The sequence below is a fragment of the Myxococcus sp. AB056 genome (assembly GCF_006547365.1).
Taxonomy (GTDB): domain Bacteria; phylum Myxococcota; class Myxococcia; order Myxococcales; family Myxococcaceae; genus Myxococcus; species Myxococcus virescens.
In genome coordinates, this window is sequence record NZ_VHLB01000005.1 from 57672 (window position 1) to 173014 (window position 115343).

At 67.4% G+C, this 115343-nt stretch carries 91 protein-coding genes; 46 read left to right on the forward strand and 45 right to left on the reverse strand.

The window, feature by feature from the left end; all coding sequences use genetic code 11:
- Positions 1–628 precede the first annotated feature (628 nt).
- The 4 genes from FMP39_RS03845 (at position 629) to FMP39_RS03865 (ending at position 5793) form a co-directional block, all read left to right on the forward strand.
- Positions 629–1987 (forward strand): M23 family metallopeptidase, encoded by a 1359-nt coding sequence (locus FMP39_RS03845; protein ID WP_141588656.1) that lies wholly within the window; start codon positions 629–631, stop codon positions 1985–1987.
- A 246-nt stretch (positions 1988–2233) separates the two neighbouring features.
- Positions 2234–2938 carry a hypothetical protein gene (locus tag FMP39_RS03850; protein WP_228557629.1) on the forward strand — a complete coding sequence of 235 codons (705 nt, stop codon included), beginning with the start codon at positions 2234–2236 and terminating at the stop codon, positions 2936–2938.
- A gap of 249 nt (positions 2939–3187) precedes the next feature.
- Positions 3188–3925, forward strand: coding sequence for a hypothetical protein (locus FMP39_RS03860; protein ID WP_141588657.1), 738 nt, complete (start codon positions 3188–3190; stop codon positions 3923–3925).
- A 434-nt stretch (positions 3926–4359) separates the two neighbouring features.
- Positions 4360–5793: a hypothetical protein gene (locus tag FMP39_RS03865; protein ID WP_141588658.1), complete on the forward strand. Its 1434-nt coding sequence runs from the start codon at positions 4360–4362 to the stop codon at positions 5791–5793.
- Positions 5794–5874: 81 nt separating this feature from the next.
- Here FMP39_RS03865 and FMP39_RS03870 read toward each other — a convergent pair whose 3' ends face one another.
- Positions 5875–6945 (reverse strand): acyltransferase, encoded by a 1071-nt coding sequence (locus FMP39_RS03870; protein WP_228557630.1) that lies wholly within the window; start codon positions 6943–6945, stop codon positions 5875–5877.
- A gap of 1343 nt (positions 6946–8288) precedes the next feature.
- Between FMP39_RS03870 and FMP39_RS03880 the strand changes: the two genes are divergently transcribed.
- A complete protein-coding gene (locus tag FMP39_RS03880; protein WP_141588659.1) occupies positions 8289–10709 on the forward strand; it encodes an Ig-like domain-containing protein in 2421 nt (806 codons plus the stop codon).
- Between the two features lie 104 nt (positions 10710–10813).
- Here FMP39_RS03880 and FMP39_RS03885 read toward each other — a convergent pair whose 3' ends face one another.
- From FMP39_RS03885 to FMP39_RS03930, 9 genes are all read right to left on the reverse strand, one after another.
- Positions 10814–13159, reverse strand: a complete 2346-nt coding sequence (locus tag FMP39_RS03885) for a hypothetical protein (protein WP_141588660.1) — start codon at positions 13157–13159, stop codon at positions 10814–10816.
- 278 nt (positions 13160–13437) lie between these two features.
- Positions 13438–15270 (reverse strand): kelch repeat-containing protein, encoded by a 1833-nt coding sequence (locus FMP39_RS03890; RefSeq protein ID WP_194858228.1) that lies wholly within the window; start codon positions 15268–15270, stop codon positions 13438–13440.
- Positions 15271–15449: 179 nt separating this feature from the next.
- A complete protein-coding gene (locus tag FMP39_RS03895) occupies positions 15450–16064 on the reverse strand; it encodes a response regulator transcription factor (RefSeq protein WP_141588663.1) in 615 nt (204 codons plus the stop codon).
- Positions 16061–17971: an ATP-binding protein gene (locus FMP39_RS03900; protein ID WP_141588664.1), complete on the reverse strand. Its 1911-nt coding sequence runs from the start codon at positions 17969–17971 to the stop codon at positions 16061–16063. Before FMP39_RS03900 ends, FMP39_RS03895 begins: the two co-directional genes overlap by 4 nt.
- Before the next feature lie 709 nt (positions 17972–18680).
- Positions 18681–18938: a YjhX family toxin gene (locus FMP39_RS03905; protein ID WP_141588665.1), complete on the reverse strand. Its 258-nt coding sequence runs from the start codon at positions 18936–18938 to the stop codon at positions 18681–18683.
- A gap of 489 nt (positions 18939–19427) precedes the next feature.
- Positions 19428–20597 (reverse strand): DUF418 domain-containing protein, encoded by a 1170-nt coding sequence (locus FMP39_RS03910; protein WP_141588666.1) that lies wholly within the window; start codon positions 20595–20597, stop codon positions 19428–19430.
- Complete coding sequence (locus tag FMP39_RS03915; protein ID WP_194858229.1) at positions 20594–21145, reverse strand: TetR/AcrR family transcriptional regulator; 552 nt, start codon at positions 21143–21145, stop codon at positions 20594–20596. Before FMP39_RS03915 ends, FMP39_RS03910 begins: the two co-directional genes overlap by 4 nt.
- A 405-nt stretch (positions 21146–21550) precedes the next feature.
- The gene (locus FMP39_RS03925; protein WP_141588669.1) at positions 21551–22012 is read right to left on the reverse strand and encodes a nucleoside deaminase; all 462 of its coding nucleotides are present in this window, start codon (positions 22010–22012) and stop codon (positions 21551–21553) included.
- Positions 22012–22428: an ankyrin repeat domain-containing protein gene (locus FMP39_RS03930; RefSeq protein ID WP_228557632.1), complete on the reverse strand. Its 417-nt coding sequence runs from the start codon at positions 22426–22428 to the stop codon at positions 22012–22014. The genes FMP39_RS03925 and FMP39_RS03930 overlap by 1 nt, the downstream gene beginning before the upstream one ends.
- Before the next feature lie 121 nt (positions 22429–22549).
- On the opposite strand from FMP39_RS03930, the gene FMP39_RS03935 reads away from it, so the two are divergent.
- Positions 22550–23446 (forward strand): LysR substrate-binding domain-containing protein, encoded by an 897-nt coding sequence (locus tag FMP39_RS03935; protein WP_141588670.1) that lies wholly within the window; start codon positions 22550–22552, stop codon positions 23444–23446.
- An 86-nt stretch (positions 23447–23532) separates the two neighbouring features.
- Here FMP39_RS03935 and FMP39_RS03940 read toward each other — a convergent pair whose 3' ends face one another.
- On the reverse strand, positions 23533–23889 hold the full coding sequence (locus FMP39_RS03940; RefSeq protein WP_228557633.1) for a hypothetical protein: 357 nt from the start codon (positions 23887–23889) through the stop codon (positions 23533–23535).
- Between the two features lie 538 nt (positions 23890–24427).
- On the opposite strand from FMP39_RS03940, the gene FMP39_RS03945 reads away from it, so the two are divergent.
- Positions 24428–25924, forward strand: coding sequence for a S28 family serine protease (locus FMP39_RS03945; RefSeq protein ID WP_228557634.1), 1497 nt, complete (start codon positions 24428–24430; stop codon positions 25922–25924).
- A 145-nt stretch (positions 25925–26069) separates the two neighbouring features.
- Here the strand turns inward: FMP39_RS03945 and FMP39_RS03950 are convergent, their stop codons facing one another.
- Positions 26070–26669 carry a hypothetical protein gene (locus tag FMP39_RS03950; protein ID WP_141588671.1) on the reverse strand — a complete coding sequence of 200 codons (600 nt, stop codon included), beginning with the start codon at positions 26667–26669 and terminating at the stop codon, positions 26070–26072.
- A 308-nt stretch (positions 26670–26977) separates the two neighbouring features.
- Here FMP39_RS03950 and FMP39_RS03955 point away from each other — a divergent pair, with 308 nt between their 5' ends.
- From FMP39_RS03955 to FMP39_RS04005, 10 genes are all read left to right on the forward strand, one after another.
- On the forward strand, positions 26978–27802 hold the full coding sequence (locus FMP39_RS03955; protein ID WP_228557635.1) for an AraC family transcriptional regulator: 825 nt from the start codon (positions 26978–26980) through the stop codon (positions 27800–27802).
- 169 nt (positions 27803–27971) lie between these two features.
- Entirely contained in the window at positions 27972–28325 is a 354-nt protein-coding gene (locus tag FMP39_RS03960; protein ID WP_141588673.1) for a VOC family protein, read from the forward strand.
- Positions 28326–28984: 659 nt separating this feature from the next.
- Positions 28985–29833: a cell wall anchor protein gene (locus FMP39_RS03970; protein ID WP_228557636.1), complete on the forward strand. Its 849-nt coding sequence runs from the start codon at positions 28985–28987 to the stop codon at positions 29831–29833.
- A 9-nt stretch (positions 29834–29842) separates the two neighbouring features.
- A complete protein-coding gene (locus FMP39_RS03975; protein ID WP_141588674.1) occupies positions 29843–30937 on the forward strand; it encodes a peptidylprolyl isomerase in 1095 nt (364 codons plus the stop codon).
- 524 nt (positions 30938–31461) lie between these two features.
- Entirely contained in the window at positions 31462–34608 is a 3147-nt protein-coding gene (locus FMP39_RS03980) for a tetratricopeptide repeat protein (RefSeq protein WP_141588675.1), read from the forward strand.
- The gene (locus tag FMP39_RS03985; RefSeq protein ID WP_141588676.1) at positions 34605–35498 is read left to right on the forward strand and encodes an RNA polymerase subunit sigma-70; all 894 of its coding nucleotides are present in this window, start codon (positions 34605–34607) and stop codon (positions 35496–35498) included. Before FMP39_RS03980 ends, FMP39_RS03985 begins: the two co-directional genes overlap by 4 nt.
- Before the next feature lie 262 nt (positions 35499–35760).
- A complete protein-coding gene (locus FMP39_RS03990; RefSeq protein WP_228557637.1) occupies positions 35761–36246 on the forward strand; it encodes a hypothetical protein in 486 nt (161 codons plus the stop codon).
- Between the two features lie 254 nt (positions 36247–36500).
- Positions 36501–37178, forward strand: a complete 678-nt coding sequence (locus FMP39_RS03995; protein ID WP_228557638.1) for a hypothetical protein — start codon at positions 36501–36503, stop codon at positions 37176–37178.
- Positions 37179–37480: 302 nt separating this feature from the next.
- Positions 37481–38491, forward strand: coding sequence for a kelch repeat-containing protein (locus tag FMP39_RS04000; protein WP_228557660.1), 1011 nt, complete (start codon positions 37481–37483; stop codon positions 38489–38491).
- 404 nt (positions 38492–38895) lie between these two features.
- Positions 38896–40233, forward strand: coding sequence for a transposase (locus FMP39_RS04005; RefSeq protein WP_228557639.1), 1338 nt, complete (start codon positions 38896–38898; stop codon positions 40231–40233).
- Between the two features lie 128 nt (positions 40234–40361).
- Here the strand turns inward: FMP39_RS04005 and FMP39_RS04010 are convergent, their stop codons facing one another.
- The 3 genes from FMP39_RS04010 to FMP39_RS04020 all read right to left on the reverse strand — a co-directional run bounded on the left by FMP39_RS04010 (position 40362) and on the right by FMP39_RS04020 (position 45347).
- Positions 40362–41018, reverse strand: coding sequence for a metallophosphatase domain-containing protein (locus tag FMP39_RS04010; protein ID WP_141588680.1), 657 nt, complete (start codon positions 41016–41018; stop codon positions 40362–40364).
- A gap of 60 nt (positions 41019–41078) precedes the next feature.
- Positions 41079–43454, reverse strand: coding sequence for an Ig-like domain-containing protein (locus tag FMP39_RS04015; protein ID WP_194858230.1), 2376 nt, complete (start codon positions 43452–43454; stop codon positions 41079–41081).
- A gap of 468 nt (positions 43455–43922) precedes the next feature.
- Complete coding sequence (locus FMP39_RS04020; protein WP_228557640.1) at positions 43923–45347, reverse strand: hypothetical protein; 1425 nt, start codon at positions 45345–45347, stop codon at positions 43923–43925.
- A gap of 198 nt (positions 45348–45545) precedes the next feature.
- On the opposite strand from FMP39_RS04020, the gene FMP39_RS04025 reads away from it, so the two are divergent.
- The 7 genes from FMP39_RS04025 (at position 45546) to FMP39_RS04060 (ending at position 56128) form a co-directional block, all read left to right on the forward strand.
- Entirely contained in the window at positions 45546–46079 is a 534-nt protein-coding gene (locus FMP39_RS04025) for an alpha/beta hydrolase (RefSeq protein ID WP_228557641.1), read from the forward strand.
- Positions 46080–46273: 194 nt separating this feature from the next.
- Positions 46274–47092 (forward strand): AadA family aminoglycoside 3''-O-nucleotidyltransferase, encoded by an 819-nt coding sequence (locus FMP39_RS04030; protein WP_141588683.1) that lies wholly within the window; start codon positions 46274–46276, stop codon positions 47090–47092.
- 232 nt (positions 47093–47324) lie between these two features.
- A complete protein-coding gene (locus FMP39_RS04035) occupies positions 47325–48332 on the forward strand; it encodes a ferritin-like domain-containing protein (RefSeq protein WP_141588684.1) in 1008 nt (335 codons plus the stop codon).
- Positions 48333–48545: 213 nt separating this feature from the next.
- A complete protein-coding gene (locus tag FMP39_RS04040) occupies positions 48546–50993 on the forward strand; it encodes an Ig-like domain-containing protein (RefSeq protein ID WP_228557642.1) in 2448 nt (815 codons plus the stop codon).
- 293 nt (positions 50994–51286) lie between these two features.
- The gene (locus tag FMP39_RS04045; RefSeq protein WP_141588685.1) at positions 51287–53746 is read left to right on the forward strand and encodes an ABC transporter permease; all 2460 of its coding nucleotides are present in this window, start codon (positions 51287–51289) and stop codon (positions 53744–53746) included.
- Positions 53747–54540: 794 nt separating this feature from the next.
- Positions 54541–55593 (forward strand): hypothetical protein, encoded by a 1053-nt coding sequence (locus FMP39_RS04055; RefSeq protein ID WP_141588686.1) that lies wholly within the window; start codon positions 54541–54543, stop codon positions 55591–55593.
- Positions 55594–55693: 100 nt separating this feature from the next.
- Positions 55694–56128, forward strand: a complete 435-nt coding sequence (locus FMP39_RS04060; RefSeq protein ID WP_090494602.1) for a RidA family protein — start codon at positions 55694–55696, stop codon at positions 56126–56128.
- Positions 56129–56250: 122 nt separating this feature from the next.
- Here the strand turns inward: FMP39_RS04060 and FMP39_RS04065 are convergent, their stop codons facing one another.
- The 6 genes from FMP39_RS04065 to FMP39_RS04090 form a co-directional block, all read right to left on the reverse strand.
- Positions 56251–57276 (reverse strand): alpha/beta hydrolase, encoded by a 1026-nt coding sequence (locus FMP39_RS04065; RefSeq protein WP_228557643.1) that lies wholly within the window; start codon positions 57274–57276, stop codon positions 56251–56253.
- Positions 57277–57354: 78 nt separating this feature from the next.
- The gene (locus FMP39_RS04070) at positions 57355–58623 is read right to left on the reverse strand and encodes a hypothetical protein (RefSeq protein WP_141588688.1); all 1269 of its coding nucleotides are present in this window, start codon (positions 58621–58623) and stop codon (positions 57355–57357) included.
- Between the two features lie 58 nt (positions 58624–58681).
- Complete coding sequence (gene mxcH / locus FMP39_RS04075) at positions 58682–61291, reverse strand: TonB-dependent siderophore myxochelin receptor MxcH (protein WP_141588689.1); 2610 nt, start codon at positions 61289–61291, stop codon at positions 58682–58684.
- 170 nt (positions 61292–61461) lie between these two features.
- Complete coding sequence (locus tag FMP39_RS37765) at positions 61462–61791, reverse strand: hypothetical protein (protein WP_228557644.1); 330 nt, start codon at positions 61789–61791, stop codon at positions 61462–61464.
- A gap of 45 nt (positions 61792–61836) precedes the next feature.
- Positions 61837–62085, reverse strand: coding sequence for a hypothetical protein (locus tag FMP39_RS04085; protein ID WP_141588690.1), 249 nt, complete (start codon positions 62083–62085; stop codon positions 61837–61839).
- 360 nt (positions 62086–62445) lie between these two features.
- Entirely contained in the window at positions 62446–63069 is a 624-nt protein-coding gene (locus tag FMP39_RS04090; RefSeq protein ID WP_141588691.1) for a PQQ-binding-like beta-propeller repeat protein, read from the reverse strand.
- An 810-nt stretch (positions 63070–63879) separates the two neighbouring features.
- On the opposite strand from FMP39_RS04090, the gene FMP39_RS04095 reads away from it, so the two are divergent.
- The 3 genes from FMP39_RS04095 (at position 63880) to FMP39_RS04105 (ending at position 66389) form a co-directional block, all read left to right on the forward strand.
- Positions 63880–64731 (forward strand): GNAT family N-acetyltransferase, encoded by an 852-nt coding sequence (locus tag FMP39_RS04095; protein ID WP_228557645.1) that lies wholly within the window; start codon positions 63880–63882, stop codon positions 64729–64731.
- 551 nt (positions 64732–65282) lie between these two features.
- On the forward strand, positions 65283–65699 hold the full coding sequence (locus FMP39_RS04100; protein WP_141588693.1) for a DUF1801 domain-containing protein: 417 nt from the start codon (positions 65283–65285) through the stop codon (positions 65697–65699).
- A 102-nt stretch (positions 65700–65801) separates the two neighbouring features.
- On the forward strand, positions 65802–66389 hold the full coding sequence (locus FMP39_RS04105; protein WP_141588694.1) for a DUF1801 domain-containing protein: 588 nt from the start codon (positions 65802–65804) through the stop codon (positions 66387–66389).
- A gap of 59 nt (positions 66390–66448) precedes the next feature.
- Here the strand turns inward: FMP39_RS04105 and FMP39_RS04110 are convergent, their stop codons facing one another.
- Positions 66449–67354 carry a LysR family transcriptional regulator gene (locus FMP39_RS04110; RefSeq protein ID WP_141588695.1) on the reverse strand — a complete coding sequence of 302 codons (906 nt, stop codon included), beginning with the start codon at positions 67352–67354 and terminating at the stop codon, positions 66449–66451.
- A 76-nt stretch (positions 67355–67430) separates the two neighbouring features.
- Here FMP39_RS04110 and FMP39_RS04115 point away from each other — a divergent pair, with 76 nt between their 5' ends.
- The gene (locus tag FMP39_RS04115; RefSeq protein ID WP_141588739.1) at positions 67431–69674 is read left to right on the forward strand and encodes a DPP IV N-terminal domain-containing protein; all 2244 of its coding nucleotides are present in this window, start codon (positions 67431–67433) and stop codon (positions 69672–69674) included.
- A 7-nt stretch (positions 69675–69681) separates the two neighbouring features.
- Here the strand turns inward: FMP39_RS04115 and FMP39_RS04120 are convergent, their stop codons facing one another.
- Positions 69682–70479 carry an alpha/beta hydrolase gene (locus FMP39_RS04120; RefSeq protein WP_141588696.1) on the reverse strand — a complete coding sequence of 266 codons (798 nt, stop codon included), beginning with the start codon at positions 70477–70479 and terminating at the stop codon, positions 69682–69684.
- 112 nt (positions 70480–70591) lie between these two features.
- On the opposite strand from FMP39_RS04120, the gene FMP39_RS04125 reads away from it, so the two are divergent.
- Together FMP39_RS04125 and FMP39_RS04130 are read left to right on the forward strand one after the other, a co-directional pair.
- A complete protein-coding gene (locus FMP39_RS04125) occupies positions 70592–71266 on the forward strand; it encodes a response regulator transcription factor (RefSeq protein ID WP_141588697.1) in 675 nt (224 codons plus the stop codon).
- Between the two features lie 28 nt (positions 71267–71294).
- Complete coding sequence (locus FMP39_RS04130; RefSeq protein ID WP_141588740.1) at positions 71295–72461, forward strand: HAMP domain-containing sensor histidine kinase; 1167 nt, start codon at positions 71295–71297, stop codon at positions 72459–72461.
- Between the two features lie 97 nt (positions 72462–72558).
- Here FMP39_RS04130 and FMP39_RS04135 read toward each other — a convergent pair whose 3' ends face one another.
- Both FMP39_RS04135 and FMP39_RS04140 read right to left on the reverse strand, forming a co-directional pair.
- Positions 72559–73581 carry a deoxyhypusine synthase family protein gene (locus FMP39_RS04135; protein ID WP_141588698.1) on the reverse strand — a complete coding sequence of 341 codons (1023 nt, stop codon included), beginning with the start codon at positions 73579–73581 and terminating at the stop codon, positions 72559–72561.
- A 200-nt stretch (positions 73582–73781) separates the two neighbouring features.
- A complete protein-coding gene (locus FMP39_RS04140) occupies positions 73782–74276 on the reverse strand; it encodes a TetR/AcrR family transcriptional regulator (RefSeq protein WP_228557646.1) in 495 nt (164 codons plus the stop codon).
- A gap of 172 nt (positions 74277–74448) precedes the next feature.
- Between FMP39_RS04140 and FMP39_RS04145 the strand changes: the two genes are divergently transcribed.
- From FMP39_RS04145 to FMP39_RS04165, 5 genes are all read left to right on the forward strand, one after another.
- A complete protein-coding gene (locus FMP39_RS04145; RefSeq protein WP_141588699.1) occupies positions 74449–76344 on the forward strand; it encodes an FAD-binding oxidoreductase in 1896 nt (631 codons plus the stop codon).
- A complete protein-coding gene (locus tag FMP39_RS04150) occupies positions 76344–78950 on the forward strand; it encodes an SDR family oxidoreductase (RefSeq protein WP_141588700.1) in 2607 nt (868 codons plus the stop codon). Before FMP39_RS04145 ends, FMP39_RS04150 begins: the two co-directional genes overlap by 1 nt.
- The gene (locus FMP39_RS04155; RefSeq protein WP_228557647.1) at positions 78947–79912 is read left to right on the forward strand and encodes an NAD-dependent epimerase/dehydratase family protein; all 966 of its coding nucleotides are present in this window, start codon (positions 78947–78949) and stop codon (positions 79910–79912) included. Before FMP39_RS04150 ends, FMP39_RS04155 begins: the two co-directional genes overlap by 4 nt.
- Positions 79913–80026: 114 nt before the next feature.
- Entirely contained in the window at positions 80027–81568 is a 1542-nt protein-coding gene (locus FMP39_RS04160) for a gliding motility protein (RefSeq protein ID WP_141588702.1), read from the forward strand.
- Between the two features lie 285 nt (positions 81569–81853).
- Positions 81854–82615: a hypothetical protein gene (locus tag FMP39_RS04165; protein WP_228557648.1), complete on the forward strand. Its 762-nt coding sequence runs from the start codon at positions 81854–81856 to the stop codon at positions 82613–82615.
- Positions 82616–82819: 204 nt separating this feature from the next.
- Here the strand turns inward: FMP39_RS04165 and FMP39_RS04170 are convergent, their stop codons facing one another.
- Positions 82820–84193 (reverse strand): carotenoid oxygenase family protein, encoded by a 1374-nt coding sequence (locus FMP39_RS04170; RefSeq protein ID WP_141588704.1) that lies wholly within the window; start codon positions 84191–84193, stop codon positions 82820–82822.
- A 99-nt stretch (positions 84194–84292) separates the two neighbouring features.
- On the opposite strand from FMP39_RS04170, the gene FMP39_RS04175 reads away from it, so the two are divergent.
- A complete protein-coding gene (locus tag FMP39_RS04175) occupies positions 84293–84964 on the forward strand; it encodes a TetR/AcrR family transcriptional regulator (protein WP_141588705.1) in 672 nt (223 codons plus the stop codon).
- Positions 84965–85087: 123 nt separating this feature from the next.
- Here FMP39_RS04175 and FMP39_RS04180 read toward each other — a convergent pair whose 3' ends face one another.
- On the reverse strand, positions 85088–85573 hold the full coding sequence (locus tag FMP39_RS04180) for a PQQ-binding-like beta-propeller repeat protein (protein WP_141588706.1): 486 nt from the start codon (positions 85571–85573) through the stop codon (positions 85088–85090).
- A 415-nt stretch (positions 85574–85988) separates the two neighbouring features.
- Here FMP39_RS04180 and FMP39_RS04185 point away from each other — a divergent pair, with 415 nt between their 5' ends.
- Both FMP39_RS04185 and FMP39_RS04190 read left to right on the forward strand, forming a co-directional pair.
- Positions 85989–88067 carry a sodium-translocating pyrophosphatase gene (locus FMP39_RS04185; protein WP_141588707.1) on the forward strand — a complete coding sequence of 693 codons (2079 nt, stop codon included), beginning with the start codon at positions 85989–85991 and terminating at the stop codon, positions 88065–88067.
- Between the two features lie 373 nt (positions 88068–88440).
- Positions 88441–88644, forward strand: coding sequence for a hypothetical protein (locus FMP39_RS04190; protein WP_141588708.1), 204 nt, complete (start codon positions 88441–88443; stop codon positions 88642–88644).
- A gap of 152 nt (positions 88645–88796) precedes the next feature.
- Here the strand turns inward: FMP39_RS04190 and FMP39_RS04195 are convergent, their stop codons facing one another.
- Both FMP39_RS04195 and FMP39_RS04200 read right to left on the reverse strand, forming a co-directional pair.
- Positions 88797–92189 (reverse strand): Ig-like domain-containing protein, encoded by a 3393-nt coding sequence (locus tag FMP39_RS04195; protein ID WP_228557649.1) that lies wholly within the window; start codon positions 92187–92189, stop codon positions 88797–88799.
- Positions 92190–92425: 236 nt separating this feature from the next.
- Positions 92426–93457: a GlxA family transcriptional regulator gene (locus tag FMP39_RS04200; protein ID WP_228557650.1), complete on the reverse strand. Its 1032-nt coding sequence runs from the start codon at positions 93455–93457 to the stop codon at positions 92426–92428.
- Between the two features lie 74 nt (positions 93458–93531).
- Between FMP39_RS04200 and FMP39_RS04205 the strand changes: the two genes are divergently transcribed.
- On the forward strand, positions 93532–94377 hold the full coding sequence (locus tag FMP39_RS04205; RefSeq protein WP_141588710.1) for a dienelactone hydrolase family protein: 846 nt from the start codon (positions 93532–93534) through the stop codon (positions 94375–94377).
- A gap of 233 nt (positions 94378–94610) precedes the next feature.
- On the opposite strand, the gene FMP39_RS04210 is transcribed toward FMP39_RS04205, so the two are convergent.
- The 7 genes from FMP39_RS04210 to FMP39_RS04240 all read right to left on the reverse strand — a co-directional run bounded on the left by FMP39_RS04210 (position 94611) and on the right by FMP39_RS04240 (position 100178).
- Positions 94611–95315, reverse strand: a complete 705-nt coding sequence (locus tag FMP39_RS04210) for a dual specificity protein phosphatase family protein (RefSeq protein WP_141588711.1) — start codon at positions 95313–95315, stop codon at positions 94611–94613.
- Between the two features lie 114 nt (positions 95316–95429).
- Positions 95430–96926 carry a DHA2 family efflux MFS transporter permease subunit gene (locus tag FMP39_RS04215; protein ID WP_141588712.1) on the reverse strand — a complete coding sequence of 499 codons (1497 nt, stop codon included), beginning with the start codon at positions 96924–96926 and terminating at the stop codon, positions 95430–95432.
- A 124-nt stretch (positions 96927–97050) separates the two neighbouring features.
- On the reverse strand, positions 97051–97425 hold the full coding sequence (locus FMP39_RS04220; protein WP_228557651.1) for a hypothetical protein: 375 nt from the start codon (positions 97423–97425) through the stop codon (positions 97051–97053).
- A gap of 47 nt (positions 97426–97472) precedes the next feature.
- Positions 97473–98384, reverse strand: coding sequence for a CPBP family intramembrane glutamic endopeptidase (locus FMP39_RS04225; protein ID WP_141588714.1), 912 nt, complete (start codon positions 98382–98384; stop codon positions 97473–97475).
- A gap of 66 nt (positions 98385–98450) precedes the next feature.
- Positions 98451–99014 (reverse strand): RNA polymerase sigma factor, encoded by a 564-nt coding sequence (locus FMP39_RS04230; protein WP_141588715.1) that lies wholly within the window; start codon positions 99012–99014, stop codon positions 98451–98453.
- Positions 99011–99685 carry a hypothetical protein gene (locus FMP39_RS04235; RefSeq protein ID WP_141588716.1) on the reverse strand — a complete coding sequence of 225 codons (675 nt, stop codon included), beginning with the start codon at positions 99683–99685 and terminating at the stop codon, positions 99011–99013. Before FMP39_RS04235 ends, FMP39_RS04230 begins: the two co-directional genes overlap by 4 nt.
- Before the next feature lie 124 nt (positions 99686–99809).
- A complete protein-coding gene (locus tag FMP39_RS04240; protein WP_141588717.1) occupies positions 99810–100178 on the reverse strand; it encodes a type II toxin-antitoxin system PemK/MazF family toxin in 369 nt (122 codons plus the stop codon).
- A gap of 234 nt (positions 100179–100412) precedes the next feature.
- Between FMP39_RS04240 and FMP39_RS04245 the strand changes: the two genes are divergently transcribed.
- Positions 100413–102878 carry a WD40 repeat domain-containing protein gene (locus tag FMP39_RS04245; protein ID WP_141588718.1) on the forward strand — a complete coding sequence of 822 codons (2466 nt, stop codon included), beginning with the start codon at positions 100413–100415 and terminating at the stop codon, positions 102876–102878.
- A gap of 69 nt (positions 102879–102947) precedes the next feature.
- Here FMP39_RS04245 and FMP39_RS04250 read toward each other — a convergent pair whose 3' ends face one another.
- Positions 102948–103256 (reverse strand): hypothetical protein, encoded by a 309-nt coding sequence (locus FMP39_RS04250; RefSeq protein WP_228557652.1) that lies wholly within the window; start codon positions 103254–103256, stop codon positions 102948–102950.
- Positions 103257–103306: 50 nt separating this feature from the next.
- Positions 103307–103621 (reverse strand): hypothetical protein, encoded by a 315-nt coding sequence (locus FMP39_RS04255; protein WP_141588720.1) that lies wholly within the window; start codon positions 103619–103621, stop codon positions 103307–103309.
- 335 nt (positions 103622–103956) lie between these two features.
- Here FMP39_RS04255 and FMP39_RS04260 point away from each other — a divergent pair, with 335 nt between their 5' ends.
- From FMP39_RS04260 to FMP39_RS04270, 3 genes are all read left to right on the forward strand, one after another.
- Complete coding sequence (locus FMP39_RS04260) at positions 103957–104175, forward strand: SDR family NAD(P)-dependent oxidoreductase (RefSeq protein WP_141588721.1); 219 nt, start codon at positions 103957–103959, stop codon at positions 104173–104175.
- A gap of 117 nt (positions 104176–104292) precedes the next feature.
- The gene (locus FMP39_RS04265) at positions 104293–105042 is read left to right on the forward strand and encodes a TetR/AcrR family transcriptional regulator (protein ID WP_141588722.1); all 750 of its coding nucleotides are present in this window, start codon (positions 104293–104295) and stop codon (positions 105040–105042) included.
- Positions 105039–105950 (forward strand): acyl-CoA desaturase, encoded by a 912-nt coding sequence (locus FMP39_RS04270; RefSeq protein ID WP_141588723.1) that lies wholly within the window; start codon positions 105039–105041, stop codon positions 105948–105950. Before FMP39_RS04265 ends, FMP39_RS04270 begins: the two co-directional genes overlap by 4 nt.
- A 22-nt stretch (positions 105951–105972) precedes the next feature.
- On the opposite strand, the gene FMP39_RS04275 is transcribed toward FMP39_RS04270, so the two are convergent.
- The gene (locus FMP39_RS04275) at positions 105973–106329 is read right to left on the reverse strand and encodes a DUF1801 domain-containing protein (protein WP_228557653.1); all 357 of its coding nucleotides are present in this window, start codon (positions 106327–106329) and stop codon (positions 105973–105975) included.
- A 130-nt stretch (positions 106330–106459) separates the two neighbouring features.
- On the opposite strand from FMP39_RS04275, the gene FMP39_RS04280 reads away from it, so the two are divergent.
- Positions 106460–107557: a helix-hairpin-helix domain-containing protein gene (locus FMP39_RS04280; RefSeq protein ID WP_141588725.1), complete on the forward strand. Its 1098-nt coding sequence runs from the start codon at positions 106460–106462 to the stop codon at positions 107555–107557.
- 77 nt (positions 107558–107634) lie between these two features.
- Here the strand turns inward: FMP39_RS04280 and FMP39_RS04285 are convergent, their stop codons facing one another.
- A complete protein-coding gene (locus tag FMP39_RS04285) occupies positions 107635–108723 on the reverse strand; it encodes a trypsin-like serine protease (protein WP_305036059.1) in 1089 nt (362 codons plus the stop codon).
- Positions 108724–109068: 345 nt separating this feature from the next.
- The gene (locus FMP39_RS04290) at positions 109069–110640 is read right to left on the reverse strand and encodes a carboxylesterase/lipase family protein (RefSeq protein WP_141588727.1); all 1572 of its coding nucleotides are present in this window, start codon (positions 110638–110640) and stop codon (positions 109069–109071) included.
- A gap of 351 nt (positions 110641–110991) precedes the next feature.
- Here FMP39_RS04290 and FMP39_RS04295 point away from each other — a divergent pair, with 351 nt between their 5' ends.
- Positions 110992–111717, forward strand: coding sequence for a DUF2652 domain-containing protein (locus FMP39_RS04295; RefSeq protein WP_141588728.1), 726 nt, complete (start codon positions 110992–110994; stop codon positions 111715–111717).
- 49 nt (positions 111718–111766) lie between these two features.
- Here FMP39_RS04295 and FMP39_RS04300 read toward each other — a convergent pair whose 3' ends face one another.
- The gene (locus FMP39_RS04300; protein WP_141588729.1) at positions 111767–112300 is read right to left on the reverse strand and encodes a DinB family protein; all 534 of its coding nucleotides are present in this window, start codon (positions 112298–112300) and stop codon (positions 111767–111769) included.
- Between the two features lie 78 nt (positions 112301–112378).
- Between FMP39_RS04300 and FMP39_RS04305 the strand changes: the two genes are divergently transcribed.
- The gene (locus tag FMP39_RS04305; protein WP_141588730.1) at positions 112379–112912 is read left to right on the forward strand and encodes an O-acetyl-ADP-ribose deacetylase; all 534 of its coding nucleotides are present in this window, start codon (positions 112379–112381) and stop codon (positions 112910–112912) included.
- On the opposite strand, the gene FMP39_RS04310 is transcribed toward FMP39_RS04305, so the two are convergent.
- From FMP39_RS04310 to FMP39_RS04315, 3 genes are all read right to left on the reverse strand, one after another.
- Positions 112882–113586: a lysoplasmalogenase gene (locus FMP39_RS04310; protein WP_228557654.1), complete on the reverse strand. Its 705-nt coding sequence runs from the start codon at positions 113584–113586 to the stop codon at positions 112882–112884. The genes FMP39_RS04305 and FMP39_RS04310 overlap by 31 nt on opposite strands.
- Before the next feature lie 36 nt (positions 113587–113622).
- Positions 113623–114087 carry a GFA family protein gene (locus FMP39_RS37770; protein ID WP_228557655.1) on the reverse strand — a complete coding sequence of 155 codons (465 nt, stop codon included), beginning with the start codon at positions 114085–114087 and terminating at the stop codon, positions 113623–113625.
- Positions 114088–114182: 95 nt separating this feature from the next.
- Positions 114183–115139, reverse strand: coding sequence for an alpha/beta fold hydrolase (locus tag FMP39_RS04315; protein WP_141588731.1), 957 nt, complete (start codon positions 115137–115139; stop codon positions 114183–114185).
- Positions 115140–115343 lie beyond the last annotated feature (204 nt).

Below are 115343 nucleotides of genomic sequence, written 5' to 3' on the forward strand. Positions count from 1 at the left end.
GTCCGTCTCTCAGCACGCATCGTCAGGTTGAGGGGGCACAGACCTGGTCCACCCCCACAACTCCAGGCCAACCGCTGTGCCTATTCCACGTTCGGTCGCTGCGTCAGCTCAGGGTTGAGATTTCGCAGTGCGGAACTCGCGAAGTGACGTCATCGTGAGCCCTCGGTGCGGATGGAGGCGCCTTGGCGGTGCCCGGACCGAAGCGAGCCTCGAGCGTCTCGGCCATTGGAGCCGGGTGATACCCAACTCCCGGTAATGGGGGCTGATTCGGACACACGTCCCAGTCCGCCTGAATTATTCAACCAGCCCGGTCAGTCGCCCCCTCGACGCGTGCTTGCACGTCAGCAGTAAAACGCCAACAAGCATGCTGGGCGGAAACAAAACGATATCGGCTCAGATAATTCCTTCCGGATGCGCGCGGGCCCCTTGCCGGTCACCGGGTGCTTGAGCGACGCCAGCACAGACACTCGCTTTTTCTCGTATCTCTGAACCACCTCGATTCGACAAAGCGATTGTCGCGCCCTGAGGCCAATCGCTCGCGGCGGTTCCACTGCCTGGGCGGGCCACAGACCGTGACAAAGCGAGCCGCAGTCTTAACGACCTCTCCCCATCCCCACTGGAGGTTTTGATGTCTCCCGAGTCCCGCAACCCTCGCCAACTCTCCCGGCGCTCCCTTCTGCGTGCCGGCAGTGCCGCGGCCGGCTTCGCCGCATTTGGCGGGTCTGGCCTGCTGATTGGCACCGCCCACGCCGCAGAGACAATCATCAACCCATTCGCTGGCTACTCCATCTCGGATGGGTGGTGGGACCACGTCAACCGCGGCTCCCTGGGCGGCATCGACTACGTGATGGGCGTTGGTACGCCGCTCCCGGCCTGCGCGTCGGGTCAGCTCCTGATCGACTGGAACAACGGCACGGGCGGATACACCGCGACCGTCGTGATGGCCAACGGCATGAGGAGCCAGTACCTCCACCTGTCCGGCTTCAACGGCGGCGAGCGCTACGTCCAACAGGGAGAAATCGTCGGGTACTCCGGTGGCGCTGCGGGTGCACCCGGCTCCGGGTCCTCGACGGGTCCGCATCTGCACTGGCATCTGGTGACCGCCGGCGGCACCCGGGTGAACCCGCTCGACTACGTCGGCGCCGGCAGCGGCGGCACCGGGGGCGGTCTGCCGCTGGAGGACCGGCGCCTCGGGCATCTCGGCACCGCGGGGGGCTGGGCCCACATGCTCAGCAACCTCGTGCTGCCGGGCAACACGACCTACGGGGCGTTCTCGCCGGGCCCTGGACAGTCGCCGCGTGCCATGGCGAACATCGACGGCGTGATGAGGCTGGTCTACGCCGGCAGCAACGGCTGGACCACGATGAGCAGTGGCCTGGCGATGGACCCGGGGGCGCCGCTCAACGTGCTGCGGACCCCGGCCAATGCCTCGGCCCAGATCTTTACCCTCGAGGACGGACGGCTCTGGCACACCTTCGACGGCAATGGCTGGAAGAAGTTCCCGTCGTCCGTGACGGTGTCTGGCAACTGCACCTTCTCGATGACGGCCAATGGAACGGACCTTCATGGCCTGTTCAACGACAACGGCCGGCTGTTCCATGTCTGGGCTGACGGTTCCGGCTGGCACAAGGGTGACACCCAGGTGGACCTGCAGCCCGGCGCCGACCTGGTCGCCGTGATTCAGCCGGATGGAAGCCTGCAAGGCCTGTCACTGGAGTTCAGCCGGGTGCACCACCTCTTCGGAGCAAACGGGAGGTGGCACCGGATACCGACCACGGCGTCCCTGCCAACTGGGACGCCCATCGCCGGCCGCGCCGCCTATGGCTGGCCGCAATTGGTCGCCAACCACAACGGGGCCATCACCCACGTCTGGGGCACCTCGTCGGGCTGGATGTGCGTGCCGACTGGACAGACGACGAACCCGGGACGGCGGCTCAGCCTCGTCCCGGATGTCGCCTCGGCCCCGTTGGTCGGCCTGACGCTCTGAGACGCAACGCGCGTCACAGGTGGTGTCTCTTCGGCCGGTGCGTCCACCGCGAGCAGCGCGGCGGCGGAGGCAGCCCGTCGCGCCGCCGAGGAGGCTCGCCACCGGGCCCAGGAGGCGGCGCAGCGGACGCTCGCGCAGGCCCAGCTCTCCAAGGGCCTCCAGGACGCCAAGGAGAGCCTCGAGGCGGCAACGTCGCTCGGGGAGTCCTCGCAGGCCAAGGGCGCACTCGAGTGGGCTGCCAAGGCGTTGGACCCGAATGGCCCGGCGGGAACCGCCTTCGAGAGCCTCAAGGAGCAGATTGACGAGGACGTCGTGGCGACGGCGCTCACCACCACTTCCGGCCAGCTCCTGGCCGAGAACAACGGCGATGTCGAGGCGGCGCTGCAGCAGCTCACGGCAATCACCGAGCCGCTCGCCCAGCTCTCCCAGGGAGGCTCGTCCGCCAAGTCTGGCATTGAGACAATCAAGGCGGCGCTCGCGTCGGGCACTCCGGAACCACTGCTGGAGCTCTCGAAGTCAGGCGGAAAGCTGGGCGCGGCGCTGGCGGGCGTGGGCGCGGCCTACGGCCTGGCGAGCGCGACGAACGACGCGATACGGGGCGAGTGGGGCGACTTCATCAAGGCCCTGGCCAGTTCGGGCCGCAGCGGCGCGGAGGCCGCGGCCTTCGCGATGCGCACCCTCGGTGAGTCGGGCCGCATCGCAGTGCAGACGGGCGAGGCGGCGGCGGCGTTCCTCTCGCGCCTGGCGCCCGCGTTCGGTGTGGTGGCCAACTCGGTGATGGTCGCGGACCACTTCATCGAGGCGCTCCGTGCACGACTTCCTTGCGGAGAAGGCCTTCACCAGCAGGGCTTCGACGAAGGTGCAGCAGTTGTTCAGCCGGGAGGCGTCAACGGGACACGGCCCCCCGGTAGCGCGCATGGGAAGGATGCCCGGCTCACGTCGCACCTGTAGTCGAGGAACGCTCCAAGAGAAGTGGTGAGCCCCTCCTCCAAGACGGCCAGCAGCTCGCTGTCGAATGACATACGGACCAAGGCAGGCGCGCGCGCCCCTGGGAGACGAACGTCGCGTAGCCGGATGGCTCCGTGGGGCGCCCCCACGCACGGAGCCGTCGAGCAGGCCATGGGAGGGGCGAGTGGCTTGTGCGACGGAACGATGGATTCGCCACGGGTGTCTCGTGTAAGCACCCGCTGGAGGTCCGCTGTGCTGACTGTCGTGTTGCTGAGCCTGTTGGCCGTACCTCCGGTGGAGGTCGAGGTCTTCGTCCCGCTGTGTGACAACGCGTTGATCGAGTGCGGCCGTCCTCCCGCGGGGGCTCCGCGCGCGCTGGAGACAAACCTCTACTGGGGGGCGATGTACGGTGCGGAGCGGTTCCTCTCACGGGCTCCTGGATTCAAGTTGGTGAGCCGGGAGCCGGGCCCCGAAGGGGCCGCGGTACTACGCGAGCTCGTCCTGGAGCGGACCGCGGCGAAGGGAGAGCGGCCCGTGCGGCTGCGGCTTCGCGCCTACGCGGGCGACGCGATAGACACGGCGCTGGAGGACTTCCTGCGAGCGGCGGCGGGCGCGAGTCGCGCCGACCTGTTGGTGTGGGCCGGACATGACCGGCTCATGGACCGCGAGCCTCCCCGAGTGGATGCACCGCCGGGAGCCACGCCCAGGCCCGTGGTCGTCCTGGCATGCATGAGCGAGCAGTATTTCGGTCCGGTGCTGAAGACGCTGGGCTCGAGCCCCATCGCGCTCACGCGAACGCTGATGGCGCCCGAGGCCTATCTGCTGGAAGCGCTGGCCAGCACCGTGGCGCGCCATGGGCCCACGGAGCCCAAGGCCATGCGCACGGCACTCGTGGAGGCCTATGCGCGCTATCAGCGCATCTCCCTCCGCTCCGCGGGCTCCGTCTTCTCGAAGCTGCCCCCGTCGGAGGTCGCGCTGCCTGCGCAGTAGCTCCCGCGTCGAGGTCGAAACCGTGAGGCGAGCGACAGCGCAGAGGGCAGGCAGGCCTCTGCCGTGACCGCGCCCGAAGGGTGCATCAGACCAATGCATCGAACCCTGGTCCAGGAGGCGCAACGACAGACGCTTCGTGCGCCAGCAGAGGACCCCACCTGGGCGGGATGACCTGTCGCAGGCCTGATTCCCAACTGCAGCAACTCCTCGTGGCCTACGCAGATTTCCGCGCCAATTCCTAACGCTACCGGATTCATCTGACCGGAGAGTGGTAGGGCTCCGTCAACAACGAAGCGTCCACGGCGACCTGCATGCGGGCGGTCGAGTCCCACTCTGAAGAGGCTCGCGCTCCGCCAATGAATAAACGTGGGCAACTCCACTGGGTCGCGGACTTCACGCGAAGGCCGCGCCAGGAGTACATTCACAGACCGCTCATGCTCCCACTCCTCCTGCCACTCCTGGTCGCCGTCGCGCCCGCGCCCGCGCCCTCCTTGGAGATTTCGTCGGCGAACCTCAAGAAGACCCCCGCCTTCCAGGACTGGCGCGGCGGACGATTCCTCTTCGAGGAGCGCTGGGTCGACCTTCCGGAGGTCGGACTTCACGTGGGCTACTTCCTCGTCCCCAGCCGATGGACCCGCCAGTACGCGGACAAGCTCCCTTTCCATGATGCCTTCTTCGTGGTGGACCCACGCACGGGGCAGCTCGTTGCCCCGGCCCTGGCGCGAACGAGACTGCCGCTCAATGGCTGTCCGCCGATGGGCGAGGTGGCGCGGCTCATCCCCGAGCCAAAGAGCGAGACCTCCGCCGCGATCCGCTTCGGCAATGCTCCTCAGCGGTGTCTGGTCCAGCTCCAGCGCATGAAGGATGCATGGGCCGTTTCCCTCTTTCCAGATGAGGCACACTCCCCTGCGGAGGCCTTTCCAGAGGCAGCTGCCGCCCTGGAGAAGGCACTCGGTCCCAGGGACGGAGGGGCTCGCGAGCTCAATTGGTCCTACCAGCCCAACTCCCGCTGGCTCCTCGCTGCGTCCCAGGATGAGTGCGCCCTGTGGGTCATCGACAGCATCACTCCTGAGGTGAACGCCACGGCCAGCAAGGCCATGACACGGGAGATCTGCGAGTGTCTCGAGGGGACCGTCTCCGCCGACGACCCGTATATCCGGCTGCCCCAGACGGCGTACACCATGAGCAGGATGGGTGGGGGCACCGCGCTTCCTTCCTGTGATTGCACGTTCGCGCAGACGGGTGAGGCAGGCGTCACGTGCGAGGCATACATGGGTCGCCCATACTCCCTTCCGGAGTTCGAGGAGATGCAAAAGGACGGACGGCTGACGGAGAAGAACAGGGTCGAAAACCTGAAGGAGTTGGAGGAGCTCCGTCGCACCCATCAAGGCCTGCTCGCCGCGAACGAGGATGCGCTCACTCAGTGGAGAACGGAGAACCAGAAGGCGGCGCTCAGCGCGTGGACCACGCTGTACCGGACATGGCTTGAGAGCGGCCGACCCATGGCTGGGGGAACCCTGGACGAGTTCGCTGTGGAGGACGCAACCCTGCGGGAACAACTGAACCAGCAATTGGAGGCAACCATCGACCTCCGGGCGGAGATCCTCAACAACCTCGGCTTCGCGCTGTGGTCCCACAAGGAGTGGTCCCAGGCCGAGGCCGTGTTCGACGAATGCCTGGCGATGCTCACCGCGACGGGCCACGAGCGCAACGTGCTCAACCTGAATCGGGGAGACCTGTTTCGGGACATGGGGAAGGGGCCTGAGGCCATCAAGGCCTATCGGTCCTTCCTGCAGCACAAGGTCACCGCGGCTCAACGCAAGTACGCGGAGCGAGAATTACGGAAGCTCGAGCAGCGCTCGAAATGACTGTCTGAATGACCTGCCGGGACGCACGCGCTCGGCCTTCGAATGACGCGAGGAGGAGGCGCCGTCTGTACTCCCGAGCCGTTAGCGTCCGGGTGCCACCACCCCGCCACGCGCCTCCGCCCGCGAGTCCTGCCACGCAAGCAGCCTATCCCGCAGCCGCAGGGCAGGTCTCTCCACCGCGACGTAGGTCATCCATGCGACCCCATGCGTCACCGTGATGAAGGCGAGCAGATCCAATCCCCACACGCCCAAGGTCAGGCTTCGCCGCTCGAACACGCGCGCCACGACCCAGAACCAGAGATAGGTGCCATAGGAGAGGACCGCGGCCTGGTACACGAGACCTCTCAGCGGTGCGGGCAGCGCAACCGCTTCCGTGGCCACGAGCAGCCCGCCAAATCCCACCGCGAGCCCTGCGAAGATCCACACGCCTCCCCAGTCCGGCAGTTGAGGCACGCACACCGCCAAGGTCACCCCGAGCAGCAGGACGCCCATCGCGCCGCAGGCCCCTCGCCAAGCCTGGGGCCACCGTTGCCAGCGCGGCGCGGTCTTCGCGAGAAAGACACCCACCGCGAGTCCATCCAGGTGGAGGTGGGTGGGCCACTGCAATCGCACCCACTGCTCCGCGGGCAACAGGCCCGGCGTGGCGGTGTGCACCTCCCAGGCTCGGGCCCCCAAGCTCAGGAGCAAGGGCATCAGCCATGCCCAGGCGGGGGCGGAGCGGGCGCGCAGGCCGAAGGCGAGCAGCGGCAGGACCACGTAGAAGTGTTCTTCGACACAGAGCGACCAACTCTGCACGAAGTCGCGCACGCCGACGTAGTTCTGGAAGAAGACAAGGTAGTGCCAACCTCCTCCCACGAAGGGTGTCCCGAACAACCACGGCTTCAGTGAATAGAAGGCGAGGACGACAAAGTAGAGCGGAAGTGTTCGCATCCACCGCTTGAGCCAGAACGTGCGGAGCTGAAGTCCCAGAGGCGCTGAGTCCTCCATCGCGAACACCTGCCGACCAATGAGGTAGCCAGAGAGGACGAAGAACAGGTCCACGCCCACCCAGCCCACTTCGAAGCTGGCACGGAGCACCTCCGGCAGGGCCCGCCGCACGGACTCCGGGGCGTGGAAACAGAGCACCGAAACGATGGCCAAAGCCCGGAGCACGTCCAGGCCGTCCTTGCGTGAGGGCCCTGAGTCCAGGACTCCCCCGTCCGAGGTCTGCGAGTGAGAGGGGGATGAATGGCGCCTCGCATTGTCTTTCACGCGGGGTCGACTATGAGTGATTCGCGAATAAAGGCGTGGCTACGCATTCCCAGACAGTGCCGTCCCGCTTCACTGCCATCGAGTAGGACACCATGTCATCTTGGCGAAGCAAGCCCGGGCGACCCTCAGCGCCACAGCCGCACAGGGAAGCGACGAGCGCCTGCGCCATGCCGATTGAGTGCATCATTCCGTGTCGATTCATCACGGTTCCCCCCGGAACCAGGCAGCACATGGTGGACGGAGTCCATCACGGCACGAGCATGAGCGACGCGCCGCGAGGCCTCCAGGTGCGGAGAGAAACCACCATCGTGTATGTGACAGAACGAGCGCGGTGCCGGTCCGAGCCAACCACGTCAGAACGTTGGCCTCGTGCGTCACTGCTCACCGGGCACACCTCTAACGACTGCGCTGGGCGCGCCTTCGCTACCGCAGAGGAATTCCGGCGACCCCTGATGGAGTGGCCCCCGGTACAACGAGCACTGGCTGCTAGAGAATCACGAGTTCCGCTCACCGAGGTAAGCCCGGCGAGCGTTGATGCAGAGGCAGGCGGCCGAACGACCACCTACCCAGTGTCTCAACAATCCGGTGCGGTACACCAGCGGTGTGCTCGCCGGACTGTGGTCGCGCGCAGGGCTGAAGTCCGGGCGCTACGACTGCATCCACGCCCAGGCGCGAAGCCTCTCCCTGCCGCCGTCTTCCTGCCGGATTCACCCGGCAGGAGAAGACAGAGGCGCTGGCACGTTGGCGACAATCGCACCTCAAGGAGAGCGAGTCCGCTCCGGGAGAGCAGCGCTCCGCCTGACGCGCAGCGCTTCGTTGCCTCGCGCCAGGCTTTGCGCCTCGGGCAACGCACGAGGCCGATGTCGAGCCTCATCATCTGTCGAGCCCCCAGCGGCGCCACGCCGCCGAACTCGGAGGCCAGCAGCCGGATGCCCCGGCGCGGCACCTGGCCCTGTCTCATCGAGGCGCAGAATCATGAACTGGGCGCGCTCCACTCGCCTGGAGAGGTGAGTAATAGCGCTGCCCCTCCCCCATCACGGCCCCGTCGATTCGCGGAGGCGGGCGGATGCATGCCAGGAACTTTGTCCATGGCACTCAAGTGCCTGACGGCGGATATCGGGACGACTTTGGCCATCCGCGTCTTGCGCGCCGAGCAGTGGAGAGCGTGGAGTGGCGTCGTGCATTCCATGAGGAGGGCGGCCCATTCCGGGCTTCATCGTGCTCCTCGGGGGGGGAGACACTCGATGCGAAGCCGTTCTGGTGTGCTGCGGTCTTGGGAGCTGGGCGTGACGCTGGCCTTGTCGCTGGGAGCATGTGGTGTGGAGTCCCAGGAGGAGACGGTACGTCCTCTGGAGAATGAGGTGTCGCAAGAGGACAGCGGGGCGTTGACGCGTGAGCGTCCGGAAGCCTCGTTGACGTGGGACCCGTATGCGGACGCGGTGGCATCAGGCACCACGGCGACGGTGCTCAACGCGAGCGCAGCGCTGGGCGCCCCGGATGGGCAGGCCGCGACACTGCTGGGCTTGCTCAACACGGCGCTGGTGCTGGACCTGGGCCAGGGGGAGGAAGGCACCGGCGACCTGCGCGTGTACTACCAGGGTCTGTCGTTGGCGCTGGTGGCGCAGGTGGACTTCCTGAAGGCGGACGGGACCTTCATCGGCTCCAGCTCGTTGCACCTGGTGGAGTTGGGCCTGGGGACGCATGTGGCGGTGGCGACGTACCCGGGGAACGTGCCCTATCGCTACGTGCGACTGAGGGGCGCAGTGCTCGCGCTCTACCTGGTGGACGCGGTGGAGACGTCGCTACGGGCCTTCTGTGGTGATGGGGTGCTGGGCGGGTTCGAAAAGTGTGACGACGGCAATCAGCTCTCGGGAGATGGCTGTAACAGTGTCTGTGAGGTGGAGCCGGGCTACACCTGCACGGGGCAGCCAAGCGTTTGCGACAACAACTCAGCGCCCACGGTCGAGGACGTCCACGCGACCACCTCCGAGGACATGCCGGTGGACATCACCATCCCCGCGGTGGACCCGGATGGCGACGTGCTCGACTTCTCCTTCACCCTGCCCGGCCATGGAATGCTCACGGGCGCGGGGGCGTCGGTGACGTACACCCCGAACGCGAACTTCGCCGGAGAGGACACCTTCCAGGTCACGGTCTCCGACGGCAAGAAGCAGGCAACGGCCACCGTCTCGGTCACGGTGACGCCTGTCAACGACGCTCCCGTGGCTGCGTCTGCCGCTGTGACGGTGGGCCACAACACGCCGACGCCCATCACGTTGGCGGCCACGGACGTGGATGGAGATGCGCTCGCGTTCACCGTGACGGCTCCCGCTCACGGAACCCTGTCCGGGACGGGCGCCCAATTGCTCTACACGCCGGCCGCGGACTTCCAGGGGGAGGACTTGTTCACCTTCACGGCCAACGATGGCGCGCTGACCTCCCATACCGCGACAGTCACCATCACCGTCAGGGGGCCGCCTGTCTGCGGCGACGGCTACATCGATTTGGATGAGGTGTGTGACGACGGCAACCGCGTCGCGGGAGATGGCTGCCGAGCGGACTGCCATGGCATGGAGGTATGCGGCGACGGACTGGTCGACAGCGTGACGGGTGAGCAGTGCGATGATGGCGGTACGACTCCCGGGGATGGCTGCGACGCCGCGTGCCAACTGGATGCCTTTTCGAATGTGCCCCCCACGCTCATCAGCGGGGCAATGAACTGCACCACGGCCAACTCGAACCCGGGCCGTAAGGCGGCGGTGGATGCACTGGGGCGCTTCTACGTCGTCATGAGCTGCGGTGGCGCGGTCCATGTCAGCGTGAGCGTGGACCGTGGCCACACCTGGGTGGGCCCCACGCCCCTGGGCATCACCAACGCAGCGGAAGTCGCGATTGAAGGCGGCCCCACCGGAATTGCCTACGTCGCGGCCACCAGCGCGGGCACGCTGATGTTCACCCGGACCGTCGACGCGGGAGCAAGCTGGGAGGCGCCGCGAGTCCTCAGCCCGGCGGCCAACCCTACCGTCAGTCTGGATTCCAGGGGCGACGCCCTCTACATCTCCGTCTCGCGAGGCTCCACCGGGGTGAGCGTCCTCCAGAACTTCGCGCGAGGCGCGAATGACTTCAGCGTGACGGAGGTAGACCAGAACAATGCCTACTTCGACGTCGTCGTGGACAAGATCAGCGGAGATGTCTTCTCGGTGAGCGACGACCCCTCGTTCCGCATCCGCCGCAGCAGCGACCAGGGGACCACCTTCGGTCCGCAGAGCTCCCCACCGGGGCAGGCGTTCTTCTCGGACTGGACGGGCTCCAACGGTTTCATCTACGTCACCGGCTCCTTCGGGGATGACAACGTGGACGTCATCCCGATGTCCGCGCCGGGGACAAGCACCCAGGTGCTGGGCCTCCCCACGGACATCGGTCCCGCTCCCCTCCGGGCGATTGACGCGGACGCGCTCGGCAACGGCTACATCGTGTCCCAGCGGGGGACGGGCGACGTCCAGTTGGACCGGATGCTAGTGGGGGCCACCATGATTCTGGCCACGGATGCCAGGACAGTAGGGCCGGGCGCCGCGCCAGCAGTCGCGGCGCTCCCCTCGAACGGCGGCGCCCTGGTGGCCTACACGAACGGCACCAGTGTCTACGCCTCAGTGGTGGTGTACTGAATCCACGGGGTCCCTGATGCGCGCCTTCCAGGCCGTAGGGAAGGCGCGCATCCAGGTGGCCCATGCGGCCTTCAACGCGGAACGAAGGCCCCTGGAGCGGTGGCTCAAGGGGAAGGCTGCAGCGCCTTGCGCTCCTTCGCGCAGACCTGGACCAGCTCCAGCATGCTCATGCTGGCGCCGCCGATGTCGAACTTCTGCGCCTTGAAGTCGGGGTATCGGTTCTCGAGGATGCGCCCCTCCGCGATGCAATCGTTGAGCTGCGAGAGCGCCTCCTTCTTGCGCCCCTTGGAGAGGTGGGCCTTCGCCGCGTCGTAGGCCTTCCGCTGGCCCTCCTGGAACCGGAGCTCCACGTCGACGCGCTTCAGGGGCGCCTGCAGCGCCTCTGCCTTCTGGGCGCACTGGGCCATCACGTCGTGGGGCTGGGTGGGGACCCCGTCCACGAGCACGTCGACTGCCGCGAGGCCGGCGTTCTCCTTCACCATCCGGGCGCCCTCGTCCTGGCAGGCCTTGAGCTTCTCCGCCGCGCTCGTGTACAGGGCCCTGCGCTTGCGCAGGTCCGCGGAGGACGCGGCGGATGCCGCCGCCTTGCCGGCGACGTCCAACGCCTCACCGGTCAGCCGGCGCAGCGCCCTCGCCTGCTTCGCGAACTCGAGCGCCTCGACCATCTTCAGCCAGTCGGCGCGCGACCGCTCGGCGGACGCCGCGTAGCTCGCGTCCTGCCGCTCCAGCGCCGCGTGCGTCTCGAACATCTGCATGATCTCGTCCACGCTCTTCGAGGCCGCCTCGACCTCGGCGTCGGTCGCCGAGATGGCCTTGGCGACCTCGAGCTTCTCCTTCGTGGCGGCCAGCCGGGACGCGAGCTGGACCCGGGCATCCGCCGCGGCCAGGACAATCTTCCGCCGGGTGATGCGGTCGTTCAGCTCCGCCATCCGCTCCTTCGACTCCTTGGCGTACAGGGCGTAGTCACGGTCCTTCTTGACGAGGGCGGCCCCCGCCTCCAGCACCACGCCAATCTGCTTGACCGCGTTCTCCGCCGCCTGGAGCTGCGCCTCCGAGGGCGTCTCCTTCTGGACCTGGGTGACCAGCGCCACCGCGTTCTTCCGGGCCTCGTCCACCTTCGCGCGCTGCTGCTGCAGGTCGACCTCGTACCGGCGCCGCTCCATCGTCGCCCGCCCGTCCCTGAGGAGCTGACGCGCGTCGGCGGCGACCGGGCTGATGGCGGGGTTCTTCACGTGGACCGTCTCGAGCGTCTTCTCCAGGACGACCATCGCCGTCTTCGCCTCCTCGAACTGCTCCGCGGTCACGGACCGCTTCTCGACGTTCCGCAGCGCCTGGACGACCTCGGCGCGTGCCGCGTCGAGGGTGCGGACCTGGAGCGCCACCTCCACCTCGACGAGCGTGTTCTTCACCTCGGCGAGGTACTGGCCAATGGCCTGGCTCCTCGCCGCCTGCGGCTCGTACTTGTCCACCAGCTTCCGGACGACGAACGCCGCGGTCTTGGCCTCGGAGAGCTGCTCGGGCGCGGGCCGCTTCACCCGGAGCGCCTTGGCGGACGCACGGAGCTCCTCATGGGCAGGCTCCAGTTCCACCTTGACCCGCGAGACACCCGCCTGCGCCACGAGCTCATCCATCCGACGCCTGGCCTGGGTGACCTCGGCGCGGGCCTTCTCCGCCTCCGCGCGATAGGCCTTGTCCTGCGCCTCGAGCGGCCTGCCCTCCTCGAGCTGCTTCTGCAGCGCGGCCACCGCCTTGTCGGTGGCGGCGAACTTCTCATCCGACCAGGCCTTGCCCACCTCGGTGAGCGAGCTCGCCAGGGTCTTGCGGCTCTCATCCAGCAGGCCCCGCTGCTTCTGCGCCGACAGCTGCAGCCACCGCTCGTCGAGCGTCTTCCGGTGACGGGCGAGGGTCGCCTCGACCTCGGTGAGGTACGTGGAGAACTTCGGGTCCTGGCTCTTGAGAGGCCGGCCCTCCTCCGCCAGCTTCACGAGCGCGTCCACCGCGGCGCGGGCGTCATCCATCGCCTTGGAGCCCGGGTCACCCTGGCCGAGCTTCGCCATGCGCTCGTTCAGGGGCGCGAGCGCGCCGTCGATGCGTCGGCGGTACTCGTGGATGTGGACCTTGGCCCGGCGCTCGTCGACGTACTCCCGCTGCGTCCGGAGCTGCTTGCGCGCAGCCAGGACCAGCTTCGCGTACTCGAGGTCCTCCGTCTCGAAGCTCGCTCCGGCGTCGAGCGCGACCTTCAGCGCCTCCACCGCCGCGAGGGCGGCGTCGAGGTCGGCGTTGCGCGGCGGCTCCACTTCGATCCGCTGCACTGCCGTCGCGAGGTCGGCGCGCGCACGCTCCACTCGCTTCGATGCCTCCCCGATGGACCTCGCGGCGCCAGCCTGGGCGGACGCGGCGGAGGCGAGGATGAAGAATCCGAGCAACACCAGCCTTGAAGTGCGTACCATTCACGCAAACCTACTACAGCGAGGCGGAAGAACCCGGCATTGTGTCAGCTCCGCGCCACACATCGGACAGGAGGGACCCCGAGGTGGGAGCGCGCGACGGAGCCTTGGTGTGGTGGCGCCGCACAGCCGCGACATCACCGGCCACGTCGGCGGTATTCACCTCCAGCGGATGATGACCGATACACAGGACGCCCCCCCGTGCGCCTCGTCCCAGGCGCCACGGCTTGCCGTAAGCGCCCAGCCGTGGGCTCAACGCTACCTTCAGAGCGGCTGTGCGCTCAGGGCAGGTACATCTCCGCCGTGGCACGTTGGTGGAGACCATCTTCGCCACCGACGACGAGCACCCTGCCCGAGGTCAGCAGCGTCGCGGTGTGAGCGCCGCGGGGCTCGGCCATGGAGGCGGTTGCGGACCAGGAAGAGGTGGCTGGGTCGTACAACTCCGCGGTGCTGAAATAGCTGCTTCCGTCGCCCCCCGTGACGAGCACCTGGCCCGAATCGAGCAGCGTGGCGGTGTGGCGGGAGCGGCCTTCGACCATGGAGCCAGTCGCGGACCAGGTGTTGGTGCCTGGGTCATACAGCTCGGAGGAAGTGGGCTCGGTGAGCGAATGCCCCCCGGAGATGAGCACCTCGCCAGAGGGGAGCAGCGTTGCCGTGTGAAGGCGATGGCTCGTCACCATGGTGGCGGCTGGGGCCCACGAATCGGTGTCCGGGTCGTATAGCTCGGCGCTGCTCAAGCTCCCGGAGCCACTGGCCCCCCCTGAGACGAGGACCTTGCCCGAGGGGAGCAAAGTGGCCGTGTGGTCGAAGCGGGCGGTGCTCATGGGGCTGGACGCGAACCAGCGGTTGGTGAGCGGATCATACAACTCCGCGGTGGCGAGAGCGTTGGTGCCATCGGTGCCGCCAGTCACGAGCACCTGGCCCGAGGGAAGCAGCGTCATGGTGTGACCGTAGCGGCCACCGCTCAGGCGGCCGGCAAAAAACCAGGAGTTGCTCGCCGGATCATACACCTCCGCAAGGTCAAGGGCGCCGACACCTCCCGTGACGAGCACGTAACCATAGTCGAGCAACAGGGCGGTGTGAGCGAAGCGGCCATTGGCCATGGCTCTGACTGGAGACCAGGTGTTGGTCGCTGGGTCGTACAACTCCGCACTGCTCCGGGAATTCGTCCCATCGCGCCCCCCCGCGATGAGCACCTGGCCTGAGTCGAGCACCGTGGCGGTGTGATGGTCGCGGCTCGTGGACATGGCCCCCGCGGACGTCCACCCAGTGACGCGGAGTTGAGCCGTGCCGCTCACGCCATCCAGGGTGGCGGTGATGGTGATGGGCCCGCCCCCAGCCACGCCGCTGACCAGGCCCGTGCCGCTCACGGTGGCAATGGCGGTGTCACTCGTCGTCCACGTCGCGCTGCTCGTCACGTCGCCCGTGGTGCCGTCGCTGTAGCTGCCCTGGGCGGTGAACTGCTGTGACGCTCCCGCAATCACCGAAGCCGTCGCGGGAGTGAGATGGATGGACGTGAGTACGGTCGGAGGAGGAAGGATGGTGAATTGAGCCGTGCCGCTCACGCCCCCCAGGGTGGCGGTGATGGCGACGGGCCCACCTGCGGCCACACCGGTGCCCAGGCCCGTGCTGCTCACGGTGGCAATGGCGGCGTCGCTCGTCGTCCACGTCGCGTTGTTCGTCACATCGACCGTGGTGCCGTCGCTGTAGCTGCCCTCGGCGGTGAACTGCTGCGTGATGCCAACGGGCACGGAGGCATTGGCGGGTGAGACTTGCAGCGAGAGAAGGCGGGCGTCGGTGACATTGACAGTTGCCTCGCCCGAGGCTTCGTCCGCGTTGACCGTGATGATGGCGCTACCGGGCTTGAGCGCCGTCACTTTGACAGTGCCATCCTGCCGCGGTTCGACGGAGGCCACTTGAGGAGCGGACGATGTCCATTGCGGTGAAGTGGAGGCGTCGAGGTCGACGACGCGGCCATCGTCATAGACCCGCTGGGCCTTCGCGATGGTCGTCATTCCCGCGGAGAGGGTGGCCTCCGCGAGGACGACACGGATGGAGAAGTCGTCTGAGGGGGATGGAGACGGACGCTCATCGCACCCCATGACTGCCAACATCCAACAGAAGGCAAGAAGCAAGAACGGTCGGTTTTTCATGCGAAGTGGCTCTGGGTTCATGGTGGGGAAAAGCCCAGACGGCCAGCAGCCAGAGGAGGTGCCGGAGCACGTCAGCTCGGCCACCTCTACTCACAGTGCTATCGCATGGATATTGGACCAAGTGCTTACACTGCGCCGGCTCAGCCCTGGCCCAACCGGTCCACGAACCGCACCAACTCCGCCACCGAGTCCACGTCCAGCTTCTGGATGACGCGGGAGCGGTGCACCTTGATGGTCTTTTCGGTGGTGCCCAGCCGCTGGGCGACCTCCTTGTTGGTCATCCCCTGGGCCACCAGCGCGCAGACCTCGCGCTCGCGGGGAGTGAGGACGGCATGACGCGCATGCAGCGCGGCCGTCTCGGCCCGGCCGGCGCGGGCCGCCGCGTCCTTCGCCAAGGCCAGGGAGATGGCGCCCAGCAGTTGTTGCTCGTCAAAGGGCTTGAGGAGGAAGTCCACGGCGCCGGCCTTCATGGCCCTGACGCTGGCCGGCACATCCCCGTGGCCGGAGATGAAGATGACAGGGAGGTGGCAGCCCTTGGACTCCATGGCCTGCTGCAACTCCAGCCCGTTCAGTCCCGGCATCCGCAGGTCCAGTACGGCGCAGCCCGGCGTGTCCCCGGACAGCTGTGCGAGAAACTCGGAGGGCGAGGCGAAGGGCTTCATGGCATGGCCGGCAGCCCGCAGCAGCCGCCCCACCCCCCGCAGCACGGACGCATCGTCGTCCACGAGGAAGATGGTGGCGGGGGCTAGTGTCATGAGGAGGACTCCGTGTGAGCCGCTGGAAGCACACACCGTAACAGAGCCCCCTGCCCGGGAGGGCTCTCGGCTTGCAGGCATCCGCCGTGCGCCTCGACGATGGAGCGGCTGATGGACAGCCCCATACCCAGCCCGTGTTCCTTGGTGGAGTAGAAGGGTTCGAAGATGAGGGCCAGCCGCGACGGCTCGATGCCTCCTCCCGAGTCCTGCACGCTCAGCTCCACCTGCCCCGGGACTGGCGAGGCGGTGCGAACCTGCACCTGGCGCTGGCCCGCGGGGACATCGGCCATGGCATCCATGGCGTTGATGAGCAGGTTGAGCACCACCTGTTGGAGCTGGATTCCGTCCCCCTGAACGGCGGGCAGCGACGGGGCCAGCGCCAGGTGCAGGTCCGCGCCGCGCAGGTGCATGTCGTTGACCAGCAGGCGTGCCACCTCGCACACCAGGTCATTGAGTGAGTGGAGCTCCTGCCTTGGCTCCCCCCGCTTGAGCAGCACGCGCATGCGGTGAATGACTTCGCCCGCGCGCTTGCCGTCGAAGATGATGTCCCCGAGGGCCTCGCGCATCTCATCCAGCTCCGCGGGGCTGGCGTTCAGCAGGCGGCGCGCGGCCTGGGCGTTGCTGAGAATCGCGGCCAGGGGCTGGTTGAGCTCATGCGCCAGTGAGGCGGCCAGTTCGCCCAGGGCGGCCACCCGGCTCACGTGGGCCAACTGGTCCAAGGTTCTACGTGCCTCCATCTCCGCGAGCTTCTCCAGGCGTTGACGCTCGAGGAGCTCGGCCTGGGCCCGCATGCGGCGGCGGCGCTCCACCACGAGCCCCCCGGCCACCAGCGCCTGCAGGCCGCTGAACATCAGTGCCCCCAGGACCCACCAGCGGTAGCGCTCCCAAAGCGTGGGCTCGTCGAAGGCGAGCCGCACCCCGTGAGGCACCCGAGCACGGGGGATGTCCCAGCGCCGCAGCGCGCGGGCATCGACCGTCAGCGTGTCCACGGATGCCGGCTTCAGGGGCGCGAGGAATTCCTCCTGCGCTCCCCGCAACACGCGGGAGGTGAGCATGCCCAGCTGTTGGCCCACGGCCTCGTAGCTGACGAGCGCTCCGCCGACAAACCCCAGCCCCAGGACGCTCTCGTGGAGGGCGAAGCAGGGCCGGTTGCTGGCGGAGAGAAACATGCGTGCGATCTCGCGCCCCACGAAGGGTCTCCCGCTGGTATCGGTCATGAAGCTGAAGGTGAGGACCGTGGTGTCGTCCGGCAGGGTCCTCGCGCGCTGGAGCAACTCGGACAGCGGCAGGTTGCTCAGGTCGATGAACTCCAGCCCCCGCTGCGCCAGCAACGGTTGCAGCTCCCGCACCATCTGCTCCTGCTGCGCGCGTTCCCAGGGACTGGAGCCGTTGACGAGCGCCAGCCTCCGTGTGCCGGGCAGCAGTTGCAGGGCCAGCTCCGCGGTGGCCCGCATGTCATAACGCAGCCAGAGGCCCGCCACCCGCTCCGGGCGAGGCTGCTGCTCCCAGAGCCGCTCGTCCTCGGAGAGGACAATCATCGGGATATCCGGCCACAGCTCCCGGCGCAGCTGCAGGGCCAACTGGATAGTGTCCGAGCGGAAGGCAATGAGGGCATCCGGCCGGCGCTCCTGGTACTTGGCCAGATACCAGGTGTGCAGGGCGTGTGTGTAGGCAGCCCCCCGAGCCCAACCCATATCCAGGCTCTCGACGTCCAGCGTGATTGGGCCGCCCTGGGCCTGCCACAAGGAGGAGCGGAGACTGGCGACGAGCGTCGCCATGGCCGGCAGCGCCGTATCCTCGGGAATGAACAGGAGCACGGACTTTTCAGCCGGACGCGCCTCCTGGGCCACCGCCAGGGGGGACAGCAACGACAGGAGGCAGAAGACAAAGACGATGCGCCAGGACATGGTGGACACTTTGACCGTAAGGACCCGCCGTTGTGCCTACCCAAAATTCGGTCTCTGCATCATGAGTGCGCCACGACGCGCGTCATGACGGGCGGGCGATGCGCACGATGAGCCACTGGGTCCTCACGCCGTAACAATCTCCTTGCCTGCGTGTGGGCACACCCATCTCATCCTGCGAACGCAGGCAGGATGGCGCAGCACGCGCGGGTCTATGAGGGCGTTGTTGAAAGGAATGTCAGGGGCCGGGTCAACGGACCACATCCGGGTCGGCAAAACGGCTCGCGACTCCTGAGCGCTCAGGACTGGCCGCTTGCGGCCGATTGCTCTTTGCCGGCGTGCGAAGGGAGGGTCCAGGGCGCAGAACCGTTCAGGTTTCGGCGCAGCCGACCCTTGACGCTCCCGAGCACGCAGGCTGGTCGGACTGCTCGGAACTGGGATCCGAGGAGATTGCCGCCGGACTCCCCTCCTTCGCCGCTGCCTCGCCATGTCTGGCGAGGCAGTCAGCGCTGAGAATGCGCGCTCCACCGCCGCCTTCACCAAGAACTGCTGCGCCAGCAGATGTTCGCGAACCCGTCTTTCAATCTTCGCATCCAGCGTCGCGGGGTTTTCGTGCGCATCCGTCACGGGTTGCACACCGCGACGAGGGCCTTCCCCTTGAACGGTTACTCGGGTGCATCCTCATCCTCTTGAGGCAATTCTGAGTTCATCGCTAGCGTGTCTTTGAACTTCCGCAGAGCGCTTGAAGCCCCAGTCTGGTGATGAGGTACGGGCCGCCCTTCACCGAGGAGACGAGCTTTCGCCGCTTCAACTGCTGGAAGACCTCCAGCGTGCAGAGCGACAACTGCCAGCCCTCTGGCGTGACACACGCCACATGGGTCAACTTCCCGTTCTCATCCTTGTGCTTCAGAATACGCCCGCCCTGAGCCAGCACGTTCAGGACGCGCAGCTCCTTGCGTGAGACGTTCACGGAGGAATCCTACCAATTTGATGCGGGAGAGGGGCACACGACGCCCCCTTCGGCTGTTTCAGCAGCCGATGTCCGCCCAGTGTGTGGGCGGGGCCTCAGGGTGATCTAGGCCTCCTGCGCATCAACCTCGAACGTCAGCGGTTTGCCTCGTGGTAACGAGGGGACCGTGGGTTGTCAAGTGACAGGGCCCGCATCCCTGGCGAATACTTCGGAGGTAAGCGTTCAGGGGGGCGGTTACAGAAGGAACATGCCAGTAGCCGGCGGGAGGCTTGTCGCTCGCTGATGCGGCGTGGCGCCCCCCTCCTTCGTATGCGTTGCAGGCTCTATGGGCCCACCCACCGCAACATCACTGCGATGTCGCGGCATCCATCCAAGACCGAAGGAGTACAACGTGAGCAGGCCGATTACTCCAGACATGAGAGTGACTGGCCAATTCTGTGGCCAGGTCCGCTCCCCAGCCCATTGGCCACACCACGAACAGCGCGTCAGCTAATCATGGTTTGCAATCTCGCCGTCTCTCCGCCGATCAGCAGCAGGAGTGACGCCTTCGGGCAGCACGACTGCCGCCTTGTCAGGACCGGGGCCTGGGCTCGGTGTGGAGAAGCGCCGGAGCATTCGCTCCAGCAACATGGGTGCTCCGCCTCGCAAGTACGACACCGCGATGACACCCGCGAACCCAGCGAACGCCACCCCCATGGCGGCTAGCGCGGAGAGGCGGTTGCCGTAGCCCGCGACGGAGAGCCCCACCAACAACAGCACATGGCCCAGATACCAGGTCAACGCCAGACGTCCCGTGGACACCAGCGCCTCCCGAATGCATCGCGGGACGTGGTTCCCCAGGACGAAACTGCCACCCAGGACCAAGCTGGCGATACCCAGCGCGGAGAGCATGAACAGCGGCATGGAAGGAAGGGAGTGCGTGCCGAGGAGCGCCGCTACGACGGTTGCTCCCAGGCGCTCGCCCATCGCGCTTTGAATCGCGACCTTCACCAGCCCCGCAGAGACGAACTCCGACAGAACGAACAGACAGATGCCCGCCCACAGCATTCGCCACTGCGTGGCCCTGTCGCGCCAGTCGAGACGGGCCAGCCGCAGGCCCAGCACGAAGAACGCCAACCAGGGGAGCAAGGGACGAAAGCCATCAACCACCAGGTTGAGGGCAAAGCCGGATGGAGTCCAAAGGCCCCGGTACGTGAGCGTTGCCCAATCCCAACGGGCATCCCAGTCCACGAAGACGGCCGCGAGCGGAGAGATGAGGATGAGCGCGGCCACAAGCCCCGAGAGAGCCTTGGATGACCAGCGGTGCAACCACGGCGAGGCCAGGAGCGCGACGCCGTAGAGCCGCAAGATGTCGCCGGGCCACACGATGAGGTTGAGAACTCCCAGCACCCACAGGAAGAGGGCTCGACGCCACAGCACGCGGCGTGAGTCGGTGGTTTCCCTCCGCGAGAGAAGCTGCCCCACTCCCAGGCCCGCCAGGAGGACGAAGGTGGCGGCGGCGCGCCCTTCGGTCAGGTTGAACACGATGCGCTCCCAGCCCGATAGACCCGAACTGGGAGGCCCCAGGACGAGGAACGCGTGCACCACGAACATCCCGCAGATGGCGCAGGTTCGAGCGATATCAATGCCCTGAAGCCGCTCCGAGGGATTCGGGGTCATCGTGGGCGCGCCTTCCTGGCGCCAGCGAGGTGCCCCGTGCCATGGCCGTGAAGCAGCGTCTCGTGAAGCGTTCGAGCGGCATCGTTCGCGGCGAGGTCACCTTGGGCGACCGCCGTCCAGGCCGCGTACAGAAGCGCCTCGAAGGTGGCGAACAGCCACGCGCTCGGGAGGTCCTGGCGCAGCACGCCTGCGTCCCTGGCGCGCAGCAAGATGCGCATGATTTGTTCGTCCACCCGGGCTTCGGCGGCCTTGAGCGAGGGCTCCTGGCTCAGCTCGGAGACGACCAGGAGGAACCGGAGCCTGTCGCCCCATGGGGCCAGTGCGCCCACCAAGGACTCCAGAGCCACATCGGGAGTCTGCCGCTCGAACCGGTGCGCCTTCAACGCCTGTTCGAGCTGCACCAGCGAGTCCAACCCCGCCTCGCGGAGGAGTTCCTCGCGAGAGCCGAAGTACCGGTGAAGTGTCGCCCGTCCGACCCCCGCGGACCGGGCCACATCGACGAGTGGCGCGGAGGGGTCCACCGCGAACGCACGAGCCGCCGCGCTCAAGATGCTCGCTCGAGTATCCGAGCCAGACACGACAGGCGGAGTTGCACTGATTCTTTTTCGTTCCACATGAGACACTTTAGTCTCACCCAAGACGTAAAGCAAACCTCGGGCCCGCGCACGCTCCTGTGCCTACCCAAAATTCGGTCGCTGCTTCATGGGGGCATCGAGTCTGCATCCCGCGTTGCGACCAGGCGGGCGAAGACACCGGCGCGTAGCTTTGAGCGCCGCCACCACCACGCTGGGACCAGGGGTCTCCGCCTCCCGCAGAGTGCGGACCATCTGCTCCTCGATAAGCCTGTGCTTCCTCTCGACCGACCTACCTCCTGGCCGCGAGGACGCTCTCACTCTTCGACGGGTCCGAAAATTGGGGAGCAGCTCAGTGCGCCTGGTGGGGTTCCCTATCAGTCATTCCTGATGGCGCTTCCACTCGTCGTATAGTCCATGCTCGTCCGCCGGGCGCAGAGGCCGCAAGGCGAGGGACTGGGCTTGGGGCCCGCGGGCCAACTGCGCGTAGAGCGACGCAGTGGAGAGGCCGAAGGCTTCGCCCTCCTCGTTGGAGTAAGCGAAATAGGCGCCCTGGATTCCGCACAGGTGCATGGCGGCCAGACACATCGGGCAGGGATGACCACTGGCATAGACGACGCAGCCGCTCAGGCTGGCGCTACCGAGGCTCTGGCTCGCTCTGCGAATGGCCAGAAGCTCGGCGTGGGCGGTGGGATCCTTCGTCTGATTGACCTCGTTGACCGCGCGCGCGATCACCCGACCGTCGCGCACGAGCAAGGCCCCGAACGGACGGCCACCGGACTTGACGTTGGTGCGAGCCAAGGCGATGGCCTCGCGCATGAATTCTTCGGCGGACGGCTCCATCAGCGACCTCCAGCGGCTACGAGCATCTTGGCAATCGCGTCTTGTTTGCGCTCGCGGGCGTGTTGGAGCGGCGTGACGCCGTTTCCGTCCGCCAGGTTGACGTCGGCACCGCCGTCAATCAGGAGGCGTACGATCGCCTGGTGACGTGGCCCGCCGTCGCTGAGCAGGATCGCCTCGAGCAGTCCAGTCCAGCCCAGGCGATTGGTCGCCAGCAAGAGCGACGTGTTGCCCGCGGAGTCCCGGGCGTCTACGACCGCCCCCTGGCGCAGCAGCTCGGAGACCGCCGCCGCATCGCCCTTTTCCGCGGCCTGAAAGAGCGCCTCGGGAGAGCCGCCGTTCCCCGCTCCCGCAGAAGCTGCGCAGGCCATCGTGAACAGCGTCATGAGCATCACCCTCCAGATGTTCGCCAGGGGCACGACTTCACCTCCTGGCGAGGTGCGCTAATCCCCGGCCATTTCATATGAAAACAAAATACTAGAATGCCCCATAGTGGAGTTCTGAATAGTTCGACCGAGAGCTCTTCGTGGAGACCCCCGCATGCTCGATCTCTTCTTGCTGCGAAGCTTCGTCGCGGTCGCCGAAACGGGAAATTTCACCCGGGCCGGCGAACGCCTGCACCTGACCCAATCGACCGTCAGCCAGCAGCTCATCCGCCTTGAGCAGAGCCTGGGTTGCCGGCTGCTGAACCGCAGCCAGCGTCACGTAGTGCCCACGGAAGAGGGGGAGCGCCTGCTTGGCTATGCGCAGCGGATCCTTCGCCTGGCCGAGGAAGCGACCGTCGAGTTGAACCCCAGCGGCAGCGGCGGTGTGTTGCGATTAGGCCTGCCCGAGGATCTCGGGGGCGAAGCGCTGATGCCGCTGCTGACGCGCTTCGCAGCCGAGCGACCGCGCCTGCGTCTAGAGGTCGAGTGTGGGTTGAGCCACCACCTCTTGCGCCTCTACCGCAACGGCGAGCTCGACCTGCTGCTGGTCAAGCAATGGGGCGCCGACAGCGACGCCCAGGGGCGCTGGGCGGAGTCCCTGTGCTGGATCGACAGCGCGACGCAGCCGGTGACGGCAAGGCACCAGGGTGGAACGGATGCTCTGCCGCTGGTGGCGTTCCCCGTGGGGGCACTCTATCGGCAGGACATGATCCACGCGTTGGAGAGTCGCGGGCGTGCGTGGCGGATTGGCTACTCGAGTGCCAGCCTCGCGAGCCTCTGCGCGGCGGTGAGCGCTGGACTCGGCGTCAGTCTGTTACCTGCGAGTAGCGTGCAGTCCGGCCACCGCGTACTGGGCGAGAAGGATGGCTTTCCTGCCGTAGACGGGCTCGAGCTTGCCCTCTACGCCCGTTCGAATCTCGGCGCCGTCGGCCGTACCCTGCGCGACGAACTGTCCGACCTTTGCACCCAGCGTGCAGAAGCTGCGGCTCGTGTTTGCCTAGGGACAGGGTGAAGGCCGCCGTCATGCGCGTGGATTCTGATAGGGACCGAGGCCCGCGCAAGGCGAAGCGCCACACGCGGGCCCCGGGACGACCGGTCTCAGCAGAACCAGCCGTTCTGCACCTGGCCGTCCACGCCACAGTCGCCCCAGGCGTGGCCGGAAACCCACTCGCTGCCGCCGCTATACACGGTGAAGGTCTTCCCGCGAGTCAGCGTACAGGTCGAGCCGTTGGGGCGGTGCACCGTCAGGTCGACAGCACAGACCGTGAGCCGCTTCCCGTTGTCCCACGTCTGCGCGTAGTAGTACGGGCCCGCCATCGCAGTCACCGTGCCCTCGCCATCCTTCTGCGGCGCGGTCGCCACTGGCACCTCCTGCAGGGTCTCCGGAGCTTGCTCCTCGCCTCCACAGCCAACGAGAAGGGCAGTCGCAGCGAGGATGGATGCAATCAAACGCATGGGTGTACTCCAATGAGGGGGCGCACATACCAAGCCGGCAAATCCGGCTATACCAGTTTACGACAGGATTTGATTCCTGCCAATGCATCCGAAGTCTGGGTGGCTCCTGGAGCGACCTTTTTCTGACAATTCAATAGGCACCTATTCCTAACGCCTTGCGTTGGAGATTTTCGGGCACTGCGTCATATCCCAGCTTTCTCGGCGAAGGCGTCTCCACGCATGCGCTTCCACTGAGGTGTGGGCTCATCTCCAATCGGGAGTGTTGCCAATAACGTGCTGTCTTCCGACGAAGTTCACCGTTGAGGCGTCTCGATACGAGCGCGTTCGTCAGGAACATGCGCACGCTGGCGGAGTTCGTCACGCGCACGACGACCGACTGCACCGCGTGGAACTACTGATGCTTCATTGACGCCACCTTCCCGGGTTGGGGGCGCGGCGGGCTTCGTGCTCGGGACTCCTCCGCTGGTGTCCCGCATGTCCGATATGGCGGTGCCTGGCATGCGTTTGACCGGCACCTCGAAGGCTCCAGGTGTATCCCATGACAAAGACACACAGGCCCACCTTGCTGCTGGCCATGGTGCTGCTGGCGTGTGGGGACCCATCCCTCACAGAGCCTGCCTCCTCGGAGCAGTCTGTGGTCGCCCTCGAGACCGCGGCGGAGCCAGAGGACATCCTCGCCCGGCTCCAGTCCATTCCCGGGCTCAGCGTTGTCCTCGAGCAGCCCTCGCCCTTTCCGGGCACGCGCTTCTTCCTGCTACAGCTCGAGCAGCCCGCAGACCACGAGCGTCCTCACGGAGAGCGCTTCCAGCTCCGGATGACGCTCCTTCACCGCTCGGTGGACGCGCCCATGGTGCTCTCCACCGAGGGCTACATGCTGGCGCCCAGGCCCTGGCAGGCCGAGCCCACCGCCTTGCTCGGTGCCAACCAGCTCTCCGTGGAGCACCGCTTCATGGGGACATCCGTGCCGGCATCCCGGGATACGCGGCTGCTCACCATCTACCAGGCCGCGAGCGACAGCCACCGCGCCGTCCTGGCCTTCAAACCCCTGTACCCCGCGCGCTGGCTCTCCACCGGAGGCAGCAAGGGCGGCGTGACGGCCGTGTATCACCGCTATTTCTACCCGGATGACGTGGACGCCACCCTGCCGTATGTCGCGCCCAGCAACCATGGGCTGCGCGACGTGCGCTACGTCCACTTCCTCGCGAAGCTGGGGGATGCGGACTGCCGCGCGAAGCTGGAGGCCTTCCAGCAGGACGTGCTGCTACGCCGCGGGGAGCTGCTGCCCTTCGTGGACGCGCTAGGTATGAAGTGGAACACCGGCTTCACCGTCGTGGGCGGTCCGGACCGCGCGCTGGAGTTCTCCGCCGTCGAGGCATCCTTCTACTTCTGGCAGTACGGCACCGCGTCCGCTTGCGCGAGCATTCCCGCCCCCGGCGCGCCGGCGGCGGAGACATTCGCCTTCCTGGACGATGTCGTCGGCGTTGCCTTCACTTACTCGGACCGATTCATCGCCCCCTTCGAGTACGCCTACTACCAAGCCGCGACGCAGTTGGGCTGGTCGCGCTACCCCGCGAATCATCTGCGAGGGCTTCTGCGCTACCCAGGGGAGAACACGCCCGACGTGTACGTGAGCTTCCCTGTGACGGAGCCGTTCGACATGAGGGCCATGCTGCGGGTGGAGCACTGGGTCCGCAACCACGGCAAGCGGATGCTCTTCATCTACGGGGAGAATGACCCGTATTCCGCCACGGCATTTTCCGTGCGCGAGGGCAACGACTCGTTCCGCTTCTTCGCTCCGGAGGGCAACCACGGTGCGAGCATCGGCGGCCTTGCCGAGCCCGAGCGGGCCCTCGTCCTGGAGCGCCTCTTCACGTGGATGGGGATGAGCGTTCCCTCCGCGGAGGTTCGCGCGCAGGCACTCGAGCACGCGACCGAGGCGGCGACTTCGAAGCGCGCTGCGTCATGGGTACCACGAGGCCACCTTCAGCGACGCGTCCAACCGCAGGACGATGGCGGAGTCACTCCAAGCCCCTAGGGCCCGCCGGTGATGCCCACCCCTCACGGTGGGCGCCAGGGAACTGAACCTCACGACAGCGGACCCCGTGCTTCAGGAGGCCCCATGGCGGAGCCCCTCCGTGATGGGGGGCTCTACCCTCACTCCAGGCCCGTGACGCCCGCGCTCAGAAGCAACTCTTCTGGCCCAGGAGGGACGTGTTCGTCTTGAACTCACAGGCGCAGTTGCTCACCATGCACTTGAACGAGGCGGACTCCTCACACAGCGACTCGACCTTGCGCCAGGCGACGACGGGCCTCTCCCAGGTCAAATCCTTCGTATAGAGAACGCCGTTCTTGACCGCGAAGGCGTGCTCCCAGGTCCAGGATTCGTTCGCGGTTTCATTCTCGGTGTTTGAGCAGCGGCTCGTGATGGTCATGACCAGACGGTCGTTCTCCACCTTCCAAGTCCCCAGATCGTTCCTCAAGTCCGCCTCAATCAGGAGGACGGACTTCCCCTTGATGAGCATGGCAAACGGATAGCTGGAACCGCTCTCCCTGCGATAGAGGCCGTCGCTCAGCTTCCCCCCGTTCAGCGGGGGAGCATCCGTCACCTCCGCGCCGTCCGCATCCCACGTGCTGCACCAACTCACGGTGTCACACTTGAGCGCGGAGTCCGAGCCGCCTCCGCCTCCGCCTCCGCCTCCGTCCCCCTCCCCTTCGCTTGAGTCGCCACACCCCACCACCAGCATGGACAGAAGCACCAGGTACCGTGTCGCCGCCTTCATGTCGTCCTCCCAGGAGTCCTCAGGGAGCCCCCATGCCCCCCTACTGACTGGAAGAGACAGGCCGTGCGACACCGTTGCGTGAAATCGACCAACATTGTTGCAGCCCCCCGGGACGGCGGCGCCGTTGATGGGCCGCGGAGAAGCTGCGGAAGCTCTCCGACACAGAGGTGCCCGGCGGCAGCGTGTCGGGGCTGGCTCAGCACCAGGTGGACTCCGCATCCGTCGCAGTAGGTGCATCCCGGCTCTGTTACCGTCGCGCTGCCATGATTCTCGCGCGTCAGCCTCGGAGCCCCACTCTGGCTCCTCTCGTGGAATCCCTCTGGACATACGACGGGCAGCTCGCCCACGGCTTCGAGCGCATGCTGCCGTCTGGCCGTATGCAGCTCCTCGTCAATCTTCATGAGGACGCGTTCCGGGACTACAGACTCGATGGCCGCCTTGCACACAAGACTCGTGGTGTAGCGATTCAGGGCGCCCACGCCGCACCGAGAGTCGTCGACACTGCCTCCCAGCGCTCCATCTGCGGGGTGAGCTTCGCCCCCGCGAGTGCGTCGCCATTTCTAGGCGTGCCGGCCTCCGAGCTTACCGGGAAGCTCATCGACCTCTACGAAATCTGGGGGCGTGACGGCCCCCTCCTTCGTGAGCGCCTGCTGCAAGCCCCCACTCCCGCGGCCCGGCTCGACGTGCTCGAGGCGGCGCTGCTCGCACGGGCACGCTCGTCGACGCCTCGCGACGAAGCAGTGGCGGTCGCGTGCTCGCTGTTGATGGGCGGCGCGAGCGTCCGGGCTGTAGGAGTTCGACTCGGCCTTTCGCCGCGCCGGCTCATTGAGCGGTTTCAAGTACATGTCGGCATCAAGCCCAAGCTCTTCGCGCGCATCGCCAGGTTCCAGCGCGTGCTCGAATCGACCGGAGGGGAGCTGACCTGGGCCACCCTGGCCGGTGAGCACGGGTTTTCGGACCAGGCCCATCTGGTCCGCGAGTTCAGGGCATTCTCGGGAGCCACTCCCGTCGCGTATCGCCCTCGGTCGGATGAGGCCCGGAACCACGTACCTCTCGACGAGCGGCAATTTCCTTCAATACGAGGCGGGCCGCCCCGGGGCACATTGCGCCAATGTCCCCAAACGAAACCCTGACCGAAGTCCAACCGCGTCCCCTTGAGGACCGACCGTACGGCAAGCGCGAGGGTCGCGTGCGCGACCTGTTCAGCCACATGTGGCATCTCGGCAACCAGACGGAAGCGCTCACGGGAGAAGCGCCTCGCAAGCAGAGGGTCCCATCGAAGCACGACAAGGAGGGGCAGTCGTGAAGGTCCTACGTATCGTCACCAATGTGGGCGCGACGACGCCAGCCGCCGCCAAGCGATTCTACCGGGACGTCCTCGGGCTCGACGTCCTGATGGACATGGGGTGGATTGAAACCTACGGCTCAAGCGAAACGATGACTGTGCAGATTAGCTTCATGTCGCAAGGGGGCTCAGGCGCACCAGTGCCAGACATTTCCATCGAGGTCGACGACCTCGATGCGGCCCTCACTCGGGTGAAGAAGGCGGGAATCCCGATAGAGTATGGACCGGCTGACGAGCCCTGGGGCGTGCGCAGATTCTTCGTGCGCGACCCCTTCGGACGGCTGGTGAACCTGCTCATTCATCAACGTTGAGCCATGCGGGGCTTCGAGCCGCACGCGGTGCTGGCTACGAGCACGGCGGAACCTGCCGCCACGGCTCACGCACAACCGACTCGTGCTGGAGAGCCTCCTGAGCCGAGATTTTTGGGACGCCGGTAGGCACCTCCCCTCTTTCTCCTCGAACACATGGGCAGCCATCCGCCGGCTGGCGGATGGCTCGATGCCGTCCACGCCCATCGCGAAGCGAAGAGAGGAATCTCCACATGCCGCCGCCCCCTGTCCGCCGAGACCCGCCGAAGCCGCCGCCCGTCAAGCCTCCGCCCGCGCCCCTACAGCCGCCCAAGTCGAAGCGCGCGCCGGCCACACAGAAGCCCGTCCCGGCGGCGACACAGCCGCCCAAGGACTCCTTCAAGCCCACGAGCCCCGGGACGACGCCCCCTCGGGTGCAAATGGGGCCCTACGTCCCCGGGCATGAGCCCAAGAACGACAAGCCCCAGACACAGCCAGCTCCCGCGGCCCCAAAGAAAGAGGAGCAGGAGTCGAAGGGTCTCGAGAACTGGGAGACGTATCCCAAAGCGCTGGACACGAAGGTAACAGCCCGCCAGCAGCTCCAGGATGGCAAGGACCGAGTCCAGACCTGGAAGGACAACCGAAGCGCGGGGCACGGTCTCGCGAAGACCATGAAGGAGGGCGTGAAGGACAACTTCGTCAAGTCCATCGAGGGCGGCAAGAACCCAAAGGACCTGGACAATGGCCTAGGGAGGCTGGGCAAGGCCAACACGGCCATCAAAGGCGGCGTCGGCGCCTACACCCTCGTCGATGAAAAGGTGAGTGATGCCTACAAGGCCCTCGCCACCGGGGGGCTGTCGAGCAGCAATCCCCAGGAGCGCAGCGAAGCCCTGGATGCGCTCGCCAGTGCGGGCAAGACCTCCACCGAAACTCTGAAGGCGGGGCTCGAGACAGCACGAGACCTCGAGAAGTACGGGAGCGCGACCCGGGCTGCCAACTTGGCCCTCAAGGCCGCCGCCCCGGACCTGGGCCTCAAGGGGCGGCTCAAGATTGCTCACAACCTCTCCATCAAGGCGTTCAACCATGCGGACGCCGGGGATGTGGGCACCGCTGAGAAGTTCGAAGCGCTCAAGAAGGCCAGTCGGTCCTCCACGACGGACATCGCCGCCGAGGCGCACGGCGAAAGCAACAACAAGGCACAGAAGCGGCTCAACCAGGGGATCAAGACAGGCGCCGAGAAGACCGCGGACAGCGCGTTCGACGCGGCCATCGAGAAAGGCGCCAAGGCCGCAGGCGGAAAGCTGGCCAAGGTAGCGGGACGATTCGTGCCAGGCGCGAACGTCGCCGTCGCCGCCTTCGACATCGCCACAGCCATCGCGACGTCCAACTCCAAGGACGCCAGCCCAGGCAAGAAGATAACAGCGTGGACAACCGCCGCAGGCTCCGTGCTCGCGGCCACGAACATCCCGGTGGTGAGTCAGGTCGGCGCGGCCTTCTCTACTGTCTCCGACCTCGTCGGAAGCTTCTTCTAGGAGCCCTCCATGCACTCGCCTCCTGACAAGTCCAACCCAGGCCAGCCGCTCTCGATTGGGGAGTTGCAGGGCATGGGGCTGTTGAACCAAGCGCCGGGAGCGGTCGCCTTCCGCAATGCGACGAGCCCTCGACTTCCGCTCCCCCGCGAGGCCCCTTCGCTGGAGGAACTCCGGGTGAAGATGCCGGAGCTCGGGAGAATTTCGCCCGAGGCCATCCTCGATCGCTTCGCCACGCTGTGCCGCGCGGTGGCGCCACGCAGGGAGCGCGAGCCGGGCGAAGCCGTTGACTCCGGAGACGACGTGCTCCTGGACGTCGTCGGCTTCGCCAACGGAAGGCTCATCCCGTTCTCCGCCCGCGCGGGATGGCGGACGGAAGCCACACCCGACCCGCTGCTCCCCGGCTTCTTCGAAGCCCTGGTGCAGGCCCGGGTTGGCGATTCCGTCGCGGTGGACCTCGTCCTGCCTGATGACTACGCGGTGGAGTCCCTCCGTGGCGTCCCTGCTCGCTTCGACGTGAAGGTGAAGGCGGCCTACCAGGTGACGCTCCTGGGGGAGTCCTCTCCAGAACTCTTCGCCGCGCTGGGACGCGGAGGCACGCTCGACGAGGTCATGGAGTCCATCGCCGGGGAACTCATCGCCCAGCGGGACGCGCGGTACTTGTGGGACTTCCAGGACCACGTGATGAGGGAGGTGGCTCGGCGCACGCATGTCGAGGTGCCACGGAGCCTCATCGACGAAGAAATCCGCCAGCGGTGGGCCGAGGCCGAGTATCCAATCCTGGTGGGCCTGGGCCTACCGAACGAGCGGGTCCGGGAAGGACTTGATGGGTGGCTGCTCGACGACTCCACCCGGAGCGAAGTGGAGTACCGGCTGCGGCTGGCGCTTGGGCTTCGGGCCATCGCCGAAAGAGACCACATCCAGTCCGATCGGGAGTCCGCGGAGGAGCTGTTCAGCAGCCTCGCGGAGAGAACCCAACTGAGCCGTGGTGAGCTGGGGCGCCTGCTCCAGTCCGACAAGAACCTCGGCCGGAGGTTCGACACGCTGACGATGCACACGGCGGTCGTCAGCCACATCCTGTCCAAGGCCGACGTTTCGCGGGAGTAACGGCAAGGCCATCGGCCTGGGGGCGGAGGGAGAAGGCGCTCGGCTCGAAGAATGGGGGGGAAGAGCACGTCCGGGGAAGACGGCCTCGACGGCGGCGCAAGGCCCCCCACACCTTCGCTCCCGGTGTCACCGCTTGCATTGGAGCATTGAGCCATCCATGCCGAGAGACGAACCGTAAAGGCAGACTTGGGCTTGCCCTGATTCCGTGGCGCTCCCGCACGTGATGTGATTCGCGAGCGAGGGTTCAGGCGGTGTCGGGCTCCTCCTTCACCACGGCCTTGATTGTCCTTTGCCGAACACAGTGAACCGCACAGCGACAAGGCAGGAATTCGCCCACGCTGGACTCACGGAACGTCGGAAGCCTCTCTCGGGAATCAAGAATTGAGTGAGGTCCATCTCCGCTCCGTCGCGAGTCAACGCAGTCCTGCCCGTGCCATCGAGGGCAAAGAGGGAATGGGGCAACCTGCGTCCCAAAATTCCCTGGTGACCTGCCTGCACGCACATTCAAGCTCCCGAGCTCTGCTATGTTCGGAAAGCCGGAATGCGTTGCGGAGTCCTCACCCATGCAGTCGTGCCCCCAGGAAACGACGCTGACGGACTTGATTGCCGGGCTGCTTTCCGAAGCGCACCGGGCCCAAGTCCTGGCACACGTCGAGACCTGTGCCGACTGTCGGTGGACACTGGCAGCGGGAGTGGGCACTCAAGCACCCTCCAGCGCTCCGTCTGCCCCTGGGGAGGCGAATTCCCAGCCACTGCTGCTTGGCGCCAGGCTCTCCCGGTATGTGGTGCGAGAGTGCCTCGGCGCTGGCGCCATGGGCATCGTGTACGCGGCGGATGACCTAGAGCTCGGTCGCCGGGTGGCCCTCAAGGTGTTGCGCCCCAAGGGAAGCCAGCGAGAGGAGCTGCAGCAGCGGCTGCTGCGCGAAGCCCAGGCACTGGCCCGGCTCTCACACCCCAATGTCGTCACCCTCTATGACGTGGGCGCCTACGGAGACGGTGTCTTCCTGACCATGGAGCTGGTGGAGGGCACCACCCTGGCGGAGTGGATGAAGGAGCCGCGTCCCTGGAAGGAGGTGCTCCGGGTCTTCCTTGAAGCCGGCAAAGGACTGGCCGCCGCGCACGCCGCGGGACTGGTGCACCGCGACTTCAAGCCCGCCAACGCCCTCATTGGGAAGGACGGGCGGGTCTTCGTGACGGACTTCGGCATCGCCCGGCTCCTCCACCAGGAAGAGGGCGCATCGCACCAGGAGCACATTGAGGCCCCTGTCACTCCCACGGGTCGGCTCACCCGGACGGGCCAGGTGCTGGGCACGCCCGCCTACATCGCCCCGGAGTTGGTGCGAGGTCAGCGCGCGGATGCCCGCTCCGACGAGTTCAGCTTCTGCGTGGCGCTCCACGAGGCCCTCTTTGGGGCGCGCCCTTTCCAAGGGGAGACGATGCAGGAGCTGGTCCTGGCCGCGCAGCAAGGGAGGATGAGCCCTCCGAAGCGCGAGGTGAAGGTCCCGACCCGGGTTCGACGCGCCATCTTCCGGGGGCTCAGCCCGAAGCCCGAGGATCGCTTCCCCAACATGCAGGCGCTGCTGGCGGCCCTCGCGCCACCGCCGCACCGGAGACTGGTGCCGCTTCTCGTCACGACGACCGTGGCCGGAACGATGGGCATCCTCGCGGCCTACGGGACGACGGCGCAGCGGCGCGATGACAGCTGTGCGCGGGAAGCGGAGAAGCTCGCGGTGGCATGGAGCCCCGCGCGGCGCGAACGGATCCGCACAGCCTTCCTCGCCACCGGCATGACCTACGCAGCCCAGGCCTGGAAGCAGTTCTCGACGGTGATGGACGCCCACACCGCTCAATGGCAGGCGCTTCGCACGGAGGCCTGCCTGGCCGCAACCGGCGACACCGCGGACCAGGCCAGGCAGACCGCCGCGTGCCTCGATGCGCGGCTCTGGCAGATCGCCGCCGTCACGGAGGTGCTGGAAAAGGCGGACGCGCAGACGGTGCAGAACGCGCGCCAACTGACGGCCTCCCTCGAGGGTCTCGTCGGATGCCGCGATACGCCCGAACTCACCAGCCGTCCCCAGCCGCCCGACGACCTCCGCTCCCGCGTGAATGCGGCGCGGCACAAGCTGGCGCAGGTCCGGGCCCACATCGTGTCACACCGGTTCACCGAGGGCCTCGCGGTGACGTCAGCCCTGCTCGAAGAGCAGAAGGGGCTCGGCTACAAGCCGCTGGAGGCGGAGGTATTCCTGGCCCACGGCACCATCCTCGGGGGCCTCAACAAGCCGAAGGAAGCGGAGGCATTCTTCTACCAGGCCCTGTGGGCAGCCGAGGCCGCGCGTGACGACGAGACGGTGGCATGGGCCTGGCTGGAGCTCATCTGGGCGGTGGGCGAGGAGCAGTCCCGCCCCGACGAAGCGGAGAAACTCATCCAGCACGCTCGGGCCGCCGTCGAGCGGCTGGGACGGGAGCGCTTCCCGGACATCACGACGGAACTGCACACGCGCCTGTCGTCGCTGCGAGAGGCGTACGGCCAGCTCGCCGAGGCGGAGCAGGAGGCGCTCCAGGGACTGGAGTTCTCTCGGAGGAGGAATCACCCGGACAGCCTCCGCACGCCCAACCTCCTCCATCAGTTGGGACGCATCCGCTTCGGCCAAGGCCGCCATGAAGACGCGCTGAAGCTCCACCGCGAGGCCCTGGAGCTGCGCGAGCGCATCCTGGGCGCTGACAATCCGGCCCTCGTGACGTCCTACAACCGGGTCGCCACTGCCTCGCTGGAGGTGGGCCGGTACACCGATGCCGTCAGCGCCTGGCGCAAGGCCCTGGCCCTTCAGGAGGCATCCTCCAACCCGGAGACCACCCCCATGGCGACGGTTCTGCTGAACCTCGCCGTGGTCTCGCGCGTCGCGGGTCGACTGGAGGAGGCACGCTCCATGGCTGAGCGGGCGCGCGCCATCTTCGAGCGGGCCCGGGGCCCCAACCACGTCACCGTCATCTTCGCGCTCTCAGCGCTGGCAGACATCTCCAGTGATGCGGGCCAGGGCGACGAGGCGCTGGGCCTTGCCACCGAGGCCCTGGAGCGCATCCAGCGTTCACTGGGCCCGGACACGCCACGCGCCGCCCTGCCCCTGACAGTCCGAGGACAGGTGTACCTGAAGGCGGGCCGCCATGCCGAGGCACGACGCGACCTGCTGGACGCGCTCCAGCGGCTCGAGAAGGAACATGGCCCGGAGGGCGGGAAGACGGTGAGCGTGCTGCTTCCCCTCGCCGAGCTTGCCCTGGCGACCCGGGCTTCGAAGGAGGCGCTCGCGTACTGCGAGCGGGCGAGGAAGGTCACCGAGAAGGCGGGTGGCGCGGAGTCCCCGGACGGCGCCAGCGCCCTTGCCTGCGCTGGGGAGGCGCATCTGGCGCTGGGCACCTCGGCGGAGGCGGTCCCCCTGCTCGAGCGCGCCCGGCGCATCCAAACCCAATGGGGTGAAGTCAAAGACCCGCGGGTCGCCGGCAAGACCGCCTTCCTCTTGGCCCGGGCGCTCATGGAAACGCGCGCTTCCCCGGAGCGGGCGCGGGCGCTGGCGCTGGCCGAGGAGGCCCGGATGCGGCTGGAGTCCGTGGGGGTCCGGGGCCAGTCGGAGCTCCAGACGGTGCTGGCCTGGCAACGGCGTGAGGCGAAACGATGAGCGACGAACAGCGAACAGGCTCCCTGGCGGCGCTGCTGCGGGCGTCCGTGTCTCGGGAGCAGCGGGCCGAGCTGGAGGCCGAGGAGGGATTCGAGGCGCTGCTGGACACGCACGTCGAGGCAGCGCGGACCCAGTGGCCCACGTTCTCACTCCCGGCAGAGACCTTCGTGCGGCACCTGGCCCGGCACCTGCCTGTGGGAAAGGCCGCGGAGGTGATGCGCATCCTCCAAAGTGCCGACCTGTATCTCGCGTGCGCCTGCGCCTCCGGGGACGAGGCGGCCCTCAAGGCCTTCGAACAACACGTCCTCCGGCACGTCCCTGCCCGGCTCGGGAAGGTGTCGCCGCCCCTGGTGGAGGAAGTGCTGCAGATGCTGCGCGAACGGCTGCTGGTGGGCAGCAGCAACACGCCACCGAGGATTGCGAGCTACGGGGGGCGAGGGCCCCTGCGGACCTGGGTGAGCATCATCGCCGCGCGCATCGCCTCGGAGTTGATGGGCCACGACGAGCGCCATCAGCTCGTCGCGGAGCCTCCCGAGGAACTCGCGCGGATGCTGGCCCCGAGCGACCCCGAGTACGCGCTGCTGCGCGAAGATGCGCGCCAGCTCCTCGTCGAGTCGCTCCGAAAAGCGGTGGCGGTGCTCTCCGAGCAGGAGCGGACCCTGCTGCGCTTGCATCATTTCCATGGGTTCACGATGGACCGGCTGACGCTCATGTACGGCGGTTCGCGCTCCGGCGTCGCGCGCAAGGTCGCCGATGCCCGCGAGCAACTGCTCGAGCGCGTTCGCATGGAGCTCGCGCCAAGGATGAAGCAGGACCAACTCGCCCTGGAGAGCCTCCTGGGACTGGTCAGCAGCCGACTGGACATCAGCCTGCTGGGCTTGCTGGCCTGAAACCCCTGGCGCCCATCTGCCGTCGGGCGCCCGACTGCCGGCGCTCCTGACGCACCGGCGTCCTGCCGGCTTGCCAGGGCAACGCCGCCGCCAGCGTCGTCTCCGGAGATTTTTGGGACGTCGGTGGGCCACCTCCCTCTTTCTCTTCGATTGCAGGGGCAGACACGCATCGACTCGCGCAGGACGTACGCACGTCGGGCATGCCTCATGCCCGGCCCTCCAATCACGTGCGCGGCGAAGCCCCATCAAGAGGAGATGTCCCATGGGTTCAGTGACAGCGGTCGGTGGTTCTGGTGCTCCGAAAGTCGACCCCGCCGAGGCACAGCGCCGCGCGGAGGAGGCCCGGCAGAAGGCGGAGGCGGCGGCCGTCGAGGAATCCAAGACGCCCCCCTGCAGTCAGAAGGACATCGACAAGGTCAAGCCGACGAAGAACGAACTCGACTCGGCCTTTGAGGGCACGAGTCGAAAGGCGGAGTTGGAGAAGTTGCTGGGATTGACGCCCCCGCCCCCGCAGGAAGTCATCCAGACTGTCGGGAGCGGCGCAGCGCCCGGGGTTCCGTTCGACGCAATGAAAACGCTGGACGCGCAGGCCGTCGCCCATGGCCCCTTTGGGCAGACATCCACGGGCTCGTCCACCGATGCCTGGTTCCACCAGCGACAGGGCTCCAACACTGGGGTGGTGCCTTCCGACGCGGCCCCCGGAAACACCGTTCCCATCATGCCGTCCCCGGTGACGTCGAAGCAGTAAACGACGTCGGACGCCATGAGCGAGAGGACATCATGCCCCCTTCCATCTACGACAATGCAAGAGTCGTTGTGTCGAGCGGCCTGTCGCGACATGACACCTGCGTCTGGCTCATGTGCATCGGGCTCTCCCTTCTCCCCCTGAGCGCCCGAGGCGATGTCTCTCCAGACGTACACCGCTGTGCGGTATCCATCCACCAATTGATAGGGAACCTCGAGTACGAGCAAGCACTTGAGCAGGTTCTCCACGGCAAGGCGATGTCGAAGAAGCCTGAGGATCAGGTTGTAATGTCGCTCTACGAGGGCGTCATCATCGTGGAGATGAGTGGGCGGTTGAGCGACGCCGAAGCCACCTTCAAGGCGGCCCTCTTCTTGAACCCCGCTGCGAAGTTGCCGCTGCTGGTCTCACCCAAGCTGAAGCGGCACTTCGAATCGGTGCGCCAGGATGTCCTGAGCGAGCTGGCCGCGCGAGGAGTCAATCGTGAGCCCCTGAAGATGGAGGCCCCCACAGAGGCTCAGCGGGTTCAGGCGCCACGAGAGCCGCTTCCCACGGTGGCCTCGGGACTCCCGGAGTCTTCATCGTCTCCAGTGCCGGAGGTATCCGGCTCGCACTCCTCATTGCGAGACCGAGCGCTCATCCCCGCGGTGGCGGGAGGAGCCCTCGTCGTCACAGCGGGCGTCTTCTGGGGATTGGCGGAGGGAAAGAAGTCGAAGCTGGCGCACAAGGCGCAGCACATCGGCTCACAGGCCGAGGCCAGGAGCGTGGCCAGCAGCGCGCGCGGGCTGCAGACAGTCTCCGTGGGGCTGCTGGTGGGAGGCCTGGTGGGGCTGGGCGCCGCCACGGGAATGTACCTGCTGGGGTCGCCAGAGAAGCAAGGCTCCCTACAATTCGGGCTGGATGGGACGTCCGCGTTCGTGTCTGGAAGGTGGCCATGAAGCCCCTGCGTCGCTCGACAGTCCTTGGATTGCTGGTGCTCAGCGTCCATCTCGCTGCGTGCCTCGACGTCGACGAGGCGGTGGTCCAATTCTGCAAAAGTAAACCTGGCGCATGCCTGGATGACGCATCGGATGCGGGCCCTGATGGCAATGGCAGTCTGGATGGAGGTAACGATGGAGGTGGCCCGGGCGGCGAGGACGGTGGGCCGCACGGCGGAGGGGATGGCGGTTCGGACGCAGGCGCTGACGGGGGACCTCCGGATGGCGGGCGCGAACCGCCGGGGTGGAAGTCGGTGGCACCGATGCAGGCGCGGCGCATAGGGCATACGGCCACGAAACTGGGAGATGGTCGGGTGCTCGTCGTTGGTGGGAGTAGCTCAGGCAACACCCCCACGAACACCACGGAGCTCTACACCGTCTCATCAAACAGTTGGCGTCCTGGGCCAGACCTCGAGACGGCGCGCATGGACCACACCGCCACCCTTTTACCGAATGGAAACGTATTGGTGGTCGGTGGCCGGGGCCCCGGTGGTGACGCGCTGGACAGTGCCGAAATCTACGATGCGGATGCGAATGAGTGGACTCCTGCCAGTCCCATCCCACTCGGAGCACGCGCCAGCCATGCCGCCGTCCTGCTTCCCTCAAGGAAGGTGCTGGTGGCGGGTGGCGGGAACTCGCATCTCGACGGGCTGAACACCGCCGCGCTCTATCACCCGGACACCGACTCCTGGACAGATGCAGGGAGCATGAATGTCAAACGCAACGTACTGACACTCACCCTCCTGGAAGCGGGCGTGGTGGTGGCCATTGGTGGCTTCAATGCTGCTGGAGCGGAGACGACGGCCGAGGTCTACGACTCGTATCAACCAGAGGCGGGATGGCGACTCCTCCCGGCACAGATGGAACATGGGCGCCACGGGCACGCCTCCACACCGCTGCCTTCTGGAAGAATCCTGGTGACCGGCTCCCTCGAGGGGTCACCTGGGAGGGTCCTCAAGGCAGCGGAACTCTTTCAATTGAGCAGCACTTCGTGGAAGCCCGAGGCAGAAATGATGGAAGCCCGCTTCTTTCACACGGCGACCGCATTGCCCTCAGGCGAGGTGCTGATTGCGGGCGGGTACTCCAGCCCCTACGCAATGCCACGTGCCTCCGCGGAGATATTCCGGCGGGATGGCTCCTGGGAGTTCATCGCCCCCATGTCATCGGCGCGCGTCAATCACACGGCCACATGGTTGGAATCAGGGAGTGTGCTCATCATCGGGGGTACCGACGGCGGTGCCGTACTGAACACCGCCGAGCGGTATGTCCCCTGACGCCTGTGCCTGTCTCGTATTCGGTCGCTGCGTAGTGAGCTGCAAAGAACCCGCTTCTCCGGAGTCATCCCATGGCCAAAATCACAGCCCCCAAGCCGCAAACCACCACCAGGCCCACGGAGAGCAAGCCGCGGAGCCCCCAGACTCAGGCGCAGCGGCCGACTCCCTCCGGGCACACAGACACGTCTAGCTTTGGCAAGGCTCCCAAGGACTTCTCGCAACTGGGGGCGCCCACGCCGAGCCCTCGACCACAGGACCCGCCTTCGACTCCGCCCGCCAAGCCTCCGGAGAAAAAGCCGACGACACCCCCGAAGGAGGAGACAGACGCCACGGAGCCGAAGAAGGCTCCCACGGGGAAGGAAGCGGCACAGCGTCTTCAGGACAAGGACCGATACATCGGTAGCGTGGGGCGGAACGAGCGGACCCGCGAGTTCGCCGAGATCATCCAGCAGCACCAGAACGATCCGGAGTATCTCAAACAACTCTACGCAACGTTAGGAGACAAGGACAGCAAGGAGTTGATTTCCAGCGCATCCGCGCAGATCGCCCATGACCAGAAGGGGCTCTACAAAACAGATGCGGAGCAGACGGCGGCGTTGAAGGCGCTCGCCAAGAGCACGGGCTCCGCGCCGCCCAACGTGGTGAACGAGCTGGCACGCGAAGCGGCCAAGAGCCAGGTGCCAGACGCCATGGTCTCAGTGCTCAAGCAGCCGGAGACCCCGGAGTCCGTTCGTCGCACGTTCTTGAATGAATCCGGCAAGACTGCGGACAAGAACACCATCCAGGCGCAGAACTTCGCGGACGTACTCAATTCAGACCCCAAGCTCATCCAGAATTACGGAGCAGAGCTGGGGAGAGACAAGTTCGTCGCAATCCTCGAGAAGGGACTGCAGCAGCCACCGCACAACAACAGCTTCTCGGGCCGAGAGCCCACCAGGTCGGACGGCGCGGTCAAGATACTTGGGCAGGTGCCAGACCTGTTCAAGGGGCCGGCGTATTCGGACCTCCGTGCGAACATCTTCCGCGTGGGAGCCAACGCGTTGGGGGACAAGACCGACCCCGCCCGTGCGACCCAACTGGAAGGGCTCAAGAAGATCTTCCGCGCGGACCCCTCGGGCATCATCAATGAATTGACGAACAATTCGGGTGGGCCCAACAGCGCCTACGACGACACGCTCCAGGCGCTTCCGAAGTTCTTGCGCGATTCGATCGTCAACGGCTCGGGCAAGGACCCGGGGTTCGCGAAGTTCGTCAAAGAGGACTTGCCCAAGCAACTCCGCGCAGGGGCGCTCAACCCCGCAACCGCGGGTGGAAAGCCCCCCGTCAATGACCATTACGCGCGCACGCTGGGGAGTCTCACGGGAGCCTTGGTGGGAGCGTATGGACTGGAGATCAAACGCACCGAGAACGCGGGGCAGTTCAAGAAAGACCTGGCGGAGACCATCGCGGGTGTGGCGTTGGCGCCATTGGGTCCTGCGGGCGAGGCCGGGAAAGTCGCGCTGAAGAACTTCATCGCGGACGTGCTCTCCAGCAAGGACACGTCCTGGACGGAGCAGCTCCGCGAGATCTCCGCCGCCGTGAAGGACAAAGCCGCGGCGGGGCTCCAGAACTTCGACAATCGCAAGGATGCCAATGGGAGGGACATCTCGGGCGGCAAGGATTGGAACACCCAGACAGAGCAGCAGTTCGAACTGGGCTATGACGCCATCCTCGAGCGGCTCCGCCTGTTGAGTGCCAATTAGCGCGACAGTGCAGTTTGAGCCGCGCGCCACGTGCTCGGTCGTGTGTCGGCCCTCAAGCGCCTCGTTCCCCTCCAACGGGAAGTTCCTCGAAACCACTGCTCCCAGGGGTGGTTGACAAGGAACGCGAGTCAGCGCCGGGCGGGAGGGATGCTCACCTCCGTCACGCCTCGGGCGTCGAGCTGGAGGACGGTAGGCGCGCGCTCGCACTCCCACGTGGTGACGTTGGCGAAGCACGTGTCCCCTTCGCGCCACAGCCCGCCGTCGTCGTGGATGTGGCCGAACAGGTGTAGCCGGGGACGCACGGCGAGCACGCGCTCGCGCAAGTCCGTACAGCCGCCACGTCCCCCCACGGAGGAGCGGTCCCCGAAGCCCGCCGGAGGCCCGTGGGTGATGAGCACATCCAGTCCCTCGGGGATGGCCGCCCACTTGTTGGCGAGGGCGGCGCCCCGGGGCAGGTTGAAGGCCCAGTCGTTGTAGGCCGGCTGCCAGGGGCTCCCCCAGAAGCGCAGGCCCGCCACCGTGGCCTCGCTGTCCTGCAGGTAGACAACGTCCTCGCCCAGAAGCGCCCGGGCCTCGCCTGGCGAGTCGGCGAAGGCCCAGTCGTGGTTACCCGCGACGATGACCTTGTGACGATAGGGCAGGCCGCGAATCCACGACGCCGCCCGAGCGAGTTCGTCCAGGTCCCCCGCGCGGCACATGTCGCCAGCGTGGACGAAGATGTCGCCCGGGGGCATCACGAGTTCGTCGTGGAAGAGGTGCGTGTCTGAGACGGCGACGATGCGCATCCTCGCATCATGCCTCGCCGCCGCCGCCTACCCCAAACTCGGTCGCTGCGTCCTGAAGGCCTACTCGAAGAAGGCCGAGACCAGGGAATCGATGCCCGTGTCCGCGTCCCGGCGAGACCAGGTGGCGGCGGCGTTCCCGAATGGGCTGGTCACCAGCTCAAGAGTATAGAGCCCCCCATTCACAGTGGCGAAGTCGAGCCGGGTGGCAGCGGACCAGCCCGTACCGGGCACGAAGCGTCGAGCCCAAACGAGAGCGGGCGCTCCCACTCTCTCCGTGCGGCTGTAGACGACCATGGCCGTGCCCGAGGGTGAAACGTGGAGGGCCTTACTCCCGGCGTAGTCCGTCGCGAGTTGCTGAGCCGGCTGCCAGCCCGAGCCCCTCACGTAACGAGCAGACCACAGTCCCCCCTCGGGGCCGCCGCCAATCTGGTCCCAAATCACAAACACGTTTCCGTTTGCGTCTACGCCTATCCGCGCCTCGCCACCAACACTTCCCTGCGTGTGGAGAGGCACCTCCTGGCCGCCAAAGCCAGAATCGAGATTGAAGGGCTTCGCGTACACCCGATCGCTGTCCAGATACCGTCGGATCCAAACGGCAATGCCGGTCCCATCCGCGTTCAGGGCGACCTGCGGATAGCGGCCTTCGGTGCTTTCGCCATGCGCCGGCTCGCTCCAGCCTTCGGCTCCCTGGCGCGAGTATAGGAGAGGGCTGTTGCGCTCGGCCCATACCAACACGCCGTTACCGCGCGAATCCAATCCGATATCATAGCCGTGCCACGAGGAGTCCCAGTTCGAGTAGTCGATGGTGCGCACGCGAACCGGCGTTTCCCACCCCGAACTCCCGGCGTACGGCTGAACCTGTAGGAAGGTCTGCGTGGAACTCTTCTCGACCCAGGCAGCGAGGGCCCCATTGTTGGGAGCTGCCACCACGCGGAGGGCCGTCACATTCAGCCCCGTATTCTCGCCGAGAAGCTGTGGCACACCCCAGCTCTGGACGCCGCTGTCGGAGCCCGTGGCGAGGATGCCATAGGCCTTTTTGGCGCTGTAATCCCCCGCCGGCCACGACTCCACCACGGCAAGGGGCGTGCCGTCAGACAGCGTCGTGAGCGCAGCCGGTCTGGGAATAGGGCCGAGGGTCCCCTCCCCCACGTGCTGCTCAGCCTCCCAGGCGGCGCCTGGCTTGTGGCGCCGCGCCCGGAGCCCCTCGTCGACATACAGGACCGTCGCAACGCCAGAGGCGTCCATGGCGAGCCCGTGGGCAGGTGTACTGAGGCGTGAGCCGTTCGAGATGAGCAGTGGGGCCCCCCACTGGGCCGCACGGATCGAGTAGTCCCAGGCGTGGGAGGAGGTCATCTCGTTGCCAGCGAGGTCCTTCACCCCGCCGATGGCGACGCGCACCTGCGCACCGAATGTCGGCATCTGCCTCAGCTCGAGCGTACACCTGCCCGCCGCACAGGTTACCGCGTCTCCGGACAACGGCATGCCGTCCGCCGTGGCGTGGAACGAGGCCCGCGTGACGCTGGCGGTGTCGAGGGTCGTCTCGCTGAACGACACCTCGATGGCAGTCCAGGGCGAGGCCGTGACCGAGGACGCGTCAGGCGTGACAGACACCCAGCGCGGCGGCGTGACATCCACAATGAAGCCATTCGACATCTTCCAGCCCGAGGTGTTTCCAGCGGAATCCACGGCACGCACGCAACTGTAGTAGCGCTGCTCGGCCAAGGTGAGCACCGTGAGCTCCACGGACGAAGTGGCGCCGACATCCTGGATGCTGCTCGCATCGCCGGGGCACGCCGCAATGGACGTCAAGGCGAGTTCATAGCGCCGGATGCCCACGGAGTCGTTGAAGCCGGACCAGCGAGCCGCTACGCGCGTATTGCTGTTCTGATATTCGAGCTCCGGACCGGCAAGGCCGTCCATCACCGTGGCGGCCAGCTCGGAGGGCGCCGTGCTGTCCTCGACGAACGTCAGCGCCTCGGAGCAGGCCGAGACATTCCCGGCCGCGTCCGTTGCCTGGGCCACGTAGGTAGAGGTGCTGTTGTCGGCGACGGAGAGCGACAGAGTGACCTGCCCCTGACTGTCGGCGGTACGCGAGGCGAGCGCTCCTCCAAGACACATCGTGCCAGCGAAGAAGCGCACCGAGGCCCCCGGCTCGGTAGCGACATGGAGGACCGGCATGTTGTCATTGGCAGGAGAGATGGGCGCGGTCCCGATGAGCATCGGAGCGTCGGGAGGCGTGGTGTCCTCCGAAGGTCCTGCGTCCGCGAGACCCGCATCCACCAAGCCAGCATCCTCCTGCCCTGGTGTGCCGGAGTCCCGCTCGGTGTGCGTCCCAGAGTCCGTCTGCGTCGAGCCGTCGGGCAGTTCGTTGCCATTCCCCCCACAAGCAACCAGCAGCCATCCACTCACGACAGCGCCCACGAGCCCCTTCGACATCGCTCCCCCTCCCATACGCTCTTTCAACATGAGAATCCTCTTCTAGACGGACCCATCTAGCATGAGGAGTGAGGAGGCAAGAAACTGGGTGAGTCTCCGGCTCAGGCAGTGCGTCAAGGCCTCGGCGGCGACTGCACGGCAGCTTCGTGTTCGTCGTCGAAGACGGCAACGCAGTGTTCGACGACGGGGCCGGCGGCCACGCCTCAGCGACTATCGAGGCAATGATTGCAGCGCTGGAGGTGGCCAGAGATGCGGTGCTCTGCACGCGCCATTCGTTGCCGCATCCTTGCCCGAATGAGGGCACGAGGCCCCCTCCCCTCCTGCGGAGGTAGGCGCGGTGGCGCGACAGGCGCAGGTCCGTGAGCCCGTCGCAGGTGGTGCCGGGCGTCGCAGGCGTCGAGCGTGGGCTGCCTTCAGGACGCCCCGGGCAAGCCTCGGGGATGGGCGCTTCTCACGGAAGACCGCGAGTCACTTCGTTGCGGGCGCGGAGTCGACGGTGGTGTCCTGGCGCGGCGCCTGGAGCACGGGAGGCGATGCGCTCAACGCGCCCAGGTAGAGCCGACCGTGGAAGCCGTGGGGCTGCGGGGTGGTGAAGAGCTGGAGGCCAACGGCCTGCTTGGAGGACTGCCGCGCCTCGAGCGTCGGGCTGATGCCGAAGACGTTGCACTCCACCTCCTCGTCCCAGACGCTGTAGCGGCAGACGAACTGGGTGCCTCGCTGGAAGCCCACATCCAGGGCACGCACCGAGGGCAGAGCGCGCACCACCCGAGAGCCCATGGGCTCGAAGTCGCCATCCCAGCTCACCTCCGTGGTGCGCGCGTGGACGCTGCCCGTGAGCACCAGCGTCCAGGCCTGGGGGCGCTTCGACTGGGCGTTCAGCAGGTGCTGGGCCATCTGCGCCTCGCGCTCATTGCCGTGGGCCTTGTCGGAGTCGATGGCGGCCACGTCCACGTCCTTTCCAGCGACGCGCATGCGGCGGACCTGCTCGACGAGCCACAGCATGGCGCGGCTGCTGCGCCCGTCCTGGTATGTCCGGCGCCAGAACGCACTCCCCGAGAGGAGTTCCTGAACGGCCGCTGAATCGCCGTCGCTGACGAGGTAGCGATCGAGGAGCGGCTGCTCGGAGGTGGGAATGGACAGCGCCAGCGTCACCGGCAGTTCCTGGGCCGAGGCCTCGCACAACATCCGCAGCGCCGCGGACGGCACCTCCTGCGTACCCAGGGGGTCCGCCACGAGCAGGACGCCTCCCGCGGAGAACAGGGCCGAGGCCCCCGCCAAGGGAGCACCACACGCGGGAGCGGCGGAGGTGGCGGTGGTCTCACCCTTCTCGCCCCAGTTCTCCATCACCACCGAGCGCATGGGGACAGGGGAATTGCCGCCCACCAACTCCAGCGCGGGAGCCATCTCCAGCCGCTCCAGCAGCTTCTGCTCGATACCCAGGTCGCGGTAGCCGTGCGCCGGCCGGTAGCCCTCCAGCCCAGGGATATTGGAGAAGGCATCCGGCACGGAGAGATGCCCGCCGGACCGACCGGAGGCCTCCGCAGTGTAGCCTCCCCCTTCCTGCGTGTACCTGATGCGAAAGACTCGAACGAGCGCCTGCCGGGGCCCGAGCCGCGTCCCCTGGATGTAGTAGCGCTCGGGGGGAATGACGTCCGGAATGAAGGAGGAGAACATCTCCAGTCCCCCCTCCTTCTCCATCACGTCATGGCGGCTCTTCTCCAGGATGAACCGGGCCGTCATCATCGCGTCCTCGGCGGGCACCTGATAGACGACCTCGTGCGTGGGCGTCTCGTACTGCCCCGTCTCCGGATTGTACTGGGTGGCGATACCTCGCATGCCGGTGGCGCACCCCACGCTCCCCAAGAGCCCCAGCACCAGTCCAAACCGTCGCATCGCTACCTCCATGAACCACAAGTCCTGGAGGCTGGTTTCGGGCCTCCTTGCTGCGTCAACCGCTGAAACGCTTGGGCGCGTAGGACATATTGGCATCGTCCGATGGACGATGGAATGAAGCACACACGGCGTTCACGGTGGTGACCGGGCGTAGCACCTGGAGCGCGGGAGAGCGAGCGGCGCGGCTGGGCCTGGGTGATGGAACAGGCGCGCGCGGCGAAGAATGCAGAGGCGATCCGCGACCTTGAATCGATCGCCCCCTATGCCGTTGGCAAGACGCCGGTGCCGTTGAAGGACATCCTGCTCCAGCGCCGCTGGCTCAATTTCTTCGGGGGTGCCGCCTATCGGCGTCCCGATGCGAGCTTCGAGAGCGCAGCAGTGAATCTGTCGCCCGAATACACCGACGAGGAGGTACGCCAGGTCTGGAAGTCGCAGGATTTCTCGGTCGAGAAGCTCCTTGCCGCGGTACTGACGGCGGACCTGTCGCATGTGAAGCGGCTGAAGACGCCGCTGATCCTGTTCCTCGGACGCCACGACCGCAATGTCTCGGCGATGGTTGCCGCCGAATGGTTCGCGGGCGTCAAGGCGCCGTCGAAGCGGCTCGTCTGGTTCGAGCAGTCGGCGCACGAACTGATGGCCGAGGAGCCGGGCAAGGTGCTGCTCTCACTCATCCGCTATGCCCGTCCGATCGCCGAGCGCGCCGGCGATGTCGCGCCCGCCAGCCCCCAATAGAGCAGGCCGCAGCCAAGCCCCTGCCTCCTCCATCTCCGCCGCAAGCGGACCAGGCGCACGTCGCGCGCCTGCGTTCCTGCGTTGAGTGTTGACGACAGGGGAAGCCTCGTCCCCTGCTCTTCCAACCAGGGAGCGCATGGGGCATCTTCCGAACGACAACTGTGGAGCCGAGGACCCTTTCCGTGGTGGCCAACATGAACGCATCCGTACCGACTGAAATCACGCACCAGGTTTCAAGCGCCTGCGCAGTGATTGGCCGTCACCTCGCCAGTTCGTTGCAGGCCATCCACCTCTTCGGCTCGGCAGTTGATGGAGGGCTGAAACCACACAGCGACATCGATTTGCTGGTAACCGTAAGTGCCCCATTGACCGAAGCCGTTCGACACGCGCTGAGCAAGGAGCTGTTGTCGGTCTCGACATGGCCCGTGACGCATGAATCGCTCCGCCCTCTCGAAGTGACCGTTGTCGTCCGGGATGCGGTCGTCCCTTGGCGCTACCCGCCGTCGCGCGAACTTCAATTCGGGGAATGGTTGCGCGGAGAACTGGAAGCAGGCCGCGTCCAGCCCGCCGTCGTGGACCCCGACCTGGCAATCTTGCTGGCGAAGGCAAGGAGGCACAGCATCTGCCTGTTGGGCGCGCCAGCATCCGACCTCTTCGACCCCGTGCCCCGATCCGATCTGGCGAGAGCGTTCTACGACACCATTCTCCAATGGAACGAACCTGCGGACTGGCGAGGGGACGAAAGGACCGTGGTGCTCGCGCTGGCTCGCATCTGGTTCAGCCTGTCGACGGGGGGAATCGCCTCCAAGGACGTTGCGGCCCAGTGGGTCATTGAACGCCTGCCGGATGAACATCAAGGTGTCATGCGCAGTGCGCGGGCGTCCTACCTTGGAGAGACGCAGGACGACTTGGCACGGAGAGGCCCGGAAGTCGACGCGTTCGTACACTGTGCCAGGACGGCCATCGAACGAATGTATTTGGAATTGCAGTCCGACAATCCGGCAGCTCGCTGAACCTGTGCCTACCCAAAATCCGGTCGCTGCGTCCCCAGCGCAAAGTTGGCGGACACGTCAGCCACCGTCACTGACGCGTCAGTGACACGGGATTCCCCTGGCACTCGGAGACTGGCTTCACCGCAAAGAGTTGAAATGACTGGAGCCGTTCCTACGCGGGCCCTGGCGCGAACATTGCTCTCGTCGCCGGTGCATCCATCCACGGCACCTCATATCAACCTCAGAGCTCCCTGTGCAAAACAAGACCTGGACCGACGCAGCCCTCCTCGATCATCTCCAGAAAGCCGTCTACCTGGAGCTGTGGACCATCCCCCTCTATCTGACGGCCGCCTATTCCTTGCAGGTTCCCGGCACGAACGCTGATCACCCGCCCCAACAGGTGACCGTTCGCGGAAAGAAGAACCCCAATCGAAGCCGGGAGCAGCTCGCCTTCAACAACATCTACTCGGTCGTCGTGCAGGAGATGCTGCACCTCGAACTGGCCAGCAACCTCTTCAATGCGCTGTTCGCCTCCAAGGGATACTCGCCGAAGTTCACGGGCGAATGGGCGCCGCGGTACGACCGGTTCCCGTCCTGGATCGCGGTCAACAAGCCCGTGAAGCTCGGGCCGGTGAACCCTGAGCAAATGTCCCTCCTGGCCGCCATCGAGACCCCCGAACCAAAGTCCGATGGCGCGCCGAACGGGCCGCAAGATGTCTACGATTCCATCGGTCAGTTCTACAAGGCCATCGAGCAGGGCATCCATCAGCGCTGGAACGAACTCTACCAGCCCGACGCGGACCACCGGCAGAAGAGCGAATTCGCCAACCCGCAATACATAAGAGACGACTACACCAGGTTCAGCAGCACCATCGGCGGTGACAGCCGCACCGCGCTGAAACAGGCGAATGAGGTGCTCCAGGCCATCGTCGGGCAGGGCGAGGGCAACTTGGGACCCATCATCGACGCAGAGCTCCGCCCCGAGGATGCCAACGACCTGGAGGATCAGTTCAGCCATTTCGCGCGATTCCGGATGGTACAGGCAATGCTGAAGTTCGGCGGCCCGCTGGAGACCTATCCCACCACAGGGGGCAGTGGGCTCGCGGCCGCGCAGCAGCAGCTCACCGCCGGATTCACGAGCCTCTTGACCGCCTTGGAGAAGGGCTATGCCGGGGACGACGAGCTCGACCTCGGTAGCATGTGGGCTCTTCCCAATCAGATCGTGTCCGTGTGGTCCGCGGGCGGAGTGCCGCAGTTCTAATCATCCCTCACAAAGTCAGGGCTGAGCTGAACGTTGGAAAGGGCCAGCTCCCTGTTTCGCCGCGTCGCGTGTCTTGACTCGGCAGGAATAGGCTCGCTGTGCCTGGACCGGAGAGGCGAAGCCGGAAGCACCCAGGTTTTGTATTTCTTTCGACACACCTGAATAGAAATGAACAGTCGTTTCATCAAGAAGAACAGAGGGGGTTGTGTGCTCATGCGGATGAAGGCCGGTCTGGCCCTGGCGGCTGCGGTCAGCAGTTTGATGACGGGGTGTGTGGAGGAGTTCTCTAGAGACCAGGCTCCAGAAGGGCTCGCGAGCAAGGACGATGCGCGCGTGCACGAACTGAGCAAGGCGACCAGTCGGGGCCGCGAGTTCTGGCTGGCCTTCCCGGGGAACTACCAGGCCACCGCGGTGCTCACGTTGTTCATCGCCAGTGACACGGCGACGACGGGGCAGGTTCGCGTTCCGGGGCAGGGGCTGTCCTTCGACTTCTCGGTGACGCCGGGGCAGGTGACGGCGGTGGCGCTGCCCTCCTCGGTGGCACAGGTGGCCGTGGATGGCGTGGAGTCCAAGGGCATCCACGTCACCGCGGGCGCGGACATCTCCGTGTATGGGCTCAACCGGCTCCTGCAAACGACGGATGCGTTCCTGGGCCTGCCCACCGCGAGCCTGGGCACGGACTACGTGGTGCAGGCCTATCCGAACGTCAACGTCCTCAATGGCTCGCAGTTCTCCGTCGTGGCCACGGAAGACGCGACGGAGGTGACCATCACCCCCTCGAGTGTGGTGGGCAACCACGCCGCGGGAGTGCCCTTCCACGTGGCGCTGAACAAGGGGCAGGCGTACCAGCTTCGCAACACGGGGGCCGCGCCCTCGGACGTCTCCGGAACGCTCGTTCATGCCACGCGCCCGGTGGCCGTCTTCGGCGGACATCAGTGCGCCAACATCCCGGATGGCACGACCATCGCCTGTGACTACCTGGTGGAGCAGCTCCCCCCGACATCGACGTGGGGGCGGCGCTTCGTGACCGTGCCGCTGGCCACACGCCTCGGCGGGGACACCTTCCGCTTCGCGGCCGCCAGGGACGGCACGCAGGTGAGCCTCAACGGCGCGGTGGTGGCGCAGCTCCAGCGCGGCCAGGTGTTCCAGACGAACATCCAGGGCTCGGCGAGCATCACCGCCAACGAGCCCATCCTCGTGACGCAGTACTCCAATGGCTCGAGCTTCGATGGCATCCCGTCCGATCCGTTCATGATGTTGGTGCCGCCCTTCGAGCAGTTCGCCGCCCAGTACACCGTCACCACTCCGAGCTCGGGGTTCCGCAGCAACTTCGCCAACATCGTGGTCCCCAACGACGTCGTGGCCGAGGTGATGCTGGACGGCGCGCTCATCCCGGCGAGCCAGTTCCAGGCCATTGGGGCCAGCGGCTTCTCGGGGGCCCAGCTCCCCGTCGCGCTGGGGGCGCACCGCCTGTCCGCGCCGCAGCCCTTCGGCGTCATGCTCTATGGGTTCGATGCCTTCGACTCCTATGGCTACCCGGGAGGAATGGCCCTGGCGCCCGTGGCGGAGGTGAGCACGCTCACGCTGTCGCCCAGAGAGGGCGTCGCCGTCGTGGGGGACCTCTACTGCGTGACGGCCACGGTCCGGGACGCCGCGGACCGGCCGCTCGCGGGCGTGCGAGTGGATTTCGCTTCGTCCGGAGTGAACTCCGCCTTGGCCTCCGTGAACACCACCGCCGACGGGCAGGCCGAGTTCTGCTTCGAGGGCACTGCACCCGGCGAGGATGCGGTGACCGCGAGCATCGGCTCGGTGAGCGACCAGGTGCAGGTGACCTGGACGAAGCCCAACGCCCCGCCCATCGTGGACGCCGGGCCCGACCTGGAGGGCATGGCCTCCCAGCAGTTGACGCTGCAGGGCTCGGCCTCGGACCCGGATGGTGACCCGCTCACCTATGCCTGGAGCTATGTGGCGCCCCCGGGCGTGCACTGCACCTTCGGGTCACCTTCAGCCCCGGTCTCGAGCATCCAGTGTGACGGGGCCGGCACCGTCACTGTGTCGCTGACCGCAAATGACGGGACCACAACCGCCACCGACAGCGCTCAGGTGGTGCTCGGCTGGGCGTCGGAGCTCACGATGTGCGGCCTCCCCCGCTACACGAACGGGACCTCCATCAAGGCGTGCGGCTGGGCCACCGCGGGCGGCAGCCGCACGGGCATCGTCTCCGCGTACTTCACCGTGGATGGCGGCGCGCCCATCCCCGTCATGCCCGACGCGGGCGGCGGCTTCGTCACCACCCAGCTTCACCTCACGGAGGGGACGCACGTGGTCCGGCTGAGCGTCGTGGACGCGCTGGGGTACGTGACGTGGCGCGAGCAGACGGTGTCCGCGGACTTCACCCCGCCGGTGCTCGTCATCCTGTCCCCCACCGAGCAGGAGACCAACCCCGACCCGGTCGTCACGATGGTCATCCAGGAGCAGGACGCCAGCCCCGCCACGGTGGTGACCCAGGGAATCGTGACGGAGGACGTGCCCGCGGGCAGCAACGTGCTGCGGCACACGGTGAACCTGGTGCACCGCGACTGGTCGCTCGTTCACATCCGGGCCACGGACGCCGCGGGCAATACGACCGAGGTGGTGGCGCGCGTATACGTGGCGCCCTGAGCGCGGCGCGGCCCAGGGCGGGAGAATGACGCTCGCCCGGGCCGGAACGTCCACCCGTGCGGCACGCCGCGCGTCCCGTGCTCGACGGGCGCGCGGCGTTCGCCTGGGCGATGGGGCCGAGCTCGCCCGCGCTCGCCTTCGCAGGCCCGTTCAGGCCGGAGACGCCGACCCGGGCTGGACACCCCTGTTCATCACGACCAAGGGCCTGGTGGCTGAGCAGGGGACACGCAATCGTCCGCCGGCCCGAACGTAGCCGCTCCGGAAGCCTCCGACCGGCTTCAGGAGACGTCGCGATGGATTCCGTTCTGGGTGGACTGCGTCAAAGCCTGCGCTCGCTGGGCCGCAGCCCCGGCTTCACGCTGGGGTGTGTCCTGATGCTGGCGGTGGGCATCGGAGCGAGCACCGCACTCTTCAGCGTGGTGGAAGGCGTTCTGCTGCGTCCCCTGCCCTATCCGCGCCCCGAGCGCCTCGTGGAGCTCTCCCAGCGCGCGGCGGACGGCCATCCGATGCGGTTCTCGGACCCCAACTTCGAGGATGTGCGGACGCGCGCTCGCACCGTCTCGGCGCTGGCGCAGGTGTCGGGAGCGGCGAGCGTCGCCGTCACGGGCGCCGACGAGCCGGCCTTCGCCACGCTGGCGCTCGCCTCGCGCGACTTCTTCCCCGCCTTCGCGGTGCGGCCAGTCCAGGGGCGCCTCTTCGCGGAGGAGGAGCAGCAGGCGGGAGGTGCTCCCGTGGTGATGGTGAGCCACGCCTTCTGGAAGCGGTATCTGGGCGCACGGCCGCTGCCCCTGCCGGACACCCTCACCTTCGAGGGGCGCGCTTACACCGTGGTGGGCGTGATGCCCGAGTCCTTCGACTACCCGGTGGGCACGCAGCTGTGGATTCCGCGAGAGCTGGTGCCTCCCCTGCCCAGCCGCACCGCACACAACTGGCGGGTGGTGGGAAGGCTGGCGGACGGCGTCGACCTCCAGGCCGCGCGAGTGGAGCTCACACACATCGCCCGCGAGCTCCAAGCCCAGTACGGCCAGGAGACGCGGATGCACGACATCGCCGTGGAGCCCTTGCAGGAGAGCCTGGTGGGCCGCGTGCGGTCCACGCTCTACCTGCTTGCGGGCGCCGCGGCCTTCCTGCTGCTGGTGGCGGGCGCCAACGTCACGAACCTGCTGCTCGCCCGCGCGGCCACCCGTGCCCGGGAGCTTGCCATTCACGTGGCCCTGGGCGCGGGGCCCGGAGCGTTGACACGGCGGTTCCTCATGGAGTCGCTCCTGCTGTCACTGGCGGGAGGCGCACTGGGGGCGGTGCTTGCCGCCTGGGGCGTGCGCGCGCTGCTCGCGGCCGAGCCGGGCCACCTGCCACGGGTCGACGAGGTGGGGGTGAACGCCACGGTGCTCCTCTTCTCCCTCGGGCTGTCGCTGCTGCTCGCACTGGGGCTGGGGTTGCTGACGGCGCTGCGCGCGGCGCGGCAGCCCCCGGGAGCAGCGCTGGCGGGCGCCGGGCGCACGCACAGCGGAGGCGGGAGCGCCGAGCGCACGCGCCGAGCCCTCGTCGTGGGGCAGCTCGCGCTCGCATTGGTCCTCCTGGTGGGCGCGGCGCTGCTCGGGCGGAGCCTGATGGGGCTGCTCTCGCTGGACCCGGGGTATCGCACCGAGGATGTCGCGGTGCTCAGCCTCGTGCTCCCTCCGGCAAAGGACGAGGCGCAGGGGCGGCACAACGTGCAGTTGCAGGAGCACCTCCTCTCGCGACTGGCGGCGCTGCCCGGCGTGCGCGCGGTGGGCGCCGTGAGCAACTTCCCGCTCGAGGGAAGCCCGGCGGGGGATGGCACCTTCATCGTGCTCAACCGCCCCGACGAGGTGGGGGACTTCGAGGACTTCGGGCGGCTGGCGCGCGAGCCCGAGCGCACCGGCTCCGCCGAGTACCGTGTGGCGAGCGAGGGCTACTTCGCCGCGCTCGGCATCCCGCTCGTGCGAGGGCGTCTGTTCGATGCGCGCGACACCGTCGACGCGCCGCACGTGGCCGTCATCAGCGAGTCGCTCGCGAAGGCCCGCTGGCCCCACGAGGACCCGCTGGGCAAGCTCATTCAGTTCGGCAACATGGACGGAGACCTGCGTCCCTTCACCATCGTCGGCGTGGTGGGGGACGTGCGGGAGCAAGGGCTGGATGACGCGCCCAGGCCCATGTTCTATGGCGGCTCCCGGCAGCGTATGCGGGCCTCCTCCCGCTTCCACCTCGCCGTGCACGGTCCGATGGGCTCCGCGGCCCTGGTCACCGCGGCGCTGCCTGTGCTGCGAGAGCTTGCCCCCGAGCTGCCCTCGCGCCTGTCCACGGTAGAGGGATTGCTCGCGGGCTCACTCGCCCCCAGGCGCTTCAGCCTCCTGCTGCTGGGCGCCTTCGGTGCGATGGCGCTGCTGCTCTCGGTGGCGGGCCTCGCGGCCGTCGTGTCCTACGCGGTGGCGCAGCGCACGCGGGAGTTCGGTATCCGCTTCGCGCTGGGCGCGACGACGGAAGACGTGCTGGGGCTGGTGCTCCGGCAGGCGGCGCGGCTCGCGGGGCTGGGAATCGTGCTTGGCGTGCTGGGGGCCCTGGGGCTCAGCCAGGTGCTCGCGGGGCTCGTGTACGGAGTGAGCACCACGGACCCGCTCGTCTTCTTCGTGGTGGCGCTCCTCCTGCTCGGCGTGGCGCTGCTCGCGAGCTGGCTGCCAGCCCGACGTGCTTCGCGCGTGGACCCGATGACCGTGCTTCGCTCGGAGGCCTGAAGCGCCTGCGCCTGCCCGAAGTCCTGCTGCTGCGCCCATTCGCGCATCACGGAGGGCGCTCATGTCTCCCGTCGCGGTCTCGCGCAGGGCCCCGTGTGGGGAGCTAAGCGAGCCAGCGCCAGTCGGAGTCCTCCAGCAGCGGGAGCTGGCCCCTGCGGCGGCGGGCGGAGACCTCCTCGTGCCAGGTCTCCCGTCCGCTGCCCGGACCTCGGGTGTGGACAGTGGCGGCAGGACTTGGGGAGCGGTGGCCGTTCCCCGAACGAAGACCGCGCGGTCCCAGTAGGAGTCGATGCGGGTCCATAGCAGCGTCTGGCCCCCGCCGCGCAATCGGATCCGGTAGTCCGGAGCGGCTTCCAGATGCACCGAGGGCCGCCGCGCCCAGCGGCCCATGGAGGGCACGCGCAGCAGCAGCCCAGGGCCAGGGGTCTCCAATCCCCAGCTCCGGGTGTCATCGGCGACGATGGAGACCCCTGGGTTCATGCGACGCGCTCCTCGAGATGCCCGGCCCCCATGGGCCCTTGGAGCGTACCCCGAGGAAAGCCCGTACCGCCGACCGCGCGCCAGGCAGCGGCGATTCGGAATGCCTTGGGCCTACATTCGAGCGGGATGATTGAGCCCGGCGACATCCATCGCGAGCATGTTCGACATTGAGGCCCCCCCCCTTCTTCGGGCCCCCTCTGCAAGACGCTGCATGGAATGACGCATTTGCTAACACATGCTTCTCGCTGGCCCCGCACATCCGGAGCTACATCTGGGCGATATCCCAATCCCCAGATTTCGGTGTCTAATGAGGCATGCACGAACACACGTGGAAATGGAGCACGGTGGGGATGTTCCTCCTGGGAATGGGAGCGCTCATTCCCACGTCGGCGCACGCCTGTGCCGCCCCCAACTGCATGGTGGGGGTGCGCTTTCCCCTCCCCGAGGACGGCGGTGCGGTGCCCGCGAACATCCCCGGACTGGTGACGGTGCCGCCGCTGCTGGAGAGCGTGGATTCATCCACCGTTCGGCTGCTGTTGCCGGATGGAACGCAGGTGCCCGCGACCGTCACGCCGGGCGCGCATCAGACGCAGGTGCTGGTCCCGGACGCACCGCTGGAGCCAGGCACCACGTACCGCATCGAGGCAAAGGGTGTCTGTCAGTTCCAGCCAACCCAGACCGAGTCCGTGACCTTCACCGCCGGCCCCGCCCTCCCTCTCCCCACGACCACCGGAACCCTGACGGTCGACACGCCGAGCCAGGGGATCTTCAACGTGTACGGAGATTCGAGCTGCGGCAACAGGCAGGTGGAAGGGAACTTCACCACGCTGCGCTTTACGCCGTCACCGGAGCTGGTGCCGTTCCTTCCGTGGGTGCATTGGACGGTGGAGGTGGACGGAGAGCCCTGGTCGTATGCGAAGCACAGCGGGCTGACCTCCACCGGTGAGGAGAACCTCGAGCCGCGTCGCTACGAATACAACCGGCAGCTGCTCTTCCTCTATACATTCTGCGACTACGTGGGTTGCGCTGATTCCTACAACCGGCCGCCCATCGAAAGCCTCCCGCCCGGACGACACCGGGCCACGCTCAAGGCGACGCTGGAGCACGCGAACATCACGCTTCCCCCCGTGAGCGTGGACTTCGAGTTGAGCTGCGCGGCACGGGTCGCGAACGTGGGAATGAGCCAGATGCTCGGATGCTCGGATGGGGGGACCGAGATGGACGGAGGTATCGTGAACGAGGACCCGCTCCCCGAGCCGGTCGACACCAAGAAGGGCTGCACCCAGGCCGGGGGCGGACTGACGGTGCTGGGCCTTCTCTCGACGCTCTCGCTCTTGAGCCGCCGGAACTCGCGCCGCGCGAATTAGCTGGCCACACATACGCCCTGCTCCAAGAACGACGGTTGCTCGCTCGCATATTCGAGTTCGAACCTGGATACGTAGCCTCCAGAATCCATACAGGTGAATCATGGGACAGACCGCAGACCCCTCGAAGACGTCGCCGCTGGTCCTGACGAATCCCAAGGGACTGTTCGACCCGGCGCCCTACGGCTTCTCGCACGTGGCGCAGGTGGCGCCGGGCACCCGGCTCATCTACCTGGCGGGGCAAGGTGGGGAGAGTGAGACCGGGGCCCTCCAGCCCGACTTCCGTCTCCAGGTGCGACAGGCGTTCCAGAACATCCGCACGGCCCTGGAGTCCGTGGGAGCCGGCGTCGGCGATGTCGCCAAGCTCACGATGCTCGTGGTGGACCACACGGAGGAGAAGCTCCGGATCATCGGCCCCGAGCTGGACGCGGCCTGGAACGGCGGCATGAAGCCGACCTGTACACTGATTCCCGTCCCTCGGCTGGCGCTGGACGGGATGCTCTTCGAAGTCGAAGCGGTCGCTGTCCTACGTGCCTGACAGCGCGTAGCCGCATGGGATGAACCCGCCCTCCGCATCGCGCTGAGTGAGGGATTCTGGCGTCGGTCATGCGGCGAGACGCACCTGCGCGTGGGCACGGCGAATGGTGCCCCCGCGCGGGCTCAGTCGGCGCCCGGAAGCAGCGAGGGGGCGGAGAAGAAGAGCAGCCCACGGCTCAGCATGGGGAGCCATGCGCTGTAGTGATCATCGCCGGGAAACTCCAGGTACTGGACCGCGAAATCGCCGCCGCCCATCGCCTCGAGCTCCACAGCGAGTTCACGGGCATTGTCGACCATCCGCCGCTCGGCGGCGAACATGCCCCGCGTCCCCTCACTCTTGCGCGGCTTCTGCTCCAGCCCTCCAACCGTGAGCAGCACGCGCGCCTTCACCGGGGTCCGCGCGAACCGCTCCAGGAAGGCCTTCTTCTCGGTGAGCACGTAGCGGTCGTTCCACCAGATGGACGGGCTCCCCGCGATGAAGGTGTCGAAGGACGTGGGCCTCGTGAAGAACGCATGCAGCACCAGGAGGCCGCCATAGGAGTGGCCCATCAGCGCGGTGCGCGAGCCGTCGATCGGCAATCTCGAAGCAAGCGCGGGCTCGAGCTCCTTCTTCAGGAAGTCCAGGAAGCGATCCGCCCCACCCTGCTTCTTCGAGAACCGGTCCCCCGTGTTCGAGAGATTCGGGGCGGGCGGCGTGTAGTCCTCACCACGTGCCTGGTCGCTGTGGGCCTGGTCCCCCGGGTAGGTCAGCCCGACGATGACCGGCGTTGCCGCCGCGACGCCGAAGCCCCGCGCGAGCCTGGGGAGGGCGCGTGTGAGGCGCTCCAGGGTGGGAAAGTGCGCACCGCCATCCAGGAGGTAGATGACCGGATGGCCGGCAGCGGGCGCGGGGCCCTCGGGGACCGCCACGTACAACCGGTGGGTCCGTCCGGTGTGGGTCGAGTCGAGCTCGAACTGGAAGGTGTCCTGGAGCGTCACCGGAGCCCCGTCCACCCGAGCCACCGGCGCGGCGCGGGACACCGGCCCCGAGGCGCAACTGGCAGTCAGGAGGCCCGCCGCGAGGAGCACGTGGAAGCGTGCGGCGAGCAGCGGGTTCAGCAAGCGCAACCCAAGAGAGCGCGCCAGCGCGAGGGGGACGAAGAGACTCATGTTGGGAGACCCGGTGATGACGGATGAATTGAAGCCCCCGCCCATGCACGGCGAGGGCTCCGAACGGCAGGCGGGTGGCTAGCGAATCCGGAGGAGGCCGCGCACCTGGCCCTCGACGACCGTCTTCGCGTCCCCGAGGCCCGTCTCGGGGCTCATGAGACGGAAGCGCGTCTGGGCGTTGTCATTGATGAACTCCGGCAGCACCAGGAGCTCACCAGGATTCTGCGGGATGGTGCGGCCGTTGGTGGGCACGAGGTCGTCCCGGACGACGGGCGTCGCGGTCGGCGCGTCGCCGAGGGTGACCTCCCACAGGCTCCACCAGGCGCCCACGGCGGCGCTCTGCCCGTTGAACGTCCGCTCGGCGGCCACCGCTGTGTCCCAGGCGGACTGCGCGGCGGCCTTGTTCATCACCCGCAGGTAGCCCTTGCCGGGAGCTCCAGGCAGGAGCATGGCGGCGATGTCACCCTCCGCCCCCGGGTTGATGAAGGAATCGAGCGTGGTGGACCACGCATCGAACTCACCAGTCGCGGGATCGAAGCGGACCATGCAGGGCGTGCCGGTGGTCCCGGGAGACACGAAGTGCGCTCCGCTGCCCAGGGACTCGGTGGCGTAATAAATCTTCCCATCCGTGTGCTTGACGCCGTCGCGCGCCCAGCCGCAGCGATTGTCGACCTTGACGGTCACCTCGTCGGTCTGCGTGTCCACGATGACCAGCGCCGTCTTCGCCGGAACCGTCTTCACGTCCGCGGCGTGCCAGCCACCTGCGATGATGACGTCGTTGCCCGCGGTGATGGCCAGGCTCTGCGAATAGCGGAACGTGAAGTCGCCGTCCTTGAGCTGGGACGTCAGATCCTTCGACGTGATGATGGCGAGGTCCTGGGGATTCCAGATGACCAGCTTGTAGTTCACGTGGTCGAAGTAATAGGCCTTCGTCTCGCTGACGAAGTAGTGCTGGGACTGATAGCCACCGGTCGCGGCAACCCCCTGGCTGGTGAACGAAAGCGGATCGCCGGCCGTCAACGAGCCATCCGCGTTGAGGGTGTAGGGGGTCACCGTCGGCAGCCTCGAGCTGCTGACAATGAACTTGCCGGTGCCCGGATGGCCGGCGGCGATGTACGCGTCCGCGGGAAGCTCGATTGCGTCGCCAATCCCAACGGTCTGCTCCTTCTCGATGTCGTCCAACGTCACCAGGTAGCTCTGGGTGTTTCCACCAGCGATGGCGACCTGGGTGATGGCGGCGTAGAGGGGCTCGGCGGTTCCAGCGTCGGGGACCACCTGGGGGCCGTCCGAATCCGAGCAGGCAGTGGCGGACACGGCGAGGGCGAGGAGTGAGGCTTTCAGCTTCATCGGGCTTCCTTTTGGCGAAGGGTTCCTGCGAGGAGACTCGAAGCGCCTCAGCGGGCGCTCAGAGATCAACCGTGGCGCGCGCGGAGAACGCGCGGCCCGGCTTCTGGACACCGACGATGTCGAAGGCGGGAGCGTCGGTAAGATTCTGGAGGTTGAAGGAGAAGGAGAAGGCGCGCCCCTCGAACCGGGAGCGGTAGGTGAGCGCGGCGAAGTGCAGCACCTGGGTGGGCACCCGCGCCTTGTCGCCGCCCCGCCCTGCGCTCTCCCAGGAGCGGTAGAACGACTCGACGAAACGGGTCGTCCACTCCAGGCCAAGAGCGTCCTGATCGCTCAAGAGCTGACGCTTCTGGAACCGCGCGGTCGCCGAGGCCTGGAGCCAGGGAATGTTGGGCATGCGGTCCCCGTGAAAGCGGGCGAACTGGCCTTCCCGCGCGAGGTTGCGGAAGTCGAGCCAGGTAACGGTGCCGGTGAGCCCCACCCAGTCGCCGGGTGAGTCCCAGTCCACGCCCGCGTGCGCCGAGAAGGAACGGGCGTGGTCCACGTTCTCGTAGGCCTGCGTGGCGTCGCCGGGGAAGAGCTGGATGAGGTTCTCGACGTCTCGGATGCCCGCGACCGCGTTGGCACCGAAGCGGCCAACGGACGTGACGATGGGGAGGAGCTCCACGCCCAGGTTGGCGTTGTGACTCGACTCGGGGACGAGCGCCGAGTTCTCCACGAGCAGGCCCCCATCACCGAAAATCTCGTCCACCCGCGGCATCCGCGTGGTCCGCTCATAGGACGCCTTGAGGAGCAGCCCCCGCGTCAGACTGAAGCGCAAGGTGTCACCGAAACCTCCGGCCCACCGGCGCTCCGCGGCCTCCTGCCTCGTCCCCGAGGCGAAGCGCTGCAAGTAGCCCTTCACGAACACGGTGTTCTCCAACCTGCTGTCCCAGAGCAGCTGACGATGGGAGAGACCTCCGAAGGCGGACGTGAGCGCGAGCGGCACCCGGAGGGGGTCCTCCTGCTGCAGACGGGTGAGGTAGGCGTTCTCGCCGCTTCGGTCGCTGTCATCGACGCCGAGCGAAACCTCGAGGTCCTCGGGGTCGAGCAGCGTCCCGAGGAGCCGCACGCGCCCGAACAACGTCTGGCGCGTCTGGGTGTTCTCCAGCGGCGTCGAGCCAGTCTCCCCGGCTCTCGCCCGCGTCGCACGGCAGGCGCCGTACCAGTCGTAAAGACAGTCGGAGGCGTCGAGAAGCTCGCCCACACGCTGGTTGTACCCGGCGATGGCGAGCACCTTCAGCCGCTCATGGGGCGACACCTCGTAGCGAAGCCCGAGGCCCCAACTCTCCTGCGCGGAGGTGACCGCGCCATAGGGCTGAATCATGAACTGGTCGTGTGGGACCTCCTTGTCGTAGCGGCCGAGGTAGCCATTGAGCACGAGCCGGTCGATGCCCGGCAGTGACTCGAACCCCACCTCGATATCGCCTCCAGTGCCCCGATAGGCGTCGTGGTTGCGGCGCAGGGCGCGCGGCGAGACACGCCCCGTCGCCGGGTCATCCACGGGCACGGTGACGACGTAGTCGTTCTGCGCGCGGTCGTGGAACCCCGCGGCTCGCACGAAGACGTGCTCGTGGGCGCGCCACGTCAGCCTGCCAGTCCCTCGGTAGCTGCCGAAGGACCCGCCCTGGAGCGACAGGGACGCACCGGTTTCGGGCTTCGCGAGGTCGGAGCGCAGGTGGATGGCACCGCCCAGCGCGTCCGTCGCGAGGCGCACCGGGACGACGCCGTTGAAGACCTCGAGTTGCCGGATGAGCGAGACCGGAACACTTCCCAGTCCGTAGACATAGGGCGAGTACTCGATGGGGACGCCGTCGAGGAGGACTCGCACCTGGTCGCCGGAGAGGCCCCCGAGCGAGAGCTGGGTCCGGCTCCCCATTCCGCCCGTCCGCTGGACCTGCACGGCAGAGGCACGCGTCAGCACCTCCGCGAGGTCCTCGGCGCGCTCATGGGCCTTCTCCAATTCGACGACGTCCACCGCCTCCGAGCCGCGCACCAGGGCACGGGCTTCGGTCGACCTGGCGCGCACGACCGAGGTGAATCCAGGGGGAGCGGGAGTCTCTGGCTCCTCGGAAGGCTGCGCGGTCGCCTCTTCCGCGGGTGTGTCGGACGCGACTTGGGCGACATCCTCGGCGCCTGGCGGCGCGGCCTCGGGAGGACGGCCGAGGACGAAGTGGTGGATGAACTCGAACTGGCAGGAGACGGGGTTGCCGTCCTGCATCGCCGGGGAGAAGCGCGCATTCTGGAGCGCGCTCACGGCCGCATCATCGAGTCCGTGCCCAAGTCCCTCGACCACCTCCGCGCGCGTGACCCGGCCCTCCGCATCAAGCGTCAGGAGGAGCTTCACCGCGCCTTCAAGCCCCGCGGCGAGTGCCTCGGTCGGATAGACAGCCTCAGGCTGGGCCAGCAGCACCGGAGGGACGACCCCGCCGGATGGCGCAGGCTCGCCCTCGCCCTCCGGCGCCTGCGGGTGCGGCGTCGCGCCAGCGGGGGAAGCGGACGTCGCCGGCGCCGGGGTCTCGCTCGCATCCTGGGCTCGCGCGACGCCCATCGACAGCACGGAGAGGAGTGCGAGCGTGGGGACCAGAGAGGATGGCGCGGGGGCACCCCGCCAGCGACGAAGTGTGGGCATGTTCACGGTGTACAGACAGGGCTCGAAGGCGCGAGGATGATGTCGATATTGATACTCATTCTCAACACCACGACGTACTATCAGTGCCAGCGGTGGGGGTCAATTGGTTGGCGATGTCATTCATCGGCTGCGGAGCGGCCTCGGTGCTGCCCAGCGCGCCCATGGCGCCGTCAAAGAGGAGGGAGGCCGGATTGGCCCGGCCCGTCGTGAGGGCCCCCGATGACGCCCTCCGCGGCGCCCTTCACGGTATTGAAGTAACCAGTCGCGGCGCCCTCGAGGACGCCCTTGAAGCCGCCCTCCGAGTTGCCAATCCTTGTCAGGACGTTGCTGACGCCTGGAAGGAACCGCAGGTGCTTGCCCGCCTCGCCCGCGAACCACTGGACGTTGTCCTTGTTGCTCCCGTCCGCCTTGACGTGGGTGTCCTTCGTGGTCGGCAGTTGGTGAGCGCCCAGGAAGGATTCCCCCTTCTCGGCGAACGGCCTCCGTGCCGTGCCGCGCATCTCCACCCTTGGTGATGCCCTCGATGTTGCCGTCTTCCTGGCCGTTCAGGACTTTGTTCGACCGGTCCCCACCATTGGCGCCTTGGCGCTGTCGATGAACTCCAGCACCTTGGCCAGCCGGAAGACGGCGTCGGGGTTCTGCTTCGCGTCCTTCAGGTCGAGCTTGGGGGCGATGCCCGTCTGCTTGCACGCCTGCTCGGACCTGATGTCCTTCTGGCGTCCCAGCTTCTTCAGCCGGGGTGTCGTCGACGAGCTACGCCGCCGAACGGCTGTCCCCTGCCGGCCGCTTGTCATTGGCGCTCGGGACGCCGGAACCGGAGGACTGCGGCGCCGGAGCCAGGTTCAGCAGTTGCCTCGAGTTGACGGGAGAAGCCGGAGCAGTGGTCGGACGCATCATGGAACGAGAGAGGGCCGAAGCCTTGACGCGCTCATGGGTATCACCTGGTTCCTGGCAGCGAAGGAAGACTGCTGCGGCGAGGCGGCCCTGCCCGTGCGCTGCCTCACCGCAACGCGCATGCCCCCCCCCAGGAGGGCCCCACAACCCATGTATTTCTCAGAGATGGGATGCCCCCGGAGACCTCGCGTCAAGCGCCCCTCCATAGTGACTGCAGTCACTACGGAGGGGCCGTCGCGTGTTTCGCGGACCTGCGCTCATCAGTCTCGCTGGCGGGCGATTTTGCAGTTCCAATACTCTGCGCGCACGGCGCCAGCGGAGCCCATGAGCGAGCTGAAGAAGCCGCCGTCCGTAGGCTGAGTGGACTCGGGCTCGGGCGCCACCGAAGTCCTCCACAATTGCCGTCCGCTCGCCGCATCGAACGCGGTCACCGTCGAAAGGCCCATCAACACCTGGCCTTGTTGGATTCGCAAGCAAGGGTCCATGGCGCTGATGCTTGGCTTCCGCCCCCATCCCTTCACGTCTTCGGAGACCGTCCAAAGCACACGGCCGCTGGCATAGTCACAGCACACGAGGCGCACGCACCACGAGGCAACCGCACCAGTGTGCGTGCTCATTTCCTCCCAGGTCACCGAAAGCATCGCGACGAAGGGCGGCTCAACGGCGAGCGTCACGGTCGTTCGCGCGCCGCGCAGCTTGGAGTCCACTCGCGCATCGTGAAGATCGTGCCGCCACATGACTCGGCCGCTGACGCGGTCGATTGCGGCGACATAGCCCTGTACGGTCGTGATCAGCAAGGGGTCGCTCATCGCGGTGTTGTAACGCGGCAAGCGATTCGACGTCCATGCGTCCGCCACGAAGTGGAGGAATGGATTCGGCGTCATGTGCGCTCGCGAGGTGGGCTACCAGACCCGCCAGGAATGTCATCGGCGCGCAGGCTCTAAACACACAGAAAGCAATCCGGTGCTCGGGGGTGGGACTCACCCCATAATGGCTCACGCTTTCGGCGTGCCGCAGTTCCTGGACGTCGGTACGGCCCAGGACGTCGCTGGCCCACCGCACGAGACAGAAACGAACCGGGTCCGCCGCGTCCAGCGCCGCCCTCCGAACCACAGACGTGGTCCCTGGGACGGTTGCCTCGGCTGGAGCAGAACTGCTGACCATCGCAGTAGGTCTGCCGGATGCACTTGTCCGCGAGGTCCCCACATCGCTCGGGGGTGAGGCCCTCGCACCAGACATCCGCGTACGCCCCGGCAGATGCCTTCACGGACGCATCCGTGCCAGAGGATGGCGCGGCGGCAGCGACCGAAGCAGCGCCTTTCGGTGGCATGGAGTCGGAGCGGCGGGAACACGCCGCTTGCATGCCCACGATGGCGAACACGAGCAGCAGGCTCCCGCAGAAGCCACGCTTCCGCGGAGAGCCCGCGCTCGTCGCGAGAAGAAACCGGGATTTCCAATGGACGGACCTTCTCGCATTCAACATGGCCCCCTGGAGGAAACGAGCCCCCTTCCCTGCCGCGGAGCGCGGGCCCGGCTGTGTCTATCCAAGGTCCGATCGCTGCATCTCAGGTGCGCCAAGGGCAATGCGCACCATTGAATCAACCCATCCACGAGTGCGAATCACGCCCTGTCCGGTGTATTGAGTAGAGATGTTCTGCCTCCGCCCCTATCGCGATGTGGCCGACCTCAACACCATGACTCACCTCGTGGCACAGGCCTGGGCGGAGCGAGGTCCCCACGTGGAGTGCGCGGTGGGAGACCTGACCTGGCGTCTGCTGCGCAATGCACAGGTACGGCCGCGGGAGGACATCACCCTGTGGGAACACGCGCCGGGGCAACTCGCTGGCTTTGCGTGGGCCTACGGCAACGGCGATGTGGACCTGCTCGTCCACCCGCTCGTGCACGCTGACGCCTTCGCGGAGGATGTGCTTCCCTGGGTTCGCGCACGCCACGAGCGCACCCCGCAGCCGGCCACCGTGTGGGCGCTGGAGAGCAACGGTCCGCTGCTCGCGGCGCTACAGCGGCGCGGCTGGCGGCGCACCACGGGCGGGTGCTACCTGCACCTCGCACTGCCGCTACACGCGGTGCCGTCTCCGCCGCCTTCGCTGCCCGCGGGCTACCGGGTGCGCGCGGTGCGGGGCCCCGAGGAGGTGGCCGCGCGAGCCCTCGTACACCGGCGCGGCTTCGGCTCCGAGCGGGTGACAACGGAGGTGTACGCGCGGCTCATGGAGGCACCGGGTTACCAGCCTGCGTTGGACCTCGTCGCCGAGGCGCCCGATGGGAGCCTCGCGGCCTGCGCGCTGGGCTGGCTCGACGAGGCGAACGCGGTGGGCGAATTCGAACCGGTGGCGTGCGCCCCAGAGCACAGGCGACGCGGACTGGTGCGCGCGCTCCTACACGAAGGGCTCCGGCGCATGCACATGCTGGGCGCCAGGCGGGCCATCGTGTACGCCTTCGCGGACAACCCGGCCTCCCCCGCCCTCTATCAGTCCGTCGGCTTCACCGTGGTGGACCGCAACCTCGGCTACACCCTGGCGTCCCCATGAACGCCCGTCTCACTCGCATTTGCGGCGAGGGCCGGGCCAGCAATGAGGACGAATGACGCCCGTTCACTACCGGCGAGCCTTCGGGAACATGCGGCCTTCACGAACCCCAGCCTGAGCGACCGCGCGAACTCTCGTGAGACGGAGCCTTGTTCGTCAGCATCTTCGTCGGCGTCCAGAGCACTGACTCCCTCTGGCGGCTAGAGGACGTGTCGGGGGCAGAGAGCCGCACTCAGTGGGAGTCCGTCCTACTCCACGAGAACCTCGTGGCCCCACCCTCGCCGCTTATTGGCATCGGCGGGCAGCCCCTGTTCAGCGGGCTGTACTCGTTCGTGCTGCCGTCCACCGCCAAGGGGCGCGACGCGCCAACTGAAACTGGCGGTCAGCCGCGACTGCACCAGGAGTGCCGCTCCCCTGCGCGCCCCATGCCGTCAAGGCGAGAGGCACGGATGCGGAGGCCCACACCGGCTGCCCCTTGTTTCCTACACCCCACCAGGGTGCTATCGGACGCAGGAAACGTGGGCAACACGGCATCTCCACAGGTAGGCAGGTAGATGAAGAGTCAAACCAAGACAGATGGCGAGTCGGCATCGAAACTCATCGACGAAAGGATTGCCGAACTGGGTGATTGGCGAGGCGATGCACTCGCGCGGGTGCGTGCCCTCATCAAGGAGGCCGTCCCGGAGGTCGTGGAGGAGTGGAAGTGGCGGGGAACGCCGGTCTGGTCCCACAACGGGGGCATCTGCACGGGTGAGGCGTACAAGAAGGCCGTGAAGCTGACCTTCTTCAAGGGTGCTTCGTTGGAAGATCCCTCCGGGCTCTTCAACTCGAGCCTCGACGGGAACGTCAGGCGCGCCATCGACATTCACGAAGGTGAGGCGCTGGACGCGAAGGCATTCAAGGCGCTCATCCGCGCGGCCGTCGCGCTCAATACGTCGAGCGGAAAGAAGCCCACGAAGCGCTCGAAGTGAAGGTTGACCTCCGCGGCGCGGGTCGCTCAACTCATCCTCGAGAAGACGTTGAGACGCCCCGCCCTCGGTGGTCCCCATGACCGCCCATCTGGAGTGAACACCATGGCAGTCAAGTCGTCCAAGGTCGCGAAGAAGGCCACCGCCAAGCCGAGCACGGCGAAGGCGGCCACACCACGCAAGGCAGTCGCCAGGTCAGCGGCCCCCAAGCCCAAGAAGGCCACGGCGAAGAAATCGGCGGCAGCGCCCAAGGCCACCGCGGCCAGACGCAAGAGCCCCGCTGCGGCCACCAAGCCAGTCCTCCTCTCTGGCGGTAATCCGCAGATTGCGAAGGGCTACGGCGACGCCCCCATCCGGGCCTACATCGAGGCCATGCCGGGCTGGAAACGCGACGTCGGGCACCGCCTCGACGCGCTCATCGAGCGCACCGTCCCGGGCGTGAGCAAGGCGGTCAAATGGAACTCGCCGATGTACGGCGTCGAAGGCAAGGGATGGTTCCTCGGCATCCACTGCTTCACGAAGTACATCAAGGTGGCCTTCTTCCGCGGCACCTCGCTGCGCCCCATCCCACCCGGTGCGTCCAAGAGCCAGGACACGCGCTACCTCGATATCCGCGAGGACGAGCCGCTCGACGAGGCCCAGTTCGCCGCCTGGGTGAAGCAGGCCAGCCGATTGCCTGGCGAACGGATGTAGGGCGTGCCCTCCGCGCATGACGTGCGCCTCGTGCCGCGGCCCCGTGGCGTGAGTGCCTCTCAGTCAGAAGCACTCCTGCCAGAGCGGGAGACGGCTTCATGCGCGAGGACGCGGAAGTGCTGCGCCGCGGGCGCGGGCCGCGTTCCAGGGAAGGCCACCACCAGCTCCGCGTGTCCGGGAGCGCCGCTCAGGGGGCGGAACACCACCCCTTTGGGACGCAGCGCCTGGGAGGACGCGGGAGCGATGGTCAGCCCCAGGCCCGCTTCCACCATGCCAACGACGGACGGCCACGAGCTGGCTTCCTGGAGGATGTTCGGAGAGAAACCCGCGCCCAGGCACATGCTCGTCACCAGGTCGTGCAGGCCCGGCGCGGAGTGACGCGGAAAGAGCACGAACGGCTCGTTCGCCAGTGAGGACAGCGCGACGACCCGCTGACGGGCTCGTGGGTGTCGAGCTGGCAGGGCGAGCACGAAGCGCTCCTGGAGCAGTCGCTCGACGGTGAGCCCTTCGTGACGGAAGGGCGCCCGGATGATGGCGATGTCCAGCTCCCCCGAGACGAGCGCGGCGCCGACATCCAGTGTCTCGCTGTCGTCCAACTCCAGCTTCACCTTCGGGAACCGCGTGCGGAAGCGCAGCACGATGTCCGGCAACACACCAAAGGCAGACGACGCGGCGAAGCCGACACGCAGCGTGCCTGTCTCTCCACTCGCCGCCTGCTGCACCGAATGGATGACATCCGCGCGCCGGGCCAGCAACGCGCGCGCATCCTCCAGCAAGCGGCTCCCGGCGGCGGTAAGCGCCACCCGGCGGCTCGTGCGCGTGAGCAGCTCGACTCCCAGCTCGGACTCCAGCCGGCGAATCTGCTGGCTGAACGGCGGCTGGGCCATGCCGATGCGCGCGGCGGCGCGTCCGAAATGCAGCTCCTCCGCCACGGCGACGAAGAGCTGGAGCTGACGGAATTCCATATCGAGACGATATCCATCTCAATGCGCATCAAAAGATATATTGGTCGTGAAGGATGCGGCTTCCTACCATCTGCGCATGCGATTCCCCTTCGTTCCCCTCGGCCTGATGCTCACGGCGCTGACGGGAGCCCCCGTCCTGGCGCTGGATGACGCTCCCCTCCCCCTCGTCCCCTCCGGAGCCACGCCGGATGCGCAGGTCCAGGCGAAGCTGGACCTGGCGGACCGGTTCGTCCGCCGGGCGGAACTCCTGCGGGACAGCCTGGTTCCCCCCAGGTGGCTGCGTGAGGGCGACCGGTTGGTCTTCTGGTCCCGTGAGGGCAAGGACGGCGGGACGTGGGTGCTGGCGCACGCCAAGACCGGGGAGCTGAAGCCACTCCTTTCCGGTGAGCAACTGAGGCAGCAGCTCTCGACGCTGCTGGGCAAGCCCATCACCGCGCCCCGCTTCTTCGACGTCGCGCTCGCTCCGGATGAGCAGGGCATCGTGTTCCGCCTGGAGGGGAAGACCTTTGGCCTGGGCCTGTCAGGTGGCCACGTCACCCTGCTGTCGCCGGAGGACCGGGCCGCGCTGACGCTGTCGCCCCAGCACTTCCTCGCGCCGAAAGGCGGCGCGCTCGCCGTGCAACGCCAGGGCGGCTTCGCGGTGCGGAACGCGGAAGGTGCCACCGTGGCCGAGCGCACGGGGGAAGCGAACCTCGACTGGCGGATTCCGGAGCGTCCCTGGTCACCGGATGGCCGCTTCCTGGTGGTGTGGCGGGATGACCTCCGCGCCGTTCACCAGGTGCCCGTCGTGGACTACTCCTCCGCGCTGGAGAAGGTGACGACGGTGCCCTACGCGAAGTCCGGGACGCCACTGCCGCGCGCGGAGCTCCATGTCGTGGAAGTGGCGACGGGCCGCGTGACGCGTATTCCGCCCGTCGAGGGCGAGACGTATGACTGGTTCGCCGGCTGGAATCCCGAGGGCACCGAGGCGCTGTGCCTCCACCTCTCGCGTGACGCCAAGCGGCTGGACCTGACCGTCGTGGAACCCGCGTCAGGCCAGCGTCGGCACGTGCTGCGCGAGGAGCGCCCGGAGACCTTCGTCACCGGCCTGGACTTCGCGGTGGGCGGCTGGGCGAAGCAGGTGACGGCGCTGCCAGGAGGACGCGGCTACCTCTGGATGTCCGAGCGGGATGGCTGGCGCCACGTGTATGCGTATGACCGCTCGGGGAAGCGCGTGCGGCAGCTCACGCGAGGCGCCTTTCCCGTGCACGAAGTGGTGGGAGTCGCCCCCACGGGAGATGCCCTCTACGTGCTGGCCTCCGCCGACAGCGGCGCGCCATACGAGCACCTCTTCTACCGGGGGAGCCTGAAGGGCGGCGCGTTGAAGCGGCTGTCCTCGGGCTCGGGGATGCACCGCATCACGCTGTCCCCCTCGGGCCAGTACTACGTGGACACATGGTCCTCGCGGACACAGCCCCGGCTGAGGGAGCTGGTGTCCGTGGAGGGTGGCAAGCGCGTGCGGCTCACCACGTCAGACGCGAGTGAGTTCGAGTCGCTCGGCGACACGCGGCCGGAGGCGCTGCTCGTCAAGGCGGCCGACGGCGTCACGCCCCTGCACGGCGTGCTCTACAAGCCACGCGACTTCGACTCCTCGAAGCGCTACCCCGTGCTCGCCTCCATCTACGCGGGTCCGTTCACCACCGTTGTCCCCTGGACCTTCCTGGGGACTTCGGATTCGCTGACCGCCAGCGGCCTGGCGCAGCTGGGCTTCATCGTGGTGTTGCTGGACCCCCGGGGTGGCCCCGGACGGAGCAAGTCCTTCCAGGACGCGAACTACGGCCGCGTGGGCCAAACGGAGATTCCCGACTACGTCGCGGGGTTGAAGCAGGCCGCGTCCACGCGCCCATGGATGGACCTGGAGCGGGTCGGCATCCACGGCGGTTCGTGGGGCGGCTATTTCACGCTGCGCGGCATGCTGACGGCGCCGGACTTCTTCAAGGCGGGCTACGCCGGAGCCCCTGGAGCGCTGGAGGAAGAGGCCATCATCAACGAGCCCTATCTCAACCTCCCCAGCGTCAATCCCCAGGGGTACGCGGCGGGCGACAACCTCGCGATTGCAGACAGGCTGAGGGGCCACCTGAAGCTGATGCACGGCACGAGCGACGTGAATGCCACGCTCTCCGTGACGATGCGGATGGCGGACGCGCTCATCCGCGCGGGCAAGCGCTTCGAATTGCTCATCATGCCCGGCCAGCCGCACTCGCCTCGGGGTGCCGCCAGCCGCTACTACCGGGACGATGTGGGCCTGTTCTTCCTCCGGACCCTGGGCGGTCCACGGTAAGGGCTCCTCAGGGGCCCTTGCGGCCAGGCGCTCGGCGGTCCGCATGGAGCCAGCGGCGCACCTCCTCCAGGTACTCCCGTGGGAGGACATGCCCGCTGTCGAAGGTCTTGTGGGTCTTGCGACGAGACGGAGCGGCATCGAACAGGGCGCGGCTGTCCGCGACAGGCGCGAAGTCATCCTTGTTCGCCGTCAACAGCAGCCATTCCTGGTGAACGCTCGCCATGTGGCGCGAGGGGGCAACCTCCTCCATCGACGGGTCGATGTGGGGAGGAACCATCGTCACCAGGTGGGTGACGCGAGGCTCACGCGCCGCCAGCAGGATTCCCACCTGCGCGCCCATGCTGTACCCGGCGACGAGCACCCGAGGCGGCTGGCCTTTCGCGAGCACGGTGGTCAGCAGCGCGTGGGCATCGCGGACGGTGTCTGCAATCATCGCCACGTACCCCGAGGGGTCCCCTTGATGGGCCCGCTTGGCGAGCGCTCCCGGCTTCGCCTCGGGCGTCGCCCGCTCTCCGTGCCGGCGTGCATCGAGGAGATAGACGCGGTAGCCGGACCGCAGCAGTTCGTCCTTCAGCACACCGCCGTGGGTTGGCCCCTCGTTCGACAGCCAATCCTCCTTGCGGCGCGTAAGGCCGTGCAGGAGGACGGCGATGGGTGGATTCGCGGCAGCTCCCGCCGGCTCCAGCACCCGCGTGGGGATGCGCTCTCCATCCGCGCCGCGAACGTCCAACGACGTTTCCAGGGCGGCGGCACGGGCCACAGAAGCGGATAGAAGCAGCAGGCACAGCGACAGCAAGCGGGTCATCTCGGCTCTCCCAGAGGTAAGAAGCCCGGTCACCTTGCCGCCCTCCGCGTCAGCCACGCGTCAACACCCGGTTGACCTCCGGTTGACATGGCGGCTGATAACCTGCCCACCCATGCGAGTGCTCGTCGTCGAAGACAACCTGGACCTCCAGGCCAACATCGAGAGGTTTCTGGGGAAGGACTTCCAGCTCGACTTCGCCGCCACCGGGCCCCAGGGCCTCACGCTCGCGCTGGGCCAGGAATACGACGTCATCGTCCTGGACCTGATGCTGCCGGGAATGAGTGGCATCGAGCTGTGTCAACGCTACCGGCAGCTCGCTCCCCGGCTGGTGCCCATCCTCATGCTGACCGCGCGGGACACCCTCGATGACAAGGAAGAAGGCTTCCGCGCGGGCGCGGATGACTACCTCGTCAAGCCGTTCTCCTTGAGGGAGCTGCGGCTGCGGCTCGAAGCCCTGGCGCGGCGCCCCGTGCCTCCGAGCGGACGACGGCTGACGGTGGGACCACTGACGCTGGAGCCAGACACGGGCCAGGCAAGGCGAGGCGTGCGCACCGTCCACCTCAACAAGACCGAGACACTCCTCCTGAGGCTGCTGATGGAGGCCGCGCCCGAGTCCGTCTCGACAGCCACGCTGGCCCACCACCTCTGGGGGGACGATGCGCCGGAATCCAGTGCCTTGCGCACCCACGTCTATGCCCTGCGCGGAGCACTCGCCGAGCTGGGGATGAGCGACTGCATCACCACCCTCCGCAACAAGGGATACCGCCTGGATGCGCGCGAGGACTAGGTCGGTCCGAGGTCTCCTCCTCGGCGCCATGGGCATGTCCGCGGCGCTCGCGCTCGTCCTGATGGGAACGTTCTTCACGCTCTTCAGCTACGACCTGGAAGACGCCATCTTCGCTCGGTTCGTCGCCACCGCGGCGGACGGACGCAGGGATGACGCGGGGGCCATCCCACTTGGAATGACGGCCTATGTCGGCCACGAAGGCCTTCCGTCCTGGCTCGGAGACGCGCTCCCCCTGGCCACACCTCGCGGCGAATACGAGGTCTTTGCCCAGGGCCGTGGGCACTTCCATGTCGCGGTGCGACCGGACGCGTCGGCTGGCACGACGCGCTACGTGGTCCTGGACACGACGGCGCTGACGAGCACCACCCGCCACCTGCGCCAGACGTCCGGACTGCTGCTGGCAAGTGCGCTGCTGGCCCTGCTGGGCGCCGCCGGGCTCTCCCTGGTCGTCGCACGGAGGCTCAGCCGTCCGCTTGAACAACTCGTGGCACGCGTCCAGTCGGATACTCCGGCGCGGGAAGAGGACGTCGGAGTCACCGAGGTGCGGGCCCTGGCCGAAGCCCTGCGTGTCCGGGATGCCCGAATCCAGGAACTGTTGGAGCGGGAGCGCGCCTTCAACCGGGACGCGAGCCATGAACTGCGCACGCCTCTCGCCGTGGCGCAGGGCGCGGTGGAGATACTGGAGTTGGACCCACCCGCGGACACGGAGACCTTCGCCCGTCTGCGGCAGGCCATTCACCACATGGGCCTGCTGACAGAGGGCATCCTCTGGCTGGCCCGGTCAGGCCGCTCCGACGAATCGTGCGGGCTGGTGAGCATCTCCCGCGAAATGGTCGCGCTGTACGGCAAACACCGCCCTCACGGCGACGTGGCGCTCGTCATCGAGGCGAAGGAGGAGGTCCTCGCGCCACTTCCGGGGTCCGTGGCGCGAGTGATGCTGGGCAACCTCATCAAGAACGCGCTCGCCTATACGCCCCAGGGGCGCATCGTCATCCACATCGCGCCAGAGGGTTGGAGCATCTCCGACACAGGTGTGGGCTTCGGCCAGGTCGAGCCCGGACACACGGGCTTCGGCATCGGCCTGTCGCTCGTGGAGCGGCTGGCGCGCCGGTTCAACTGCGACGTGACCTTCAGCGCCGTGGAACCACACGGGACGAGGGTGCGGCTCACCTGGCCGTCCGCGGAGTCCGGCTGACTGAGGGGACCGCGACGCACGGCATCCCGTGCGTCGTGGCAGCGTCACGCCATTCCCACATGCGGAGCGGCGCGAGCCGCCCCGCCTGCTGCGACGGCTAGGCTTGGTGCTTCGCGATGAGCGCGTTCGCCGCTTCCGGGTTGCTCTTGCACTCGAGCAGGGCGCTGAGAATCAGCGGCGCGACAATGGTGGCATCCGACTCGATGACAAACATCGGCGTCGTCTCGGTCAGCTTGTCCCAGGTGATCTTCTCGTTGGGCGTCGCGCCCGAGTACGAACCGTAGGACGTCGTCGAGTCGCTGATCTGGCAGAAGTAGGCCCAGGGCTTCACCGGCTTCTGCAGGTCGTACTTGATCGAAGGAACGACGCAGATGGGGAAGTCACCGGCGATACCGCCGCCAATCTGGAAGAAGCCGACACCCCGGCCCTCGGACATCTCCTCGTAGCGGTCGTAGAAGTCGGCCATGTACTCAATGCCAGACTTGACGATGCTCGCGTTGAAGTCGCCCGCCTTCACGTAGGACGCGAAGATGTTGCCGAACGTCGAGTCCTCATAGCCAGGGACGACGATGGGCAGACGGAGCCGCGCCGCCTCGAGCAGCCAGCAGGCCTCCGGGTCACCCTCATACGCGGAGGGGTCGAGCGCCTGGATGAACGCGTAGAAGTACTCGTGCCAGAAGCGGCGCTCGCCCTTCTCGGTCGCGCCCTTCCACATCGGAACGGCAATCTTCTCCACCGCGCGGAACGCCTCGTCCTCGGGGATGCTCGTATCGGTGACCCGGCGCATCCGCTGCTCGAGGATTCGCGTGTCGTCCTGCTTGGTGAAGTAGCGGTACTCGGGGAAGTCCTTGTACCCCGTATGCGCGACGAGCCGGAAGAGCGACTCCTCGATGTTGGCGCCCGTCACCGACAGACCGTGAATCAGCCCCGCCCGGATGGCCGGCGCGAGCGTGATGCCGAGCTGCGCCGACGACATCGCGCCCGCGACGCTCCAGAACATCCGGCCACCGTTCGACACATGCTCCCAGTAGGACAGGAGCGCATCGCGCGTCGCGCGCGCGTTGAAGTTCTTGTAGTTCGTGAGGATGAACTTGAGAACGGGAAGTTCGGACGAAGACATGTGAGCCTCCAGCAACAACGTGGTGAATGCTCGAGAGGCACACGCCTGACAGAGCCACTCGAGGACACCCTACGGTCGCAACGAGATGTCGCGGCCGCCATCGGAGCGTCAAGTGGCTCCGGGCTAGCTAGCACAGGAGGACCGCGACCCGCCACCGCGTTCCACGGCTCCCCGGTTGGCCCCCAACCGAGCCGCCCACCTCAGATGCGCTGAACCACCCGCAGCGCGAAGCGCACGAAGCGTGCGTCCAGTGGCTCATTGAGCATGAGGCGCTGCCACACCAGGCCGGAGAGCACGTTGACCACGAGCTCCCGGTCGGCGGGCCGGCGGTCGGCGAGGCACGCCCGGAGCTCGTCACCCCGCGGGCGCACCAGTTGGGCGATGAGCCGCCGGTGGAGGTCCTCGTCGAATTGCGCCTCCGCCATCAGCGCTCGCAGCACGGGCGCCGCCTCCGCGGCACCCCGGCAGAACTCCACCAGCGTCGAGGACAGGGAAGGCTTGCGCCGGCTCATGCGGGGCGCCTGACTCACCCACTCGGAGAACGCGTCGAGCACCAGCGCCCCCTTGCCCGGCCACCAACGATAGATGGTCTGTTTCCCAGCCCCCGCGCGCTCCGCCACGTCAGCGGTCGTCACCGCCGCATAGCCCTTCTCCAGCACCAGCTCCTGCGCCGCCGTGAGAATGGCCAGGCGCACTCTTTCGTCCCTGGGTCGTCCCGTCCGCATGACTCGCCTTTACGAGACTTCGGGTCTCGGAAACAACCCACTTACGAGACTGACGGTTCCGAAATCGCGTAACGCAGTGCGCACCTGCGTAACCCGCGCGCGTTGACGGGGAAGAGGGCCCTGTGTACGACTGCGAGTGACCATGGCTAAACAATCAGGTTTGCTGCGCCGTCTTGGGAATGTGGCGCTGAATGAGGTGAGCGAGCGCTTCGGCAGCACGTCACCCACGCCTTCCTCCGGAGACACGCGCTTCACGCCGCCGACGCCTGCCGCGTCGAAGGACGAAGAATCACTCGAAGGCTGGGGCTTCGCCGACACGCGTTTCGTGGTGAAGCCCGACGGGAGCACCGTCCTCACGGGCACCCGCTACAACATCAGCAATGTCGCGCTGCCAGACTTGATGCCGTGGTTCGCCGGCAAGCTGGCCTCGCCGCTGGGGTACGACAATCGCAACGAGCCGCACTACCCGCCCGAGATTCCCGCGGCGAAGAAGAACGACAAGCTTGTAGCGGCGCTGCGCGAGTTCCTGAAGGAAGAGCAGCTCACCGACGACCCCAAGCAGCGCCTGCGCCGGGGCCACGGCCACACCGGCGGTGAAATCTGGGCCATCCGCTACGGAAAGCTGGACCGGGTGCCCGACCTCGTCGTCTTCCCGCGCGGCCACGATGAGGTGGTGCGGCTGGTGGAGGTCGCCACCCAGCACGGCGCCTGTGTCATCCCCTTCGGCGGCGGCACCAATGTGACGGAGGCGCTGCGCATCCCGCTCTCCGAGGAGCGCCTGGTCGTCGCCGTCGACATGCGGCAGATGAACCGGATTCTGTGGGTGGACCCCGTCAACCGCATGGCCTGCATCGAGGCGGGCGCCACGGGCCGCCACCTGATGGAGGAGCTCGCGAAGTTCGGCTTCACCATGGGCCATGAGCCGGACAGCCTCGAGTTCTCCACGCTTGGCGGGTGGATTGCCACGAACGCCAGCGGCATGAAGAAGAACCGCTACGGCAACATCGAGGACCTGGTGCTCGACATGCAGGTCGTCACGCCCCAGGGCATCGTGGAGCGCCCGCGCCAGGCGCCCCGAGAGAGCGTGGGCGTCAACCCGCGCCAGTACATGTTCGGCAGCGAGGGCAACTTCGGCATCGTCACCACGGCGGTGGTGAAGCTGTTCCCCCTTCCCGAAGTGCAGCGCTACGGCTCGGTCATCTTCCCCGACCTCGAAACGGGCCTCTCGTTCCTCTACGCGCTCCAGCAGTCAGGAGCGGTGCCGGCCAGCGTGCGGGTGATGGACAACACCCAGTTCCACTTCGGCCAGGCGCTCAAGCCAGCCAAGCACGGGCTGGCCGCGAAGGTGAAGAGCGAGGTCGAGAAGGCCGTGGTGACGAAGCTCAAGGGCTTCGACCCGTACAAGCTCGCCGTGGCCACCCTCGTCTTCGAGGGCTCGCGCGAGGAGGTCGCCTTCCAGGAGAAGACGGTGTACCGCATCGCCTCGGAGCACGGCGGCATGAAGGGCGGTGGCGCCAACGGTGAGCGCGGCTACCAGCTGACCTTCGGCATCGCGTACATCCGGGACCTCACCTTCGAGCACTGGGCCATCGCCGAGAGCTTCGAGACGAGCGTGCCGTGGAGCCGTGCCATGGACCTCTACGAGCGCGTGCAGCGCCGCGTCGAGAAGGAGCACGCCGCGCTGGGCCTTCCGGGCAAGGTCTTCTTCACCGGCCGCTTCACGCAAGTCTACCAGACGGGCGTGGTCATCTATTTCTACCTGGGCTTCTACGCGCGCGGCGTCAGCGACCCGGTGGGCGCCTACGCGGCGCTCGAGCATGCGGCGCGTGAGGAGATCCTGGCCGCTGGCGGCTCGCTGTCGCATCACCACGGCGTCGGGAAGATTCGCCGCGACTTCCTGCCCGAGGTGTACTCGGAGGCCGCGTTGGCCCTCAACCGCAAGGTCAAGGCCGCCATCGACCCCGACAACGTCTTCGGCGCGTCGAACTGCGGAATCAACGGCCCGGTGGCCCTGACCCCGGATGAGGAGGCGCACTGATGTCCCGCCACGTATTTCTCACCGGCGTCACGGGTTTCGTTGGCAAGGTGGTGCTGGAGGCGCTGCTCGCGCAGGGCGTCGAGCGCGTCACGGTGCTGGTGCGCGAGTCGAAGGACCGCCAGGGCCGCGTGCATTCGGCGGAGGAGCGCTTCGCGAAGGTGGCGCAGGCCGAGTGCTTCTCGCGCCTCCCGCCCGGCTGGACGGAGCGCGTCGCGGTGGTGAGCGGCGACCTCGAGCAGCCCGCTTGCGGCCTGTCTCCCGCCGACGCCGATGCCGTGCGCCAGCACGTCACGCACGTCGTGCACTGCGCCGCCAGCGTGGAGTTCGACCTGCCGCTGGCGCAGGCGACCTCGGCCAACATCCGGAGCGCGCTGTCGGTGCTGGAGCTCGCGCGCACGTGCCCCAAGGTGGTGGGCATGGTCGACGTGTCGACGGCCTACGTCAGCGTGTGGCGGCCCGGCCCCATCGAAGAGAAGCTGGCGCACCTGCCGAAGCCCGCCGCGGAGCTCTACGAGGCCTTCCAGGTGGCGCAGGGCGACGGCCGCGAGTGGCTGGAGCTCACCGGCCACCCCAACACGTACACGCTCACCAAGAGCGTCGCCGAGCACCTCATCTGTGAGCGCCGCGGCCACGTGCCCGTCGTCATCGTGCGCCCCAGCATCGTCTCGGCGGCCCACCGCACGCCCTTCCCGGCCTGGCTCGACAGCCCGGCGGCGCTCGCGGGCTGCCTGCTGTACAGCGGCCTGGGCGTGGTGCGCGCCTTCAACGCCGACCCGTCGGTGCGCCTGGACGTGGTGCCGGTGGACGTGGTCGCCAGCGAAGTCGTGCGTTCGGTGTTCGGCCCCATGCCGAAGCCCGGCCAGGCCGTTCCCATCGTTCACGCCACCATGGGTGTGCAGCGCGCGCTGCGCATCGACATGGCCGCGGCGTCGACCATCGAGTGGTTCAAGCACCGCCCCGGCGTGGTGAAGGCGCCCGACATGTTCGTCGGCCGCAAGGACCACGGCTTCGACGCGGTCGACTTGATGCGCCGGGAGCTGCCGGTGCAATTGCAGAAGGCGGCGCTCGCGCTCTTCGGCCAGGCCAAGGCCCACCGCCGGCTGGTGCGCGCCGACGAGAAGGTGCAGTACCTCAACGAGGGCTTCGCGTACTTCACGCACCACACCTTCGACTTCGTGCGCAGCGCGCCGCTGGAGGTCCCCGGCTTCGATCCCTTCGAGTACGTGCGCGTGGTGAATGAGGGCATGTACCGCCACCTGCTGTCGCGCGATGAGAGCCAGGTGTCCTTCGCCGGGCCGAAGCACGACGACGCGCGCGGCGACCGGGCGTGGGTCCAGGAGCGCGGCGTGGGCAACACCACGCACAAGGTGTTTGGCTATGCGCTGCGCAAGACGTTCCGCCACTGCACCAGCGACGTGACGTTCGACCGGCCGTCGTTCGAGCGCGCGATGGCGCAGGTGCCCCCCGGAACGCTGGTGGTGCTGGCGCCCACCCACCGCAGCTACTTCGACTTCCTGCTGACCAGCTACCTGTGCTTCCAGCACCCGGAGCTGGGCATCTCGATGCCACACATCGCCGCCGCGGAGGAGTTCGGCCGCATCCCGGTGGTGGGCCCGATTCTCAAGGACTCGCAGGCCTTCTTCATCAAGCGTGGCGTGGGCCGCGAGGTGCCGGAGCTGGGCGAGGAGCTGCGCCGGCTCACCGAGAAGAACGCTTCGCTCATGTTCTTCGTCGAGGGCCAGCGCAGCCGCGCGCGGCTGATGCTGCCGCCCAAGCGCGGGATGTTGCGCGCGCTGCAGAATACGAAGCGCCAGTTCGTCGTGTTGCCCGTCGCCATCTCCTACGACCGGCTTCCGGAGGAGGCGTCCCTGTCGGAGGAACTGTCCGGCAAGCCGCGCCCGAAGATGACGCTCACCGGCGTGCTGTCGTGGCTCACGAAGCTGACGCGTGGCCAGGTGCAGTTGGGCCGTGTGCATCTGTCGTGTGGTGCGCCGCTGGCGCTCAACCCGGACACCGACGTCCGCGCGCTGAGCCATGCGCTCATGGCGGAGCTGCAACGCCACACCACGGTGAGCAGCTTCCATCTGCGCACGTTCCTCGCCGAGAACCCGATTCCGGGCGTGGATGAAGCGTGGCTGCGCGAGGCCATCGAGCGCCGCGGAGGCCGCGTGCTCGACAGCGACCTGCCCGTCCCCAGCCCCCTGTCTCCCGCGCTGGCACACTCGCTCCGGAACCAGTGGCAGCACTGGTTCGCCGGTGACGTGCTGGCCCGGCAGCCCGGCAACCCCGCGCTGGAGGACCACCTGTCGCGCTACCGTTGGTGCGCCACGCCGCTGGCCGAGCTGAGCGACGCGCGCGTCGACGCCGTGGTGAAGGCGCTCTTCGAGCCTGTCGTGCGCGACTATCAGGAAGCGACGAAGGTGCGCGCGCCCGACGAGCTGAAGGCCGTGGCGGTGACACACCGGCCGCACCTCGATGGCGTGGTGCAGGCGCTGGTCTCGCGCGACATCGTGAAGCCCGCGGGTGACAACTTCGAGTGGGGGCCGAACGCGGCGGAGCTGTCCCAGTTCCATGAGGCATGCGCCTGGCGCGGGGTGCAGCCGTGAAGACACTCGTGACGGGAGCCAGCGGGTTCCTCGGACGCAATCTGCTGGAGACGCTGGGCGACGACGCCGTGGCACTGGTTCGCTCGCCGCTGCCGGGCCCGGTGGCTCAGGTGTCGGGCACGCCGCTCGACCCTGACGCGTGGCTGTCCCAGGCCCAGGGCGTGAAGGTGCTGATTCACTCCGCGGGAATGATCCACCACAGCCGGCAGCACGCCGACGAGATGGTGCGCTTCAACATCGACAGCTCGCTGGCCATGGTGCGCGCCGCGAAGGCGCTCGACGCCCGGCTGGTGCTGGTGTCGACGTCAGGCACGGTGGGCTGCTTCTCCCATCCGACCATCGAGGCGGACGAGCACTCCCTCTACGCCGAGGCGCTCGTGGGCCGGTGGCCCTACTACCTGTCGAAGATTCTCGCCGAGCAACAGTCGCGGAAGCTGGCGAAGCAGCTCGGCGTGGAGATGACGGTGGTGCGGCCTCCGGTGCTCCTCGGCCCCGGGGACACCCTGGGCCGCTCGACGACCAACGTGGCCCGCGTGCTGAACGGGCGCCTCCCCTTCATCCCCACGGGTGGCATCGCCTTCACCGACGTGCGGGACGTGGCGCATGCGCTCGCGGTGCTGGCGAAGAAGGCCGACTGGCGGGACACGTACCACCTGCCCGGCACCGCCCTGCCCCTGCGCACCTTCTTCGAGCGCGTGGGCGAGGTCGCCGGCATCCGGGTGAACCGTCCTGGCGTGCCGACGCTCGTCGTCGACGGGCTCGCGAAGCTCGGCTCCCACGTGCCGCTCAAGAAGCTGCCGGACCCCGTGGTGCTCGAGATGTCGACGTGCCACTGGGGGTTCAAGACGCTGTGGAGCCACGAGGAGCTCGACTACCGGCCGCGGAGCCACCGGCAGACCCTGAGCGACACGGTGGCGTGGCTGCGCGAGGCGCAGGCGCGACAGACGCCCCTGGCGGGCTGAAGTCTGGAGGGGCAGCGCTCCGTCGCCGCCCCTCCCCCCCTCAAACAACGAGGGAGCGATGCGGCACATGGCCTAGACTGGGTCCAAACCAACCCTCTTACGGACCCAGTCACCATGAAGCCCACGCCAGGAGACATCTTCGTCGTCCACACCCCTCGGCTTGACGCCTACACGGCGGTCCAGGTGACCGCCCTGAAGGTCGAGGGGAAGAACGAGCTGGCCTGTGTGCTGGCGTTGGATTGGGTAGGCCCCTCCCTGCCCGACGCCGCCGCGGTTGCGGCCATGGCTCCCGCCCACTTCAACTTCTTCTTCTGGAAGGACCACTGCATCCACGTCTGGGCGTCCGCCGAGGTTCCTCGCGGCTTCACCCGGGTGGGCCACCGGCCGCCCCTCGTCGTCGAGGACGTCAACAGCTACAGCGGTTGGCCCTCCGGCAGCGCCCTCTACAGTCAGCGCCGCTGGGAGGCCATCCCCCAGGCGCAGCGCGACGCCTTCAAGCAGATGGTCGCAGCACCCGACGAGCAGGTGCTGTTCACGGTCGGCGACATGGAGGTACGCCGCTCGATGCAGCGGCTGGATACGGCTCGCCTCGCCGCCGCGCCTGACTTGACGGTGTTCGAGGTGCTGCCGATTCTGACGTCTGTCAATGCGGACGCCCCCATCCCTGGCCTGTTCGACTTCATCCGGCGCCGCCCCTTTGTCTATGAATCAGCGGTGCTCAAGCACGGTGAGCGCCGAGTCGACCTGCGGGGAGCCCAACTGTCCCGGCTCACGCTCGACGTGACGGGCGTCCACGAGCTCTATCTGAACGGCGGCCTCGAGGACCTGTCCCTGGTCGGCCAGCCTGACCCGGCGCTGAAGATTCACGGCGAGGCGGATGGGCGCTGGCTGACCTTGTCCCTGGGCGCTCCGGACATGCCCTGGTCCGGTCTGGACACACTGGACAGCCTTCATCTGCGGGCCGCGCGCGACGTGGATGCGTCGCGCATCGTGCGGCGCTTTCCGAACCTGACGGAGCTGCGCATCTGGGGAGCCCCGGGCTACCTGAGAAACACCGCGGAGCTGGCGAAGCTCCCGGCCCTGGCCATGCTGACATTGAGCGACATGTTCGGGATGTCACCCGACGAGTTCCCCGGCCCGGAGCAGCTCCCCCACCTGGGAATGCTCTGGCTGACGAGCATTCCCGCGGACGTCGCCGCCCAGGTGAAGAAAGCCTACAAGGCCGCTGCGCGCGAGGGCCTGGACCTGTCGGTGCGACAGCCGCGCAAGGCCGACTGGCTGGCGGAGAACCTGGACAACCCCTTTCGCGTCTGGGACGGGGCCGACAACATCAGTCCAGCCCAGGCGAAGAAGGCCGCGGCGCTGTACCGCCAGGCACGGTCGGCCGCGCTCAAGGCCGTCTCCGAAGGGGACCGCGCCCCCGCCGCCCTCGTGTCCGCGCTCACCCCCATCGTCACGGCCTACACCGATGGCTTCAACAAGCTGGATGCCCGCAACACCTTCATCTTCACCGAGGAGCGTGAGCAGATTTATCTCGCGCTGATGGGCATCTTCGACGCGGTGGATGAAAAGCTCCGGTCCACGGAAGGGACTCCCGCCGAGCCGCTCAATCGAGAGGCCCTGGTGTCGGTGATGGACTCGATTCGAGACTTCTAGGGTGATTCACCTCGGTGAATTCACGAAGCCCTGCATGCATCGGCGACGACGTTGGCCATCCGATTGATGGGGGCCACGAATGCCCTCATCGAGCCATCCGGTTGTTTTGCGTCACAAATTTGTATCAATCCCCAGGGACAACCGGACGCAGTCATTGAATTTTTTCACATGCCCAGAGGCATGTAGCGTCCGCTCGCGTGCTCCAACAGGACATCTGTCCATTCCGTATCGGAACACTTATTACCGTTTAAAACGGGCAAATCTGGCGTGCTATCTTCCGCCGCCATGCGCACTTCCCTCAGCTTCGCGTCCCTCCTCGTCGCTTCTTCCCTCACCGCTGGCTGTCTCGGTCCCGAGACGGACACTGATACGGATGCGGTTCAGTCCATCGAGCAGCAGGCCACGGACCCCTTGTTCCGCGTCCACAACGTCGTCGAGGCGGTGCTCCCGGCCGCCAACTACGACGGTGTCGCTGGCGACGAGTGCATCGCGCTCGTGAACCCCGAGCACCGCCTCCGCAAGATCATCGTCGTCGAGACGGCCGGTGCCAACGGCGCTTGCGCGCTCAATGCCTACAGCGCTGGCGGCGCCCTCAGCTTCACCTGGGGCGACACCACCGTCTACCAGGGCCCGGCCGGCATCGCCTCCATCCGCGCGGCGCTCTCCGACACGGATGGCGCCGTGCACCGTCTCACCGGCACGCTCACCTCCGAGGCCACCACCCTGGCCCACCTGCAGTCCTTCCTCACGCAGACCTACGCCCAGCAGGCCAGCCAGCTCGCCACGTTCACCGCGGAGCGCGTCCACTCCCGCTACGACTTCGAGGGCCAGGAGCAGGTCTACGCCGAGGCCGCCTACCAGGCCGTCCGGGTCACCCAGCCCTGTGAGAACCCCGGCTACCCGACCCTCGAGGCCCGCATCCACAACGGCTTCGTCTATGGCTACACGGCCAGCAACACGGGCAGCTGCCACAGCGGCTGGTTCACCCGGCGCTACGTCTACAACCGCAGCTGGCAGCTCGTCGACAGCTACGAGTACTCCGAGTAGTCCGCCACGCCGCGGATTGACGCGGCAGGCAGTCGCCGTTGCTCATTGATGGCCATGGATGGGCCTCTCGCGCGAAGCTGTCCAGCGGGAGGCCATCCATGAGCGCTTCGTCCAGAGCGCGGCCGGACACAGCCTTCCCACGGGCTGAAGCAGGGTTCTGACGTCGCGCCACCAGGCGGCGGCGCCGCCCTGCGCTTTAGGGCATCACATCGCGGCGAAACAGCCGTGAAACGTCACGGGAATGGCCTGGTCGAAGTGGACGGTCGCCAGCGGGCCGTCTTCGAGATGCTCGCCATCGAGCACCGCGACGTAGGAGTGGTCGGTCGTCGAGTCGAACACGAGGTCGAGCACGAAGGTGGCGTCCTGCGACGCCTCGCGCGGCACGAGCACGGGCTCACTCGGCACATGTCCGGCCGGGAGTCCCCACTCGGAGCCCCTGCCCCGGTCGAGGTCGATGCGCGTCACCCCCAGGATATTCCGGCCTGCGACGTTCCGCTCGGTTTGCGCGAACACCGTACCGTGCCGCGCGCCATGCAGTCGCGGATGCACCTGAGGAAAGTCGCAGGGAACGTCGAAGAGCTTCGTCTCACGCGCCGTGCCGGACTTCAGGTCGAGCTTCACTCGCGTCAGCAACGGGAGGGGCCCGGTCGATTCCATTTCTCCAATCTCCCCGAGCGAGAACTCGGGGTAGCGGCAGAAGTCGACACATGGACCGTCCGCGTCCTCGAAGGCGTTCGAGAAATGCCAGAGCCAGAAGGGGGCGAGCTCGAACGTCCGGGGTGAATGGATGGCATCGAGCGGGACGACGATGAGCCGCGCCCCCAGCTCAGGCCTCCACCGAAAGAGCTGGGTGACATCTCCCAGGCCGACCATGGCGCGCAGGAGATTCAACTGCACGGGCCCCACGAACAGGATGAGGTGCCGCTCCGTCGCCATGAAGTCATGCACCATGCTCTGCCAGGGTGCCTCCACGGTGCCGAGCTTCGACGGCTCCCCGTCGTCCGGCAGCGCGTACAGGTCGATGTTCATCTTCCGGCCATACCGAACCCCGAAGTTGAACGTCGTCCGCAGCGAAGCGACACGATGAGGGTGTGCGGAGAAGGCCCCCGTCACCACGCCCAGTCCCGTGGCGTCGAGCGTCTCCAACGTCGCGGGGTCCATCTCCTGGAGCAGGCCGTTCTCCATCAGCGCGAAGAGCCGGTCCTTCCACAGGAACGTCGAGGTGTTGCCCGTGGTCTTCGCCACGTCCTTTCTCGCCGACCGCATCCGGTCGAGCCACGACGCGGATGACGTGTAGAGAAACCGCCCCGCGCGTTCCTCCGCACGGTAGCCGGCGCTCTCGACGATGCGGCTCGCGCCCTGCGCGCCACCGCCGTCGAAGCGCACCGCCGTCACGGCGCCATCCGCCTCGAACGCATGCGCGATTCGCGTGCCAAATCGCTCGAAGAGGCCCGGTCCGGCGCGGAACAAGGTCCCCCGGAGGGACTCGGGGAGCCGGCCTTCGACCCGCAGCGGCTCGAAGCCATGGGGACGGGAGAGGGACCGCAACAATGGGCTCACGGCATTCGCGCTGCGCATCCGCTGCTCCTGGAGCGATGAAATCTGCGTCGAGGCACAAAGTAAGTGTCTCTTACTTACTTTGCAACAAGGGCCCGTCCATCTACCCTGGCTCCACGCATGGCCACGAAGACGCGAGCACGCCCGTACCACCACGGGGACCTCAAGCACGCCCTGCTGGAAGCCAGCATCGAGCTCATCCGCGAGAAAGGCGTCGACGCGCTCACCGTGGCGGAGGTCGGACGCCGCGTGGGGGTGTCCTCCGCCGCGCCCTACAAGCACTTCGCGGACCGGCTGGCCCTGCTGCGTGCGCTCGCGATGGAGGGAAACCGACGACTCAACGCGGCCCTCATCACCGCGACGGAAGGGACAACGGACCCGCACGAGGCCTTCCGGCGCTCAGGGGTCGCCTATGTCCGGTGGGCCGCGGAGAACCCGGCCCTGTACCGCATCGCGACGGACCCGGCGTACATCGACTACGCGGGCCCGCATCCGGACGAGGAAGTCCCCGAGCCGCTCAAGGGCTCGATGGACACGTTCTGGCCGGAGCTGTCGAAACTCGTCCGGTCCGGGAGCGCGCTCCCCACCTCACATCCATTGATGGAGCAACTACGAGGTCGCGCGCTCGCGCAGGGGTTGGCGAACATGTTCGTCAGCGGCGTGTTCGACTCACTCGGAATCGCCACATCCGACGCGGAGCGGCTGGCCCGCGCCATCACCGGTGAGGACGTCCCGGCCACGACACGCAAGGGCAAGACTTCGCGGACGCTCCGTTCAGGAACATCCTCATGACGTACGAACAGCGATTCACCACGCACAAGATTGAAGAGAACGTGTGCGAGCTGTTCTGAAGGCATCGATAGTGACCTGCAACTTCACCCAGTAATCCCGGGGGTGCCAGCCGGGCCTGCCGGCTCAGGTCACCACGCGTGCCCGCGCGCCATGGACCCCCATCTGCAGTTGGAGCGAGTAGCTGCCCCCATCCCCATGTTCGCTGCTTCGCGTCCATTGGGGCCGGCCGGAATCCGCCGCGAACGCGACGAGGACGTCTTGGTACGCGACGATGACCTGCCCGTCTTCCACCAGCACCGAGGCGGACGTGAAGTTCGGCGCATGAGCCGGCGCCACGCGCTGCGTCCAGAGCGGGCGCCCACTCTCGTAGTCGAGCACGTGGACATCGAGGAAGACGCGCTTCTTCAAGACGCCATCGGAGCCGCCCGCGAACACGAACACTCGCCCATCCCGCACCTCCACGTGCGTGGGACGCGGGCGCATCCCTGGGACCGATTTGCCAGGAACGGGGAACGTCCATGCGGTACTGCCGTTCATGCGGTCATAGGCCGCGACCAGGCCATTGAAAGCCGTGACGAGGAGTGGACTGGATGGGTGCGGTGCGTTCATGCCGCGCTCCGTTACCACAGAAGCCCAGAGCACCCGCCTCCGCGCACGGCCCCACGGTGCCCCTGGGAGAAGGCCGCGCCATGGGCGTCGCCCCCCCTTGGAGACGGGGCCTTGAATACGTACTGACTCGTATCTTCCGTAGAATCGCGAGTGAGTCCGGGCACTTGGGGCCCATGGTGATGCAGCCCCCACCCCGCCTGTCGTCCGGACTGGCGCCCCGCATGAGCGCCGACCCGGCGCTGGAGGCTGTAACGCACCCGCCCAGAACGTTGGTAGGACTCCCAACCTGCTGGGGCGCGCCTAGGAAACTCCCAGATTGCGCTGAAATCAACTATACGCGCTCCGTACAAATTTCGCGGCACACGAGCGACCCGGTCGGCGAGGTCAGGCTCCCGGGACGTCTCTGGAGGATTGGATGGAGTTGTCGAGTCTCGAGTCGAGTTTCTGGGCAATCGCACCGGGCGTGGTCGGCGCCGTGGGGCTGCTCTTCGCTGCGGTCTTCTACTTCCGCGTCAAGGCGCTCCCGGAGGGTGACGCGACGATGAACCGCATCGCGGGCTACATCCGCGACGGCGCGATGGCGTTCCTCGTCCGCGAGTACAAGGTGCTCGCCGCGTACTGCGCGGTCATCGCGGTGCTCATCGGCCTGGCGCTGGGGCCGCTCGCCAGCGGGAGCTTCGTGCTCGGCGCGTTCCTCTCGCTGCTGGCCGGCTACATCGGCATGAAGGCCGCGACGTTCGCGAACGTGCGCACCGCGCAGGCCGCGCGCACCGGCTCCAAGCCGAACGCGCTGCTGGTCGCGCTCGACGGTGGCGCGGTCATGGGCCTCGCCGTCGCCGGCCTGGGCCTCCTCGGCATGGGCGGCGTCTACTACGCCTTCCAGGGGCATCCGCAGCTGTCCCCCGTCCTCCACTCCTTTGCCGTGGGCGCCAGCTCCATCGCGCTCTTCGCCCGCGTGGGCGGCGGCATCTACACCAAGGCCGCTGACGTCGGCTCCGACATCGCCGGCAAGGTCATTGAGAACATCCCCGAGGACGACCCGCGCAACCCGGGCGTCATCGCCGACAACGTGGGCGACAACGTGGGTGACGTGGCCGGCATGGGCGCCGACATCTACGAGTCCATGGTGGCCGCGATTGTCGCCGCCATGGCCATCGCGCTGACCGCCAGCGCCGCGGACCTCTCCCGCCTCGTGGTGGACCCCTCCGCGATTGGGAGCGCGAAGGTGGCGGGCGTGGTGATCCCGCTGGTGCTGTCCGCCGTGGGCCTGGTGGTCAGCCTGCTGAGCATCTTCATCGCGCGCGCGCTCAAGCACATGAACCCCGCGCAGGTGCTGCGCAGCGCCCTCATCCTGCCCCCGGTCATCCTGGTGGGTCTGTCCTTCGTGATGATGCAGGTGTTCGGCCTGTCCCAGGCCATCACGGTGGCGCTGGCCGCGGGCGCCTTCGGCGGCGCCATCATCGGCCTCGTCACGGACTACTACACGTCGTCCACGCCGGTGCAGCGCATCGCGGAGGCCTCCGTCACGGGCGCCGGCACCAACCTCATCCGCGGCCTCGCCGTCGGCATGGAGAGCGTGGGCATCCCGATGGCCACCATCGCCGTGGTGGCCTACATCGCCGACCAGGCGCTTGGCCTGTACGGCATCGCGCTGGCGGCCGTGGGCATGCTGGGCGGCACCGCCGTGGTGATGACCGTGGATGCCTACGGCCCCATCTCCGACAACGCCGGTGGCATCTCCGAGATGTCCGGCCTGGGCCCCGAGGTCCGCGCCATCACCGATGAGCTGGACGCGGTGGGCAACACCACGGCGGCCATCGGCAAGGGCTTCGCCATCGGCTCGGCGACGCTCACCGTCATCGCGCTCTTCTCCGCCTTCAACCTCGAGGTCAACCACACGCGCATCGCCGCCGGCCTGCCGGAGATGAGCCTGCAACTGACCAACCCGAACGTCATCGTCGGCCTGCTGCTGGGCTCCATCCTCCCGTTCCTGGTGGGCGCCTCCACGATGCTCGCCGTGGGCCGCGCGGCCGGTGCCATCGTCGAGGAGATTGGCCGTCAGTTCCGCGAGATTCCGGGGCTGATGGAGCTCAAGGCGGACCCGGACCCCAAGAAGATCGTCGACATCGCCACCAAGAGCGCACTGCGCGAGATGATCTTCCCGGGCATCATCGCCGTCGCCGCCCCGCCCCTGGTGGGCTACCTGCTGGGCCCTGGTGCGCTAGCGGGTCTGCTGGCCGGCTCGCTCGTCGTCGGCGCCACGATGGCCCTCTACATGGCCAACGCGGGCGGCGCGTGGGACAACGCCAAGAAGTTCATCGAGAAGGGCAAGCTGCCGGGCCACGCGAAGGGCTCGGCGGTTCACAAGGCCGCCGTCGTCGGTGACATGGTCGGTGACCCGTTCAAGGACACCTCCGGTCCTGGCGTGGCCATCCTCATCAAGGTCATGAGCGTCGTGTCCCTGCTCGTGGCCTCGCTCATCGCGCTGCGGTAGTCGCACCGGTGCAGCGCCTCGGATGCCGAGGCGCCGCCCCCCCCGGCAGCTCGCACCGCGCGGCCCCATCAGCCGCGCGGTGCTCCGGAGCGCTGGACGGAAGCCAGGGCAAGCCTGGCCACCGGGTGTCCCCACCCCGCCGGCACCGCGCCTCCTCGCAGCGGCCCGGACCTCGGGAGGAGCGAACCGAACACCCCCACCCTTGCCTGCCCGGGAGCGCTCTGGCCAGCGGGCGGGCGCGCACTACACTCATGGAGTACCGCGACCGCGGCCCCAGGTGCGGCGGCAGCGGCCTGACGTGCGCGCGTTCGCACCCGTGCCCCCGGGGAGAGAGAGGCGTGTCTCCGTTGTTCCGCTGTCAGAGAGGTGACCCATGGTCCTGGAGCTCTCCCACCAGCAGATCCACGTCCTCCACGCGTGCCTGTCTGAAAGCATCGCGGAGTTGCATGACGAGGTCCTTCACACCGACGAGCGCGACCTGCGCGAAGCACTGAAGCTCAGGCTCGACCACCTGCAGGGCATCCAGCGGCAGGTGGAAGCCTTGATGCAAGCCCAGGAAGCGGCATCTCCTGACTGAATGCCGCTTCCCTGCTGCTCGAGAATGCAGCCGGGCCCCGAGCGAGAGACAGCGGTGCTCCAGGTCGATGTCGCCGGCAACGGACCGGTCGCCACGCTGACCTCGAGCACCGCGAAGGCGGACGTCGTCGCTCGCGGGCCAGGCTCAGCCGGTCACGGTCCCCACACCGGCCCGCTTGGGGTGACCGTCATCGCTTGCACCCCCGCGCGCAGCGGCGCCGGAGTCACCGTGCCGCTGGCGGCGTAGCCGAAGCTGCCGCCCGTGCTCTCAATCCCCTTCTCGAAGCGGACCACCGCGCTTCCGCGGGTTGGGTGACTCAACGTCACGCTGTACGCGGTCGCCGTCTCGTCGAGCGTGAGCTGCAGCGCCGAGCTGTCGGCCACATCCTTGGCCTGCACGACGTTCAGGAAGTGACTCACCACCTGCCCGTGGGTCTCAATCTCTCCACGGAACTGGCCCACCGGGTACGGGTAGGTGCCATCGCCGCGCACCGGGCCGCGCTCGTCGACGATTCGCCGGACCGGATTGGCTGGCACCAGGGTGCTGACCCGCAACTGCTGCCCGCCACTGCTCGCGGTCCAGGTATTGCCCGTGAGCACCGGGGCCTCCGGGAAATGAATCAAGAAGGTCTTGGCAACCGAGGCGTCATCCTGTGCGCTTTCGAGCCGGTCGAACACAATCAGGGTGTCGAGCGGACGCACGAACAAGGTCTCACGCACCACCCGGCCCGCGTGTGGGTTGCCGACCTCGGCCTCTCGGTGAGCCCACTCGGCGTTCAAGTCATACACGCCGGTGAGGTCGACCGCGGCGTAGCTCGCCACGGACGACGACTCCAGGCGCAGCATTTGCGGCGCGTGGTGGTAGTAGCCGACCGTGCCCAGCCCCTCGAACAAGAGCGTATTGTGCCCCACGGGTGACGCACAGTCGACCGCCGCGCCACCGGCGTATCCGACGATGGAGTTGGCGTAGCCCACCGTCTCGCGGGTCAGGAACTCGCCCGCGCGCCACACCTGGAAGTTGCCGGAGTCGCGGTGCTCGTGGCCCGCGTTGGCCGTCACACCGAACTGCAGGTTGACCAGGGTCGCGTCGGGCGCCCACGCCGTCTTGGCGTACACCATGCCCAGTCCAGGTGCGTGGTAGTCGAGCGGCAGCTCCGCAAGGTCACGAGACGGCACCGCCGCCAGCGTGTCGCTGTAGACGTACCGGATGAGCCGGTCGTCAATCGGATGGCCGGTGAGCTCCAGGAAGCGCTTGGCATAACCCGCGATGGGCTGGTCCGACCACTCCCCGATGAGCGGAGCGAAGTAGCTGCCCAGCGACGTCTGCGCGGTGTTGCTGGGATTCCACCGGTTCAGCCAGCGCTCGTCGTCATTGAACGGGAAGGTCTCGAACAGTTGGAACTGGCCCCTCCGGGTGGGTCCCGGCGTGGTCGAGTAGATGGACCAGAACACCGACGCCATGAAGTAGTCGGTCTGGTTCCACATGTCGTGGCCATACAGGCCCAGCGTGGTGAACGGCACCGTCATGTAGCCGAACGTCCGGCGGCCGTAGGTCGAGCCCTCGTGCGGTGCGCCGCCCGCCGCCGGCCCATCCAGATAAGGCCGCAGCGAGAAGGCCCAGCGTGATTTCATCGCGTACTGCAGGAGCTCGTTGGCGAACGGCTGGTTTTCATGCCAGCTGGCAATGGCCCACAGGAGCGAGTTGCGGAAGTACCCCGTGTAGTAGTTGTTGCCCTCCATGCCAATGCCGCCCCACGGATTGTCGTTGAGCAACTCGATGGCGACGTTCCACCGGTTGATCAGGAGCGTGCGCTCCGCCGAAAGCAGGTGGGCGAAACACCAGTCGTAGGTGAGGATGGCCGCCTCGCCATACCAGCGGGCCGGATCGCTCGACACCGTGTTCTCGGAGATGGGAATCTCGGTGCGCACCGCCCAGTCAATCGCGGCGCGGCACGACGCCGGGGTGCCGGTGAGCAGCGAGTGCATTGCCGCATCGATGGCCTGCTCGGGCGTTTGTACGTTCGCGACGGGCGTGTACGGGTTCTGCGCGAAGTACGCCTGGGCCCGGGCCAGCCGGTCCGCCGTGAACCACACCCGAGGATGCGCCACCGGGATATCGAGCACCACGGGCGGCCCGTTGGCGATGGTCAACATGACTGGCGCCGAGGTGGTCTGGTTGCCGGCGCGGTCTCGCGCCACCGCCGTCATCGGGAAGGTGCCGTCCCCCAGCAGGGTGGTGGAGACGTTGATCCAATAGGGATAGCTGAGGTCTTCGCGCCCGAAGTCCTGTCCGTTCACCTGCAACTGCACGCCCGCAATCCTCACATTGTCATGGGCGTTGACCCTGACTTGGAGGGTACCGCCCACTGTCACGCCGCTCTCGGGCACGACGATTTGGACCTGCGGCGGCGTGACGTCGGGAGGTGGCGCGCTCACGTTGATGGAGACCGGCGCGGAGACGGTGACATTGCCAGCGGCATCGCGAGCCACCGCGGTCAGCTGCCGGAGCCCATAGGGCTGGAGCGCCTCGGTGTCGAGCGTCACCGACCAGGGTGCGGCCACGTCCGGCGCGCCGACCTGAACGCCGTCGAGTTCGACGTGGACCCGGGTGACGCCCACGTTGTCGCTCGCGCTCATCCGCACCGTGAAGGGACCACTGACCGCCTCTCCCGCGACGGGCGCGGTCACCTGCACCTCGGGAGGCGTGGTGTCGACAACCACGTTGGCGATGGTGACGAGAACCGACGCCGAGGTGGTGAGGTTGCCAGCGGCGTCGCGCGCGTGCGCGGTCAACACATGGTTTCCATTGCGGAACAGGCGGGTGTCGAGCTGCGCCGAGTCGAGGTTGCGGCCGTCGATGCGCAGCTGCACTCCGGCCACGCCAACGTCGTCGCTCGCGTCCACGGTGATGCCGACCACGCCCTGCACCGTCGCGCCCGCCGCGGGCGACATGATTGCAACGGATGGAGGCGTGGTATCGCTGCGCGGCGCAGGCGCGGTGTACTCAATGGTGAGGAGCGGCTGGCGCTCCGGCTGGGTGGCCAGGCTGGTGAAGACCTTGGCCACCTTCCCAATCTTCGAGTTCGCCAACAGCACGCCCTGGTTGGTCGACGGGTCGTCGACCCACGACTGCACCACCGCCACGTCGAGTGGCACCTGGTGCACGCTCACCGTGCCCGGAAACGTGGAGACCTCGAACGACGAACCGGCGACCAGGTCCGTCCCCTGCCCGACCGCCCCCAGCCGGTCCCACTCCAGCCCATCGTCGCGGAACTGCCATCCCAGCCCGTTGGCCGTCAGGCTCCAGGGCGCCTGCACGTACGCGCCTCGAATCGAGAAGTCGCTGGTGTAGGTCTCCACCGCGAAACGCAGCGTCGCGCTCTGAACCACCGCCCCAGCCGGTACGCCCGTCTGAGGGAAGCGCAACAAGGCCTCGACCTCATAGTCCTCGGTCTGGAACACCCCGAGCAGCACTTGATTGCGATGCGCCGAGCCGTTCTGCGTCATGCCTTGGCTGGTGATGGCCACCGCCTCTGACACAGTCACCGGCGAGGTCACAGCCCGCAGCGCGGTCCCCGTGCCGGCTTCCGGCGCACCATCCTTCGTGCATCCCGTGAGCAAGAGCGCGCCAAGCACCGCTGCCCACATCCCAGTCATACTGCTTATTCTTGAGTTCATTGACTAACTGCTATTACCGCACCCGTGACGGGAAGTCCAAAGGGGCGTCTGCGTTTGCGCTGCCAGCCCCGCTGCACGGGGGCATGACATCACTGCGAAAGCCCTCATGGCGCCTGTGAATCGTGCGCTTTCAGCGGTGAGCGCCGGGAGCGTGAGTTGCCGCGCCTTCCTCGAGGCGTCTCTCCGACGTACCGCCGGAACACGCGGCGGAACGCAGCGGTGTCGGCATATCCCACCCGGGCAGCGACATCTTCGACCGACGCATGGGTTGTCTCGAGCAGGTGGGAGGCGTGAGCCACGCGCACCCGTTGCACGAACTCGAGCGGCGTCATGCCCAGCCCGGCCTGCACCCGCCGCGCGAGCGTGCGCGAGGAGGTGGCAGCGGCACGGGCGAGTTCATTGAGCGTCAACTGCCGGCCCAGATTCGCGGCGACGAATTGCTCCACGGCACGAAGCGCTGGGTCCGAGACGCGGAGGTGCTCCATCACCATGTACCTGGCCTGTGAGACACGCTCGTCGAGCACGAGGTAGCGGGCCACCAGGTGCGCGAGTGATGGGCTCGCGACCCGCGCGACGATGGCCAGCACCAGGTCGGCATGCGCGAAGGCCGAGCCCGCGGTGAGGACGCCGTCGCTCTCGACAACCATCCGGTCCGGCTGGAGGGCGACCTCGGGGAAGCGACGCACGAACGAGGGGACGAGCCACCAGGTCGTCGTCGCGCTTCGCCCCGCGAGGAGGCCGGACGCCGCGAGGACGAAGGTCGCGGAGCACGAGGCCGCGACCGTGGCGCCTTTCGCCGCCGCGCGCGCGAGCAACGTGATGCCGCGCGCCGCATCGGCCCGCGAGAGCAACTGCTCGATGGCGCGCTCGCTCGCCGCGGAGAGCCCAGGTACCAGCAACACGTCTCCAGCCTTTACACCTCGGAGGCTCAGCGCGCCGTCCACGGAGACGGTGCGTCCCGTGCCCGAGCGCACCGGCTGACCGTCGAGCGACACCACCCGCTGACGCAAGACCTGGGCACCCCGGGGAACCGAGGCGAGCCCTGCCTCGACGAGCCGGGCGGCCGTGTCGACCACATCGAGCCCCACGCCCAGCGAGCCCTCTGCCACGCCATCGAACACCACATGCGTAATCACGGTGGCAAGAATAGCCCGTTCATTGTCAATCTCGCCACTGGTGGCGGAGGATGGACTTCCCGCATCGTCCAGGCATGCGCCCATCCACACCTGACTCCACGGCCGACGACCCTCTCGATGACTTCGCCCGGCGGCCCCTCACCCTCAACGACGCCATGCGAACGGTCTACGTCGCCGGCCACGGCCCCGCCGTCATCGTCATGGCCGAGATGCCAGGCATCAGCCCGCACGTCGCCCGCTTCGCACGTTGGGTCCGCGACGCGGGCTTTACTGTCTACATGCCTTCCCTCTTCGGCAGGGACGGTGCCTACCCTCGCGCGGAGGAGGGGCGTGCCGTCATGCAACGCGCCTGCGTGAGCGCGGAGTTCCGAGCGTTCGCGGCGAATGAGTCGAGCCCCGTGACGCAGTGGCTGCGTGCCCTGGCACGCCTCGCACATGAGGAGTGTGGCGGTCCAGGGGTCGGCGCGATTGGGATGTGCTTCACGGGGAACTTCGCGCTCTCCATGATGCTCGAACCCGCGATGCTCGCTCCCGTCATGTGTCAGCCGTCGCTGCCCCTGAGCGACGCCGCCGCGATTCAACTGGCGCCTGACGAGCTTACGGCCGTGAAGGAGCGCCTCGAACGTGACGACCTGACGGTGCTCGCCTATCGGTTCGAGGGAGACCGATTCTGCACGGCGCAGCGATTCCAGGCATATACAGCCGCGCTCGGAAAGCGCTTCGTTCCCCGAGTGCTGCCTACGTCCGCCGCGAACCCGACACCGCCCCCCTTCTTCGCGGAAGTCGTCGGGTGCGCCCACAGCGTCGTGACCGCCCATCTCATTGATGCGGAGGGAGAGCCCACTCGCGAGGCGCGAGACGAAATCCTCGCCTTCTTCGCTCGGCGACTGGGACACGCGGGAGCACAAAGCACGGCGTGATGCGCCACTCGCCCCCGAGAACAGCCAGAGTGAATGGCCGCGAGCTATGCCCGGGCGACTTCACTCGGCTCCGCGTCCACAACGCGCCTGAGTGCCTGCCCCTGGCACTCAGGCGCGGGCTTGGAGCAGATGGGCATGCGAATGCAGTGGCCCAGGTGGCTCAGAAGCGAGTCCAGGAGAGCGGCACCATTCCTCACGAAGACCGCGACAAGAGGCATCTGCGTCACGCCAGCTCAGGGGAGAGCAGTGCCGGCGCCCGGCCGCGCCGCAAGAAGCGCCGTGGCCAATTCCGCAAGGGCCTGCGATTGCGTCGCAGAGAGTCGCAACGCGGGCCGCGCGCGCTGCACCATCGAGAGCGCGGTTGACGCATCCAACGCATCACCTCGGGCAATGAGGAGCGCGGCCGCAATCATCCCGGTGCGTCCGTGCCCTTGCGCACAGTGGATGTAGAGCGCCCCAGGTCCGACAGCCAGCTCGCGCAGGACAGGGGTCACTCTCGCTACGGGTAAAATCGAAGCATCAAGGATCGGCAGGGAGACATACCGGCCCGCGCGACGAATTCCTTCCGGTTCGACGAACTCAGACGTCAGATCGAGCACGGTCACGATGCCGTCGGGAAGCTCTCCCGCCAGCAAGCGTCTTCCAATGAAAACGCCTGGCACCACTTCGTCGAACGCCCGCTCTCGCGACAGCCATCGCACCAGATGCCAGGCGCCCCATGTCAGCAAGAGATAAGGCAGGAGCAGGATGACGGCCCAGGGCTGCATCCGCCCGTCCACGCGCTTGCCGAAAGCGTGTTCGCCCAGTCCAGCGTAGGCGAGTGCCACCAAGATGAAGCTCACCCCAGGCCACAACAGAAGCCACGCGACGCCGCCCAGTCGCAGTGCCAGGAAGGAAATCAACATGGCAGCCATGGCGAAAACGAAGGCGTACTTCATGCGCGGCGCAGCGTAGCCGGAACCATCGGCGGCGACACGCCCATCCTGGAAGGGCGAATCACGCGCGCCATCTCGGGACTGGTGGCCCCAGGTGCGTGAAGGCCGCCGCGCCCGCTAGCGAGCGCCCCGGGAGGCTTCCAGCCCGCTCACGTGCTTGCGGACCATCAGGCTCAAGGGCACGGCCACCAGGGCGATGACCGTCGCCACCAGGTACACGTGGTTGATGCCCGTCACGAACGAGAGCAGCTCGATGTCACGACGCTCCGTCATCCCCTCCCGCGCGAGCACCTGCGCCTTCCGGGCCGCAAAAGAGGAGAGGAGCGACGTGAAGATGGCAATCGAGAAGGCCCCGAACACGTTTCGCAGCCAGTTGCTGATGGACGAGGCGTGGCCACTCAGCTCCCGGGAGAGCTGCTCCATGCCCGCGTTGCTGGCCGGCATGATGGAGAGCGAGATGCCCACGTTCCGGACCAGCATCCACATCAGCACATAGGCGTGGGAGACGTCCGGCGTCAGGCGGCTCAAGGCATACGTGCCGCCCGCAATCAACAGGACGCCCGCCGTCATGAGCGTGCTCGGCCCGAGCGTGCCGTACATGCGTCCGACCAGGGGCATCAGGAGTGCCATGGCCAGGGAAGCCGGGAGAAGAATCAACCCCGTCTTCAGCGGCGTCACGCCCTGGATTTCCTGAAGGAACAACGGGATGAGGAACGCGCCCGAATAGAGGCTGATGGTGATGATGCTCGAGATGAGCAACGTCACCACGTAGCGGCCGTTGGCCAGCACCCGCAGGTCCAGCAGCGGCGCATGCGTCCTCAGCTGGCGGACGACGAAGTAGACGAGTGACACCGTCCCCAGCACGGCCAGCGACACGGTCTTCGCATCCGTCCATCCCCAGGCCCGTCCCTGACTCAAGGCAATCAGCAGCGCCAGCGTTCCGGTGATGACCGTGAGCAGCCCGGGGAAGTCGAACGCCTTCGGGACCTCCAGGCGGTAGTAGGGAACGGCCCGCACCGCCATCGCCACGGCGGCGAGGCCCAACGGCACGTTCATGAAGAACAACCACCGCCAGTTGCCCAGCGTCATCAGCCAGCCCGCCAGCGTGGGCCCGAAGGCGGGAGCGAGCATCGAGGACAGGGTCCAGAGGCTCGCGGCCAGCGCCTGCCGTTCACGCGGCAGCAACTGGTAGATGAGCGTCATCGTCACCGGCATGATGGCTCCACAGAACGCGCCCTGGACGAACCGGAAGGCCACCAACGCGCGCGTGTCCCAGGACACCCCACACAGCACGGAGGCCACGAGGAAGCCCACCAGGCTGGCCACGTACACCCACTTGAAGCTGAAGCGTCCGCCCAAATAGCCGGTGAGCGGGGCGCTCGTTCCCATGGCGAGCATGAAGCCCGTCAGGGTCCACTGCACGGAGGACAGCTCCGCCCCGAAGTGCCGCTGGAGCTCGGGAATGGCGATGGTGATCGTGCTGGAGCTCAGCACCGACATGAACGACCCGACAAACAGGGTGAACATGAACGGCCAGAAGCGGGGGACTGTCGGCTCGGCGGCGGAGTGCATGGGCGACGGCAGGCGCTGGAGCGCGAGACCGAAGCCACTCATGAATCACGGCTGACGCCGAGGGTCCAGCCGGAAGGGACCCGCCGCAGCCGGCCCTCGGCTGCGCTCTGCCCAGGATGTCATCGTGGGCCAGCCAGCGCCCCATTCCGCGGGGCGCGGCGGGCAGCTACCTCGACCACCCCGGCCCCACCGACATCTCGTAGTCGAGGCGGACCAATTCATCCGTGCCCACCGAGAAGTCCGTGCAACGCCCGAACGTCGTGCAGATTCGATAGTCCCCGGGGACCAGCGCGGCTTCGTAGAAGCCCTCCTTGTTCGATGTCACGGAAGCCACGTCCATGCCCTGGGGCAGGGACTTGACCAGCAAGGTCATCGACCGCGGCTCGCGCTCACACTCAGAAGAACACACGTCATTGACATAGGAGGTCATCCCATAGACCCCCTGCGATATCGTCACGGCCTCTTCAGGGTCGACATCACCGCAGGCCACGCTGCTCAAGGTCATGACGGCGAGCGACGCCAGGTATCCTCGGGAGTTCATTTTCATCAGAACAGCCTACGCCTCAGCCCCATGGAAAACCAGACAGGCTATTGCGCAGACACCCGCTCCGTGAATGGCCTGTCATCGCCACGGCGGAGCATCAGGACTGTCCCCACCGCCAGCAAGGCAATGAAAGCAACGTCACGCATGGAATTCGGCTGGACGTCGATGAAGAGGCTGGCGGGCCGGAACATGACCGTCGCTGGAGCCGTGACGAGAAAGGCACACAGGTTCATGCCCGCGTGGAGTCCCATGGCCGCCTCCAGCCGTCCTGTCCGGAGCGTCACCCAGGCCAGGAGGATGCCCACCGTGAGGTAGTAGACCGCCGACCACCCCGGCGTTCCCGAAGCCTCGGGGTTGGGCAGATGCGCGGCCCAGAACAGCAGGCTGCTCACCGCCACGGCCACCCACGGCCGAGGCAGGAGCCGGTAGACGCCCTGCATGAGCCACCCACGGTAGAGCAGCTCTTCCGCCGCGGCTTGGATGGGCGTGAGGACCAGCACGAGCGCCAAGGCCACGAAGAAGCGCGACGCGTCGAAGTTCAGGGTGAAGGACTCGCGGTCCATCAGGACATTCACACCCGCTGCCACGCTGAGCACGCCGAACGCACCGGCAGCCGCCTTCAGGAAGGGACGGACGCGGAAGCCCCCCTCCTGCCCCAGAAGACTCGAGAAGGGTCTCTTGTGCACAACGCGGACCCCGAGCGCCAGCGCAGCGATGACCACCGCGAACGACAGCATGCCCACCGCGAACACCGGAAACGGCATTCCCTCCACGACGCCCGCCACCGGGTCGAACCGGAAGTTCGCGTCCCCCGAGCGGCTCGCCACCAGGAACAGGAACGCCGAATACGGCACGTTGAAGAGCACGACGGCCAGCCCGAGCAGGACTGCTGTCAGCACATACCGCCATGGCTGATTCCGCCCGCGCGACGCCTGCTCCAGATAGACATTGGACATGACCGTCTCCTTTCCGCGGCCATGAGACCGCGGGGTTGAACGACAACGTGGATGGAGCGCCCCAGGCTATGGGGCGGTGGATTCGAGCGCCGCCGCCAGCCGCTTGCGAGCCAGGTGCAAGCGCGACCAGGCGGTGCCCTCGGGAATCCCGAGGACGCTGGCAATCTGGGCGTGTGACAGGCCTTCCACGGCGAAGAGCGACAGCACGGTGCGGTGCTCCAGCGAGAGCGTCCTCATCGCCACCTCGAGTCTGCGCCTCCGCTCCCGCGTCTCGAAGGTCTCCTCGATACCCGCCCGAGGGTCCGCCATCTCGATGTCGACCGCGTCGCCACGGTGACGCTCGCGCCGCGTCTTCGCGGCCACGGCGGCCCGCACCGCGATGCGATACGCCCACGTCGACAGCTGCGCATCCCCCCGGAACTGCGGCAGGGCCCGTTGAATCGAGAGGAACGTCTCCTGGACGGCGTCCTGGGCGTCACTCGGGTCCCGGGTGATTCCATGGCAGAGCAAGTACAGCTTCCCGCTGAGCGCCTCGTACAGGTGGCGCATGGCATCCTCTCGCGCGGCGGCGTCGCCCGACACCACGGCGGTCCGGAGGGCCTCTTCATCGAATGGCACGCGCGGCGTCACGGCGCGACCTCGAGTTCTGCGCGCTCGCGCAGCAGTCGCGGCCTACGCGTCCGCGCGAGGTAGACCGTCATGCCCAGGTTCACTCCCGCGGCAAACAGCAGAGTGACGACTCCCGGGAGCCCCTTGTCGCGCATCAGAAACGCGGTCCCCGCCATCGCGACCGTCATCGCCGGGAAGAGCCACAGGAGGGTGGTCAGGTCCTTGAGCTCCGTGTCGATGCGTGCCCGCCGCTGCGCCATCCACGCGTCCACGCCGACACTAGCCGCTTCGATGGCCCGCCGTTGAAGGCCGCGCAGGGTCAAGGCGAGCCCGCCAGCGAAGAGCACTCCGACCGCCGAGACAATGGCCCACAACCGCAGGGGCGCCTCCGGTGCGAACAGAGGGCCCAGGAACACGCCCTGCCCCACGAAGGACCCGAGCGCGGCCCACGGGCCGTATTTCAGCCAGAAGCGGTCCTTCGCGAGCGCCCGCGAGACTTCCGCGTAGCGCGGCGCCGGAATGCTCACGCCGCCAAGCACCTGGTCCAGCTCCGCCGAAAGTGCCAGGGCCCGCTGGCACTCCGGGCACGTCGCGGCATGCTGCTCCGCTTCCTCTTTCTCCCGCACGTCGAGAGCACCGTGGCGGCTCATCTCGAGCGCGAGCTGATACCCATCGCAACTCTTCGAGGTCATCCCTCCTCCTTCCGCCAGCTCAGAGGCGCGAGGAAGAAATCCCTTCACGGCAGGCGCTTCTTTTTTGAGAAACGGCAGAACCCCTCGAAATCACGAGGGGTTTCCAGGCCCACTCACCGGGGCTTCACGGCCTCGTGAAGAACGACACCTGCTGGAAGCGCAGGCCGGCAAGAATCTGTTCCACCCGCGCGTCCGACAGCGCCCCGATTCGCTCTCCCAGACGCGCCTTGTCGACCGAGGACACCTGCGACACGACGACGACGCTCTGCTTGGGGAGGTTTCCCTCTCCCACTTCGAGCAGCACGTTCCCCGGCTCGCTGGCCCGGTGCAGGTTCGACGTCAGCGCACACACGACCACCGTCGTGATGCGTGAGTGATTGAAGACGTCGTCCTGGACCACCACGTGGGGATGCGAATAGCTGGGGACCGGGCCTCGTGAGTCGTCGGGCGCCACCCAGAACACATCACCGCGGTTGATTCGCTCGGGGGGCATGCCCTTGGGGTCTCCTGTACCTGCCTCCGGCCTGGCGGCCCGGCCTTCTTAGCGAGCGCGGAGGCTTCCTCCAAGACATCCTCCATCAACTCCTCAAGGACCACGCCGACCGGGCCAGGCGCGAGAAGCTGGGCTTCTGCGACGGGTGGGGCGCCGTCACGAAACAACTCGCGAGGCTAGCCGAACGCGGCGCCTGACACGGTGTAGGGTCGGCCCAAACGACCCGAGACGCGAATGCCCCACACCTCTCCGTCCCTCGAATCGCTGACCGAACTCTCCACCCTTGAGGGGCTCCTGGCGGAGCGTGGCCTGGATGCGCTCCTGGCCACCTTCGACGAGGTGCTCGCCGGGACGCCTCCAGACACACGCATCCTCAAGAGCGAAAGCCTGTCGGTCAGCCCCAGGACCTTGCAGGTGCTCCGGCGCGCGCTCGCGCTCGACGCCGCGTTTCTCCGGGCGCACCCCGGAACGCTCTTCCAATGCCTCTACAACCGCCTGCGCTGGTTCGACGCCCCAGACACGGCAGCGCACTTCGCGCCCACGGACGCGGGGCCCTGGAGCCACGCGGAAGCGCACCTGTGGAAGCTCGCGGAGCACTGGCGGGGGCAGTGGACCGCGCGGGAGGGCGCGTCCTGGGTCGAATCCCTGCGGCCCCTGCCCGAGGCGCTGGAAGGCAATGACCAGGTCCTGCGGCACGGCGCCCAGGTGCTGTCCGCGGCCTTCAGTCCTTCGGGCGACTGGCTCGCCACGGGCTCCTGGGAGGACGAGCGGAACGTCCGCATCTGGGACGTGGCCACCGGGACGCTCCTCCGCCAACTGGCGGGGCACGCGGGCGAGGTGCGCAGTGTCGCGTGGAGCCCGGACGGGACGCGGCTGGCGTCCGGCTCACGCGACCACGACGCGCGCATCTGGGACGTCGAGACGGGCGAACTCCTCCACGCCATGACGCGCCAGGAGGGCCAGGTGACGTCGGTGGCCTTCAGCCCGGACGGCCGCTGGCTCGCCGTGGCGAACCTCGGGTGGCGGGTGCGGCTGTTCGACGTGGCCTCGGGCCGGGAGGTGCGCACGCTCGAAGGGCACGAGCAGTCCGTGTTGACGGTCGCCTTCCATCCCTCCGGCCGGTGGCTGGCTTCAGGCGCGTCGGACGACACGGTGCGCATCTGGGACCTGGAGACGGGCACGCAGACCGCTCGCATCCACAGCACCACCTCCGTCTCGTCCGTAGCCTTCAGCCCGGATGGCGATTGGCTCGTGCTGACCTCCATGGACGGCCTCATCCGGGTGGAGACGGCAGGCTGGACGCGCGTGCCCGGAGCGCTGGGCCAGGGTCCCTATTCCCAGGTCGCCTGGCTCGAAGGCGCACGGCTGGGCGCCCTCGCCTTCAACCGGGTGGAGCTGCTCGACGCGAGGAACGGAGAGGTGCTCCGGGCGCATCCCTACCCTTCCGACGGCCGTGAGCGCGGCGCCGCCTTCCTTCCGTCCGGCAAGCGCTTCGCGCTGACCGCGGCGAATGGGCGCACGCACGTCCGCGACCTGGATGCGGACCCCAGCCCCACCCTGCTGGCCGAACAGGACCGCGTCATGAACCTGTGGGGACATGCCGAAGGGGCATGGGGCGTTACACGCCTGCACTCGGAGACGCGCGTCATCGACTCACGCGGGCAGGCCACGGCACTGCCTCCCGGCTCTCCGGCGTCCTACGCGCAGACCTGGCAGGTCAGTCCCGACGGCGCATGGCTGGCCCAACCCGAGCTGTCCTCACACGAGCGGCGCTACCGGCTCGGCATCCTGCTACTCGACGCGCGGAGCCTCGCCCCCGTGCGTACCCTGCTGGCGCCCCCTGGCGAACAGGCCGCGAAGGCCCAGACGCTCCTCGTCAACAAACTTCCGATTGCCTTCTCTCCCGACGGGAAGCTGCTGGCGGCCGCCATCGAAGAGGGCGCGGTCCACCTCTGGCGCGTGGCGGACGGCACCCTGCTGCACAGGCTGCGCGGACCCGGAGGTCCCATCACCTGGGTGGACTTCACGCCGGATGGTACCTGTGTCGTGTCGGGACATCCGGCCAGCGAACGCGTGTACGTCCACGAGATCCGGGGCGGCAAGGTCATCGTCAACACCGAAGCGGAGGTCGAGCCCACCCCCGCCTATGCGGCGGCGGCCAGCGCGCCCGTCATCGCCGTGGGCCGAGCGTCGGGAGAGCTCGCGCTCATCACGCTCCCCACCGGCGCCCAGCAGGTCCTGACGGTGAGCCAGGAGCCCGTCATCGGCCTGGGACTCTCCGCGGACGGCACGCGCGTGGCGGCCTGCAGCCTGGATGAGTGCGTGCGAATCTTCGATGTGCGGACAGGCGCGCGCCTGCATGAGCTTCCCCACCCATCCCTGCCCTTCTCCGTCGCGATGAGCGGCGAGGTGCTCGTCACGCTGGCCGAGGACATGCACACGCGCGTCTTCGACCTCGCCACGGGCGAACTGCGCACGGAGCTCGATGGAAGCGTCACCACGGAGGACGTCGTGTCCCGGCGCTACTGGGAGACGCTGAGCGACGGCCCCGTCACCTTCCACTTGCGACAGGACACCACACCCCGGGCCCGCTTCCAGGATGCGATGGAAGAGATTCTCATCCTGAAGGATGGGCTCGTCCTGGGACGGGGCCGCACCGAGCGGGACTTCTTATACGTCCTGAAGCTCCACATGCCCTGAGCATCCGGAACTCGCGGAAGCCTCTCTCCCCTCTCTGCCGGACTGGAGAGAGGCCCCGCGACCTACGCGCTAGCAGTCCTTCCAATCCGCCCCCGCGTAGCCCAGCCCCCGCTTCGCGCACTGGTACTTTCCGAGATTGCGGCAGTTGCCATACACGACATTGGGATAGGGACCTCTCCAGACTTTGTCGGAGCACCGGATGAAGCAGCAGGCCCTGAGGGCGCTGACCGTTCCATCCTCGGCGCTGGGGTCCTCCTGCTCCAGGTACTGCTCTGGAATGGCGATGGACTCCTGCGGCTCCTGCGACTCCTCGGGCAGCGGACCACCACAGCCCATGGCCAACAGCGCCCCCATCCACAGCGGCAACATGCTCTTCATTTGATTTCTCATGGCTTCAGCCCTCACGTGTCCTTGCACACTGCCAATGGCTAGCAGCTCCGCCAGGCGTGCCCTTGATAGGTGAGCTTCTTCTGCGGGCAGTAGTACCTGCCGTACTTCGCGCACAGGTCGTACTTGATGGAGGGAAAGGGGCCGTACCAGGTCCCGCTGCATTTGACGTTGCAACAGATGGCGGCACTCTCGACTTCGCCCTCACCGAGATACTCAGCGGGAATCCCTGGCGGGGTGGACTCCTCCTCGACCGGTTCGCCCGGCGGCGTTGCCTCTCCGTCGGCGGGTCCGCATCCCACCAGCAGCACCACGCCGGCAATCCACGCAAACCAACGTCCATGGCCATTCTTCATGGAATCCTCCCAGGCTCAATCCAGACAAGAAGGCCGCGAGCCACCGGCCTCCTATTCATTGGACCGAATCGAGGCTCCAGACGTTCCCGCGCCACCCCAGCGCCATTCCAAACCAGACAAGACAGACAGCCTCCGTGCAGAAGCATCCAGTCCGCTGCGACTTCCTGACTGGAGCATGAAATGACATCAGCCCCTCTCAGAGCCTCAATCTCTGACGCGGCGGCACTCCGGATTCCCTCCACCCAAGAATCCGGGATGAAGCGAACGTGAGCCGAGGGGCGCACCTTCACCCGCCCACAAGCCCCCTCCGAAGACGCGCGTCCCCAGGGGCGTGAATGCTGCTCGACGAATTGCGCCCCAGCCAGGGGGTGTCCCACTGGCCGGCCTTTGCCTACAGCGCGTCGAAGCCGGCACTGAATGCGCTGACGGTCGGGTTCGCCCATGAGCTGCGCGACGACGGAATCGTCGTCCGTGTCGTCACCCCCGGTTTCGTGGCCACCGACCTCCATGCCCCCACCCGCGCGTTGACGACGGATGAGGGGCGGAGTGCGTGATGCGAGCGACGCAGCCGCCATTGCCGGCGACAGGCAGCTTCACGATTCGCTTGCGCCCGCCCTTCGCCCCAGGCATCATTTCGATGAACAGGTTCACCAAAAAGAAGGGGGGAGGCCATGGCGACGCGGAACAAGGCCGAAGCGACGGGCGGGCCCAAGCGGGGACGCCCCCGGGGCCGGACGGAGCAGGGCCACGAGACGCGCCAGCGGCTGTATGCAACCGCGCTGGGGTTCATCTCCGCGCGGGGCTACGAGGCCACCCATCTGCGGGACATCGCCAAGGAGGCGGGGGTGAGCGTTGGCCTGCTGTACCGGTACTTTCCCAGCAAGCGCGCCATCGTCCTGGCGCTGTACGACGAGTTGTCCTCGGCGTATGCGGCGCGCGCCGAGGCGTTGCCCGCCGGCTCCTGGCGGGAGCGCTTCCTGTTCGCGCTCCGGGCCAGCCTTGGCGTGCTCGGGCCGCACCACGTGGTGCTCAAGGCGCTGATTCCCGTGCTCGTGGGCGGAGAAGAGGACGGCCTGTTCGCGCCGCAGACGGCGTTCTCCCGGCAGCGGGTCCAGGCGGTCTTCGAAGACGCCGTGGCGGGCGCCACGGACGTCCCGAGCAACGCCACGGTGGCCCATGCACTGGGCCGGCTGCTCTACGTCGCGCACCTGGCCGTGGTGCTGTGGTGGCTGCTCGACAAGAGCCCACGTCAGCGCGCCACCGAGGGACTGGTGTCGATGCTGGCGGGCCTGCTGCCCCCTGCATCGCTCCTGCTGCGGCTGCCCGGTGCCGGAAGCATGGTCCTGGGCGCGGACGCCCTCTGCCGGCAGGCACTCTTCGGAGAACCGGCGCGTGCCCAGGCGGAAGAGGTGACGCGATGAATACCGCGACGCCGGGACATCCCGAGGTCTCCCTGAACGGGAAGGGCGCAGGCGAGCCGCGCGCGAGCACCGCATCCCTGGTGCCGCCCGAGGTGGGCCGCTTGCGCTTCGATGCGGCGCGGACGCTGTGGCTCTGGGGCATGCTCATCCCCGGCGTCACCGTGGGGCTCGCGGCGGCGACGCCCACCACGGTGGCGGTGTCGCTCCTGCTCACCTTCGCGACGCTCTGCCTGGGACACTCGGTGGGCCTGCATCGCGGCGTCATCCATCGCACCTACGAGGCGGGCCCTCTCACCCGCGGCGTGCTCGCGTACCTGTTCGTGCTGAGCGGGCTCGGCGGCCCCCTGACGTGGGCACGCCTGCACGCGGTGCGCGACTACTGGCAGAACCGCCCCGACTGTCCGCCCTACTTCGCCTATGAACACTCGATGGCCCGCGACTTCGGCTGGAACCTGCACCTGCGCTTCGAGGCCGCGGATGACCGGGCCCTGGCGCGGCTTCCTCCAGGCGTATTGACGGACCCGTGGCTGCGCTTCCTGGAGCGCACGTGGCCGCTCCACGTGCTCGGGCTGGCGGGGGTGGTGCTCGCGGTGCTGGGCTCCGAGGCCGTGGCCCTCTGCGTTTGCGCCCGCACGGCCGCCGGCATTCTCGGACACTGGGCCGTGGGCTACGCGGCCCATGTCTGGGGAGAGCGGCGCTACGCCCTGCCGGGCGCGGCGGAGAGCGGTACGAACATCTGGGTGCTTGGCGTGCTGTCGTTCGGAGAGGGCTTCCACAACAACCACCACGCCTTCCCAGACTCCGCGCGCATGGGCCAGAAGGCGCACGAGCTGGACCTGGGGTGGTGGGTCATCCGAGGGCTTCGCCGGCTGGGGCTCGTGCGGGATGTACGGGTACACCCCATCTGACCACGCCCCCACACCAGAGCGCTTACTGCGAGGTCGCTTCCATCCACTGGACCACGACCTGGCACAGCGCCTTCTTCTTCGCCTTCACCTCCGCCAGGTCGCGAAGCGTGACGATGGCGCGGTCCGGGGCGGCCCACTGAAGCAGGCCGCTGGTGTCCTCGAAGGAGAAGCCGTGTGTCGCCTTCACCTTCGCGCCCCGGTGGAAGATGAGCTGAACGCAGTCCTTGGGCTTCAGCTTGAATGTCACCCGGTCATCGCCCTTGAAGCAGAAGCTTGGCGCGTTCCACTTGATGCGCTCCGCGATGCCGGGATGGGCGGCCAGGATGGCGGTGCGCAGGCTTTCGACTTCGTCCTTCCGGGCATGTTCGAGCTCCTGCATGAATCGTTCGACTTCTTCGGACCGGTTCGACACGCGCGTCGCCTCTCTCCAGCACCATGACATTCCGAGCGGGCTGGTGGACGCGGCATAACCCGGCCCATGAGCGAAGTCAGCAGCCCGTAATCCAAGGATGCAGGGCGAGTCAGGGGTCTGGTGTATGGAGCCTCGTCCCCCGCCGTACCCCCAGGAGGAATCCTCGATGCGTCGTCTTGTTCCAGCCCTTCTCTCCGCGAGCCTGATGGTCGGATGTGGTCCCACCGGCTCCGAGTCCGAGCCGTCTTCTTCGTCCACGGAGCACCAGGACGCGCCGCTCACCACCACGGACGTGGACGTGGCCCCGGAGTGTCAGGGCCTGCTCACCTTCGTCAACACGGCGTCTCTGTCCACGCTGGACGCCTATCTCCCCAGTGACGTCGCCCAGAACCTCGTCGGCTACCGCGCGACGGCGCCCTTCTCCACGTTGGCGCAGGTGTCCGGGGTCCGGGTTGTCGGTCCGGTGCGCCTGACCCAAATCGAGGGTGGCGCCCGCGCGCTGGGCTACATCACCAGCACCTGCGCCGGCATCCTGGACGAGCTCGCGCTCTCCACCGATGACGCGGCGGCCCTGGTCAACCTGGTGAACACCATCGACAGCAGCGCGTTGTACGCCGTCCTGCCGTACGCCTGGAACGGCGCGACGAACCTCCTCAACCTGCGGCCCTTCACGTCGGCGCAGGCCATCTCGGAGGTGACTGGCATCGGCACGGTCAGCCTGCGCAACCTCCGCAACGCGGCCACGCAGGGCTACGCCCTGACGGCGCTCATCGCCGTGATCAACGCGCAGGAGGAGAGCCTGTGGACGTCCCGCCTGAGCCAGGACTTCGACATCCAGGACGTGATTGACGGCGCTCACGGCAATGGCGAGTTCGAGAGCGCGCAGTGCTTCGGCATCGACCCCAGCCTCTTCCCCGCGGGTCAGGTCTGGACTGTCCGCCCCGAGCTGGCCACGGGCACCGAGGTCTACAATGAGGTCAAGAGCACGGTCGACTACGCGGACCGCAACGAGTCGCTGCCGGAGACGCTCTACGCCGACGGTCTGGCGGAGCTGCAGGCGCGCACCGCCGGGCGCACCTTCAAGGGCTGCTTCATCAGCTACGGGAAGGGCCCGTGGGGCGGCATCCAGGTCAAGTTCTACGTCGACACGGTGACCGGATACCGCATCCTGTCGGAGCAGCACTGGTCGGAGTGAGCCCGCATTGAAGTACCCCAGGCCCGTCCATGGGCCTGGGGGTTTCAACGGGACGTCACCCGCGAGCCTGCGCGTGATTACGGAATCGTGGCCGTCACGGACACGCCCGAGTAGGACGAATAGCCGCGCACGGACACGTACCAGGTGCCAGCCTGGGGGTTGGAGAAGTTGCAGGTCTCCTCGTTGCCGGACAGGTAGGGCCGGCAGTTGTAAGCGCTGGTGGTGGGCTGCGAGCCGCTGCGCACATAGAGGTCCGCGTCACCCGAGCCCCCCGACTGCGTCACCTTGAGCGACGTCGTGCCGCTGGGGACCGTGATGGCGAAGTGCTTCCAGGTGCTGGACGAACCGGACAGGTTCGTCTGGGCAAGCAGCGTGGTGCCGGGCGGCGGGGTCGTCCCACTGAGCTTGGAGTCAATCCAGCTCTCGAAGTACGACACGCGCGCGTACATGCCCGGGTAGCGCGCGTCGGCGCAGCCGTAGCCCCAGCTCACGACGCCCGCGAGCTTGCGGGTGCCATTGTGAACGACGGTGAGCGGACCACCGCTGTCGCCCTGGCACGAGTCCTTGCCCGGCGCCTTGGCGCCAATCTGATCCGGGCCAATGTACTCATTGGGGTAGCTTTGCTGCGCCTCCGTGTTCGAAATCACGTTGACGTCCACCGTGCGCAGGGTGGCGGACCCCGAACCACCGGAGGAGGTCGCACCCCAGCCCGTCACGCGCGCGACCACGGCCGGGTCGGTGGCGCCGCTCGCGGCATCCGCCGCCGAGACGCGGGGAATGGCCGCGACGGTGGTGCCATTGAGGTCCAGCGACGTGGCCAGACGGAGCAGGGCAACGTCGTTGCCGGAAGCGCCGTAATCCTCATGAATGATGGTCTGCGCCACGTTGCGCGTCTGGCCCGTGCTCGTGTTCGTGCTCGAGGTGGAGCCCGCCACGATGCTGTTGACGGCGTAGCCATCCACACAGTGCGCCGCGGTCAGAATCCAATCCTTGTTGAGGATGGAGCCACCGCACCAGTGACCGCCGTACCGCAGAGACACCTGCCACGGATTCTCATTGATGGTCGTGGTGGTGCCACCGACGATGTCCTGTTCGATGGTCGCCGGCGCCACCGACTCCGCCTGCTCCTCGACCATCTCCGGACCGCAACCGACCAGCAACGACATTGCGCCAACTGTCGACCACCGCCGCATGACCTTCACTGACATCATGGAGACCTCGGGTATCTGGGGAAGACGCGAAGCGGCGAAGTGCGACTAATCGCTTCACGCTTAAAAAACGGTAACACACGATCTTCCCCATCTACCAGCCCCCGCCCCGGTTGAAGCGCGACCGCATTCGGAGACGCTCACGCTTTGCGACATGCCTGTTTCATTACATCTCCGCCACACTTTGAAATGGGACGGAGCGTTGATGACTTGTCATTGGAGCCGCGGGCCGAAGTGACGACGGCGACATGAAGCAGCCCGGCGGTGTGATGCGACACACCACCGGGTCTGTCCCACCCCTGACTATGGGCGGCTTTCCTGCCGCGTGTTGCTGCTCGCGGTGGCCGCGGACGAGGTGGCGCGCGGCAGCTTCGGCGGAGGCGGCTTGGCGAGGCTGTCCAGGAAGGGCATGAGGTTTTCGGCGGCTTGCAGGATGTCGCGCTCGAAGTCTGTCACCCCCTGTGGTGAGACATCCAGCCTCAGCAACCTGTCTTGCGTCTCCGTGTGCCCCTCCCAGCTCACCTGGGCCACGGGCCCGGGCGCGCCCGTGCGCGCGAACTGGACCAGTGAATCCACCAGGTGACGCATGAACGTCCGGTCCTCCTCCGTGAACAACTCTCCGGCGGGTGGCACGTCCGCGGCCGTCTCCAGGAAGTAGGGCACCTCGCCCCCATGAGGCACCCCCAGACGCTGCCGGGGGGCGAGCATCTTCGCGCGGTACTCGAAGTAGTAGCGCCACACCGCGGCGCCGCGCTCCGCGTGGCGGGTGGCCAGCAAGCGGGGCATGACCGTGAAGACGAAGTCGCGGCACATCCGCCGGCCAATCTCCCGGTCATCTTTGACGTCGGGGTAGAGCTGGCGGATGGACTCGGCGAAGGCGCCCAGGCGTTCAAGGATGGTGGCCGGGTCGATTCCGAACGAGGACACGACGCTGGAGTCGTCACTCGTGCTGCCGATGATGAGCGGCAGGGAGAGTTGCTCTCCGCGCGCGAAGGTCTCGCGGATGGGCTCGGGAAGGACGGAGTCTCCGTAGATGGGACTGGGCGCGTTCGCGGTGTCCGCGGGGAGCATCCAGAACTTCTCCGGCCCCAGCTCGCGCAGTTCCTTCATGGTGGCCAGCAGCCGGTCCAGCCCATTCCTCCACGCGAAGGCCATGCCGGCCAGCCGCGCGTCCGCCAGGGGCTTCTCCTGGAGCACGTATGCGCTCATGGCCACGCCCCGGCGGAAGAGGTTCTTCTCCCGCACCTGCGGCGACGTGAAGAGTGACAGGACGCTCTTGGCGCCCGCCGACTGCCCCATCACGGTGACGTTGCCGGGGTCGCCGCCGAACCGCGCGATGTTGTCGCGCACCCATTCCAGCGCCAGCATCTGGTCCAGCAGGCCGAAGTTCGCGGGCCCACCCGGATTCTCCTTCTCCAGCGCCGGATGCATGAAGAAGCCCAGGTGCCCCAGGCGGTAGTTGAAGGTCACCAGCACCACGTCGCGCGACGCCAGATGAATCCCTTCATAGGGCGGCAGGCGGCCCGAGCCGATGACGAAGGCGCCGCCGTGAATCCAGAACACCACGGGCAGCTTCGCGCCCGCGTCCAGCTTGGGCGTCCACACATTGAGGAAGAGGCAGTCCTCGTGCATCTCACCGGGGTCGCCACCGCCGGCCTCGATGCAGGCCTGACGGGACTGGTGCGCGGAGGCTCCGAAGTTGAAGGCCTCGTGGACACCGGACCATGGAGTGGCGCGCTCGGGCGCCTTCCAGCGCAGCGCGCCCGTGGGAGGCTTCGCGTAGGGTATGCCCCTGAAGACAGAAATCTTCCCCTCGACCAGGCCCTGCACCTTGCCTTCCTTCGTGGGTACCTCAGGCGTCTTGATGACGTTCATCGACCGGCTCCCTTTTGGTTGTGCGATTGCACGTGCGACAATGAAAGACACACGCACCCAGACTCCTGCGGAGAAGCCCTCGTGCACCCACTCGGTCTAGATGAGCGAGCGTGAGATAGAATTGAATGGCAATTCCTGGCAACACACCCCTGCCAGAAACCCGCTTTGCTGAAAGCGATCGCCGGGAACACGACACCCGCCCCGTCCTGGAGTCGGGCGGGGCGCGGGCGCGGGCCTTCCCTGCTCCCGGACCGCAAGCCGGGCCAGCGTCCGCGCGAGCCGCTCCGGATGGACGGGCTCCAGCATCTTGTTCGCGTCAACTTCCGGACACTGTGTTAGGGTGGCCGCCGCATGGCGATCGAGAAGGCGCTTCTGCTCATCGCGGATATCGGCGGTTACACCCGCTTCATGAGTCACCACCGCTTCAGCCTCGCGCACGCGCAGGAGACGGTGGCGCAGCTGCTCGAGGCCGTCATTGATGCCTCGGGCCCGCTCAAGCTCGCCAAGCTCGAAGGAGACGCGGCGTTCTTCTACGCCGTGGGCGACGATTTTCCCACCTTCGCCCGGATGGTCGCGGACATCCGCCGCGCCTTCGTTTCACGGCGAGAGCAGTTCATCGCCGACCGCATGTGCAAGTGCGACGGCTGCATGCAGGTCAGCTCCCTGACGCTCAAGTTCGTGGCCCACGCCGGTGAGGTCGCCTTCCAGCGCGTGAAGCACCTCACCGAGCTGGCGGGTGTGGACGTCATCCTGGTGCACCGGATGCTGAAGAACGACGTCCCCGTCACGGAGTACGTCCTGATGACCGACGCCGTGCACCAGGGGCTCGCGCCGGAGCTCCGCCAGCACACCCAGGGGCTGGAGCACGACTTCGAGGGCATGGGGCGCACGGCGACGCACTACCTGGACCTGAACGCGTTCGTCCTCGCGGCGCCCGAGCCCGTGCGTCCGAGCCTGCCGCGCAAGCTCTGGGCCAAGCTGAAGCTGGAGCTGAGCTCGATGAAGTACGTGCTGGGCCTCAAGCAACCCTGCGAGAACTTCCGCAACGTCGAGGTCGTGGACGCCCAGAAGCCGTAGCGGGCGCCCGCGATTCAGGGGTGCGTGCCTCCGCGCACCATGCGGCGCGTTACCCTGGCGGCCGGGGCGCAACGGCCAGGACGAAGCGCGCGTAGCCAATCTCCGCCGCGTTCTTCATCAACTCCAGGTTGGCCCAGGCCACGATGTCCCCGAAGGGCTTGCCTTGCAGCGGCCAACGCGTGCGCTCCGTGGAGCGGAGGTCCTCGTCGCTGAGTTGCTCGATGGCGGCGCGCCACTCCGTGTACCGCCGTGAAATCAAGTCGCGCACGGTGTCCGCGGTCCCCGGCCACTCCACCTGCTCCCGCGTCAGGGTGGCATCCCCGAACGAGTGGTTGTGAACCATGGACCACCAGAACCCCAGGTGCCACGTGAGCCAGGCCACACTCGCCGGCCCCAAGTCGTAACCTTCATGCTCGGGCCACTCGACATGCCATTTTCCATCCGGGCCCTGCTGGACATGGAGGCCCACGGACGCGGGACGGCGCAGGCAGTCCTCCGTGGTCAATCCCTCCAGGTGATAGAGGGTGAGTGCCCAGGCGATGTCGAGTTGCCCCAGGAGCGTGTCTCGGAGTGGGTTGGACATGGGCGCAGGATAGACCGACGCCCCGCTGCCCCCGACACGGAACGTGCGCCAGGAGTTGAACCAGGATGAGGGGATGACATGAGCGATGAGCGATTGGTGCTGATGCGGGGAGACATCACCCAGGTCCAAGCGGATGCGATTGTGAACGCAGCCAACTCCACACTGTTGGGAGGCGGCGGCGTCGACGGGGCCATCCACCGAGCGGCGGGGCGCGGCCTCCTGGCCGAATGCCGGACCCTGGGGCGTTGCCCTCCGGGAGAAGCTCGCATCACCGGAGGCCATGCCCTTCCCGCCAAACATGTCATCCATGCCGTGGGGCCCGTGTGGCAAGGAGGAAGCAGCGGCGAGGAGACCGTGCTCGCGCGCTGCTACCGGCGGGCCTTCTCCCTGATGGAAGCGCACGGCCTTGGCACCATCGCCTTCCCGTCCATCTCCACGGGCGCCTATGGGTACCCCATCGAGCGGGCGGCGCGAATCGCCTTGCGCGAGATTCTGGCCGCGCTGCAACGCATGCCGACCCTCCAGCGCGTCACCGTGGTGCTGTTCAGCGACAGGGACCTCGAGGTGTACCAACGCGCACGTCAGGCGCTGGAGCCCACCCCTTCGGCCTGAAGGGTTCGCGACGCGTCAGACTGGTGGGGCTCCCGCGCGGAAACGGCGATACACCACTGCGCGGCCCAGTAACACAGCATGATGGCGTAGCCGGAGCCCGGCAGCGGGCGTACGAAGAGCTTGAGCGCCAGCAGTCCGTCACTGACGGCGAACAGCAGCGCCCCCGCGAGCGCGAACCCCTGCGCGCGACGCGAAAGCCCCGGGCTCCCCAGCATGGCCCACGCACGCCATGTCATCGCACAGATGACGGCGACGTAGGCCGTCACCGGGAGCGCCATCTCGCCCAGATGAGGCCAGAGAAAGACGCTGGCCCCCACCGCCAGGAACACGAAGGGCAGCGCCCTGCCCCACCGCGGCAGGCGCGACACCGTGACGTACGCGGCGACGTAGCTCACGTGCGCCAGCAGGAAGGCCCCCAGGCCCGGGAGGAACAGCCCTGGCCCCACGTCCAGCAGCACGTCTCCCAGCAGCGACAACGCCAGGCCGGCGAATATCCACCGCCCGTAGCGTCCGAGCGGCGGCCACTGCCACAGGAGCAAACAGAGCATGGGCAGCGCCTTCGCGGCCACCCGGACGTCCGCACGGACCACGTCCAGCGCGAGGAGGTATCCCACCGCCCCCGCGACACCCACCGCCGCGAGGAATTTCGTCGCACTGCCCGACGCGCTGCGCATGGGCGGCACCATACCCCGGCCGCCCGGCTGTGAGGCTCAGGGACGCGGCGACTCCAGAATCTCCACGTTGGCAATCCAGTTGCGCTTCCGGCGCGCGAGCCGCGTCGCGGCATCCTCGTCGTCGAAGCTGCCCGAGCTGCGGCGAATCCGCGCCGGGTCGATCCCCTCGAACGCGTTGACATTGACGACCGCGTAGAGCTGTCCGTCGATGCGGCTGGTCACCACGGGAACGACGCCGCACCGGCCACAGGTGTGGAACTCCGCGGTCCGCGTGCCGAAGACATATCGGGAGACCTGTGACGGCTCCTGGACCGAGACTTTGAGTGTCCCCCCTGGATGAGACGTCCAGAGCGCCACGTGCCGGGTGCAGAACGAACAACCACAGGCCCGTGCGGGAATCTCGTCCGGGCTCGGCTCCCAGACGAGCGTGAAGGACAGATTCCCGCAGTGGCACTTCCCTGGAATCACCATGAGCGCGACCTCCGTTGTATCGACGCTCACCTATACTTCATCCCGCTCACGCCGCCACGGGCTGAGAGGGATTGCAGCACAGTCGCGCCGCCCTCCAAGCAGCACACCTTCGGAGGGCGCGCGGCTCAGGCCGGCAGCTTCTTCAGGAAGGCCAGCAGCGCGGCATTCACCTCGGCGGCGCGCTCCTGCTGAACCCAATGCCCCGCGCCGGGAACGACGTGGATGTCGGTCAGGTTCGGCACCAGGGCCTTCATCGGGTCAACGGGCGAGAAGGCACGCACCGGGTCCTTCTCTCCGACGATGTAGAGGGCCGGCTGCGGGATGACCGCCGTCGCCAGCTCAGGCAGTTCGTGCCAGTCCCGGTCCATGTTGCGGTAGCGATTGAGCCCGCCCCGGAATCCACTGCCGGCGAGCTCCTTCGCGAAGTACGCGACGTCCGCCTCGGTGAGCCAGTCGGGCAAGGTCTCAGGTACGTCGAGCCTCGCGAGGAAGCCTTCCCCCTTCTTCTTCGCCAGCACGACGGGATTCGTCACATCGAAGCCGGGGGTGCCCGTGAGAATCGCCCGGACCGTTCTCGGGACGTCCGCCTCGAACTCGGCCTCGGCCACGCCGGGCTCCTGGAAGTAGAGGATGTAGAACCACTTCTCAGCGAACATGCGATGGAACAGTTGAATCGGCGGCATGGGCGCGCGGCCCAGATGGGGCACGCTCATGCCCACCACCGCGCGGAAGCGGTCGGGATGCAGGGCGGCACAGTTCCAGGCGATCGCCGAGCCCCAGTCATGGCCGATGACGATGGCCGTCTTCTCCCCCAGCGCATCCAGCAGGCCAACCACATCACCCACCAGTTGCTTCATGCTGTACGCCTCGATGGCCTCCGGCTTGTCGCTCTGGCCGTAGCCACGGACGTCTGGAGCCACCACGTGGTACCCCGCCGCCGCCAACGCCGGAAGCTGATGGCGCCACGAGTACCAGGACTCCGGCCAACCATGCAGGAGCAGCACGAGCGGCCCTGAACCCGCCTCCGCGATGTGCAGGTTGATGCCATTCGTCTTCACGGTTCGATGCGTGATGTCAGCCATGGGGGTGCTCCAGAGGTGACGGTACGGTGGGGGCGAACAATAGCGTCAGGCATGAGGCGTGACGCGCCGCTTCGCGGCACGAGCGTGACGGCGGCGAACGCCGAGTCCCGGGTCCGCCACGGATGGGCCTTCAACAGCCGCCCCATCGCCTCTGACGTCACCATGGTGCCCCATGTCCTCCATGTGAAGGAGGACATGCAAGGC

Coding starts and splice junctions, on each gene's coding strand:
- FMP39_RS03845 (WP_141588656.1), top strand. CDS start 629: ATGTCTCCCGAGTCCCGCAACCCTCGCCAACTCTCCCGGCGCTCCCTT.
- FMP39_RS03865 (WP_141588658.1), top strand. CDS start 4,360: ATGCTCCCACTCCTCCTGCCACTCCTGGTCGCCGTCGCGCCCGCGCCC.
- FMP39_RS03880 (WP_141588659.1), top strand. CDS start 8,289: ATGCGAAGCCGTTCTGGTGTGCTGCGGTCTTGGGAGCTGGGCGTGACG.
- FMP39_RS03885 (WP_141588660.1), bottom strand. CDS start 13,159: ATGGTACGCACTTCAAGGCTGGTGTTGCTCGGATTCTTCATCCTCGCC.
- FMP39_RS03890 (WP_194858228.1), bottom strand. CDS start 15,270: ATGTTGGCAGTCATGGGGTGCGATGAGCGTCCGTCTCCATCCCCCTCA.
- FMP39_RS03895 (WP_141588663.1), bottom strand. CDS start 16,064: ATGACACTAGCCCCCGCCACCATCTTCCTCGTGGACGACGATGCGTCC.
- FMP39_RS03900 (WP_141588664.1), bottom strand. CDS start 17,971: ATGTCCTGGCGCATCGTCTTTGTCTTCTGCCTCCTGTCGTTGCTGTCC.
- FMP39_RS03910 (WP_141588666.1), bottom strand. CDS start 20,597: ATGACCCCGAATCCCTCGGAGCGGCTTCAGGGCATTGATATCGCTCGA.
- FMP39_RS03925 (WP_141588669.1), bottom strand. CDS start 22,012: ATGGAGCCGTCCGCCGAAGAATTCATGCGCGAGGCCATCGCCTTGGCT.
- FMP39_RS03935 (WP_141588670.1), top strand. CDS start 22,550: ATGCTCGATCTCTTCTTGCTGCGAAGCTTCGTCGCGGTCGCCGAAACG.
- FMP39_RS03940 (WP_228557633.1), bottom strand. CDS start 23,889: ATGCGTTTGATTGCATCCATCCTCGCTGCGACTGCCCTTCTCGTTGGC.
- FMP39_RS03945 (WP_228557634.1), top strand. CDS start 24,428: ATGACAAAGACACACAGGCCCACCTTGCTGCTGGCCATGGTGCTGCTG.
- FMP39_RS03950 (WP_141588671.1), bottom strand. CDS start 26,669: ATGAAGGCGGCGACACGGTACCTGGTGCTTCTGTCCATGCTGGTGGTG.
- FMP39_RS03975 (WP_141588674.1), top strand. CDS start 29,843: ATGCACTCGCCTCCTGACAAGTCCAACCCAGGCCAGCCGCTCTCGATT.
- FMP39_RS03980 (WP_141588675.1), top strand. CDS start 31,462: ATGTTCGGAAAGCCGGAATGCGTTGCGGAGTCCTCACCCATGCAGTCG.
- FMP39_RS03985 (WP_141588676.1), top strand. CDS start 34,605: ATGAGCGACGAACAGCGAACAGGCTCCCTGGCGGCGCTGCTGCGGGCG.
- FMP39_RS03990 (WP_228557637.1), top strand. CDS start 35,761: ATGGGTTCAGTGACAGCGGTCGGTGGTTCTGGTGCTCCGAAAGTCGAC.
- FMP39_RS03995 (WP_228557638.1), top strand. CDS start 36,501: ATGTCGAAGAAGCCTGAGGATCAGGTTGTAATGTCGCTCTACGAGGGC.
- FMP39_RS04000 (WP_228557660.1), top strand. CDS start 37,481: ATGCAGGCGCGGCGCATAGGGCATACGGCCACGAAACTGGGAGATGGT.
- FMP39_RS04010 (WP_141588680.1), bottom strand. CDS start 41,018: ATGCGCATCGTCGCCGTCTCAGACACGCACCTCTTCCACGACGAACTC.
- FMP39_RS04015 (WP_194858230.1), bottom strand. CDS start 43,454: ATGTCGAAGGGGCTCGTGGGCGCTGTCGTGAGTGGATGGCTGCTGGTT.
- FMP39_RS04020 (WP_228557640.1), bottom strand. CDS start 45,347: ATGCGACGGTTTGGACTGGTGCTGGGGCTCTTGGGGAGCGTGGGGTGC.
- FMP39_RS04025 (WP_228557641.1), top strand. CDS start 45,546: ATGGAACAGGCGCGCGCGGCGAAGAATGCAGAGGCGATCCGCGACCTT.
- FMP39_RS04030 (WP_141588683.1), top strand. CDS start 46,274: ATGAACGCATCCGTACCGACTGAAATCACGCACCAGGTTTCAAGCGCC.
- FMP39_RS04040 (WP_228557642.1), top strand. CDS start 48,546: ATGCGGATGAAGGCCGGTCTGGCCCTGGCGGCTGCGGTCAGCAGTTTG.
- FMP39_RS04045 (WP_141588685.1), top strand. CDS start 51,287: ATGGATTCCGTTCTGGGTGGACTGCGTCAAAGCCTGCGCTCGCTGGGC.
- FMP39_RS04055 (WP_141588686.1), top strand. CDS start 54,541: ATGCACGAACACACGTGGAAATGGAGCACGGTGGGGATGTTCCTCCTG.
- FMP39_RS04060 (WP_090494602.1), top strand. CDS start 55,694: ATGGGACAGACCGCAGACCCCTCGAAGACGTCGCCGCTGGTCCTGACG.
- FMP39_RS04065 (WP_228557643.1), bottom strand. CDS start 57,276: ATGAGTCTCTTCGTCCCCCTCGCGCTGGCGCGCTCTCTTGGGTTGCGC.
- FMP39_RS04070 (WP_141588688.1), bottom strand. CDS start 58,623: ATGAAGCTGAAAGCCTCACTCCTCGCCCTCGCCGTGTCCGCCACTGCC.
- mxcH (WP_141588689.1), bottom strand. CDS start 61,291: ATGCCCACACTTCGTCGCTGGCGGGGTGCCCCCGCGCCATCCTCTCTG.
- FMP39_RS37765 (WP_228557644.1), bottom strand. CDS start 61,791: ATGCGCGGCACGGCACGGAGGCCGTTCGCCGAGAAGGGGGAATCCTTC.
- FMP39_RS04085 (WP_141588690.1), bottom strand. CDS start 62,085: ATGACAAGCGGCCGGCAGGGGACAGCCGTTCGGCGGCGTAGCTCGTCG.
- FMP39_RS04090 (WP_141588691.1), bottom strand. CDS start 63,069: ATGACGCCGAATCCATTCCTCCACTTCGTGGCGGACGCATGGACGTCG.
- FMP39_RS04095 (WP_228557645.1), top strand. CDS start 63,880: ATGACTCACCTCGTGGCACAGGCCTGGGCGGAGCGAGGTCCCCACGTG.
- FMP39_RS04100 (WP_141588693.1), top strand. CDS start 65,283: ATGAAGAGTCAAACCAAGACAGATGGCGAGTCGGCATCGAAACTCATC.
- FMP39_RS04105 (WP_141588694.1), top strand. CDS start 65,802: ATGGCAGTCAAGTCGTCCAAGGTCGCGAAGAAGGCCACCGCCAAGCCG.
- FMP39_RS04110 (WP_141588695.1), bottom strand. CDS start 67,354: ATGGAATTCCGTCAGCTCCAGCTCTTCGTCGCCGTGGCGGAGGAGCTG.
- FMP39_RS04115 (WP_141588739.1), top strand. CDS start 67,431: ATGCGATTCCCCTTCGTTCCCCTCGGCCTGATGCTCACGGCGCTGACG.
- FMP39_RS04120 (WP_141588696.1), bottom strand. CDS start 70,479: ATGACCCGCTTGCTGTCGCTGTGCCTGCTGCTTCTATCCGCTTCTGTG.
- FMP39_RS04125 (WP_141588697.1), top strand. CDS start 70,592: ATGCGAGTGCTCGTCGTCGAAGACAACCTGGACCTCCAGGCCAACATC.
- FMP39_RS04130 (WP_141588740.1), top strand. CDS start 71,295: ATGGGCATGTCCGCGGCGCTCGCGCTCGTCCTGATGGGAACGTTCTTC.
- FMP39_RS04135 (WP_141588698.1), bottom strand. CDS start 73,581: ATGTCTTCGTCCGAACTTCCCGTTCTCAAGTTCATCCTCACGAACTAC.
- FMP39_RS04145 (WP_141588699.1), top strand. CDS start 74,449: ATGGCTAAACAATCAGGTTTGCTGCGCCGTCTTGGGAATGTGGCGCTG.
- FMP39_RS04150 (WP_141588700.1), top strand. CDS start 76,344: ATGTCCCGCCACGTATTTCTCACCGGCGTCACGGGTTTCGTTGGCAAG.
- FMP39_RS04160 (WP_141588702.1), top strand. CDS start 80,027: ATGAAGCCCACGCCAGGAGACATCTTCGTCGTCCACACCCCTCGGCTT.
- FMP39_RS04165 (WP_228557648.1), top strand. CDS start 81,854: ATGCGCACTTCCCTCAGCTTCGCGTCCCTCCTCGTCGCTTCTTCCCTC.
- FMP39_RS04170 (WP_141588704.1), bottom strand. CDS start 84,193: ATGCGCAGCGCGAATGCCGTGAGCCCATTGTTGCGGTCCCTCTCCCGT.
- FMP39_RS04175 (WP_141588705.1), top strand. CDS start 84,293: ATGGCCACGAAGACGCGAGCACGCCCGTACCACCACGGGGACCTCAAG.
- FMP39_RS04180 (WP_141588706.1), bottom strand. CDS start 85,573: ATGAACGCACCGCACCCATCCAGTCCACTCCTCGTCACGGCTTTCAAT.
- FMP39_RS04185 (WP_141588707.1), top strand. CDS start 85,989: ATGGAGTTGTCGAGTCTCGAGTCGAGTTTCTGGGCAATCGCACCGGGC.
- FMP39_RS04190 (WP_141588708.1), top strand. CDS start 88,441: ATGGTCCTGGAGCTCTCCCACCAGCAGATCCACGTCCTCCACGCGTGC.
- FMP39_RS04205 (WP_141588710.1), top strand. CDS start 93,532: ATGCGCCCATCCACACCTGACTCCACGGCCGACGACCCTCTCGATGAC.
- FMP39_RS04210 (WP_141588711.1), bottom strand. CDS start 95,315: ATGAAGTACGCCTTCGTTTTCGCCATGGCTGCCATGTTGATTTCCTTC.
- FMP39_RS04215 (WP_141588712.1), bottom strand. CDS start 96,926: ATGAGTGGCTTCGGTCTCGCGCTCCAGCGCCTGCCGTCGCCCATGCAC.
- FMP39_RS04220 (WP_228557651.1), bottom strand. CDS start 97,425: ATGAACTCCCGAGGATACCTGGCGTCGCTCGCCGTCATGACCTTGAGC.
- FMP39_RS04225 (WP_141588714.1), bottom strand. CDS start 98,384: ATGTCCAATGTCTATCTGGAGCAGGCGTCGCGCGGGCGGAATCAGCCA.
- FMP39_RS04235 (WP_141588716.1), bottom strand. CDS start 99,685: ATGACCTCGAAGAGTTGCGATGGGTATCAGCTCGCGCTCGAGATGAGC.
- FMP39_RS04240 (WP_141588717.1), bottom strand. CDS start 100,178: ATGCCCCCCGAGCGAATCAACCGCGGTGATGTGTTCTGGGTGGCGCCC.
- FMP39_RS04245 (WP_141588718.1), top strand. CDS start 100,413: ATGCCCCACACCTCTCCGTCCCTCGAATCGCTGACCGAACTCTCCACC.
- FMP39_RS04250 (WP_228557652.1), bottom strand. CDS start 103,256: ATGAAGAGCATGTTGCCGCTGTGGATGGGGGCGCTGTTGGCCATGGGC.
- FMP39_RS04255 (WP_141588720.1), bottom strand. CDS start 103,621: ATGAAGAATGGCCATGGACGTTGGTTTGCGTGGATTGCCGGCGTGGTG.
- FMP39_RS04260 (WP_141588721.1), top strand. CDS start 103,957: ATGCTGCTCGACGAATTGCGCCCCAGCCAGGGGGTGTCCCACTGGCCG.
- FMP39_RS04265 (WP_141588722.1), top strand. CDS start 104,293: ATGGCGACGCGGAACAAGGCCGAAGCGACGGGCGGGCCCAAGCGGGGA.
- FMP39_RS04270 (WP_141588723.1), top strand. CDS start 105,039: ATGAATACCGCGACGCCGGGACATCCCGAGGTCTCCCTGAACGGGAAG.
- FMP39_RS04275 (WP_228557653.1), bottom strand. CDS start 106,329: ATGCAGGAGCTCGAACATGCCCGGAAGGACGAAGTCGAAAGCCTGCGC.
- FMP39_RS04280 (WP_141588725.1), top strand. CDS start 106,460: ATGCAGGGCGAGTCAGGGGTCTGGTGTATGGAGCCTCGTCCCCCGCCG.
- FMP39_RS04285 (WP_305036059.1), bottom strand. CDS start 108,723: ATGTCGTTGCTGGTCGGTTGCGGTCCGGAGATGGTCGAGGAGCAGGCG.
- FMP39_RS04290 (WP_141588727.1), bottom strand. CDS start 110,640: ATGAACGTCATCAAGACGCCTGAGGTACCCACGAAGGAAGGCAAGGTG.
- FMP39_RS04295 (WP_141588728.1), top strand. CDS start 110,992: ATGGCGATCGAGAAGGCGCTTCTGCTCATCGCGGATATCGGCGGTTAC.
- FMP39_RS04300 (WP_141588729.1), bottom strand. CDS start 112,300: ATGTCCAACCCACTCCGAGACACGCTCCTGGGGCAACTCGACATCGCC.
- FMP39_RS04305 (WP_141588730.1), top strand. CDS start 112,379: ATGAGCGATGAGCGATTGGTGCTGATGCGGGGAGACATCACCCAGGTC.
- FMP39_RS04310 (WP_228557654.1), bottom strand. CDS start 113,586: ATGCGCAGCGCGTCGGGCAGTGCGACGAAATTCCTCGCGGCGGTGGGT.
- FMP39_RS04315 (WP_141588731.1), bottom strand. CDS start 115,139: ATGGCTGACATCACGCATCGAACCGTGAAGACGAATGGCATCAACCTG.